The organism is Endozoicomonas numazuensis, assembly GCF_000722635.1.
Taxonomy (GTDB): domain Bacteria; phylum Pseudomonadota; class Gammaproteobacteria; order Pseudomonadales; family Endozoicomonadaceae; genus Endozoicomonas_A; species Endozoicomonas_A numazuensis.
In genome coordinates this window covers 518,299-632,600 of the sequence record NZ_JOKH01000001.1, presented here as the reverse complement: position 1 = coordinate 632,600, position 114,302 = coordinate 518,299, and the positions used below count along the sequence as shown (strand labels likewise).

98 protein-coding genes and 7 tRNA genes (1 of these 105 running past the window's edge) are annotated in these 114,302 nt (G+C 47.4%); 63 read left to right on the top strand and 42 right to left on the bottom strand.

Annotation, left to right across the window (positions count from 1 at the left end):
- On the top strand, positions 1 to 308 hold a 308-nt coding region (locus GZ78_RS28065; RefSeq protein WP_330217594.1), incomplete at its 5' end, for a group II intron maturase-specific domain-containing protein.
- Between the two features lie 374 nt (positions 309 to 682).
- Complete coding sequence (locus GZ78_RS02755) at positions 683 to 2,305, top strand: acyl-CoA synthetase (RefSeq protein WP_034832601.1); 1,623 nt, start codon at positions 683 to 685, stop codon at positions 2,303 to 2,305.
- Between the two features lie 84 nt (positions 2,306 to 2,389).
- Here GZ78_RS02755 and GZ78_RS02750 read toward each other — a convergent pair whose 3' ends face one another.
- The 6 genes from GZ78_RS02750 to GZ78_RS29790 form a co-directional block, all read right to left on the bottom strand.
- On the bottom strand, positions 2,390 to 3,526 hold the full coding sequence (locus GZ78_RS02750) for a CaiB/BaiF CoA transferase family protein (protein WP_034832598.1): 1,137 nt from the start codon (positions 3,524 to 3,526) through the stop codon (positions 2,390 to 2,392).
- A gap of 449 nt (positions 3,527 to 3,975) precedes the next feature.
- On the bottom strand, positions 3,976 to 4,839 hold the full coding sequence (gene pstB, locus GZ78_RS02745; protein ID WP_152558512.1) for a phosphate ABC transporter ATP-binding protein PstB: 864 nt from the start codon (positions 4,837 to 4,839) through the stop codon (positions 3,976 to 3,978).
- Complete coding sequence (gene pstA, locus GZ78_RS02740; RefSeq protein WP_034832596.1) at positions 4,836 to 5,678, bottom strand: phosphate ABC transporter permease PstA; 843 nt, start codon at positions 5,676 to 5,678, stop codon at positions 4,836 to 4,838. The genes pstB and pstA overlap by 4 nt, the downstream gene beginning before the upstream one ends.
- A gap of 10 nt (positions 5,679 to 5,688) precedes the next feature.
- Positions 5,689 to 6,621 carry a phosphate ABC transporter permease subunit PstC gene (gene pstC / locus GZ78_RS02735; protein ID WP_051785756.1) on the bottom strand — a complete coding sequence of 311 codons (933 nt, stop codon included), beginning with the start codon at positions 6,619 to 6,621 and terminating at the stop codon, positions 5,689 to 5,691.
- A gap of 166 nt (positions 6,622 to 6,787) precedes the next feature.
- The gene (pstS, locus tag GZ78_RS02730) at positions 6,788 to 7,837 is read right to left on the bottom strand and encodes a phosphate ABC transporter substrate-binding protein PstS (RefSeq protein ID WP_034832595.1); all 1,050 of its coding nucleotides are present in this window, start codon (positions 7,835 to 7,837) and stop codon (positions 6,788 to 6,790) included.
- A 204-nt stretch (positions 7,838 to 8,041) separates the two neighbouring features.
- The gene (locus tag GZ78_RS29790; RefSeq protein WP_169741414.1) at positions 8,042 to 8,215 is read right to left on the bottom strand and encodes a hypothetical protein; all 174 of its coding nucleotides are present in this window, start codon (positions 8,213 to 8,215) and stop codon (positions 8,042 to 8,044) included.
- On the opposite strand from GZ78_RS29790, the gene GZ78_RS30870 reads away from it, so the two are divergent.
- The gene (locus tag GZ78_RS30870) at positions 8,137 to 8,358 is read left to right on the top strand and encodes an ATP-binding protein (RefSeq protein ID WP_081869641.1); all 222 of its coding nucleotides are present in this window, start codon (positions 8,137 to 8,139) and stop codon (positions 8,356 to 8,358) included. The genes GZ78_RS29790 and GZ78_RS30870 overlap by 79 nt on opposite strands.
- 90 nt (positions 8,359 to 8,448) lie before the next feature.
- On the opposite strand, the gene GZ78_RS02725 is transcribed toward GZ78_RS30870, so the two are convergent.
- From GZ78_RS02725 to GZ78_RS02715, 3 genes are all read right to left on the bottom strand, one after another.
- Positions 8,449 to 10,602, bottom strand: a complete 2,154-nt coding sequence (locus tag GZ78_RS02725) for a heavy metal translocating P-type ATPase (RefSeq protein ID WP_034832594.1) — start codon at positions 10,600 to 10,602, stop codon at positions 8,449 to 8,451.
- 189 nt (positions 10,603 to 10,791) lie between these two features.
- Complete coding sequence (locus GZ78_RS02720; RefSeq protein WP_034832593.1) at positions 10,792 to 11,844, bottom strand: hypothetical protein; 1,053 nt, start codon at positions 11,842 to 11,844, stop codon at positions 10,792 to 10,794.
- 321 nt (positions 11,845 to 12,165) lie between these two features.
- Positions 12,166 to 12,717 carry a GlcG/HbpS family heme-binding protein gene (locus GZ78_RS02715; protein ID WP_051785755.1) on the bottom strand — a complete coding sequence of 184 codons (552 nt, stop codon included), beginning with the start codon at positions 12,715 to 12,717 and terminating at the stop codon, positions 12,166 to 12,168.
- 164 nt (positions 12,718 to 12,881) lie between these two features.
- Here GZ78_RS02715 and GZ78_RS02710 point away from each other — a divergent pair, with 164 nt between their 5' ends.
- Both GZ78_RS02710 and GZ78_RS27100 read left to right on the top strand, forming a co-directional pair.
- Positions 12,882 to 13,565, top strand: coding sequence for a response regulator transcription factor (locus GZ78_RS02710; RefSeq protein ID WP_034832592.1), 684 nt, complete (start codon positions 12,882 to 12,884; stop codon positions 13,563 to 13,565).
- The gene (locus tag GZ78_RS27100; RefSeq protein WP_051785754.1) at positions 13,543 to 14,898 is read left to right on the top strand and encodes a sensor histidine kinase; all 1,356 of its coding nucleotides are present in this window, start codon (positions 13,543 to 13,545) and stop codon (positions 14,896 to 14,898) included. The genes GZ78_RS02710 and GZ78_RS27100 overlap by 23 nt, the downstream gene beginning before the upstream one ends.
- A gap of 34 nt (positions 14,899 to 14,932) precedes the next feature.
- On the opposite strand, the gene folE is transcribed toward GZ78_RS27100, so the two are convergent.
- Complete coding sequence (gene folE / locus GZ78_RS02700) at positions 14,933 to 15,490, bottom strand: GTP cyclohydrolase I FolE (protein ID WP_034832591.1); 558 nt, start codon at positions 15,488 to 15,490, stop codon at positions 14,933 to 14,935.
- Positions 15,491 to 16,071: 581 nt separating this feature from the next.
- Between folE and GZ78_RS02690 the strand changes: the two genes are divergently transcribed.
- The 6 genes from GZ78_RS02690 to GZ78_RS02665 all read left to right on the top strand — a co-directional run bounded on the left by GZ78_RS02690 (position 16,072) and on the right by GZ78_RS02665 (position 22,327).
- Positions 16,072 to 17,097, top strand: a complete 1,026-nt coding sequence (locus GZ78_RS02690; RefSeq protein ID WP_034832588.1) for an amino acid ABC transporter substrate-binding protein — start codon at positions 16,072 to 16,074, stop codon at positions 17,095 to 17,097.
- A 109-nt stretch (positions 17,098 to 17,206) separates the two neighbouring features.
- A complete protein-coding gene (locus GZ78_RS02685) occupies positions 17,207 to 18,403 on the top strand; it encodes an amino acid ABC transporter permease (protein ID WP_081869639.1) in 1,197 nt (398 codons plus the stop codon).
- Between the two features lie 11 nt (positions 18,404 to 18,414).
- Complete coding sequence (locus GZ78_RS02680; protein WP_081869638.1) at positions 18,415 to 19,500, top strand: amino acid ABC transporter permease; 1,086 nt, start codon at positions 18,415 to 18,417, stop codon at positions 19,498 to 19,500.
- 39 nt (positions 19,501 to 19,539) lie between these two features.
- The gene (locus GZ78_RS02675) at positions 19,540 to 20,301 is read left to right on the top strand and encodes an amino acid ABC transporter ATP-binding protein (RefSeq protein ID WP_034834049.1); all 762 of its coding nucleotides are present in this window, start codon (positions 19,540 to 19,542) and stop codon (positions 20,299 to 20,301) included.
- 275 nt (positions 20,302 to 20,576) lie between these two features.
- On the top strand, positions 20,577 to 21,632 hold the full coding sequence (locus GZ78_RS02670) for an NAD(P)-dependent oxidoreductase (protein ID WP_034832587.1): 1,056 nt from the start codon (positions 20,577 to 20,579) through the stop codon (positions 21,630 to 21,632).
- 62 nt (positions 21,633 to 21,694) lie between these two features.
- Entirely contained in the window at positions 21,695 to 22,327 is a 633-nt protein-coding gene (locus tag GZ78_RS02665) for a hypothetical protein (RefSeq protein ID WP_051785753.1), read from the top strand.
- Positions 22,328 to 22,401: 74 nt separating this feature from the next.
- Here the strand turns inward: GZ78_RS02665 and GZ78_RS02660 are convergent, their stop codons facing one another.
- Positions 22,402 to 23,739 carry an OmpP1/FadL family transporter gene (locus tag GZ78_RS02660; protein WP_034832585.1) on the bottom strand — a complete coding sequence of 446 codons (1,338 nt, stop codon included), beginning with the start codon at positions 23,737 to 23,739 and terminating at the stop codon, positions 22,402 to 22,404.
- A gap of 687 nt (positions 23,740 to 24,426) precedes the next feature.
- Here GZ78_RS02660 and GZ78_RS29295 point away from each other — a divergent pair.
- From GZ78_RS29295 to GZ78_RS02630, 7 genes are all read left to right on the top strand, one after another.
- Positions 24,427 to 24,582, top strand: a complete 156-nt coding sequence (locus tag GZ78_RS29295; protein WP_236631466.1) for a hypothetical protein — start codon at positions 24,427 to 24,429, stop codon at positions 24,580 to 24,582.
- 192 nt (positions 24,583 to 24,774) lie between these two features.
- Positions 24,775 to 25,314 (top strand): TIGR00645 family protein, encoded by a 540-nt coding sequence (locus tag GZ78_RS02655; protein WP_081869637.1) that lies wholly within the window; start codon positions 24,775 to 24,777, stop codon positions 25,312 to 25,314.
- 337 nt (positions 25,315 to 25,651) lie between these two features.
- Positions 25,652 to 26,266: a trimeric intracellular cation channel family protein gene (locus GZ78_RS02650; protein WP_034832583.1), complete on the top strand. Its 615-nt coding sequence runs from the start codon at positions 25,652 to 25,654 to the stop codon at positions 26,264 to 26,266.
- 154 nt (positions 26,267 to 26,420) lie between these two features.
- On the top strand, positions 26,421 to 27,782 hold the full coding sequence (locus GZ78_RS02645; RefSeq protein ID WP_034832581.1) for an OmpP1/FadL family transporter: 1,362 nt from the start codon (positions 26,421 to 26,423) through the stop codon (positions 27,780 to 27,782).
- 82 nt (positions 27,783 to 27,864) lie between these two features.
- Positions 27,865 to 28,425, top strand: a complete 561-nt coding sequence (locus GZ78_RS02640) for a hypothetical protein (RefSeq protein ID WP_152558511.1) — start codon at positions 27,865 to 27,867, stop codon at positions 28,423 to 28,425.
- Positions 28,426 to 28,705: 280 nt separating this feature from the next.
- Positions 28,706 to 29,935, top strand: a complete 1,230-nt coding sequence (locus tag GZ78_RS02635) for a serine/threonine protein kinase (RefSeq protein WP_152558510.1) — start codon at positions 28,706 to 28,708, stop codon at positions 29,933 to 29,935.
- On the top strand, positions 29,928 to 30,710 hold the full coding sequence (locus GZ78_RS02630; protein ID WP_051785751.1) for an MlaA family lipoprotein: 783 nt from the start codon (positions 29,928 to 29,930) through the stop codon (positions 30,708 to 30,710). Before GZ78_RS02635 ends, GZ78_RS02630 begins: the two co-directional genes overlap by 8 nt.
- Here the strand turns inward: GZ78_RS02630 and yaaA are convergent, their stop codons facing one another.
- Positions 30,711 to 31,484: a peroxide stress protein YaaA gene (gene yaaA, locus GZ78_RS02625; protein WP_034832577.1), complete on the bottom strand. Its 774-nt coding sequence runs from the start codon at positions 31,482 to 31,484 to the stop codon at positions 30,711 to 30,713.
- A gap of 670 nt (positions 31,485 to 32,154) precedes the next feature.
- A complete protein-coding gene (locus tag GZ78_RS02620) occupies positions 32,155 to 33,537 on the bottom strand; it encodes a phosphohexomutase domain-containing protein (RefSeq protein ID WP_034832575.1) in 1,383 nt (460 codons plus the stop codon).
- Between the two features lie 483 nt (positions 33,538 to 34,020).
- Between GZ78_RS02620 and GZ78_RS29290 the strand changes: the two genes are divergently transcribed.
- Genes GZ78_RS29290 through GZ78_RS02600 form a run of 5 tightly spaced genes read left to right on the top strand, consistent with a single transcriptional unit; the run spans position 34,021 to position 37,551 of the window.
- A complete protein-coding gene (locus tag GZ78_RS29290; RefSeq protein WP_161787288.1) occupies positions 34,021 to 34,188 on the top strand; it encodes a hypothetical protein in 168 nt (55 codons plus the stop codon).
- Between the two features lie 54 nt (positions 34,189 to 34,242).
- A complete protein-coding gene (locus tag GZ78_RS02615; protein ID WP_034832573.1) occupies positions 34,243 to 35,877 on the top strand; it encodes an IS1634 family transposase in 1,635 nt (544 codons plus the stop codon).
- Positions 35,878 to 35,897: 20 nt separating this feature from the next.
- On the top strand, positions 35,898 to 36,299 hold the full coding sequence (locus GZ78_RS02610) for a hypothetical protein (RefSeq protein ID WP_152558509.1): 402 nt from the start codon (positions 35,898 to 35,900) through the stop codon (positions 36,297 to 36,299).
- Positions 36,300 to 36,305: 6 nt separating this feature from the next.
- A complete protein-coding gene (locus GZ78_RS02605; RefSeq protein ID WP_152558508.1) occupies positions 36,306 to 36,719 on the top strand; it encodes a hypothetical protein in 414 nt (137 codons plus the stop codon).
- The gene (locus GZ78_RS02600; protein ID WP_034832568.1) at positions 36,712 to 37,551 is read left to right on the top strand and encodes an alpha/beta hydrolase; all 840 of its coding nucleotides are present in this window, start codon (positions 36,712 to 36,714) and stop codon (positions 37,549 to 37,551) included. The genes GZ78_RS02605 and GZ78_RS02600 overlap by 8 nt, the downstream gene beginning before the upstream one ends.
- A gap of 155 nt (positions 37,552 to 37,706) precedes the next feature.
- Here GZ78_RS02600 and gdhA read toward each other — a convergent pair whose 3' ends face one another.
- From gdhA to GZ78_RS02580, 4 genes are all read right to left on the bottom strand, one after another.
- Positions 37,707 to 39,056: an NADP-specific glutamate dehydrogenase gene (gene gdhA, locus GZ78_RS02595; RefSeq protein ID WP_034832566.1), complete on the bottom strand. Its 1,350-nt coding sequence runs from the start codon at positions 39,054 to 39,056 to the stop codon at positions 37,707 to 37,709.
- Between the two features lie 347 nt (positions 39,057 to 39,403).
- Positions 39,404 to 40,807 (bottom strand): PhoH family protein, encoded by a 1,404-nt coding sequence (locus tag GZ78_RS02590; protein WP_034832564.1) that lies wholly within the window; start codon positions 40,805 to 40,807, stop codon positions 39,404 to 39,406.
- Positions 40,808 to 41,098: 291 nt separating this feature from the next.
- Positions 41,099 to 42,514, bottom strand: a complete 1,416-nt coding sequence (rhlB, locus tag GZ78_RS02585) for an ATP-dependent RNA helicase RhlB (protein ID WP_034832562.1) — start codon at positions 42,512 to 42,514, stop codon at positions 41,099 to 41,101.
- A 273-nt stretch (positions 42,515 to 42,787) separates the two neighbouring features.
- Positions 42,788 to 43,105, bottom strand: a complete 318-nt coding sequence (locus GZ78_RS02580; protein ID WP_152558507.1) for a hypothetical protein — start codon at positions 43,103 to 43,105, stop codon at positions 42,788 to 42,790.
- 236 nt (positions 43,106 to 43,341) lie between these two features.
- Here GZ78_RS02580 and GZ78_RS02575 point away from each other — a divergent pair, with 236 nt between their 5' ends.
- Complete coding sequence (locus GZ78_RS02575; RefSeq protein ID WP_152558506.1) at positions 43,342 to 45,585, top strand: hypothetical protein; 2,244 nt, start codon at positions 43,342 to 43,344, stop codon at positions 45,583 to 45,585.
- 44 nt (positions 45,586 to 45,629) lie between these two features.
- On the opposite strand, the gene pyrI is transcribed toward GZ78_RS02575, so the two are convergent.
- The gene (pyrI, locus tag GZ78_RS02570) at positions 45,630 to 46,085 is read right to left on the bottom strand and encodes an aspartate carbamoyltransferase regulatory subunit (protein WP_034834040.1); all 456 of its coding nucleotides are present in this window, start codon (positions 46,083 to 46,085) and stop codon (positions 45,630 to 45,632) included.
- Positions 46,086 to 46,098: 13 nt separating this feature from the next.
- Positions 46,099 to 47,019 (bottom strand): aspartate carbamoyltransferase, encoded by a 921-nt coding sequence (gene pyrB / locus GZ78_RS02565; RefSeq protein ID WP_034832553.1) that lies wholly within the window; start codon positions 47,017 to 47,019, stop codon positions 46,099 to 46,101.
- Between the two features lie 23 nt (positions 47,020 to 47,042).
- Between pyrB and GZ78_RS02560 the strand changes: the two genes are divergently transcribed.
- Entirely contained in the window at positions 47,043 to 47,360 is a 318-nt protein-coding gene (locus GZ78_RS02560; RefSeq protein WP_034832551.1) for a hypothetical protein, read from the top strand.
- A 132-nt stretch (positions 47,361 to 47,492) separates the two neighbouring features.
- On the opposite strand, the gene budA is transcribed toward GZ78_RS02560, so the two are convergent.
- The 6 genes from budA to nrdA all read right to left on the bottom strand — a co-directional run bounded on the left by budA (position 47,493) and on the right by nrdA (position 55,701).
- Positions 47,493 to 48,275, bottom strand: coding sequence for an acetolactate decarboxylase (budA, locus tag GZ78_RS02555; protein WP_034832550.1), 783 nt, complete (start codon positions 48,273 to 48,275; stop codon positions 47,493 to 47,495).
- 186 nt (positions 48,276 to 48,461) lie between these two features.
- The gene (locus tag GZ78_RS02550) at positions 48,462 to 50,261 is read right to left on the bottom strand and encodes an extracellular solute-binding protein (protein ID WP_051785749.1); all 1,800 of its coding nucleotides are present in this window, start codon (positions 50,259 to 50,261) and stop codon (positions 48,462 to 48,464) included.
- Between the two features lie 93 nt (positions 50,262 to 50,354).
- Positions 50,355 to 51,647 carry an alpha/beta hydrolase family protein gene (locus tag GZ78_RS02545; RefSeq protein WP_152558504.1) on the bottom strand — a complete coding sequence of 431 codons (1,293 nt, stop codon included), beginning with the start codon at positions 51,645 to 51,647 and terminating at the stop codon, positions 50,355 to 50,357.
- A 217-nt stretch (positions 51,648 to 51,864) separates the two neighbouring features.
- A complete protein-coding gene (gene yfaE / locus GZ78_RS02540) occupies positions 51,865 to 52,146 on the bottom strand; it encodes a class I ribonucleotide reductase maintenance protein YfaE (RefSeq protein WP_034832538.1) in 282 nt (93 codons plus the stop codon).
- A 53-nt stretch (positions 52,147 to 52,199) separates the two neighbouring features.
- Positions 52,200 to 53,330 (bottom strand): class Ia ribonucleoside-diphosphate reductase subunit beta, encoded by a 1,131-nt coding sequence (nrdB, locus tag GZ78_RS02535; RefSeq protein WP_034832536.1) that lies wholly within the window; start codon positions 53,328 to 53,330, stop codon positions 52,200 to 52,202.
- 100 nt (positions 53,331 to 53,430) lie between these two features.
- Positions 53,431 to 55,701, bottom strand: coding sequence for a class 1a ribonucleoside-diphosphate reductase subunit alpha (nrdA, locus tag GZ78_RS02530; RefSeq protein WP_034832535.1), 2,271 nt, complete (start codon positions 55,699 to 55,701; stop codon positions 53,431 to 53,433).
- A 935-nt stretch (positions 55,702 to 56,636) separates the two neighbouring features.
- On the opposite strand from nrdA, the gene GZ78_RS02525 reads away from it, so the two are divergent.
- From GZ78_RS02525 to GZ78_RS02515, 3 genes are all read left to right on the top strand, one after another.
- Positions 56,637 to 57,356, top strand: coding sequence for a response regulator transcription factor (locus tag GZ78_RS02525; RefSeq protein WP_330217602.1), 720 nt, complete (start codon positions 56,637 to 56,639; stop codon positions 57,354 to 57,356).
- Between the two features lie 167 nt (positions 57,357 to 57,523).
- Positions 57,524 to 59,113 carry an ATP-binding protein gene (locus tag GZ78_RS02520; RefSeq protein ID WP_034832532.1) on the top strand — a complete coding sequence of 530 codons (1,590 nt, stop codon included), beginning with the start codon at positions 57,524 to 57,526 and terminating at the stop codon, positions 59,111 to 59,113.
- A 213-nt stretch (positions 59,114 to 59,326) separates the two neighbouring features.
- Positions 59,327 to 60,463 carry a C1 family peptidase gene (locus GZ78_RS02515; protein WP_152558503.1) on the top strand — a complete coding sequence of 379 codons (1,137 nt, stop codon included), beginning with the start codon at positions 59,327 to 59,329 and terminating at the stop codon, positions 60,461 to 60,463.
- Positions 60,464 to 60,504: 41 nt separating this feature from the next.
- Here GZ78_RS02515 and GZ78_RS02510 read toward each other — a convergent pair whose 3' ends face one another.
- Entirely contained in the window at positions 60,505 to 61,443 is a 939-nt protein-coding gene (locus GZ78_RS02510) for a LysR family transcriptional regulator (RefSeq protein WP_034832522.1), read from the bottom strand.
- A gap of 294 nt (positions 61,444 to 61,737) precedes the next feature.
- Between GZ78_RS02510 and metE the strand changes: the two genes are divergently transcribed.
- Positions 61,738 to 64,023, top strand: a complete 2,286-nt coding sequence (gene metE, locus GZ78_RS02505; RefSeq protein ID WP_034832520.1) for a 5-methyltetrahydropteroyltriglutamate--homocysteine S-methyltransferase — start codon at positions 61,738 to 61,740, stop codon at positions 64,021 to 64,023.
- On the opposite strand, the gene GZ78_RS28695 is transcribed toward metE, so the two are convergent.
- Positions 64,004 to 64,348, bottom strand: a complete 345-nt coding sequence (locus GZ78_RS28695) for a hypothetical protein (protein ID WP_152558502.1) — start codon at positions 64,346 to 64,348, stop codon at positions 64,004 to 64,006. The two genes, metE and GZ78_RS28695, sit on opposite strands and share 20 nt — an antisense overlap.
- A gap of 265 nt (positions 64,349 to 64,613) precedes the next feature.
- A complete protein-coding gene (locus GZ78_RS02495; protein ID WP_152558501.1) occupies positions 64,614 to 65,495 on the bottom strand; it encodes a hypothetical protein in 882 nt (293 codons plus the stop codon).
- Between the two features lie 107 nt (positions 65,496 to 65,602).
- On the opposite strand from GZ78_RS02495, the gene GZ78_RS02490 reads away from it, so the two are divergent.
- From GZ78_RS02490 to grxD, 3 genes are all read left to right on the top strand, one after another.
- On the top strand, positions 65,603 to 66,871 hold the full coding sequence (locus GZ78_RS02490; RefSeq protein WP_034834036.1) for a pyridoxal phosphate-dependent aminotransferase: 1,269 nt from the start codon (positions 65,603 to 65,605) through the stop codon (positions 66,869 to 66,871).
- A 10-nt stretch (positions 66,872 to 66,881) separates the two neighbouring features.
- Entirely contained in the window at positions 66,882 to 67,700 is an 819-nt protein-coding gene (locus GZ78_RS02485) for a M48 family metallopeptidase (RefSeq protein ID WP_034832513.1), read from the top strand.
- 120 nt (positions 67,701 to 67,820) lie between these two features.
- Positions 67,821 to 68,153, top strand: a complete 333-nt coding sequence (gene grxD / locus GZ78_RS02480; RefSeq protein ID WP_034832512.1) for a Grx4 family monothiol glutaredoxin — start codon at positions 67,821 to 67,823, stop codon at positions 68,151 to 68,153.
- 39 nt (positions 68,154 to 68,192) lie between these two features.
- Here the strand turns inward: grxD and bfr are convergent, their stop codons facing one another.
- Positions 68,193 to 68,666, bottom strand: a complete 474-nt coding sequence (gene bfr / locus GZ78_RS02475) for a bacterioferritin (protein ID WP_034832509.1) — start codon at positions 68,664 to 68,666, stop codon at positions 68,193 to 68,195.
- A gap of 379 nt (positions 68,667 to 69,045) precedes the next feature.
- Here bfr and GZ78_RS02470 point away from each other — a divergent pair, with 379 nt between their 5' ends.
- From GZ78_RS02470 to GZ78_RS02435, 8 genes are all read left to right on the top strand, one after another.
- Positions 69,046 to 69,648, top strand: coding sequence for a peroxiredoxin (locus GZ78_RS02470; protein ID WP_034834035.1), 603 nt, complete (start codon positions 69,046 to 69,048; stop codon positions 69,646 to 69,648).
- Between the two features lie 308 nt (positions 69,649 to 69,956).
- A tRNA-Asn gene (locus GZ78_RS02465) sits at positions 69,957 to 70,032 on the top strand.
- Between the two features lie 51 nt (positions 70,033 to 70,083).
- Positions 70,084 to 70,159: transfer RNA gene (locus tag GZ78_RS02460), tRNA-Lys, on the top strand.
- A gap of 37 nt (positions 70,160 to 70,196) precedes the next feature.
- Positions 70,197 to 70,272, top strand: a tRNA-Asn gene (locus GZ78_RS02455).
- Between the two features lie 56 nt (positions 70,273 to 70,328).
- Positions 70,329 to 70,404: transfer RNA gene (locus tag GZ78_RS02450), tRNA-Lys, on the top strand.
- 37 nt (positions 70,405 to 70,441) lie between these two features.
- A tRNA-Asn gene (locus tag GZ78_RS02445) sits at positions 70,442 to 70,517 on the top strand.
- A gap of 57 nt (positions 70,518 to 70,574) precedes the next feature.
- Positions 70,575 to 70,650: transfer RNA gene (locus GZ78_RS02440), tRNA-Lys, on the top strand.
- 61 nt (positions 70,651 to 70,711) lie between these two features.
- Positions 70,712 to 70,787 (top strand) — tRNA-Lys (locus tag GZ78_RS02435).
- Between the two features lie 63 nt (positions 70,788 to 70,850).
- On the opposite strand, the gene GZ78_RS02430 is transcribed toward GZ78_RS02435, so the two are convergent.
- Together GZ78_RS02430 and GZ78_RS02425 are read right to left on the bottom strand one after the other, a co-directional pair.
- Positions 70,851 to 72,170, bottom strand: coding sequence for an NAD(P)/FAD-dependent oxidoreductase (locus tag GZ78_RS02430; protein ID WP_034834033.1), 1,320 nt, complete (start codon positions 72,168 to 72,170; stop codon positions 70,851 to 70,853).
- 134 nt (positions 72,171 to 72,304) lie between these two features.
- A complete protein-coding gene (locus tag GZ78_RS02425) occupies positions 72,305 to 72,490 on the bottom strand; it encodes a DUF3094 family protein (RefSeq protein WP_034832507.1) in 186 nt (61 codons plus the stop codon).
- 197 nt (positions 72,491 to 72,687) lie between these two features.
- On the opposite strand from GZ78_RS02425, the gene GZ78_RS02420 reads away from it, so the two are divergent.
- Positions 72,688 to 73,380, top strand: a complete 693-nt coding sequence (locus tag GZ78_RS02420) for an rRNA adenine N-6-methyltransferase family protein (protein WP_034832505.1) — start codon at positions 72,688 to 72,690, stop codon at positions 73,378 to 73,380.
- Here GZ78_RS02420 and GZ78_RS02415 read toward each other — a convergent pair.
- The 5 genes from GZ78_RS02415 to GZ78_RS27095 form a co-directional block, all read right to left on the bottom strand.
- The gene (locus GZ78_RS02415) at positions 73,346 to 74,137 is read right to left on the bottom strand and encodes a hypothetical protein (protein ID WP_152558499.1); all 792 of its coding nucleotides are present in this window, start codon (positions 74,135 to 74,137) and stop codon (positions 73,346 to 73,348) included. The genes GZ78_RS02420 and GZ78_RS02415 overlap by 35 nt on opposite strands.
- Before the next feature lie 165 nt (positions 74,138 to 74,302).
- A complete protein-coding gene (locus GZ78_RS02410; protein WP_034832501.1) occupies positions 74,303 to 75,301 on the bottom strand; it encodes a nucleoid-associated protein in 999 nt (332 codons plus the stop codon).
- A 38-nt stretch (positions 75,302 to 75,339) separates the two neighbouring features.
- On the bottom strand, positions 75,340 to 77,214 hold the full coding sequence (locus GZ78_RS02405) for an MGH1-like glycoside hydrolase domain-containing protein (protein WP_034832499.1): 1,875 nt from the start codon (positions 77,212 to 77,214) through the stop codon (positions 75,340 to 75,342).
- Positions 77,215 to 77,269: 55 nt separating this feature from the next.
- A complete protein-coding gene (locus GZ78_RS02400) occupies positions 77,270 to 78,196 on the bottom strand; it encodes a phosphatase PAP2 family protein (protein ID WP_034832497.1) in 927 nt (308 codons plus the stop codon).
- 212 nt (positions 78,197 to 78,408) lie between these two features.
- On the bottom strand, positions 78,409 to 79,032 hold the full coding sequence (locus GZ78_RS27095) for a TetR/AcrR family transcriptional regulator (protein WP_152558498.1): 624 nt from the start codon (positions 79,030 to 79,032) through the stop codon (positions 78,409 to 78,411).
- Positions 79,033 to 79,171: 139 nt separating this feature from the next.
- Here GZ78_RS27095 and GZ78_RS02390 point away from each other — a divergent pair, with 139 nt between their 5' ends.
- The gene (locus GZ78_RS02390; RefSeq protein ID WP_034832491.1) at positions 79,172 to 79,714 is read left to right on the top strand and encodes a thioredoxin family protein; all 543 of its coding nucleotides are present in this window, start codon (positions 79,172 to 79,174) and stop codon (positions 79,712 to 79,714) included.
- Positions 79,715 to 80,902: 1,188 nt separating this feature from the next.
- Here GZ78_RS02390 and GZ78_RS02380 read toward each other — a convergent pair.
- The 4 genes from GZ78_RS02380 to GZ78_RS02365 all read right to left on the bottom strand — a co-directional run bounded on the left by GZ78_RS02380 (position 80,903) and on the right by GZ78_RS02365 (position 84,281).
- Positions 80,903 to 82,360, bottom strand: coding sequence for an ArnT family glycosyltransferase (locus tag GZ78_RS02380; RefSeq protein WP_051785745.1), 1,458 nt, complete (start codon positions 82,358 to 82,360; stop codon positions 80,903 to 80,905).
- A 317-nt stretch (positions 82,361 to 82,677) separates the two neighbouring features.
- Positions 82,678 to 83,289: a tRNA-uridine aminocarboxypropyltransferase gene (locus GZ78_RS02375; protein WP_034832488.1), complete on the bottom strand. Its 612-nt coding sequence runs from the start codon at positions 83,287 to 83,289 to the stop codon at positions 82,678 to 82,680.
- Complete coding sequence (locus GZ78_RS02370) at positions 83,261 to 83,881, bottom strand: alpha-ketoglutarate-dependent dioxygenase AlkB family protein (RefSeq protein ID WP_034832486.1); 621 nt, start codon at positions 83,879 to 83,881, stop codon at positions 83,261 to 83,263. The genes GZ78_RS02375 and GZ78_RS02370 overlap by 29 nt, the downstream gene beginning before the upstream one ends.
- Before the next feature lie 115 nt (positions 83,882 to 83,996).
- Entirely contained in the window at positions 83,997 to 84,281 is a 285-nt protein-coding gene (locus tag GZ78_RS02365; RefSeq protein WP_034832484.1) for a DUF406 family protein, read from the bottom strand.
- 551 nt (positions 84,282 to 84,832) lie between these two features.
- On the opposite strand from GZ78_RS02365, the gene ppc reads away from it, so the two are divergent.
- From ppc to GZ78_RS02270, 18 genes are all read left to right on the top strand, one after another.
- Entirely contained in the window at positions 84,833 to 87,466 is a 2,634-nt protein-coding gene (gene ppc / locus GZ78_RS02360) for a phosphoenolpyruvate carboxylase (RefSeq protein WP_034834030.1), read from the top strand.
- Positions 87,467 to 87,617: 151 nt separating this feature from the next.
- A complete protein-coding gene (locus GZ78_RS27090) occupies positions 87,618 to 89,831 on the top strand; it encodes an ankyrin repeat domain-containing protein (RefSeq protein WP_051785744.1) in 2,214 nt (737 codons plus the stop codon).
- Positions 89,821 to 90,336 carry a hypothetical protein gene (locus GZ78_RS02350; RefSeq protein ID WP_034832482.1) on the top strand — a complete coding sequence of 172 codons (516 nt, stop codon included), beginning with the start codon at positions 89,821 to 89,823 and terminating at the stop codon, positions 90,334 to 90,336. The genes GZ78_RS27090 and GZ78_RS02350 overlap by 11 nt, the downstream gene beginning before the upstream one ends.
- 122 nt (positions 90,337 to 90,458) lie before the next feature.
- Positions 90,459 to 92,363 (top strand): NADAR domain-containing protein, encoded by a 1,905-nt coding sequence (locus GZ78_RS27085; RefSeq protein ID WP_051785743.1) that lies wholly within the window; start codon positions 90,459 to 90,461, stop codon positions 92,361 to 92,363.
- Between the two features lie 24 nt (positions 92,364 to 92,387).
- The gene (locus GZ78_RS02340; RefSeq protein ID WP_034832481.1) at positions 92,388 to 93,794 is read left to right on the top strand and encodes an opioid growth factor receptor-related protein; all 1,407 of its coding nucleotides are present in this window, start codon (positions 92,388 to 92,390) and stop codon (positions 93,792 to 93,794) included.
- A gap of 80 nt (positions 93,795 to 93,874) precedes the next feature.
- Positions 93,875 to 94,999, top strand: coding sequence for a beta-ketoacyl-ACP synthase III (locus tag GZ78_RS02335; protein ID WP_034832480.1), 1,125 nt, complete (start codon positions 93,875 to 93,877; stop codon positions 94,997 to 94,999).
- A 132-nt stretch (positions 95,000 to 95,131) separates the two neighbouring features.
- A complete protein-coding gene (locus GZ78_RS02330; RefSeq protein WP_034832479.1) occupies positions 95,132 to 98,269 on the top strand; it encodes a hypothetical protein in 3,138 nt (1,045 codons plus the stop codon).
- Positions 98,270 to 98,584: 315 nt separating this feature from the next.
- Entirely contained in the window at positions 98,585 to 99,346 is a 762-nt protein-coding gene (gene ubiE, locus GZ78_RS02320; protein WP_034832477.1) for a bifunctional demethylmenaquinone methyltransferase/2-methoxy-6-polyprenyl-1,4-benzoquinol methylase UbiE, read from the top strand.
- A 2-nt stretch (positions 99,347 to 99,348) separates the two neighbouring features.
- Complete coding sequence (locus GZ78_RS02315; RefSeq protein WP_034832476.1) at positions 99,349 to 99,939, top strand: ubiquinone biosynthesis accessory factor UbiJ; 591 nt, start codon at positions 99,349 to 99,351, stop codon at positions 99,937 to 99,939.
- Between the two features lie 127 nt (positions 99,940 to 100,066).
- Positions 100,067 to 101,668 carry a ubiquinone biosynthesis regulatory protein kinase UbiB gene (gene ubiB, locus GZ78_RS02310; RefSeq protein ID WP_034832474.1) on the top strand — a complete coding sequence of 534 codons (1,602 nt, stop codon included), beginning with the start codon at positions 100,067 to 100,069 and terminating at the stop codon, positions 101,666 to 101,668.
- Positions 101,669 to 101,685: 17 nt separating this feature from the next.
- Complete coding sequence (gene hisI / locus GZ78_RS02305; protein WP_051785742.1) at positions 101,686 to 102,114, top strand: phosphoribosyl-AMP cyclohydrolase; 429 nt, start codon at positions 101,686 to 101,688, stop codon at positions 102,112 to 102,114.
- Complete coding sequence (locus GZ78_RS02300; RefSeq protein WP_034832472.1) at positions 102,107 to 102,436, top strand: phosphoribosyl-ATP diphosphatase; 330 nt, start codon at positions 102,107 to 102,109, stop codon at positions 102,434 to 102,436. Before hisI ends, GZ78_RS02300 begins: the two co-directional genes overlap by 8 nt.
- Before the next feature lie 308 nt (positions 102,437 to 102,744).
- Entirely contained in the window at positions 102,745 to 102,963 is a 219-nt protein-coding gene (gene tatA, locus GZ78_RS02295) for a twin-arginine translocase TatA/TatE family subunit (RefSeq protein WP_034832471.1), read from the top strand.
- Positions 102,964 to 103,085: 122 nt separating this feature from the next.
- Positions 103,086 to 103,448: a Sec-independent protein translocase protein TatB gene (gene tatB / locus GZ78_RS02290; RefSeq protein WP_034832469.1), complete on the top strand. Its 363-nt coding sequence runs from the start codon at positions 103,086 to 103,088 to the stop codon at positions 103,446 to 103,448.
- Positions 103,445 to 104,185 carry a twin-arginine translocase subunit TatC gene (gene tatC / locus GZ78_RS02285; protein WP_034832467.1) on the top strand — a complete coding sequence of 247 codons (741 nt, stop codon included), beginning with the start codon at positions 103,445 to 103,447 and terminating at the stop codon, positions 104,183 to 104,185. Before tatB ends, tatC begins: the two co-directional genes overlap by 4 nt.
- Positions 104,186 to 104,299: 114 nt before the next feature.
- The gene (locus GZ78_RS02280; protein WP_034832464.1) at positions 104,300 to 105,364 is read left to right on the top strand and encodes a protein kinase domain-containing protein; all 1,065 of its coding nucleotides are present in this window, start codon (positions 104,300 to 104,302) and stop codon (positions 105,362 to 105,364) included.
- A gap of 73 nt (positions 105,365 to 105,437) precedes the next feature.
- Positions 105,438 to 106,148 carry a 16S rRNA (uracil(1498)-N(3))-methyltransferase gene (locus tag GZ78_RS02275; protein ID WP_034832461.1) on the top strand — a complete coding sequence of 237 codons (711 nt, stop codon included), beginning with the start codon at positions 105,438 to 105,440 and terminating at the stop codon, positions 106,146 to 106,148.
- Between the two features lie 76 nt (positions 106,149 to 106,224).
- Positions 106,225 to 107,097 (top strand): DUF2059 domain-containing protein, encoded by an 873-nt coding sequence (locus tag GZ78_RS02270; RefSeq protein WP_034832459.1) that lies wholly within the window; start codon positions 106,225 to 106,227, stop codon positions 107,095 to 107,097.
- Positions 107,098 to 107,276: 179 nt separating this feature from the next.
- On the opposite strand, the gene GZ78_RS02265 is transcribed toward GZ78_RS02270, so the two are convergent.
- Entirely contained in the window at positions 107,277 to 109,496 is a 2,220-nt protein-coding gene (locus tag GZ78_RS02265; RefSeq protein WP_034832457.1) for a primosomal protein N', read from the bottom strand.
- 333 nt (positions 109,497 to 109,829) lie between these two features.
- Here GZ78_RS02265 and rpmE point away from each other — a divergent pair, with 333 nt between their 5' ends.
- From rpmE to GZ78_RS02250, 3 genes are all read left to right on the top strand, one after another.
- A complete protein-coding gene (rpmE, locus tag GZ78_RS28055) occupies positions 109,830 to 110,045 on the top strand; it encodes a 50S ribosomal protein L31 (RefSeq protein ID WP_081869634.1) in 216 nt (71 codons plus the stop codon).
- 93 nt (positions 110,046 to 110,138) lie between these two features.
- Positions 110,139 to 110,975, top strand: a complete 837-nt coding sequence (locus GZ78_RS02255; RefSeq protein ID WP_034832452.1) for a thermonuclease family protein — start codon at positions 110,139 to 110,141, stop codon at positions 110,973 to 110,975.
- Positions 110,976 to 111,429: 454 nt separating this feature from the next.
- The gene (locus tag GZ78_RS02250; protein ID WP_034832449.1) at positions 111,430 to 112,680 is read left to right on the top strand and encodes a malic enzyme-like NAD(P)-binding protein; all 1,251 of its coding nucleotides are present in this window, start codon (positions 111,430 to 111,432) and stop codon (positions 112,678 to 112,680) included.
- A gap of 160 nt (positions 112,681 to 112,840) precedes the next feature.
- Here the strand turns inward: GZ78_RS02250 and GZ78_RS02245 are convergent, their stop codons facing one another.
- Positions 112,841 to 114,302, bottom strand: the 3' portion of a protein-coding gene (locus tag GZ78_RS02245) for a penicillin-binding protein 1A (protein ID WP_034832446.1). It continues 1,016 nt past the right edge of the window; 1,462 of the gene's 2,478 nt are visible here — the last part of the coding sequence; its start codon lies off the right edge, out of view; the stop codon is at positions 112,841 to 112,843.

Here is a 114,302-nt window from a genome sequence, read left to right as displayed (position 1 = left end):
TGGAAGGACTCAACAGGTACTTGCAGGGATGGAAGAACTACTTCCGAGAAGTAGAAACCCGCACAGAGTTTGAACACTTTGACTGTTGGATAAGAAGGCGGTTGCGAAGTCTGCTCTGGTATCAATGGAAGAGAAGCCCAAAGCGGTACAAGGAACTGCGAAAGCAGGGAATCAGTGACAAACTGACAAGGCAAACGGTAGCTTCAGGAAAAGGACATTGGCGAGTGAGTCGGAGTCCTGCGTTACACATGGCGCTACCCAATAGTTGGTTTGATAAGTTAGGTTTAATCAGATTGTTGGCCGCTTAACTGGCCGAAACGCCCAGTACGGACCCGTATGCTGGGTGTTGTGGGAGGAGCGTAGTCGTGAGGCTACGCCCTATCCCGATTTATCTCCAATACTTTGAGATTAAATGGGCCGTTGGGTGCTTTTTGAAGAACAATAACTCATTGGAATCCTGTCGTGTTCTGTCTTTTTTTTCCCTGTTTCTTTTGAAGATAGAGATAGGTTTGTTTCTTGTTCGAACAATCTTTATCTCAACATGATTTGACCATGAAACACTATAGAAGTTCCTGCCCGCTGTGCTCATGACTTTCCAGTTTACAAACCAGATCGACTCTGAGAGATTATGGCTTACAAGTAAGGCGTCTATCTTAAAAATAATAATAATTGAGGTCATCCCATGGAATTTCATCTGGCAGATCTGTTTGAACAGGTGGTGGATACCGTGCCTGAGAATGAAGCACTGGTCGCGGGGAGTGAAAGGCGAACCTATGCAGAGCTGGATGAGAGGGCTAACCGGCTGGCGCATCACTTATCCAACAGTGGTGTGGAAGCAGGACAACATGTTGCTATCTATGCCTACAACCGGGTGGAGTGGATTGAAGCTCTTATTGCCTGTTTTAAAATCCGTGCAGTACCGATCAACATTAACTTCCGCTACGTTGAAGATGAGCTGACTTATATTTTTGATGATGCTGACATTGTTGCTACCGTGTATGAACGCAGCTTTACGCCTTTACTTGAATCCATTCGATCCAGACTTCCTTTGTTGAAAAGTTTCACGGTCATTGAAGATGGCAGTGAACATGACAGCTCTGCATTGAATGCTATTTCTTATGAACAGGCTCTGAGTGAATCCAGTCCGGAACGTAACTTTACCGGTCGTACAAGCGACGATGTCTATATGATTTATACCGGTGGCACTACCGGAATGCCCAAAGGCACTACGTGGCGTCATGAAGATATTTTTTTTGCGGCCATGCAGGGCGGTAACCCTTCCGGTGATCCTATTAAAACACCGGAAGAACTCTCTGCGGTTGTTAGCAACAGTTTCCCTCTGACCACGGTTTGCCCACCGCCTATGATGCATGGTGGAGGCACCTGGACCTGCATGATCACCTTTTTTACCGGTGGTAAATTTATTCTCTACACCGGAAAACATTTTGATGCGGATGAAGTGGTAAAACTGACTCAGGATGAGAAAGGACTTTCCCTGATGCTAGTGGGTGATGCCATGGCCAGGCCCATCGCAGAAGTCATAGAAACCGGGAAATACAATCTTGAAGGTTTAATGGTGGTTTCATCCGGGGGAGCCATTCTCAGTCAGTCAGTGAAGAACAAACTTAAAGCATTGCTGCCTGGTCGTATGATTCTGGACAGCTTTGGTGCTTCAGAGACGGGCCATAATGGTGCTGTTATGGATATGGGGGATGAAGAAGCTGCAGGTCCAAGATTCACCCTGTCAGAACACACTCAGATTCTGGATGACAATCTGAAGCCACTGGCGCCTGGTTGTCCGGAAATAGGTCGCTTGGCTCGTAGTGGTCATATCCCATTGGGGTATTACAAGGATCAGAAAAAAACCGACGCGACCTTTAAAACCGATGCCAATGGTGTGCGCTGGGTCATTCCCGGTGATTTCGCCCAGGTGTTGGAAGACGGTTCGGTTCAGCTGATGGGCCGGGGTTCTGGCTGTATTAATACCGGAGGTGAAAAAGTTTTTCCGGAAGAAGTGGAAGCCGCACTCAAAGCTCACGATGATGTTTTTGATGCTGTAGTCGTCGGAGTGCCTGATGACAGGTTTGGCCAACGGGTGGCAGCCATTGTGCATCCCCGTCAGGGCAAGCAGCCTTCAATGGAAGATCTGGCCGCTTTTTGTTCCAGCAAAATTGCCCGTTACAAGGCGCCAAGAGAGCTCATTCTGGTAGACGAAATTAAACGTACGCCGGCAGCCAAGCCTGATTACCGGGCTGCCAAAGCACTGGCACTCAAAACATTAGGGCTGGAAGAAAAGTCAGCCTGATAAAGCATCAGCCGGGAAAGGTAAATATTTTCCCGGCTGTTAATCGGAGCCTATGATCTGTCCCATCCTGATTTGACCGAAGAGTTATTTAATGGCTTTGTTTTCTTTCAAACGATTAATGTCGTCTATGGTAAAGCCCAGCTCTGAAAGAATCTCATCAGTATGCTCACCGACTCGGGCAGCGGGTCTTTGAATCTCGCTGTCGGTTCGGCTGAAACGAGGAACCGGTCTTGGCTGCATCACACCTTCGCGTTCAACAAAGGTTCCCCGAGCCACATTATGAGGGTGGTGGTAGGCTTCTGACATGGGTAATACGGGTGAGAAACAGGCATCGGTACCGTCCAGGATCTCACACCATTCATCTCTTGTTTTGGTTTTGAACACTGCAGTGAAGCGCTCTTTCAGATCCGGCCATTGCCCCATATCCATCTGGTGAGGAAGCTCCTCATCGTCCAGCCCAATGAGTTTCAGCAATTCTGCATAGAATTGAGGTTCAAAGGCACCCACACAAATGTATTGGTTATCTGATGTTTCATAGGTGTCGTAGAAATGAGCACCTGAATCCAGCATGTTAGTGCCACGCTCTTCTGACCAGAAGCCACTTTGTTGAGCTCCGTAAACGCTGGCCATCAAGGCTGCAGCGCCATCGACCATTGCCGCATCGACTACCTGACCCTTCCCTGATGTTTTCGCTTCGAGAATGGCACTGACCATGCCGAAGGCAAGCATTAATCCACCGCCGCCAAAATCGCCCACCAGGTTCAGGGGGACTACCGGCTTCTCTCCTCGGTTTCCTATGGCATGCAATGCCCCGGTGATCGAGATGTAATTGATGTCATGACCACTGGCATGGGCGAGTGGTCCGTCTTGCCCCCAGCCTGTCATTCGGCCATAGACCAGACGTGGATTGATAGCCATAGCAGGCTCTGGACCAATACCGAGCTTTTCAACGACACCTGGCCGAAAACCTTCAAACATGGCATCACAGCTTTCTGCCAGTTTTAAAACGGTTTCAACGCCTTCCTGAGTCTTGAGATCAACTCCGATGGAGCGTTTGCCCCGGTTGAGAATATCCAGTTTGGGGTTGTCGCCGAACATTCCTCCTTTGGGACGTTCAACACGGATAACATCTGCGCCCAAATCTGCCAGCATCATGCCGGCAAAAGGGCCGGGTCCGATCCCTGCAATTTCCAGAATTCTGATGCCTTTCAAAGGACCCATGGCCTTCCCCTGTTGTTGTTATTGTTGTTGTTATTGTTGTTATGGAAAGTTCCTATTATCTATCAATGTAAGTCAAACGCTGTAGTCTGAATGGCTGATAACGGAAGTGTTTGGTATCGCAGGCGCTGGAGTCTCTCTGTGCTAATTTAAGTTAGTTTTCACTTGTTGCAGCGGCTAACGCAACTAAAGCCGTAAACTCAAAAGCTTCAGCTGTTTCGATAAATCGAGAGGGAGTGCAGGCTGAGCCTGAAAAGCTAATAAATACTCAGTATTCAGGTGTTTGGATTCAGACTTCAGATAATATCGTTGTACTTCTTGTTGTTGTCACAAATGGGAGTGGTGTTTATTACTATTATGTAAACCAGTCTGCTGTAGATATTGAGATATTAGTCAGGGGGATATTTGAAGGTAAAACTGTAGAGCCATCAGGCTCCACAGTCAGAGTCGGGTTAACCAAAGTCACCCGCAATATAATCACGGGTCTTCTGATTAGCAGCATCATTGAAGATCTTGCTGGTTTCATCAAACTCAACCAGTTCGCCCAGATACATGAAGCCTGTGTAATCCGAGATACGCATGGCTTGTTGCATGTTATGGGTCACGATTACGATGGTGTATTTCTCACGCAGATCGGTAATCAGCTCTTCAATAGCGCTGGTGGCCAGTGGATCCAGAGCAGAGGTTGGCTCGTCCATCAGAATTACTTCGGGTTGCAGGGCGATGGTGCGTGCAATACACAGACGCTGCTGCTGTCCGCCGGACAAACTGCTGGCATCGGCATGCAGTTTGTCTTTGACTTCTTTCCACAAATGAGCACGTTTCAGCGCTTTCTTGGCACGGATAGCCATTTCCGGCTTGCTCATGCCTCCTCTCATTTTTAGGCCAAAAGTGATGTTGTCATAGATGGACATAGGAAAAGGCGTTGGCTTCTGGAAGACCATGCCTACCTTGGAGCGCAATTCATTAAGATCTAGACCGCGCTGCAGGATGTTTTCGTTATCCAGCAGAATCTCACCTTCTGCAGCCTGGTTGCCATACAGATCAAAGATACGGTTCATGGTGCGCAACAGTGTGGACTTACCACAGCCAGAAGGACCAATCAGTGCCGTTACCTTGTTGTTGTAAATTGGCATGTTGACCTCTTTCAACGCAGGCTCGGAACCTTTGTTATAAAAGAAACTGAGGTCTTTTACTTCCATTCTTGGGTACAGAATATCTTCAGCCAGGCCGGTTTCTGTATTGATGTCAGTCAGGCTTTTTTGAGTTGCAGACGCATCTGTAGCCGCAGGAGCAGTAGCAATGTTCATGTTCATTTGGCTGCCTTTCGAGCTTTGATCCAACGCGGTAAAGCAGTGGACAGAATATTGATAATCAGAATAAATACGGTAATCAGCAGAGCGCCGGCCCAGGCCAGTTCATTCCAGGATTCGTAGGGGCTCAAAGCGTACTGATAGATGGTCACCGGCAGGTTAGCCATAGGCTTGTCCAGGTCGGTGCTCATGAAGTTACTGTTCAGGGCGGTAAACAACAGAGGTGCTGTTTCACCCGTGATACGAGCTACAGACAACAGAATGCCGGTAATAATGCCGGGGCCCGCTGCCCGATAGCACAACTGGGTAATCACTCTCCAGCGTGGGGCACCCAGTCCGGTACCCGCTTCTTTCAAGGTGGTAGGCACCAGGCGAAGCATCTCTTCCGTGGTGCTGACGATAACAGGCAGTGCCAGAATAGCCAGAGCGATGGCGCCAGCCCAGCCTGAGAAGGTACCGGTGGTCACGACCACTACCTTGTAGACAAACAGACCTACCAGGATGGAAGGTGCACTCATCAACATACCGTTGAGAAAGCGTAGGGTTTCAGCAATTTTTGAGCTTTGCTCAGACTCGGACAGCCAGGTGCCAGCCAACACACCCAGAGGTGCCGCGATCAGGATACCCAGCCCCGTCAGAATCAAACTGCCGACAATAGCGTTTTTCAGACCACCGGGGCTACCAGGTCCAGGTGTCAGTTCGGTGAAGATATGTTGCCCCATGCCGGCAAGACCTTGTCCGACCAGGCTATAAAGTACGCTGGCCAGAACAATAAGACCAAACAGTGCACAGCAAATGCAAAAGCCGATAAAGGCGAAATTCTTGAGTTTCCTGACTGGCATTATCGCTTCCTCAGCTCTTCTTTTTTAACAAGAGACGGGCGGCACCCATCACAATAAATGTCAGTACAAACAGCACGAGACCCAGGCTGATCAGAGCTGAGATGTGCATCTCATTAGTGGCTTCGTTGAATTGCTGTGCAATCGTGGATGAAATAGAGCTCGCAGGCATAAACAGCGAGGTCTCTATACGACTGGCGCCGCCTATGACAAAAGCAACGGCCATGGTTTCGCCCAGGGCTCGGCCCAGACCGAGGATACCAGCACCGACTGCAGCATTCTTGATGCTGGGCAGAAGTACCCGGGTAATCACTTCATAAGGTGTGGCACCCACCCCATAAGCCGCTTCTCTGACCACATTGGGAATAGTCTTCAGAGCATCACGGGTCAGGGCAGTAATAATGGGCAAAATCATGAATGACAGAATAATGCCTGCTGTCAGCAGGCCAATGCCAATGGGTGGTCCATCAAACCAGGGACCAATCAGGGGCAGGTCAACCAGATTTTCCAGTGCCCAGAACTGGAAACCTTCGGAGAACCAGGGGGCAAAGACAAAAAGGCCCCACATACCATAAATAATACTGGGTACTGCGGCCAGCAGTTCAATGGCCATACTAACGGGGCGGCTGATCCAGCCGGGAGCCAGCTCGGCCAGGAAGATCGCTGTGCCCAGACCTACAGGAATGGCAATAACAATGGCAATAAGAGAAGAAACCAGAGTGCCGTAAATGGCTGCAGCTGCACCGAAGTCACTGTTTACCGTATCCCAGACATTACGAAATACAAAACCGGGACCAAATTCAGTGAGAGCTTGCCAGCCTCCGTCAATCAGGGAAATAATGATTCCGATCAACACCAGAAAAATCAAAATGGCGCTGGTGAAGCTCAGTCTGTGGAAGATTGAGTCACCATTTATCAGCTCAGGGCTGTTCACGGCGCGGGACATCGTAGTCGAAAGCATAAGCAGCAACACGACAGTTGATCAGCGTGGTGCCTATAGCGAAAACATCTTGCCTGTGCTCCATCTCGGTACATGTCAGGCAAGGAGTTTTGGTATAAACAGCTGATCAACTGTCGTTCGTTTCCTATTTCAGAAAGTCATGGATACTGAGTTACTTGATGATGGTCTTGCCATCAGTGGTCAGGTCTTTTTTCCAGACATTCTCAACCATTTCCACAACCGCTTCGGGCATTGGGATGTAATCCAGACCGACTGCAAAGTCACCGCCTTTTTCATAACTCCACTCGAAGAAGTCGATGATGTGCTGTGCTTTCTTGGCATTCTTCTGATCTTTATGCATCAGGATGAAAGTGGCCGCAGTCATAGGCCAGGAATCAGCCCCAGGCTGGTTGTTCAGCAGCAGGCGGAAGCCTGGAGCATTCGCCCAGTCAGCATTGGCAGCCGCCGCCTGGAAAGTATCCATATTTGGCTGGAGGAACTTGCCATCAGCGCTGGCCAGCTGGGTATAGGTCAAGCTGTTTTGTTTGGCGTATGCATATTCAACATAACCGATAGCTCCACGGGTACGGCGTACGAAGTTAGCTACACCTGCGTTACCGTTACCACCGATAGTGGTGGCTTTCTTGGGCCAGGTGATGTCGGTGTTCTTGCCGATGTTCTCTTTCCACTCCGAGCTTACACGGCTCAGGTAGTCGGTGAAGTTGTAAGTAGTACCGGAACCATCTGAACGGTGTACGACATAAATAGCCTGATTAGGAATATTGACGCCTGGGTTCAGAGCAGAGATACGCTCATCGTTCCACTTCTTGATGTTACCCATGTAGATATCTGCCAGGATTTTACCGGTCAGTTTCAAAGCGCCTGGCTCAATACCTGGAACGTTGATGACAGGAACAATCGCACCCATAACCATTGGGAACTGGATCATGTCTTCTTTAGCCAGTTTTTTTACGTCCAGAGGAGCATCGCTGGCGCCAAAATCAACGGTTTTGGCTGTAATCTGACGAATACCACCGCCGGAACCAATCGCTTGATAGTTGATACGAATACCGGTTTCTTTCTGGTATTCCTCAGCCCATTTGGCATAGATAGGGTGTGGAAAGCTGGCTCCCGCACCGTTGATGATTTCAGTCTTGGCAGATGCAGAGAAGGACGCTGCAGCCAGCAGAGATGATATCAGAACAGACTTCAGTAACTTCACTTGTTCTCTCCCCGAGAAACTCGCTTGGAGTGTGCTTATGTTTACTGAGAAAAATATTTTGCCGCGCCGTTATCTGGTTATGGGTTGTGCAAAACATTTTTCTTTAACTTTAAAATTTGATGGTTGCGAGAATAGGGGGAATATATTTCAGTAATGTTACAGCTTTGTTGGCGTTTTATGACAATGAGGTACTCATTACTCTGACTACTTGGAAGCCGGGGCTTCGTGAGTAATGAACTGAGTTTTTTTACTGGCGCTGGCGACTGTTTTTTCAATGATGGCAATCAACGCCAGCATTAATGCAGAAAGTCTTGAAGCATCTTGCTCAGATATTACAACATTATTGTTATCCAGTTTTATCTCTTCCAGAGAATGCATCAGTATTCCGGCGTTGTTGGATAAGTCCTGGTATTCCTGCTGCAGGGTTGGGGCTCAGTATCTCCAAAACGATTATTGAAAAGCATGGTGGAGAAATAGGCTTTATCAGTGAGGAAGGTAAAGGCACTGTTTTTTTATTTTGAGTTGAAGGCAAACATCCCAGCTTAATACTACCATTCTGGGTTGATGCAGAGTCTGTAAAAGACTCTGTAATCAACCACTTCAAAGTTTTCTTAGTTCTTCTGCTTCTTCATCAATCTTAATGCATTCAGGGTGACCAATACGGTTCCACCGGCATCTGACAATACTGCGGCCATTAAACCGGTCACACCAAACAGGGTGGTTAGCAGGAACAGGGTATTGATACCCAGAGCCAAACCAATATTCTGACGAGTAATTCGTGCTGTATTCTGTGACAACTGAATCATATGTGGCAGCTCTATCAGACGCTCATGAGTCAGCGCTGCATCGGCTGTTTCCAGAGCCACGTCACTGCCTCGTCCCATGGCAATACCCAGCTCAGCTGTTTTCAGGGCAGGGGCATCATTAATGCCATCACCCACCATCGCGACAGCGCCCTTATTTTGAGCTTGTATTGCCTGGACGGCTTTAACTTTATCTTCCGGTAATAATTCAGCTTTGTAGTCTATGCCCAGTTTACCCGCAATAGCGGCGGCTGCACGACGGTTGTCGCCGGTTAGCATCACGCTTTCAACACCAATGCTTTTGAGCTTTCTGATGGCTTTAATCGCATCTTCTCTAAGAGTATCCGCCAGTCCAATCAGACCGAGAACGTTCTCTTCATCCTTGACGACGACAACGGTATTGCCCTCTGATTCCAGAGACTCAATGGTTGTTTTGTGTTCACCCAGATCTTTATCATCAATGTAGCGAGGAGCCACTATTTTTATGGTTCTTCCTGCGACAGTACCCTCTACACCCCGACCCGTTAGAACACGGATATCAGTCGCTTCAGAGAAAGTCAGGCTTCGGCTCTTGGTCTCATCAATGATAGCCGTAGCCAGAGGGTGGCTTGAGCCCATTTCAATGGCGCTCGCCAGAGAGAGTATTTGATCTTCCTGTTCATGAACGCTAACTACACGGGTAACCCTTGGCTTGCCTTCAGTCAATGTACCGGTTTTATCAAAAGCCAGTTTCTTTATCTCTCTGAGCTGTTCTAATGCGGCCCCACCTTTGATGAGCGCACCGAATCGTGCTGCAGAGGCCAGCGCGGAAGTCACCGCAGCGGGAATGGATACAACCAGAGCGCAAGGACAGGCAATCAGCAGCAGAGTGAGTGCTTTATAGGCCCAGGGAGTCCATGCTGCACCGGCGAACAGGGGCGGAATGATTAAAACCAGTGTGGCAAATCCCATGACCAGTGGCGTGTACCAGGCACTGAACTTATCGACCATTCTGGCAATAGGTGCACGACGTTCTTCAGCTTCTTCGATAAGCGTAACAATGCGATCAATAGCATTTTCGCCAGGCTCTGATTCTACGGTTAAGCGGACGGGTTTATCGACCACCATGGAGCCGGCCATGATCTTTTCACCGGCCTCTCGGTTAACAGGAATAGACTCACCTGTCAGTGCACTTTCGTCAAAAGAGCCCAGACTGGAGTGTAAAATGGCATCGACAGGCAAGCGGTCTCCGGGTAACACTTCAATCAGCTCGCCGGGTACCAAAAAGTCTGCAGGGACTTCTATTCGCTCACCGTCTTGTATTTTCCAGGCAGTGTCAGGAGTGAGCTGCATAAGGCTTTTGATCCCTGCTTTGGCCTTTCGCCCGGCAAAACCTTCAAGCATTTCGCCCAGAGAAAACAGCAGCAGAACGAGACCTGCCTCAACGGTTTCTCCCAGAATCAATGCTCCCAGTGCCGCGACAGTCATCAGGGTTTCTATGCCAAACCAGCTACCATTTCGAATCTGGTTGAGTGACTTTTTCGCAAAAGGCATTACGCCCAGAACGGTGGCCAGCAGAAAGCCGAATGAGCCCCAGGCTGGATCGAAGAGCATGAAGATACTGGCCAGTGTCATCAGAACAGCTAGCAGGGTAAACGTTGAGTGAGCTTTCCAAAGGGGCTCTTCCTTGTCTGCCTGATCTGTATTTTTCAGGGTGAAGCCCAGCTGTTCCACCGTTTTCTGAATAGTATCTGGTGAAGTGGCCGGGTCCAGGTCTACCAGCAAACGCTCTGTCGCAAAAGCGACCCTAACCTGTTTTACACCGGATATTGTGGCCAGAGCTTTCTCGATTTTGGCCGCACAGCTGGCGCAATCCATTCCCCCTACAGACCATTTATAGCGGGTGGTCGCTTCAATGGAAGTGACGGGCTGAACCACTTTTTCTTTTGAGCAGCAGCTCTTGGTTGTAGTGCATGTGGACATAACAGCGTCCTCCCTGAAAACATATAAATACGCTTTTATATGTTATGCTTGATTTCAGCAGAGTCAACCTATTTTTTGTCTATACATACGTGCTGGATATCAGGATATTTAATGAGTTGAATCAGGGGCTTAGCCTTGCAGGACTGTTATCCAAGTGGTTTGCGGTATCTTTTGAAAAATACCAACGGATCAGATCTCTTCCTCAAGGTTGTCGATAAAGGAGACTTCAAACTCATCTTCATCTGTCAGTAGTTGGCTGAGTGTAGTTCTTTCTTGAGAGAGTGCGGGTCTTTTAGGCGGAGTATTTTCCTTAGTAAGTGTTGCAGGGGCTTCACAATAGAGATGGTTATGATAAGTATTATAAGACAGAACTAAACCGTTTTGGTGGCACTGATTAACTCCTGATAGCCAGGTCGGTTCATTAAATTTGGATCTAAGGGGGTAAAACATCAGAGCGTAGTTTTTATCATCTCGGGTATCGACAACCAGCTCTGTATTTTCGAGAACCGTAATACTGTCAGATAAAGTGACTGTATTTTTTGAATGACAAGTTTTCCAGTCCATAAATGGAACAACTATCTGGTTATTTTTACAATCTTCGCTAATAAAGGTAGCGGTATCTACTTTGCGTGTTATAAAACGTGGAATGAACTCTGCGTGTCTGGGGGTGATACGGCCTTTTCTGTTCTCTGCAAAAAAGTTAACAGGCTCTTTGGTTTGAGTATTTGACTCAATCACTTTGAACAGGATGGATCGGGGGCTGATAGCGATGGCTCGAACAGTCTTTCCCTGGTTTACAGGGCAATCTGCAGTGACTAAGTCAGCACGTTCATAGAACTGGATATTTTTACAACTGAAGTGAAAGCTGTTTTTCAGGTCATCACTCATAAAGGTAGGGGCAAAACTGTAAGGGATATTTTTGTCCAGAGCGTAACCGGTTTTCTCTTCCTGTATTTCCTTCTTGATGACTAGGGGAGAAGGCTGTTCCAGTTGTGGTGGGGTTAGTGCAAAGTGTGTCCCTTGCTGGCTGTCTGCAAATAAATGAATGCTGAAACCCTGCTCTAAAAGCTGACAAGCATTTTGTAAATAGAGGCCTTCAGTCTGCCTATCAGCAGGAAGGGGTGACGGCATAGGTTGACTGGTATATGAAAGTGATGGATTTCTACCTTCAATCAGTCGAGTCAGATACAGGGTATCTTTTTCAGCGTTGTAGGTGAATTCTCCCTGCATACAGGTCAACATGTGGCAGTCAGGCTCCTGATATTGGCTATCTGGAAGGCCTGTTAATGGATTTGGGCATTGAGCCAGAACGAACGACCCCTGAGACATTAGAAAACAAAAAGAGAGCCTAGCAACCTTGGTATACATTGTCAGTGTCCAGACCATTTTTGGATATTTATTAGAAATACAAATTAGTATTCGTTTTTTATATGTGCAAATTCAAAATGGCTGGGAGAGCGGGGTGTTTGGAAGGAAAAATTAATGTGTCTGAGCTCTTCAGAAAGAGCTCAGACAGGCTATCGATAGTTGTTTACAGGAAGGAAACAAGGTTACGCTTCCATTTTATTTCAGAGCGACCTTGATAGCCTGTTCTGCACAAGCCTGATCCAGATGACCACCCGGCGCGCCGCCAATACCGATGCCACCTACTACCTGTCCGTCAACTTTGATTGGCATACCACCACCCAGCAGCAACATGCGTGAATCCATGTCTTTCAGGCCCTGTAGGAAAGGCTTGTCGGTGATCAGCTTGGCCAGGTTGGCAGTAGGCTGACCCATGGAGGCGGCAGTAAAGGCTTTTTTCTGAGCGCTATCAACAGTGTGCGGTCCAGCCAGTTCAGAGCGACCGAAGGCTTTCAGTGAGCCTGTACGATCAACAACAGCAACACTGACGTTGTAACCATCTTTGCGGCAGGACTGTAGGCCCTGATTGACCAGTTCCAGAGCTGCTTTGTCAGTTAGGGTAGGCAGGGAAGTGGTGTTAGCCTGTGCGCCAGTAGCCAGTCCGGTAGCCAGTCCAGTAGTAATGAAAGCCAGTGCGATGATGCTCTTTTTCATGGTTGTATCCTTAATGTTGATCTTGTTGTCTCTGTTCTGTTTATCCGCTAAGGACATTATTGCTGTTGTCTCAGCGCTTGGTTGTAGATTAGTGAGTCACCATTGCCCTGACCTTGCCTGAACATTACAGGCTGGAAAGGTTTCTTCTTTTCTAACGCTTTGCTGGTAATCTACGTCCAAAAAATGACGCTAATAATGTCGCCGGATTTTGGAGTAGGCTGTTGAATATCCTGGTAGTAGAAGACGACTCAGTTATATCCACCTTTGTCAGTGAAGGCTTGAAAGAGCATGGCTATGGCGTGGCTCAGTGCCAGAGTGCTGAAGAAGCACTGGATGAAGTGGTCGTTGAGCCTTTTGACCTGGCGATAGTCGATATCATGCTACCGGGAATGAACGGTCTGGATCTGGTGAAAAACCTCAGAGGGCAGGGCGTCACCTTTCCTATTCTTTTTCTCAGTGCCCGAAAAACAGTAGAAGACAAGGTGTCAGGACTTCGTATTGGCGGAGACGACTACCTCACCAAACCCTTTTCTTTTAATGAACTGTTGGCACGGGTAGAAGTATTACTGCGCCGGAATCAATCTACCCAGTCAGTGGTGTCGGAAAAGCTGAGCTTCCATGGCCTCAGTTTTGATTCGTCCCGAAAGCTGGCCTGGCGGGGCGATAGAAAACTGTCCCTTCAGCCCAGAGAAATGGTTCTTCTGGAGTTCCTCCTTCGAAACCGTGAGAGAGTGATTTCCAGAACACAAATCATGGAGCATGTCTGGGATTATCAATTTGATCCACAAACCAATGTCGTTGATGTTCTGGTCTGTCGATTGAGAAGCAAAATTGACAAGGATGAGTCAACCAAGCTGCTGCACACGATCAGGGGGATGGGTTATGTGCTCAGAGCCGGTGAATAAACCTGTTGTGAATGACGAAAGTGTAATGACGCCAACCAAGCGAGTACTGACTCTCTGGTACGGCGTGATTATGATGGTGATTGCTTCCGGTCTTGGGGCTGTCAGCTATCACTTGTTTGAAGAAGAGCTGGTCAGTCGGGATGCCCAGCTGCTGAAAGTCATCAACAATAATATGCAGCGCATCTACAACAGCAGTGGTCAGGAAAAGATTCTGACCGTACTGGAGCGTGATCGTTATTTTCTCCGGCTGAGTGGCTACAGTGCCAACCTCTGGGGTGACGACGGTGAGTTGCTGTTCCATGAGGGAGTTGACCTGCCTTTCTCTGCGACAGAAAGGCTGGATGATGGCAGCCAGGTCAGTAGACAGGTGGTGGGTAGTCAGACTCTGGTGATGAGCCTTTCCGGTACTCTGCGATATGAAGAGCTAGCCAGCTTTCGCAATGTCATGTTGTTGACCCTGCTGTCGCTTTGGGTCATCAGTATTGTTCTGGTAGCCTGGCTAAATGGTCGGATGCTGAAACCCATCCGCAAGCTGGTGGAGCATGTTAAAAGTCTGCAGAGAAAAGGATTACAGGACAAGCTACCGTTGTCGTCTTCGAAAAGCAGTGAGCTTGGGCAGTTAACGCTGTTGTTTAATCAGCAGATGAGCCGAATCGATCAATTGATCCGCAGCCTCGAAGACACACTGAATGCAGCAGCCCATGATCTCAGAACGCCATTAACCCGGATGCGACTCAGTGCTGAAAAAGCCATGGTCAAGAATGACCCTCAGGCCTTGAAAGAAAGCCTGATGGACTGTCTGGAAGAAAGTGAAAGAATGCTGGCAATGGTGAATAGCCTGTTGGACGTGGCTGCAGTGGAGCAACATCTGGATGCCAGAGATCGTACTCAGGCAAATTTGTCCGACTTGATTAGGGAAGCGGCACAACTTTATGAATATCTGGCGGAAGAGAAGCAGATTGATCTCAGTTTCGAGCTTCCGGAGACTATGAATATTCTGGCCAGTCCCAACCGCTTGCGACAGGTCTTTGCCAACCTTTTGGATAATGCCATGAAGTTTACTCCAGAGCAGGGAAGTATTGTGCTTTCTGCTTGTAAGGAAGGAGACTTATGGAAGGTGTCTGTGCAGGATTCTGGCCGAGGAATAGCCGAGTCTGATTTGCCTCATATCTTTGATCGTTTGTACCGGGGGGACGCCAGTCGAAAAACGCCGGGGTTTGGTCTTGGGCTGTCTTTGGTGAAGGCCATTGTTGAAGCCCATAATGGCAAGATCAATGTCAAAAGCAGTCAGGGAGAGGGAACGGAGTTTAACTGCCTGTTGCCAGCCGCTTGATGAAAGGGAGCCTTGCTGGCTCCCTCTTACTGGTTTATCTGTGACGAATAAACTGCAGGAATTCTTCACGGGTTGGCTGATTTTCACGCATCAGACCCAGCATCACCGATGAGGTCATGGAAGAGTTTTGTTTCTGTACGCCACGCATCATCATGCACATGTGTTGGGCTTCAATCACAACACCCACACCTTTCGCACCGGTAGCTTCGACAATGGCGTCGGCAATCTGCTTGGTCATGTTTTCCTGAATCTGTAGGCGACGGGCAAACATATCCACAATACGGGCAAATTTGGACAGACCGAGTACTTTGCCATCAGGGATGTAACCAATGTGGCACTTGCCAATAAAGGGCAGCATGTGGTGTTCGCACATGGAGTACAGCTCGATGTCCTTGATGACGACCATTTCGCTGATGTCAGATTCGAACACCGCGTTATTAACGATGTCCTCAAGGCTTTGCTCATAACCGCGAGTCAGGAACTGCATGGCCTTGGCGGCACGCTTGGGGGTATCTCTCAGGCCATCCCGGTGAATATCTTCTCCCAGGGATTCAAGGATGGCTTTGTAATGTTCGCTCAGTTGTTCGGTCATGGCTCGCCCAGTGGTGAGTAGTCACTCAGTCAGTTTTATAAAGCTCACGGAACCGCCGTTTGACAGTGAGGGATGTCCGGAGCCCAGCATGAAAATGGCAGGGGTCTGATACTGCCTGTTTTTCATGGGAAGTTCATGGAAAAAAGTGGCCAGAGTTTAACACAAAGGAGGCTGGGTGGAACGGTTTCAGGGCTGTGCAGGGTGTATCCCGCTTTCAAGGCAGCGTTATTCGTTCAAATAGAGCGTTTTAAAAAGCATTTTGCTCTGGCGAAAGCCTGCCAGTAAGGGCATCAATAGGGCTTGGGACTCAGGTTTTGTGGTTCGGAGCGTGGCTTCCAGGGCTTCTGTGAGGGTAAGGTCAGATGGTGAATCGTGTTTTCTGGAGATATTTTCAATCCATTGAATGTCGTCTTTTTATGTGTTTTAGACGGGGGCCCTAATACTTGATCTCATTGCTCATGAGTTTGATTGCCACTGTCAGTAATGAGGTTATTGCCAGCCCTGCCCAATAGCGGTAAGGTTTTGCAGGTATCCAATGCCATTTGCGCAACAGAATAACAATAACAACCGGGACCAGAATCATGATCAGAAGACTCAAAAAATGGGTGGCACCTGCTCTTATGCTGGCAGCAGCTGGCGCCCAGGCAGAGACCAGCAGCACAACACTGGAAACAGTATTGAGCAAGGGCTACCTCAGTTGTGGGGTGAATACCGGTTTGCCGGGTTTTGCAACACCTGATGAAAAAGGCCAGTGGTCAGGCATGGACGTGGATGTTTGCCGTGGGGTAGCGGCTGCCGTGCTGGGTGATGCTTCGAAGGTGAAGTACATTCCCCTGACGGCCAAGGAACGCTTCACCGCTTTGCAGTCGGGTGAAATTGATATGCTCTCCCGAAATACGACCTGGACACTCACCCGTGATGCTTCTTTGGGTCTCAACTTTGCCGGCGTCAGCTATTACGATGGTCAGGGCTTTCTGGTGAAAAAAGAACTGGGTGTGACCAGTGCTAAACAGCTGGATGGTGCGGCGGTCTGCATTCAGTCCGGTACCACCACTGAGCTCAACCTGGCTGATTATTTCCGAACCAATGGTATGAAATACCAGCCTGTTGTGTTTGATACTTCCGATGGAACGGCCAAAGGTTTTGACTCCGGTCGTTGTGATGTCCTGACTTCTGATCAGTCCCAGCTTTACGCTCTGCGACTGCGTCTGTCCAAGCCGGATCAGGCGGTTGTTCTTCCTGAAGTGATTTCCAAAGAGCCTCTGGGACCCTTGGTTCGCCAGGGTGATGATCAATGGTTCAACATTGTTAAGTGGTCTTTGTTTGCCATGATCAATGCTGAAGAGCTCGGCCTGACTTCTGCCAATATCGACAAGAGCAAGTCTTCAGCCGATCCTTCCGTCCGCCGCTTTCTGGGCATTGAAGGTCCCAAGGGTAAAGGTATGGGGCTCAAGGATAACTGGGCTTATCAGGTAGTGAAGCAAGTGGGGAACTACGGTGAAATCTTTGAGCGGAATATTGGTGAATCCTCTCCCTTGAAGATTGAGCGTGGACTCAATGCCCAGTGGAGTCAGGGCGGCATTCTTTACGCACCTCCTTTCCGTTAAGAGTCTGGGAGCCTGCTGAACTTAAGACTGTTTCGGCAGGCTTCTGGAAAAAGCTGGCAGCGAACTTAAAAACGCTGCCAACGTTTGCCTATCAGAATAAGAACAAGCCATGAGCTCATGGGTCATGGACAATAAAAGGCAACCTATGTTGGTAAGACTCTGGCGAGATCCAGTCTGGCGGGCCATTTTTTTTCAGGTGTTGCTGATTCTGGCTGTTGTAGCGATGGTCGGATGGGTCGTTAACAATACTCTGTCGAATCTTGAGCAGCGTGGTATCAGTACCGGCTTTGACTTTTTATCCCAGTCAGCGGGATTTGGCATTATCCAAACGCTGGTGGAATATGACGAGAGCCATAGCTTTGGCCGAACCTTTCTGGTGGGGTTGCTGAATACCCTGCTGGTGTCGTTTCTTGGTGTTATCTTTGCCACCGTATTAGGCTTCCTGATGGGGGTTGCCAGACTTTCCTCAAACTGGATGCTGTCCAAACTGGCCAGCGTTTATATTGAAATTTTCAGAAATATTCCCCTGCTGTTACAGATCTTCTTCTGGTACTTTGCGGTGCTGGGTATTTTGCCCAGTCCTCGACAAAGTTTCAGCCTCTTTGATGCCATCTTTCTGAATGTCCGGGGTATATCTCTGCCCTGGCCCATTCTTGATTCCGGAATGGTAATGGTTGCCTGGACTTTGTTGGCCTGCTGTGTTGCCGTGTTAGTTCTGATTTTTTTTAACAAACAGCATCGAAAAAACACTGGACGACCCGTTCCTTATATTAAAGCGATCATGGTTTCTATCGTCGTACTGATTCCCATGATGACAGGCTTTCTTGCTGATGCCCGTTTGCAGTGGGAGATACCGGCGTTAAGAGGATTTAATTTCTCTGGCGGTCTGGTGGTGCTGCCTGAACTGGCTGCTCTCTGGTTTGCTTTGACTATTTATACAGCGGCTTTTATTGCCGAAGTCGTTCGCTCGGGTATTGAGTCTGTCAACAAAGGACAGAAGGAAGCCGCTGCGGCACTGGGTCTCAAGCCTCGCAGAGTTCTGAGTCTGGTAGTGATTCCTCAGGCTATGAGAGTGATCATTCCTCCTCTGACCAACCAGTATTTAAACCTGATCAAGAACTCTTCATTGGCAACGGCTATAGGTTATCCGGATCTGGTGAGTGTCTTTGCAGGTACCACTCTGAACCAGACAGGACAGGCAGTGGAGGTGATAGCTATGACCATGGCCGTTTATCTCACCATCAGCCTTACGGTCTCTGTATTAATGAACCTCTATAACCGCTGGGTATCGCTGGTTGAGCGATAAGGATTCTGTTAATGAAGAGTGCGATGGAGCAGAAGATGATTCCTGCCAGAGAGCCTCCGGTTAATTCGAGAGGGGTTTTAGGTTGGATGAGGGAGCACTTGTTTGCGACCCCCTTTCAGTCACTGATTACACTGACGATTGCCTATGGACTCTATCTGATCCTTCCTCCCTTTTGGCAATGGGCGGTCATGGATGCTACCTGGACGGGTGAAAACCGTTCGGCCTGTAATGTTGAAGGCGCCTGCTGGGCTTTTGTGACTGCACGACTGGATCAGTTTATATATGGTTTCTACCCGGAGAGTGAAACTTGGCGAGTTAATCTCTTTTTTGCACAACTGGCTTTGGTATTGGGTTGGCTAATGATTCCGGCTATTCCCGGCAAGAAGCTGGCTCTGGGTTTGGGATTACTGGTGTTACCAGTGACCTCCTGGCTGGTTCTGTCAGGTGGTTTCTTCGGCCTGCCCGTGGTTGAAACCCATCAGTGGGGTGGTTTAATGGTGACATTGGTGCTGGCGCTTTATGGGATGTTAGCGTCATTACCGATAGGTGTTTTGTTAGCGCTTGGCAGGCGATCTTCCATGCCTGTCATTCGGACGTTCTGTACCGCTTATATTGAACTGTGGCGAGGCGTTCCGCTGATTACCGTTCTGTTTATGGCTTCGGTCATGCTGCCACTGTTTGTTCCGGAAGAAATTGTTTTCGACAAACTGGTCAGGGCTATGATTGGGATCGTCATGTTCCAGTCGGCTTATATGGCAGAAGTGGTGCGTGGTGGATTGCAGGCGATTCCAAGAGGTCAGGCGGAAGCCTGCCAGAGTCTCGGAATGGGGTATTGGCAAAGTATGTTGCTGGTGGTTCTGCCTCAGGCTGTCCGTCTGGTTATTCCCGGAATCGTGAATACTTTTATTGCCCTGTTTAAAGATACCAGTCTGGTATTGGTCATTGGTCTGTTTGATCTGCTTTCTATTGTTCAGGCCGGTCTGAATGATCCCGAATGGCTGGGAAGCGCTGTTGAAGGTTATCTTTTTGCCGGGTTTGTTTTCTGGTTGTTCTGCTTTGGGATGTCCAAGTACAGCCAGCGCCTGGAAAAGAATTAAATTCAAGCATAATAAAAATGAGAGGTCTCCATGGAAAAGATGGTAAGGGAAGGCAAAGACCCAACAAGCCCTGTCATTAAATTGAATGGGGTCAATAAATGGTATGGCAGTTTCCATGTCCTTAGAGACATTAATCTGGATGTGGTGCGTGGAGAAAAGATTGTGATCTGTGGACCCTCGGGGTCCGGTAAATCAACACTCATTCGTTGCATTAATGCTCTGGAAGAACATCAGGAAGGCCAGATCATTGTAGATGGTACTGAACTTAACCGGGATCTGAAAAATATAGAAAAGGTGCGTCGTGAAGTCGGTATGGTTTTTCAACAGTTCAATCTGTTTCCTCATTTGACAGTGCTTGAAAACTGCACGCTTGCACCGGTCTGGGTCAGAAAAACAGCTAAAAAGGAAGCGGAAAAAACGGCGATGGAATACCTTGAGCGTGTCCGTATTCCTGATCAGGCCGATAAGTTTCCGGGACAACTCTCCGGTGGGCAGCAGCAACGTGTGGCAATTGCCCGAAGCCTCTGCATGAATCCTGAAATCATGTTATTTGATGAGCCTACTTCCGCACTGGATCCGGAAATGATCAAGGAAGTACTGGATGTTATGGTTGAGTTGGCCAACGAAGGTATGACCATGATCTGTGTGACCCATGAAATGGGCTTTGCCAAAACGGTTGCGGACCGCATGATCTTTATGGATCAGGGGCAAATAGTGGAAGAAGCCACACCCGATATCTTTTTTAATTCTCCGGAGTCCGAGCGCACCAAAGAGTTTTTGGGGCAAATTCTCAGTCACTAGGAGCCTGACCGACCTGCCTATTCTCGGTCAGGCTCCTAGGTGCTAAATCCCATACCGTTTATCCTGAGCCAGTGGAAGTACATTACCCGAATCCTTCAGCAAGCTCAGGATGAACAGCGTATGCATAAGCATTAACATTTCGCTGCGGGGAGAGGGGGCCGCTCTACTGAACTTTATTCTCGAGTGCAATTCTCAGTCATCAGGTTTGACAGTTCAGACTTCAGTGCTTTCTTTAAAGCTGAATCAGAACAGAAACAACCATCAGGTGCGGCTGGATGACTCTATTTCAAACATTACAACATGCGGTAGATCGTAGCTTTTCTACCCGGGAATACCCCTGTCTGCTGGAGCAGATGAAGCGTTTTGAAAACGAGAAACCCTTCTCTGGCAAACGGATACTCTATGCTGCTCCCCTCACTCAGAATACTCAGGTCGCTCTGCTTCCTATGGTTGCTGGTGGTGCAGAGCTGACGCTCTCCTGGCCAGAGATTATTGATGCGGACCCGGAAGTTGTTGCCCTGTTTCAAAGTAAGGGGGTCAGTTGTTATGAGAAGGTGCCTGATGTCCTGTCCTTTGATGTCATTCTCGATTGTTGTGGGGATCATGCTGACCTTGAGGCCAGAGATGGCTATGTGGAATTGACGCGTAGCGGATTGAGTTATTATCACAGCCTCAATGGTAAGCCCTGTCTGGATGTTGATTCAACGCTGGTTAAAAATCTTGAAACGGTGCTTGGTACAGGTGATGGCCTGCTCAGAGCCATGAAACAATCGGGCTATGAGAACTTAAAAGACAAGAAAGTACTGCTGTTTGGTTATGGTAAAGTCGGTGTGGGCATTAGCCGGGCCCTGCTTTCTGAGCAAGCTCAGGTCACCGTTGTTGAGCTTAGAAAGAGACCGGCTGGTAATGGTATTGCAGGTTGGATAAAGGCCGACGATGAGCAAAGTGTGCTTGCTGCTGTTGCTGAAGCTGATTTTATTGTTACGGCAACAGGCCTTTACGGTTTCATTGAAAAGTACTATCCATTGCAGGCATTTCTGGAGAGCAAGGCGGTGCTCATCAACATGGGTGCTGAAGATGAATATGGAAAGTCCGTTCCAGATCAGTCCGTAGAGAATAATAAGGCGGCCTTTAATTTTATTCTGGAAGAGCCCACCCAGATGAAGTTCATTGATCCTATTTTCGCGCTCTACAATGAGAGTGCTTCCTTACTGATTTCTCAGCCTTGGGCAGAAGGAATACGTCAGCCGCCGGAGGTTCTGGTGCAATCTCTGGTCGATAAGTTCTGTAGGGCTCAGGGCTACAGCCGAGTCGATTTTGAGATCCGTTAAACTATTATTTTCATTAATGGCTAATCTGTAGTCATATTCATTTTCTACAGAGACGTTGTTCTATGAAGTACCTGGTTTTTTTCCTGCTCACTGGCTTGGTAGCCTCTTTTGTCAATGCTCAGTCGACTGAAGAAACACTGGTGATTTTCCGGCATGGAGAGAAACCAAAGGCAGGTCTTGGGCAGCTGGACTGTCGGGGGCTGAACCGATCTCTGTTATTGCCGGATTTACTGTTGGAGAAGTACCCAAAGCCGGATTTCCTTTTTGCGCCCAAACCTTCTGATCGGGTTTATGAAAGGCATGGTGATCAAAAGCATTACGATTATGTCAGGCCTCTGGCGACGATAGAGCCTACGGCTATTCGTCTGGGTCTGCCTGTAAATGTCCAGTTCGGCTACAAGCAGGTGAGAGCATTAGCCTCGGAAGTCACCAAGACCAAGTATCATCATGCAACGCTCTACCTTGTCTGGGAGCATTCTGAGATTCTGCGTTTTGTTAAGGAGTTGCAGAAACAGTTTGGCAATTATCAGTTAACAGAAGACTGGGGAAATGAAGAGTACAACCGGGTGCTGATTATCAAAATGAACTGGGATCAGAAACCGCCGGAAATGGAACTGAAAGAACAGGAGCTTTCCATCCACAATCTCAGTGACCGTTGCCCGGGGATCGATCGGACCTCAAAGATAGTGGAATAACTCTCTTTAAAATAAATAAGGCCACAGATCTTTCGATCTGTGGCCTTAAAGTATGACTCTGCTGAAGAACAGTCTTAGAACTTGTACTTCACAGAAGCGTGGAGAGCGTATGCATTAGACTCATACTTACCAGCGTAAGCTTTGGTGGTGCTGGTAAGGTCGCCGCCACCTTTCACACTGTCATTCTCAGCCATGTTGTACTCAGCAGCAAAGTCCAGAGCAACCTGGCCGTCCAGAATGGTGGTACCAGCACCGAAGGTGAAGGAGTGGGCATTGGCTGGCGTAGAGAAAGTAGGGGCAGCATATTCTTCTGGTACAACCGCCGTTGTATAGATGTAACCGGCTCTCAGAGCCCAGTTCTCAATACCGGTGTACTCAGCAGCAATACGGTAGTTGTACTGGTCTTCCCAGTTGGAGTTGATCGCAGGTACAGCGAGATCGCTGACATCATCAGAAGTAAACTTGATCTGTTCGTTGTTGCTGTACTCGGAGTATGTGATTTCGCCGAACAGGGTCCAGTTAGGAGCAACTTGGTAGTCTACACCGGTAGAAATTTGCATTGGCAGTGCTGTCTTGGCAGTAGCATCACCTTTAGCAGTGGCACCTGTGCCATCTCTGTAGTTGTAATCGCCATCTGCTTCGACATCGACTTCTGAGCGGTAATTGATACCCCAGCCCCAGCGGTTATCGTCAGAGCGGAACATTGCACCCAGTCGGACACCGAAAGTATTGAAGCCGCTCATGTCGTTGTAGCCAACAGATGCTCCAACATTGTTACCAAAAGCTGCTTGGGTAGCGAGCAAGTTGATATCTGCAGTGGCATAAGTAAGTCGATAAGTTCCACCTACAGCCCAGTTTTTATTGATGCGATATGAAAGACCTAAACCAGCTTCAATAATCTGAATGTCAGTAGAGTAATCTCCAGTTACAGCGTTCACATTGACATCAGGAAAAGGGCCAGGTAGTGGCACGGTGAACTTATCACCAACAGTCACATCTTCATACTTGGAAGCAGCACCACCGGCAGCATAAATACCGTAACCCATGGTGAACTTTTCGTTCAGCTTAAACAGCCCTGTAAAACCACCGGCTGGAGAGAAGTTGGTTTCTCCATCAATAAAAGTACCTTGGCCGCCCGCAGGACCATTGGTGGTCGTAAAGGTAGGGGAAACGTGCAGAGCAATATCATTGGATTCTGCAAAAGCCATACCGGCCGGGTTAAAGAAGATAGCGCTGGAATCATTTACAGAAGAAACAGCAGCACCTGCCAGTGCACTGTATTCGGCATCCCAGAGGGTCGCTTTTTCAAAACCACCGGCAACAGCATTACCTGCTGATACAGCAATAGCCAGAGATGAGGCTACAGCGAATGGAGAGACGAAAAAATGAGGGGAACGTGTATGGCTTGTCATTACAACTCCTGATGGTGGCAAGACCGGAAGGCGACTCTTTGTTTTTATAAACAAGTGGCATGAGCCTGCCTGATTACGAACCCTGTTTGCTCTTTTGAAGTCTTATAAGGTTCGGTGGTCGAAAAGGCCGCTAGTCTATTTATGCTTATTAGGAATTTCTGTTGTCGTTTTGTAAATATCCAGTTATTAAAATGCGATTCTCTCAATGCATTTAAACGGGCATTTGAAACAACGGTACGAAATATCCCTGTTTAAAAGTGATGAGTCAAGATAGTGTGTGTTGTTAATTAAAATTCGAATACTATTCGATTTTTGTTTTAATAAAATCAAGATGGTTTGATTATCTGGTTTATCGGTAACCTTATGATATGTAATGGTTTTTATTTCGTTGATGGGGTTTGATTAAAGTCAGAGCACTCAGTAATAAAAGTGAAAAAAACATCTAAGACGACTGTCTGACTTTTGTCTATACATACATTGACGTTTGATATAAAGTCCAAAACAGCTCAAAGAGACCACCAAGGGCAGAATAAAAAACAAACATCCAGTGAAGGTAAGCAGGTCTGGTTGAGTGCTTAAAACATTAAGTATAAAAACCGAAAGATAAGCAGTAATGATTAAAAAATATACACCAGCACTGGCAACTGCATTTTTAGTGAGCGGGATAATTATCAGGAAATGAGAGGGTTGGCAGATCAGATGAAAATGGCTGAAAACCTGAAAATGGGGTACTCCTTTCAGCCTCTCGATGACGAAGGAGAGTTGGAAGAAGCAGTGAGCCGTACTGTAAAATTCTCCCTTGAGGGCTCCAGCAACGCCATCAATGAAGCTTCTTATAACTGAGTTCCAGGAGCCATTGCCTTGCAGAGAACGCATAGGACTTACTCGCACCTTCTCTTGTGAGGCCTTGGCTCCCTTCACTTCTATTAGTTCAGATTCTTATTGGACTGTCCTGACTGGCGAAACCCCGCTAATCAGAGCAAAATAGGGCACCGTTTAAACCTGATTTTACTGATGTCAGAGGTATAGGTGTTGATGGAGAGATTGCTTGAGCGTGTGCTGTATTCTGCACGCTGGTTACTGGCACCCATGTATCTGGGGTTGAGCCTGGTGCTCATTGTGTTACTGATTGAGTTCTTCCAGGGAGTACTTTATCTGGGCTTCAATGTTCTGGAGCTGGCAGAGCACGATGTTACTTTAAAGGTGCTGACACTGATTGATGTGGTTCTGGTGGCTGGCCTGATTGTGATGGTGATGTACTCCGGCTATGAGAATTTTGTCTCCAAGCTGGACATTGATGACGATACTGAAAAGCTGAGCTGGCTGGGTAAAATGGACAGCAGTTCACTGAAGGCCAAACTGGCGGCCTCCATCGTCGCGATATCGTCCATTCAATTGTTGAAAGTGTTCATGAATGCAGAAAACATAACCAACGACAAATTGCTGATGAATGTCGTGATGCATATGACATTCGTGATATCTGCTTTGCTGATGGGTTTTCTGGATTACTACGGCAGGAAAAAAACCAAGCCGAGTGGTCCTGGCAGTCCAGTGTCAGAAAATCTGCTTGATTAACGGCTTTGCCGATCATGTGACTACCGCAGGGATGACACTGCGGTAGTCAGTCATCAATACCTCTTCCAGGCATTTATACCGTGGCTCCGAAAGCATTCTTTTTGCCTTCTTAATTTTCTATTTTCGTACACATCAGAAAGCGAACATCTTTGTATTTCAGCAGTCTTTGCTCTGATCAGAGCGGCTTGATGAATTTTCCGGGTTAGGGTGTCCGGGCATGCTTGAGGTTCGATGCTGGTGGAAAGTTCTTGCTGAATTAAGTACGGGTCCTGATATGGGGCAGTGTGCTTAGAACTTATAATTCGAATATTAATTCACCCTAATCAGTCTCACATTCATGCTGCTTTATACCCTGGATTTATTCGGTACTGCTGTGTTTGCTATCAGCGGTGCCTGGCTGGCCTGCCGGAAAGATATGGATATTTTTGGTGCAATGGTTCTGGCTTTTGTCACTGCCGTAGGCGGTGGCACGATTCGCGATGTTCTTTTAGGGGCAACGCCGGTTTTTTGGGTTCAGGATCACGATTATGTGATGGTTATTCTTGCCTCAACCCTGCTGGCTATTCTGGTCAGGCGCTGGCATGAGCGAACGCACCATTTATTGTTAATTTCCGATGCTTTAGGTCTGGCCGTTTTTACGGTGATTGGCGTGACCAAGGCACTGGCATTTGGTGCTTCTCCCATTGTTGCGGTAATGATGGGCGTGCTGACCGGTTGTGGCGGTGGCGCTATCCGGGATTTACTGTCTGGTGAAGTACCTCTGGTGCTAAAGAAAGAAGTGTATGCCTTTGCAGCAATGGCGGGTGGTGCTGTCTTTGTTACGCTGGAGTCACACATAGGGGTTAATGAAGCGACTTTGCTTTCTGCAGGACTGGTGCTGTTATTAAGACTTTTGGCCATGTACAAAAAACTCTCACTTCCCCGCTTTGATCTGCCTCCAGTTGCCCGCTGACCTGAAGGGAACTCTGTTATATAGCTATTTGATCAGAGTTCCCAAAGTTTTAATAACAGTTATTCACTAGTCGTCGTTTATGCCTGTAAAACGAGGCATGGAAGCGTTTCTGCGTCTATACCTTTCAAACCAACACACACATTGAGGTTTGAAGATGGCTTTCTGTTCACGACAGAGGGTGGCGGTTCTGTCCCCTCTTTTTGCTGCTATGGCATTTTCTTTTCATTCCAGTACAGCGCAATCTGCCGGTTATGGCATCTACGAAAACTCGGCCGGTTATATGGGAACAGCCTTTGCGGGGAAGGCTTCTAACCCACAGGACGCGTCGATCGCAGCCAATAACCCAGCGGGTATTGCTTATGTTGAAGGTACCCAGATTTCTGTGGGTTCTGCTGTTATTTTTGAAGGGGGGGAGTTTGAGGGGCAGCATATTGCACCCAACCTTCAAGGACAGCTAGAGGTTGTTGCTCAGGGTAAAACCAAAGACTTCCAATCAACCACATTGGTTCCGTTTGGACATTTTGTTATCCCTATGAACGAACAGCTCAGCTTTGGTTTAAGCGGTTATGCTCCCTATGGTATTGAGCTGGATTATGACAAGAGCTGGGCTGGTCAGTATTTTGGCAACAAAACCAGCGTTAAAACGATTAATATTCAGGGTACTGTGTCCTACAAGTTTCAGGAGGACTTTTCTGTTGGTTTTGGATTGATAGGATCTTATGTAAAAGGAGAGCTGACACAAAAGAGTAGTGGAACTGCTCCTACCGATCCTCCTATTTCTATACCTCCACAGAATGCGAACATTGATGCAAAAGTAGATGGCGACGCTGAGGCTATAGGGTGGACTGTTGGTGCCCTCTGGAGGGTTAGAGAGCAAACCTACCTAGGTTTATCCTATTTTTCACAGTTAGATTTCAAGTTAAAGGGAGATGTAGCAGCTAACGGAACAGCGACCCTTTTTGGGCAAACACTCCCTGTGAATGAAAAATCAAAAGCCAAACTGGATATCACCATGCCTGAAAAGGCAGCATTAAGTCTGACTCATCATCTTAATGATGAATGGACTCTGATGGCTGATGCCACCTGGACCCGTTGGAGTCGCTTCGAAGAGTTTTATGTCAGGGCAGATAATTCAGATCTATCCAGTTATATCCCTATTAAATGGACAGACGTCTGGTCCTGGAGTTTTGGGGCTTCCTGGCAGGTTGCACCCGAGTGGAAGCTCCGGGCTGGCTATATGTTCGATCAGTCACCTGTGGACGACAAAAATCGTACAGCGCGTACACCGGACGCCGATCGTAACTGGTTTACGCTGGGAGCGAACTGGAAAGCAGATCCTAAGTTTTCCATCGATCTCTCCTACGCCTATGTCAGTCTGAAGAAAGGAAAAGTCAGCGAGACTAAACATAACCCTCCCGGTGATTCGCCCGAAGTTGTTGAGAGCTACGGCACTTTTACCGGCGAATACAACAACAGTTCTCATATTGTGGCTGCACAATTGAATTATATTTTCTAGACTGGTTACGCCAGCCTGCCTGAAGATCAGGCAGGCTCTTTTTAGCTATTGCTAAACCCTGAAGTCAATTGTGGGAAATATCTTGAACCATAATAAAACCAAATGTCGTGTTGCTATTGCTGTCTTGATGACCTCTGCCGCTATTCTTGTTTCTGGTTGTGCTTCACATTCAGCCCGCAACAGCGATGAAGTGATGACCCACAAACCTGTTATTGATCAGACTAAAGTCTGTCAGGATCTGGGGCAGATTTTTACAAAAAGTCAGAATGGTTTTACTGACATACGCAAGCAACCTTCGTTCTATAACAAGATCACCCTCTGGCAGACCGATTATCAACCTTTGGACGGTGGTTGCGAAATCTGGCAGTGGTCCAATCGTTACAGCTATGTTTGCAGTCGTGTCTTGCCCGATGAACAGACGGCTACCCACGTATTTGACGAAGCGTCCCGAGTCATTGGTCAATGTCTTCCAAAGAGCTGGAGCCAGCAACAGGTAGCATTACCAGATCAGAAAGGCGAAAAAATTCAGTATGCCATCAACGGGCAGGTCAGGGGATCGTTGGAAAAGGTCAGCACAGGTGGTCTCTTTTCCAAAGCCTGGACAGTCTATCTGTTGATTTCATCCCCAGTAAATACCCAGTAGTAGTGACATGAGTAAAAGAAAGGCATTTTGTCCGGCTGTATTCGTGGTTAATGTTGTGGCGTGGGCAAAATGTTTTTCGAATGCTCAGAGTGGCTATCAGCCCTCAGCTTTAACAGAGCCTCCTCCCATTCAGAGGACGAAAGGTTTCTGTCATCGAGCACCAATATTTTTCTTAAGCCGCCGTCCAGATATTCGAAAACAACTGGTCAGGTGCTTATCTCTGCTTTTTGTCGGTCCTGCTCTTTCGTGGGCCTATGATTTTCCAGTCAGTAATCCATTTTTGGCTACAGTGGCTGGCACACCGCCTGAGCAGCAGGTCAAACTGAATCCAATGAAGGTCCGGGAGGCTATTTTAGGTCTTGCGGACGAAACGGTTGAGAATGCACCCGATATCTTTTGGGATGTGACCAAACCCAGATTCAAGCTCGCCTGGCAGGAGAAGAAGGCTCCATTGATTTTTATTATTGCCGGTACGGGTGGACGCTTTGATACCAGCAAGGTTGAGTTTCTGAAAAGGGTTTATTATCAGGCCGGGTTTCATGTGATTCAGATCTCGTCTCCTACCAGTTACGATTTTGTGGTGTCAGGCTCTAACACTCATCGGCCAGGGCTGACACAGCAGGACTCTGAAGATCTCTATCGTTTGATGAAAGCTTCTGTCGAACGAGCGCAATCATTCAGGAAAGTAGAGATTAATGGCTGGTATCTGACGGGTTATAGTCTTGGAGCGCTCAATGCTGCTTTTGTAGCCCAGCTGGACAGCGAACAGAAAGTGTTTGGCTTTGAGCGAGTTCTGTTATTGAACCCTCCCGTGAGTCTGCAACGGTCAATCGATAATCTTGATCGTCTGTTGATGGCAGATGTACCGGGAGTGGATGATTCAACAACGCTATTTAATCACTTCTTTGACAAGCTGGCGGATTATTTCCGGACTCATAAGAGCATTGATCTGGATGAGTCTATGTTGTTTCAGGTTCAGAAAAGTCCTTACGCATTAAGTCGCGAAGAGTTGGCTCTGCTGATAGGCGTCAGTTTCAGACTGTCAGTGGCATCCATGTATTTCACTTCTGATGCCATGACCTGGGACAGTAACCTGATCCCGAAAGATTTTAAGCTCAAACGCAGCGACAGCCGAACCCCTTATTTTAAAAAAGCCATGCTCTGCAGTTTTCAGTGTTACGTTGATAAAGTGCTGATTCCGTATGTGATTGAGCAGAAACCAGTCCATTCAAGCCAGGAAGGGGCTACTTCAAAACAACGGAGGTTGTTGTTTGAGCAGAACAGTCTGTCTCATCTGGAAGTCTGGTTAAAAAACGCCCGGCATGTGGGGGTGATGCATAATGCCGATGATTTTATCATTGATCAGAAAGGGCTCGATTTTCTGTACGATACGTTTGGCCGGCGGATAAAAATTTATCCATTAGGTGGGCATATGGGCAACCTGCAATACCATGAGAATGTTCGGGATATGCTCGGTTTTATGAAAGGTAAGGGGTTTCCTGATGCCTAGAGCTGGAATCCTGTTCACCCTGATGTTGGTTCTGATGACCTTTAATGTCAATGCAGGTCAACGTATCCCATATTCAAATCCGATGGATACTGTGAAGTTTCATGACAGCGATGATGAACTGCTGGAGGGTTGGCATCACAAGATTGATCGTATGAAGTTTATGGATGTTTACGACCCTCTTGAATCGTTTAATCGTCAGGTTTTTGCCTTTAATCGTCAGCTTGATCGGTATTTTCTTGAACCCGTCGTGCAGCTGTATGAAACGGTAACACCGTCGTTTGTTCGGGTCGGGGTGGCTAATTTTTTCCAGAACCTTAAAGAAGTTTCTACTGTTTTAAACAGTGCGCTGCAGTTTGATGGTGAAAGAACCCTGAAGTCGGCCAGTCGGCTGGTAATCAATTCAACACTGGGGATGCTGGGTTTATTTGATCCTGCCACGAGTATGGGGATTCCGCATAAACGCAATGAATTTGGTTCGACTCTGGCTAAATATGGCGTGGGTGCGGGTCCTTATCTGGTGGTTCCTGTTATTGGACCTTACAGTCTCAGGGATGTCAGTGGTCTGGTGGTTGATTTGAGCGCTGAAGATCACATTGATTTTACCGGGGTGCCATCACAGGTGTTTGCTGAGCCGGAAGTGTTTGCCATTTATGGAATCAACTACCGGTATACTGTCCCCATGAGTTACGACGACTTCAGCTCGCCTTTCAGCTATGACATGATCCGCTTTCTGTACACCAGAAAGCGGAAACTGGAGTTGAGAGTCAATGAGTAGTCAGGCTTCTTTACGAATAAACACCCATTCCTTGTCGTTGGACATCGATTCGTTATAGCTGTAGCCCTCGTAATCAAAACCTTTCAGGTCATCGACTTTTTTCAGATTATTATCAATCGCATAACGACACATCAGGCCTCTGGCTTTTTTGGCGTAAAAGCTGATGATCTTGTATTTATCACCTTTCCAGTCTTTGAATACCGGAGTGATAATCTGTCCTTTTACAAACTTGGGTTTAACGGCCTTAAAATATTCATTAGACGCCAGATTAACCAGAATGTTGTCTTTCTGGGCAGCCATTTCTTCATTCAACTTTTCAGTGATCTGATCACCCCAGAAAGTGTAAAGGTCTTTGCCTGCGTTATTGGCAAACTTTGTGCCCATTTCCAGACGGTAAGCCTGCATCAGGTCGAGAGGTTTAAGTAACCCGTAGAGCCCTGAGAGAATACGCAGGTGATTCTGAGCGTAATCAAACTGCTTGGCATTCATTGTTTCAGCATCAAGTCCCGTATAAACATCGCCTTTAAAAGCCAGAACCGCTTGTTTGGCATTGTCCTGAGTAAAAGGCTGCTGCCAGGCTTCATAGCGGGCTGCGTTGAGCTGTGCCAGTTTGTCGCTAATACTCATCAGACTGCCAATATCAGCAGGATTGAGTTGACGCAATTGATCGATCAGATCCTGAGACTGATCCAGGAATTCAGGTTGACTGAACTTTTTGGTCACCGGAGCGGTGTCATAGTCCAGAGTCTTGGCAGGTGACACGACAAAAAGCATATGAGTTTCCTTCCTTTCGAATTCCGGTTTATAAGCTGTGTTATCCAGTCTGGGAGCTTGTCGGACAGGCTCCTGGCCGCACTTTCTGGGTTTCAGGCCGAAGTGGCTTTGAAAATACGGCTTAGCACTATGGAACACATAGTAGTAGAGGGCGCGGGGCTTTTGTAGTGTATTCTCGCTATTGGCCTGATAGCCATCGTCTTTAAAGAGGTTATAAAGAGGTTATGTTGTTGTCTGGTTTACTCTTCCAGTCACATACTGACCGCAAGCTTATGGGGTTATACCCATCGCCTTTCAAGATGCTACGTTGTTGCCAGCGTTCGCTCACCCTGATCACCTACTACTTGTAGGCTCACAGGGCTTCGCTCACTTGTCGCCTGGTAGCATCTTGAAATCCAATGGGTATAGCTCTAAAACCGAGCCTCGGATATTTTTCCAGAGCCCAGATACCGATTCAGGCATGGATTTTTTAGGTGACTCCGCGGCTGGCGCTGCCATCATAGGCAGTGAGGTGGCCAGGCAGAGCGCAGCCACACAGCGTTGAAACTTTGAAGAGGTTTCATTCGCTTGATTCCAGAAATCTTGATGTATCAAGGAATGTAGCCAAGGTGTCAGATTTTGCCATTCCAGGACGGCTCGCAGAGTCTGCCTGAATCCTGTTCGCCAAAGATTACTGAGAACGTATCAGTGCCAGAAGTTCAGTGGTTTTTTCTTCCATTAGTGGCTTATCACCCCGACTTTCTACATTCAGTCTGATCACGGGTTCGGTATTGGACATTCTGAGGTTAAAACGCCAGTCTCCCATATCAACGGAGATACCGTCGGTGCGATCAATCTCGACTGCATTCTTTTCATAGATTGCCAGAATGGCTTCGATTGCTTTCGCAGGGTTTTCCAGCTTGCTGTTTATTTCCCCTGAGGAAGGGAATTTCTCAATCCGTTCGGCTACCATCGAGGAGAGCGTCTGGTTCTTTTGAGACAATAGTTCTGCAACCAGCAGCCAGGGAATCATGCCAGAGTCACAGTAAGCAAAGTCCCGGAAGTAATGGTGAGCACTCATTTCTCCCCCATAAACCGCATCTTCGTTACGCATTCTTTCTTTTATAAAAGCGTGACCGGTTTTGCACAGTACTGGCTCACCTCCCGCACTCTGAACCTGGTCGATGGTATTCCAGGTGAGTCGGGGGTCATGGATAATTTTGGCACCGGGCGTATGACTCAAGAAGGCTTCACCCAGCAGGCCGACAATGTAATAGCCCTCAATAAACTGGCCCTGTTCGTCAAACAGAAAACAGCGGTCGAAATCACCGTCCCAGGCTATACCCATGTCTGCCTGGTGTTCCAGAACCGCGTCACTGGTTGCCTGTCGACATTCAGGGAGAAGTGGATTAGGAATGCCATGGGGGAAGTGACCGTCTGGTTCATGGTGGATTTTGATAAATTCGACAGGTATTGAATCTGCCTGGAACCGGGCTTCAATAGCGTCTATAACATGACCCGCTGCGCCATTGCCTGCATTGACCACCAGTCTCATTGGCTTTAGCTGAGTGGGTTTGATATAGCCAAGGATATGTTCAATGTATGCATCAAGCACACTGATGGTTTCATAATTGCCTGACAGATGAGATGTATCATCTAAGTCTGCGGTTATAAAAGTATCCTCAGCTAACTTTTGAATGGCACGTAAACCGGTATCGCCAGAAATCGGTTTGCTGTCTTCCCTTACCAGCTTCATCCCGTTGTAGTCTTTGGGGTTGTGGCTGGCAGTGACCATAATGCCGCCGCCCACTTTCAGATGAGAAGTGGCGAAATAGATCTCTTCAGTGCCGCACAGACCAATATCCAGAACATTGACGCCACCCGATCTAAGACCTTGTGTGAGTGCTGCCTTTAAAGAAGGCGATGAAAGGCGAATGTCTCCACCCACTACAACTGTATCTGTTTTTAAATACTCTGCAGTTGCACGTCCGATTCTCCAGGCGACTTGTTCATTCAACTCGTCCGGCATGCGACCTCGGACATCATAGGATTTGAAACAGTTCAAAGATTTCATTAAAAGCAACCTTTTCAATGGATGCGTTGATAATACCGACTTATCTTCGTGGTCGCTAATTAGTGCCTGTCAGAAAACCTATAAAAAACCCCGGTTAATTCTGGCCATCTCAATCCACCGATCGAGAAACTCACTGGCAGAGCCCTTGTATACCTATTGCGCTGGAATCCTCCCAGTCAACGTCGATGACCCAGCCAGGAAATGAGAACATAGGGCGAAGTGAGGGCGTTGCAGACATGTCTGATCCTTCAGCAAGGTTGATCCGTTCAAATCAATCTTTGTCTGAAGGCTGTTTCTGTTGCAATCCTTCACTTTTCTTCAGCCAGCCTGAGAAAGCCCCGAAATAGAGCCATAGTTCAGGAATACATAAGCACTTCAACAGCTGTCAACTTTATTCTGCTTTTAAAGTTGACAGCTGCCATTCCCCAAATAGACTTTCTTCCATCAGCAATCCATGTAATTCCTCATTGGTAGTATTTGCACATGACCAAGATTGTCAGGCAGGAAGAGCTTATCCGAACAGACTGGACGTTAGGCGAAGTCAAAGATATTTATCATCAACCCTTTAATGATCTGCTGTTCCGGGCACGCACCATTCATCGACAGTTTTTCGATCCTAATCATGTTCCCGACATTCACCACCTAACCTGACATTTTCCTGAAGTCTGCTATTTATCAGATAAGCAAATATCAGGAAACCGTCTTATGCCTCCTGTTCAGTACCGCACTCAGGTCATGGATCACCTCGGCTTAGTCGCAGGAATGTGCAAAGAGCTTGGGATCGTCGAACACATTGACCAGCGTGCCCCAAAGCAGTCCGACGAGTGGAAGGTTTCTCATGGTGAGTGCATTCTCGCCATGATTCTCAATGGCTTGGGGTTCGTTGGGCAATCTCTCCATATGTTTCCGCAGTTTTTCGACAACAAACCCCTCGACAAGCTGATCAGGGAGGGAGTCGAACCTGAGCACTTAAACGACAAAGTGCTCGGAAGAGCACTGGATGAGATGTTCAACCTGGATGTCAGTAAAGTCTATTTCGAGCTGGCTATCAAGGTAGCAAAGCACCTCAAGCTGCCATGCGAGGCGTTAAACCTTGACGGTACAAGCCTACACGTCGATGGTCGTTATAATAGCGACAGCGAGGAGAGCGACGAAGACCTTAATTGCATCAGGATTTGCAAAGGCTACAGCCGTGACCATCGGCCAGACCTGAACCAGGCCATTTTGCTTCTGATGACCGAAAACAAAGCGGGCATTCCCATGTTTATTGCCGCTGCCAGCGGCAATGTGACCGACAAGACGAGTTTTCAGTGGGTCGTATCCCAGCACCTGAAGAGTTTCAAGGCCGCACTGGAAGCCCGTTACTTCGTTGCTGATGCTGCGTTGTATGTAGCAGAAACGCTTCAAAAACTGGATCAACAAGGGCAGTGGTTCATTTCCCGTGTTCCCCTCAATATCGCCGCCGCCAAAGAGCTGGTGCAGAGTGCGCCAACACGCACTATGAAGGCTGTGGAAGGTTTTGAGCATTACGAAGCCATAAAGGTGTCGTCTGATTATGCTGGCGTAGAACAACGCTGGGTTTTATTCCGCAACAAGCAAAGCCGGAAAACTGAACAGAAGACACTGACAAGACGTATGCAGAAAAAATCTCTGGCAGAGTGCAAGAAACTGGAAAAACTGGGCAAAAAAGCGTTCCGGTGCGAGAAGGACGCCCTTGAAGCCTTCAAGCAGTGGCAAAAGCAATCTGAACTCTGTCAGGCTGAGCCACAGATTATTTCAAAGCCCTGTTACAAGACCAAAGGTCGTCCCGCTCACGGGGCAGAGCCGGATCATCTGGAGTACTTCGTGACAGGGTGTTGCTCGGTCACTGTGCAAACCCGACGGGATGCTGAGGCATCGCTGGGTTGCTTTGTTCTCGCTACGAACGACACTGATACAGGCAGACTGACCACCGCAGAACTGCTCAGGACTTACAAATCTCAGCAACAGGTTGAAAGGGGCTTCCGTTTTCTGAAAAGCCCGGACTTTCTGGTGTCGTCTTTGTATCTGAAGAAGCCGGAACGCATTGAGGCTTTATTAATGGTGATGACGCTTTGCCTGATGGTCTATGCTGCTATCCAGCACCGGATTCGTCATGAGCTGAAAAGGCAAAGTCGGACGTTTCCTGACATGAAGAAAAAGCCAGCCCAGAACCCTACAGGCAGGTGGGTTTTCTTCTGTTTTTCGGGTGTCCATGTGTTAACGGTCAACGGGACGGAGAAACATGTAATCGGTCTCTCGGAGAGTATGACGACAATAGTCCTTGTCTTGGGGTCAACGTACCAAGAAATTTATTCCTAATTCGGGGTGGTGAATGTCGGATGAAGGGAATGGTAGCAAATTTCGATGGGATGCAAAAAATCCGTCCTTATTATGTCGATGCGAATATGGCTAAACAACTTAATGTCATATCCTGTTTGATTTCTTTACGAGTCACGCATGATGAAGGAGAACTGTTTGATAAGTTCTGGCAACAGTTGAAACTGAACCCGGGCTCTTTCAATCTTCTGGGCGGAAATTGCTCGTCTCACGCATCGGAAGTTTTTGTTGCGTCAAATATCTTGTCAAAGAGCATTCCTGGTTTGGATACACCCAATAATCTTTTCAAGCAGCTCAGCAAAGAAACGAATAGGGATGTTCAATTTGTTACTGGACATATAGGCGTGCGGAGAACAGCGGATTTGCGTTTCAAACTGCAAGTTTTACCTGTGAGCGAGGTGTAGGGCATTATGCAGCACAGGTTTATTTATATTTTAGTACTTTTATCTATGGTTTTGGGAGGGTGTGCTATGGCAGGTGAAACAGAGTTGCGTTGGGAGTGGCCAGCGGAGAGAGATATTCAGAAAAAACTTATAGTTGAAGTTACTGAAGTTACCTCAAAAAGCGGTCTGTTTGGGCTGAAGAAATCCCCATCTTTAGCTCAAGGTTTTCCTGAACCAGTAGTATTGAAGGGTGTAGTAAAAAATGGCCAGTATGAAACAGTAAAACTAGTGTTGCCAAAGTTTGAGCTGGGTGATGCAAAGTCAGGAGATTTGCTAGCTGTTGGGCTGGTTGAAGATCTGGTCTGCATTTGTGTCAGTCCTGTTCCGATTAACAGTGATCCTGATCAATGGTTACAAAGCTGGAATTGTACTGATGAGTAGTGTCCTCGGACTGATCACTTTAGTGGTGTTTGGGATATATCTATGTGTTTGTCTGTTTTTCTTTATACAACAGAATGGTTTTATTTTCCCAGGTGCAACGAATGATCACCATATACTCAAGGGCGTTGAGCATACATCTATCAATCTTGAGCGTGGAGATGTTGTTCTGAGTGGTTTCAGGCGGCAATTTACTGATAAGTCCAATGGCGTTGTAGTACTTTACTTTGGAGGCAATGCAGAAGACGTTTCCACAATGCTTTACTTATCTAAAGAGTTGGGAGTGTCGGAGTTTTATGCTTTCAACTATCGAGGGTACGGAAGCAGTAATGGTTCTCCTTCAGAAGAAAGCTTGGTTGCAGATGCTTGGGCTCAATATGAGTATCTCATCAAAGAAAAAGAAGTTTCTCCAGAAAGAATTTTGCTGATGGGGCGAAGTCTTGGAAGTGGAGTGGCAGTTCAGCTGACCCAACAAGTTAAGCTCAATAATCAATCACTTTTTGGCGTGGTTCTAGTAACTCCTTACGACAGCCTGCGAGCTGTTGTTAGCCATCATTTTCCATGGTTACCAGTTCGATGGATATTGAAACACCCATTTGAAAGTTTACAGCGAGCTGGTCAGTTAAATACTCCAGCATTATTTCTCATTGCATCATTGGATCAGATTATTCCTCCATCCCATGGACACAAATTGTCTCAAGTCTGGCAAGGTTCATCAGATACGAAGGTTCTTACAGGTTATGACCACAATAATCTGGATGAGTCTCCAAATTTTTATCCTTCTATAAGAGCATTTATCCAAAAGGTTGCTTCTGTAAATAAAGCTATCCCGTAAGGATTTGTCTTGAAATAACTTCCCGATTAAAACATGAACTCCGTTCACCCTGAGCCTGTCGAAGGGTGGTGGCTCTGGGCTTCGACAGGCTCAGCCCGAACGGGGACTGGTCAAATAAGGCAGTTATATTATGGGGTAGCTTGAGTAAAAAATAATTACACGACCCCATAAGCCAGCATGGCATCAGCCACTTTCTTGAAACCGGCTATGTTGGCTCCCCTAACATAGTCGATGGTTTCACCTTCACCTCGACCGTACTTGATGCACTGGCTGTGTATTTTCTGCATGATTGTTTTCAGGCGATCTTCAAGTTCTTCCATCGACCAGGACAACCTCATACTGTTTTGAGTCATTTCCAGACCAGAAACAGCAACGCCTCCGGCATTTGCGGCTTTGGCTGGAGCAAATAAAATATTGTTCTTCTTGAAGAGGTGAACGGCTTCCAGAGTGGAGGGCATGTTGGCACCTTCGGCCACCGCGATACAGCCATTTTTGATGAGCTGTTGAGCGTCGGATTTCTCCAGCTCATTTTGTGTCGCACAAGCAAAGGCAATCTGACAAGGAATGCCCCAGACTTTTGTATCTGGTAAAAACTCACATTGAAAATGTTCAGCAAATTCCTGAATTCTGCCCCGACGGTTTTCTTTCAGGTCGATCAACCAGTCCAGTTGTTCCCGGCTGATGCCGTCAGGTATATGAATTGTGCCAGACGAGTCAGACATGGCGAGTACATGGCCGCCCAGTTGCATGACTTTTTCTGCTGTATAAAGCGCGACATTACCGGAACCTGAAATAACACACTTTTTTCCTTCCAGAGAGCTGCCATGTTCTTTCAGTATCTCTTCCATGAAGTAGGTGGTGCCAAAGCCAGTGGCTTCCTTGCGGATAAGACTGCCACCGTATTCCAGCCCTTTACCCGTCAGAACCCCCTGGAATTGATTCTCCAGCCGTTTGTATTGTCCAAATAAATAGCTGATTTCACGGCCTCCGACGCCAATGTCGCCGGCGGGAATATCGGTGTACACACCAATATGTTTGTGTAGTTCGGACATGAAGGACTGGCAGAAACGCATGACTTCCCGATCACTTTTCCCCTTAGGGTTAAAGTCGGAGCCGCCTTTTGCTGCGCCCAGTGGCAGAGTGGTCAGGCTGTTTTTGAAGGTTTGTTCAAAGCCCAGAAATTTTAATGTGTCCAGAGTGAGGTGGCTGGTAAAGCGAAGTCCACCTTTATAGGGACCAATAGCATTGTTGAATTGAACTCTGTATCCACGATTGACTCTTATGTGCCCTTCGTCGTCTTCCCAGCAAACTCTGAAACTGATAATTCGGTCTGGCTCCGTCATCCTTTCCAGGATACGGGCATCAATATATTCCGGGTGGTGATTGATATAGGGAATAACACTCTGTGCCACCTCATAAACTGCCTGATAGAACTCAGGTTCGTGTGGATTGCGCTTGGCCAGCCCTAGCATGAAATCGTCAAGATTTAGTTTATTAGAAAACATGGTGCCTGCTCCTTATCGTTGAGTAACGCCGGGAAGCGGATATACCCATCGCCTTTCAAGATGCTACGTTGTTGCCAGCGTTCGCTCACCCTGATCACCTACTACTTGTAGGCTCACAGGGCTTCGCTCACTTGTCGCCTGGTAGCATCTTGAAATCCAATGGGTATAGTTACTCTACTGTATTCCAGTGAGATACCTGCTGAGTTGATGCAGGTCGATAGAACTCAGGATAGGGGGTGTTGCGCAGGAAAGTTAATGATTAATTTCTGTTGCCTGTATTTTATTTTACTATAGGCATTAGATAGCCAGACTAAAAAGTCTGGCTATCCCTCAACGGACAATGAAAGTTAAAGGTTTTCTTCAGCGTAAGCGGCCAGTGGTGAGCGTGGGACTCCCTGTAGTTGTATGGCTCCACCGTGTGGGAAATTCTTGAACCGCTCGGTCATATAAGTCAGACCTGAACTGGTGGGTGCCAGGTAAGGCGTGTCAATCTGGGCCAGGTTGCCCAAACAGATCACCTTACTGCCGGAACCCGCACGGGTGATTATTGTTTTTATCTGGTGTGGCGTCAGGTTCTGACACTCATCAATAATGATCAGACTCTGCTGAAAGCTTCGGCCCCGGATATAGTTCAGGGATTTGAAGTGGAGGGGAACCTGCTTGAGGATGTAGTCCACACTGCTGTTGGTGGATTCATCGTCACAATGCAGAGCTTCGAGGTTATCGGTAATGGCGCCCAGCCAAGGCTCCATTTTCTCCGCTTCCGTACCAGGTAAATAACCAATGTCTTCATCCAGCCCCCGGGTTGAGCGGGTAGCAATGATTCGACGGAATTGCTTGGTGGCTACCGTCATCTCAATAGCTGCAGCCAGAGCGAGAATCGTTTTACCTGAACCCGCAGCACCGGTCAGATTGACCAGATGAATATCAGGATCCAGCAGAAGATTCAAAGCCATGGCTTGATAGATATCAAGAGGCTGAAGACCCCAGGCTTCCTGGCTCATTAATGATTCACGACAGTAATGCTGTAACTGAACTTCATCCTGAGTGATAGCATTGACTCTGGCTACAAACCCGGTGTCGTCCAGAAAGAACTGGTTCAGATAGATATCATCGCCGAGTTCTTCTTTCAGCAATCTATGGAAGGTAACACCTTCCAGTTGTTCTGTCTGAACCTGAGAAACTCTATCCCAGAAGTTGCCTTCAAACAGTCGGTAACCTTTATTGAGTAGACCAATATCGGAAACCAGCTGGTCGCTGTGGTAATCCTCCGTTGGAATTCCGCATCCTCTGGCTTTGAGGCGCATATTGATATCTTTGGTGACCAGGATAACCGGTGCACCCGGATGAGTTTCCTGGAAATGGCAGATATCGTTAATGATACGGTTATCGTTATTGCTGGTGGGCAGAGTGGTGATATTTTCAACGTGATGAGAGCTCAGGATTGAGAGAGTACCCTGAGGCTCTGACTTATTACCACGTCTGATAGGAACGCCTGCTTCGATCTCTGCGGGTGAGGCAGTGCCCAGTATTTGATCAATCAGTCTGATGGCCTGTCGGCAGTCAGCAGCAATGGTTTGCTTTCCGTTCTTAAGCTTGTCCAGTTCCTCCAGAACGGTCATGGGGATGAGCACCTGGTGCTCTTCAAAATTGAGGATCGAGTTGGGGTCGTGTATCAGAACATTACTGTCGAGTATGTAGGTTGTAGTTTGTGTTGAGATGATCGGCCTGGCTTCCAAGGCATTTCCCATAGGCGTCTTCCTCGTCCGTTTTTTTGGATCTCTCATATTTGATTTTTATCGAAAAGAGGCCAGTCAGCAAGTTTAAATTGCTAACAGAAATAAAAAATTCAAAATACCGAATTAGTTATTTTAATAAGGACGGAATAATTCTAAACTTAGAGGATTACATTTCTATTTCTGCTAAAAAAAGAACTTAAAAGGTTCTAATTTTTTCTTTTATATAACTTTTTTATTAAATCTCAAGCCGTCGTCGACAGCGAATCTTCATACAAAAATTCGCTGTCGAGAGGGAAGGTCTGGTTACTTCAGCAGTTCTTCAGGTGGGTATTCCAGATTGAGTTTGGCACCCAGCATTTCTTCCAGATCAGGGATCAGGAATGAGTCTTCTTCACAGGCGAAACTGATACTGGTGCCCGTGGCGCCTGCTCGTCCTGTCCGGCCAATGCGGTGAACATAATCTTCCGGATCTTCTGGCAGGTTGTAGTTAATCACGTGGCTGATCCCTTCAATATGAATACCACGTCCGGCTACATCCGTGGCGACCAGAACCGTCAGCCTGCCATTCTTGAAGTTATCCAGAGTCTTGAGGCGTTTCTTCTGTGGAACTTCACCAGAAATCTGATCGGCCTTAAGTCCTTTCTTTTGCAGCTTTTCAGTCAATCGACGGGTTTCGTCTCTGCGGTTGGTGAATACGATAACCCGTTCAAGGTTGTTCTGATTGATCAGGTTGATCAAAAGAGGGACTTTCTGCTCATTGGTAACAATATAAACCTTCTGATCAACTGTCTCTGTTGCGACACTATCAGGCTCAATTTCAACTTTGACAGGTTTCCAGGTCCATTGCTCACCCAACCTCAAAACCTCTTCGGTGAAGGTGGCGGAGAACAAAAGGGTTTGACGATCGCCAGGACGAGGTGTCATGCGAATAATGCGACGAACCTGTGGAATAAAGCCCATATCCAGCATGCGATCCGCTTCATCTATGATCAGTGTTTCTATTAGATCGAGATGAAGGTCTTTACGTTCGCAGTAATCCAGCAGTCTGCCAGGTGTGGCCACAAGAATGTCGACAAAGCCACTGCTCATGCGACTTCGCTGTTTGTCGTAGTCCATGCCGCCGACAACTGTCAGTACATTCAGCGGCAGATGTTTAGTCAGACCTTCAGCGTCCTGACCAATTTGTAGAGCCAGCTCCCGGGTGGGGGCAATGATGACGGCACGAGGCTCCCCAAGGTAGCGTTGATCCGGCGGAGGGATATCAATCAGCTGTTTGATCGTACTGACCAGAAAAGCAGCTGTTTTACCGGTGCCGGTTTGGGCTTTACCAATGGCATCTCGTCCAGCCAGCGTACTACCCAGTACTTCGGCTTGAATCGGTGTGCAGTATTTGAATCCAAGTTCCTGAATAGCTCTCATCAGTGGGTCAGGCAGCTCGAAGTCATGAAAGCGGGTTTTACCCTGCTCTGGTTCTACCTGGAACTGGCTGATATCCCAGGAGGGCTCAGGCTTTTTATGGGTAGAGCGATGAGAGCTGCGGGGGTGGTTTCGGCGAGCTGTGTTCTGGGATTTGGGGTTTTTGGAGTTGCCTCTGGAGGATTGGGTGTTTTTCTTCCCCCCCTGAGACTTGCGGGAAGAGCTTTCAGGCGTCGGGGAGGACTTTTGTCCACCTGCTGAAGGCTCTTTTTTCTTTCTGAACAGACCTAGTAATCCACTCAATGCTTTAATCTCGTTCCAATACGGTATCGGTATCCCGGTCTCCAACGATTGGCTGACTTGTCCTGAGAGTATCTCGGAACCGGGGATGTAGTCTGCTGATGACCGGTATCTCCGCCCTTACAGTAAAAATTGGGCAAACAGAAAGAGAGGTTGGCCTTCAGGAACCAGCCTGTTCCCGGTCAGGCTCCTGTTCAGCAGTAATGCGCCGCAGGAAACCGGATTCACAAGGCTGCGGCATATCACGAGGATTCTAAGGTATCTGGCGGTTGATTGCTAAACTGATTGCTCATCCGTGTCGCTATCAGACTGGTTTTCCTGCGCTTCACTCTTTCTCTTGCGCATATAGAGGTTGTCGAGCTTGTCTTTTTTACTGACCTTTCTTTGTTTTCTACGCAGTTTTGATTTGTACAGCATCAGCATTAATGGCTGATCTGGCATAGGTCTGAGGAGGCGATTTTTGAAGAAAGTGAAGAAAAAACTCGCTTCTTCAGCAAACTTCTGGTTTCTGGCGGCCAGCGTATCCGGCTCCGGGCTCTTTTCGGGTCCCTGAGTCATCAGGCTCATAATGCATTGCGCTGGTGCTAATTCCATCGGCAACCTCACTGATCAGATGCTGTGGACTCTGTTAGTCATGAAAATCCGGTAAGTGTGGTCAAATGGTCTCTTTTTCATGAGAAACAGTTCTAAATATACTAAAAATCACGTAATGCAGCCATTAGACATAGGTCACAGGGAGATGGTTCCTTATGAGCTGTCAGTGATGGCCGAACACATGATAATCAGGTGCCCATCTGGGTGGACCAGGTTTATCGCAACAGGTAAAAACAGTGTTTAAGAATGCATGGATGCTACTGCTGGCAGGCTTATTTACTTTGGAGGCTCTGGCGGGTCGATTCTATCCATCGGCAGGGGTTGCCTGGATTCTGCCGGGTAATCATGAGGCGCCAGAACAGAGTGAGTGGCTGAAACGCTTTCCCACCGGCGAGTCAGTAAAAATTTGGGAGCAGCAGAGGGCTGATCTGGTTTTGGGTGCTGGGGAAGGTGAGAGCAACGGACCTTACTCTCTGGGTTATATGTACAACCAGAAGCTGGAGTTTTCTCCTACCGATTTGGAAATGTATCTCAGGGCTCGCACAGAGAGTCGTCGAGAGTCTTATGAATCACTTTTTTTACATTTCTCAGAAGACACGGACTTGTTGATTGAAGACCCTGCTGATGGCAGTAAAACGCCTTTTGGCAGGATCCCCAGTATTGTCGGCTGGACTGTTCAGCCTGACCATGCAGGATTTCTTATCTATCAAAAGCCCCCTTATGACAAACCGGTATGGAAGCATTCTGCAACCGGTGGGGGGCTTTATGTCTATTTATTTGAGAAGTTTGATCAACTTGAGCTGGATCTGTCTTCCGTCTCAGGCTCCGGGGAGCTGGTTGTAGAATACCCGTCCTCAATGTCGGGTGGACTGGTCAGTGGCTGGAGCCAGATGGTTGTCAAAGATGGCACTGATAACCTGCGTCGAAGTGGTGTTATCAGCTGGACACCCCCTGCCGACTGGAAAAGAGCTGCCACCCATGATGGTTCGGGCAAGACGTACGGTGGAGGTCCTTACTTCGGAAAAAGAATGCTGATTAATGAAGGTCGTTATTATCTGGTTCGTTTACTTTGGAAAGAGGGGACAGGTACACCGCCCAGATTAGCGAATATTCGGGTCAAAGACTGGATGCCAGAGGTGTATAGCGTCCCCGTCAGTTCCATTAACTCGAACTACAAGGCATTCAATCCGAAAGGTCAGCAGGTTTCTGTCAGGCGAATTCCTGGCTGGGATCCAGCCAACGATCTCAATGGCGACGGTTATATTGATGATGTTGAATTTGGTCAGAGAAGCAATGCCTTTGCCAGTGCGCGTTTTGAGTGGGAATCCCGGGTTGTGCCCTTGGGAAAAATGTGGAGTTCACGTTCTTCCTGGATACGGCCTAACTTGCAAAACCCACTCCTGGCCGATTTGTTGGGAGATTATTACAAACAAAGTTGGGGAGAGCTGAAGCTTAACGGTGCATACAACGATGATCTTTTCAGGTTGTTGAATAATGAGTTTTTCCCTCATTCAGGAGGCCGTTTGAGAGAGATGCCTCATACGGTGAACTCTCCTCAGGCTCAGGCTCTTTATCAAGAGTCTTTCATCAAGACACTGGAAACCATCAGGATTAACTCGGGCAGTTTTATTGGTGCGAATATTTCGATGGTGAACCTCTGGTCTGCAGAGGGTGCCAGTGCTTTTATTCCTTCATTCAGTATATTTTTACGAGAAGGTTTGATTCGACCAAGCCTGGGGTTCAGTGGCTGGTTTGGGCTCAGTAAGGCCTGGGACACATTTGCCCTTTCCAGACAAGACCGTTGGTCCATTCTGGCCGCCATGATCAATGAAGGTGGCAGGGTTCACAGGCTGGGGAATACCCGTGAGAACTGGGAGAAAGATATAGAATCTTCTCTCGCTCAGTATTACCTGCTGAATGTTCCGGGAAAAACCTACCTGCACGTCTGGAATCGTATATTCAGTTATGGCAGTAAAAATACCCGCTCAACCAATTACTATCAGGCAGGTATTCCGAAAAACATGGCGTACTTGCCTGAAGCCATGCTCTCTGTGGATATAGGAGTCCCTGTCAGCACTCTGCCAGGAAATCGTGAACCTGTCGCCTATATGGCGAAAAATGAAGTGACGGACTATGCCATCGTCGGGTATTCCAACCAGACTCAACTGGTTAGCAACTATTTCCCCGGTGGGCTGTTGGATATTGAGCCATCAAATTTGTTTTATCTGCAAAGGAGTAGCCGGGAGATTGTACCTGGGGGGCCTGCTGAAATGATTCTGGCCAGAGAGTACAGCAAAGGTCTGGTGCTCTACAGAACAGATTTCTTTGGACATAATGCTGAGTTTCAACAGAGTTATTCGTCGGTCGTTCAGCTGCCAGGTCTTTATAGAAGAGTGTATTTTGATGGCCGCTTGGGAGAGCCTGTCAGTTCAATCTCCATGGCCGGCTATGAAGGCGCGGTTCTTTTGAAAGCTCAATGATTAAAGGTTCTGACCCGTTGAATGGGTCAGAACCTTACCTGTCATCAGAGTTCGGAAACGATATCTTTACTGAATGACTTTTCGCAGTAATGACACTTCAGACGTATATCGTCGTTTTGTTCCCTCAGGTAGAAATAACTGCTCACAGGTTCGTTGTGAGTAATGCAGTTTGAGTTCGGGCAGGGAAAAGCCCCTCTCAGTGTTTCAGGCACCGTCATGTTGAACTTGTCGACGACGCTGTATTCGTCGATGACATTAATGGTGGCGCCTTGAGCAAAAAGGGCCAGCTGGTTGGCTTCCTGCTCTGTAAACTTGAGGTCAGTGACTTTGATAATATCCTTACGTCCCTGAGCCTTGCTGGGCAGGTTGAAACCCACCGTGATACTGACATCGGAGTCCAGCAGGTGCAGACGATCCAGGATTTTAACACCCTGACCAGCAGGGATGTGGTCAATGACGGTGCCTTTGCGGATGGCCTCAACCTGAAGCTTGTTAGTCATTGTTGTGTCTTCCTCAGATGCTTTCATTTAAAACCAGAGCCAGTAGAGCCTGACGAGCATAAACCCCATTTTCTGCCTGCTGGAAATAGTAAGCGTGGGGCGTGTTGTCCACTGCCACTTCAATCTCGTCGACTCGGGGCAGAGGGTGAAGAATCTTGAGGTTTTTCCTCGCTTCTTTCAGGCTTTCAACTCCCAGAATATATTTAGAGGCCATGTGTTTATATTCGGTTTCGTCAAAGCGTTCTTTTTGAACCCGGGTCATGTAGATGATGTCAGACTCAGGCACGACCTCTTCTATGCTCTCAGCTTTGCGGTACTCAATGCCTTTTTCATCCAGCTCTTCCAACAGGTAATCGGGCATCGAGAGAGCATCCGGCGCAATAAAGTTGAATTTTGCTCCGAACAAGGACATGGCCTGAACCAGTGAGTGAACCGTTCTGCCGTATTTCAGGTCGCCGACAAAAGTGATGGTCAGGTCATCCAGAGCTCCCTGACATTCCTTGATACTGAACAGATCCAGCAAAGTTTGAGTCGGGTGCTGATTGGCGCCATCGCCCCCGTTGATGATAGGAACGTTGGAGAATTCAGAAGCCAGGCGTGCAGCGCCTTCTTGCGGGTGGCGCATGACAAAAGCATCGGTGTAGGAGCTGATGATTTTAACGGAATCTGCCAGTGTTTCTCCTTTTTTGGCTGACGTGTTGCTGCTATCTGAAAAACCAATCAGGGTGCCCCCCAGTCTTTGAACAGCGGTTTCAAAGGAAAGACGGGTGCGGGTAGAGGCTTCAAAGAAGCAGCTGGCAACCACTTTGCCCTTTAACAGATCAGGCCGTGGCGTTGTTTTAAGCTGAGCAGCAGTGTCCAGAATCAGTTCAAGGTCTGAGCGATTCAGGTCTGCTATGGAAATAATGTCCCTCAGATAGAGCTGGTTTTCCATCAAGAGTTACCTGTTTCTGAGTAATGGTGGAAGATAGGGGGCTGGTGCTCAATAACCATGAGTCGGCAATGGGACTCATCGTAGAATATGAAAATGGTGGCAGAGTCTGGGAAAACTGCACTTCCATTGTCAGTAAAAACACAAGCCAAAAAAAAGCCCCTGATCAAGGGGCTTTTTTTGAAAAACGGATCACTGCTGATGCCAGTTGGCACCCTGATCAGGCGTACATGTCTATCAAAACAGCCAGTCTCAGATGTCATTCGCAAGTGTCCAATGCGGTAGTTGTTATAGCTCGAAACCGCTTTGTGGCTCAACTGATCAAAGCGGTATTCGTTCAATAGTCATTATGCCTAAGTTAAAGAAGCCTGTGCCGGGTGGCAAGCTTCCTGAGGCAAATTGCCGGGTATTCTACCGATGCAAAACCCCAAATCAAGGGCTTGTTGGTACTGATTGATTGTTTCAGCCAGAGATGGTCATTTTTTCTGGTTGGTTTCAGCTTTCTCAAGCATTTCCTGATTGTTGAAGTTTAATGCCTGTTTGGCAAAAGCCTCGTCGTCAGGGAGTAACATTTTGAACTGGGGCAGGTTGTCGATGTCAACTTTACCTTTCCCTGTCAGCAGAGACAGGACGTGCCCACCAAACTTTCGATTGGCGTCAATAAAGTGAAAGTGGTAGCCAGGAATATTGAGGTTATCCATATAATCGGGGAATCGATAACCTACCAGTGTTCCCTGAAGGTTTTTGTAGTGAAAGTAAGTCTGCTCTCTGGCGTTGACTTCAGCCAGTTTTCGGTAAGGTTTGCTTTGGGCAGGTATGCTGCTGACGGTTATTTTTCTGAAGGTGCCATCAATTCTTATCGCCTGGATATGATTTGTGCGAGTGATGAGGCTATCCAGATATTGGTACAACTGCTCCAGCTCAAGGTTCTCTTTTAATGGTTGGCTCAGCTCTGTGGTGAAATGATTCACCATGGCAAAAGGGGTTTTCATATCCGGTGTTGCCAGATGTGCTTTGCCATCGGCATCAATGTGGTAGAACAGTCCATCAACGGCTATCAGTTCGCCATTGAGTTTGTCGTAGGTGCCCAGACCAAAATTCCCCTTTCGAGCCAGTTTCTTAAGAGAAAAGTGTCCATCATAGTTTCCATCCAGCAGGCTGTTGATTGTGGAGTATTGAAAGAGTTGCTGGCGCTCCTGACTTATTGCTGAAACAGACAGAAAACAAAGGCTGATAAGCCAGAAAGGGAGGGTTTTCATCTTTTGACATCACTTTTTATTGTTACAACGGTGGAAATATAGCAGTGGGCTCCCGAATGGGGAGATAGAACGAGAGGTGTTGAAAGGGTTTGGGAAACGTACAAAAAAAGGGGTATTCAGAAGCGGGTGTGAACAACTCATGTTTGTGCTCTGCAAGTTATTCATCCGGAAGTGGCAAGGCCCGGTTCAGGGCTGATTTTTGTCTTTGGCAGGCGGCTTGTACCACCAATTGTTCAGGTCTAGCCAGTAGAGTCGGTCTTGTGATGGGTGATCAAGATGATCCCAATAGGCCAGATGTGTTGTTTGAGTGTGCCACTTGGGAATGACATAGTGGCCCCACATCAATACCCGATCTAAAGCTCTGATAATGGGAGTCAATGTTTCATAGTTGTCTGCCTTTGCCGCCTCGGCCAGCAAGTAGTCAACCACTGGGTTGTTGATACCGGCAATGTTGCCACTTTGCTTTTCCATCGCAACTTGACTGCTCCACATATGATAAAGCTCGGTGCCTGGATAAGTGGATTGCCAGAAGTACCAGTCCACCAGTTCAAAATCGAATTCTCTGACTCTCTTTCGGAACAGGCTCTTGTCGAGGGATTGTATGTTCAGATTTATCCCCAGGTCAGCAAGACTCTTACTGTAGGAAAGTAATAACCGTTCTTGTTTGGGGTCATCAGTTATGAGATTGAGGGTGAGTGGTTTGCCTGAATCCTTTTCTATCATCTTGCCATTTTTTAGCTGGTATCCTGCTTTTTTAAATAGAGATAATGCTTTCCTTTTATTATCCCTGTTTGTACCGCTTCCATCTGAAACAGGCAGTGAGATAGCTTGTTCGAAAAGCTCTTTGGGTAATTGATCCTGAAAAGGTCTGAGCAGTTTGAGTTCTTCTTTAGCAGGTAAACCGGTGGCTGAAAGGGGAGAGTTGGAAAAAAAGCTCCGTGTTCGCTGGTAATCAGAATTCAGCAGTTTGCTGTTTAGCCATTCAAAGTCGAAGGCCATGATCAGGGCTTTGCGAAGTTCGGGTTTTTTGAATTTTTCCCGCCTGAGATTAAAGGCAATGGCACTCATGCCAGATGGATAGAGTGTCTCGACTTCTTTTTTCAGAACTCGTCCTTCTCTTACCGCAGGAAAGTTAAAGGACTGACGCCATCTGTTAATGTCTGTTTCCTGATAAACATCATACAGCCCTGCTCTGAAACCTTCGATCACCGCCTGGTGGTCACGGTAATAATCCACTCGGATTTCGTCGAAGTTATATCGTCCTTTTTGACTGGGCAGGTTCTCCGCCCAGTAATCTTTGATTCTTTCAAAAGTGATGTTATGCCCCATTTTTACATTTTTAACGACAAGAGGGCCGCTGGTTACGGGGCTATCCAGCTGTCGATCATGAAAGTTTCTTGTATGCCAGTAATGATGCGGGAGAATCCGCATGTATCCGACCAGGGCGACCTGTTTTTTACTGGGTTTCTCCAGATGAAAAATGACTCGGTGGCGAGAGGTCTGCTCAACTCGGACTATGTCTTTATACAGATTTTTGAGAAAAGGTGAGCCTTCCTTTTTCAGTAACTCAAAGGTGAATACAACATCTTGTGAGGTGACTGGATGGTGGTCACTGAATGTTGCTTTGGGGTTGATATGAAAGGCAACCCAGCTGAAGTCATCAGGGTATTCTATGGCTTCAGCCAGGAAAGGATACAGCGTGTGTGGCTCGTCGGCTGAGCGGGTCAATAATGTACCATAGGTATAGTACATGTAGTCGGGAGCGGTTCCTTTATGGCTAAGGGGGTTCAGAGTATCAAAAGAACCGGTTCTTGCCAGCCTTAAAAGACCACCCTTTGGTGCATAGGGATTTGTATAAGCAAAGTGCGTGAAGTGGTCCGGATATTTGTTGGTGCCTATCAGGGTGAACGACTTCTGGATATGAACCTCGCTCCAGGCAACCAGTGAGAAAGTTGCACAGAAGCTGAAGAGAAGGTTCTTGATCATTCGGATCATTAATCCATTGTTATTGGCAGCAGCCCTTCTCACTGACTTTTTTGGGTGAGCGTGTAAGGGAGGAATTACTGGTAGAAATATAGCTTATCCGTTTTGTTTCTTTGGCTTCAGAGGTGGAAGATCTGGTTTTATATGAGCTTCTATAGCCTTAAGCAATCCGGTAGCCGAGTGCCGTGACCAGAACTGACCCATTCCATACAACGATTTTTCTGAAGAGGGTATGGGGATCTCCAGTCCTTCAACAGGCATTCTGCCCTGGGCATATACTGAGTGAGCAGGCCCCTGTATAAAGTAGCTCTGGATTGAACCGTTCAAGAGTTCGCCATTCAGATAAGCATGGGTAATCAGTTCTTCGGGTTTAAGGTCGGGCTCTTCATTTTGAACCTGCCAGTAGATGGCTGAGTTCAGGGCGAGACTGTTAAACACCACTGCCTTAAAGCGGGTTTTGAAGGAGACGTATTGGGCAATGGCTCCCCCCAGAGAAGAGCCAGTCAATTCGAATGTATGATCTGGATAGCGTTCGTACAGATCTACCGTGAGCTCCAGAGCTTTTCTCAACATAGGGACTTCAAAAGGAGAGTAGCCTCCGTCAGTAATGAAGCTGGCTAAATAGGAAGTGGCCTGGGCGAGATAGCCATAGCCATAGCCACCATGAGTCCAGACTGCATTTGCTATAGAGTTAGGGCAGTCAAATTCTGTACCGGTAAAGGCAATCAGAATTTTCTTTTGAGATGAATGAAAGAAAACTCTGGCTTTCAGGCCGGAATCTTTTTGATCATAAATTCGGTTCGCATCGTTTTTGGTTTCAAACAGCCCCTGCGTCAGCCATTTTTCAGGCACATCTCCTTTGAGCGCATTTCGATACTGGATTCGGGAGAGGCGATCTGCAAGAGCCTCTTGTACGCCAGCAGTATCACTGTGAGCTTTGAATCGATAAGACAGATAGCTTGCAAACGCATAGGGGTAGAGTGTTTCCAACTGACGATTAAATTTAATTTGAGCAGCCATTCTGGCCACTTCTTCTTCCATAAATTGGAGGTTGTCACGATACCAACGCTCAACTTTAGCTCTTTCGTCAGGAGAGCTGACATACTGTCGAACAGGGTCCGAATCTGGAACCTTGTTAAGATCAAGCTTCTCGGGATCAAAAGGTCCAAAGTAAGGAAGATTGGTTGTGGGCTGAGGAATCTTTTGATTAAGAACAGATAGAGGGTCTTCGACCTTGAGAAAACCACGAGCCATTATATCAGCCTGATAGCCCTCGAGAATATTGCCCATAGCGAATACGCACTGGCTTAATCCAGAGGTTGTCAGTACGCCAGCTACCCAAACAGATAACATGAAGCGTTTGTATAATGATGCGAATCTCCCTTTCATGGTAACGACTCCTCCCTGAGTACATTTTATTCGCTATGGGCATTTTATTCGCTATGGGCATTGCCATATATAAACAGTTGGACAGAGGAAGAGTGTCTTAGTTCAAGGGAGTAACAGGCTGATTGTTGATAAGGTGGAGTGGCCTTTATTTTTATTTGTTATATAAGACTAAAGTTTAAGTGGTTTATTGAATAATAAAGAAAGCGTTGGTTCTTTTTTAGGGCTCTTTTTTGAGATGGCAGCCACCCGGGATTTCAATGGTGAGATCACTTTTGGCATAACAGCAGCAGGGCAGAATTTTCCCTTCGGGAACGAAAGCAATGGGCTCTGCAAAGTATTCAACTTCTCCGGCCACCAATTGAACCTGGCAGCTACCGCAGAATCCCTCACGACACTGGTATTCAATGTCCACCTTGTGTGACTCAAGGGCTTCCAGAAGATTAAGTTCACTTCTTGGGATAAAACTGAAGCCATCCAGTATCTTGACGATGTTGGCCATGAGGGTCTCCTGGTTAACCGATGGCCAGAAGTTCTGGCCATATTATTATTGCATTACAGCGAGAAGTTGCTGAAGTCGTCGGTCTGGACTTCATTATCAATCTGTCCAACCAGGTAAGAGCTGACTTCGACTTCCTGAGGGGCTACCTGGACATGGTCACTGTTCAACCAGCTGTTCATCCAGGGAAGAGGGTTCTGTATGGATGGGAAAGCCGGTTTAAAGCCCAGAGCTACCATTCTCTGATTGGTAATGTATTCCACGTACTGGCTGAGAATGTCTTTGTTCAAACCAATCATGGAGCCATCCTGGAACAAATATTCTGCCCACTCTTTTTCCTGCTCTGCCGCAGCAATAAAGATCTCTCTGGCTTCCGTCTTGAGTTCCTCTGCAATTTCAGCCATTTCAGGATCGTCTTTTCCTTCGGCCATAATCTGCAGCATATGCTGGGTTCCGGTCAGGTGCAGAGCTTCGTCACGGGCAATCAGTTTGATGATCTTGGCGTTGCCTTCCATGGTAGAACGTTCGGCAAAGGCAAAGCTGCAGGCAAAGCTGACATAGAAGCGAATGGCTTCCAGGACATTCACAGATACCAGGGTCAGATAAAGCTTTTGCTTAAGATCCCTGATAGAAACATGCAGGTTTTCACCTTTGACCACATGAGTACCTTCACCCAGCATGTTGAGCTGGCTGATGCCTTCAATCAGGTCATCGTAGTAGCGGGTAATGTCTGCAGCCCGGTTAACAATGGCTTCATTATTAACAATGTCATCAAAAACAACGGAAGGTTCTGTGATGATGTTGCGAATAATATGTGTATAGGAGCGTGAGTGAATGGTTTCACTGAAAGCCCATGTTTCAATCCAGGTTTCCAGCTCGGGCAGGGAAACGATGGGTAGCAGGGCAACGTTGGGTGAACGGCCCTGTACAGAGTCCAGCAGGGTCTGGTATTTGAGGTTACTCAGAAAAATATGCTTTTCATGCTCTGGTAGGTGAGCAAAGTCACTGCGATCGGTAGATAGATCTACCTCTTCGGGGCGCCAGAAGAATGAAAGCTGTTTTTCGATCAGTTTTTCAAAGATCGGGTGTTTTTGAACGTCGTAACGGGAGACGTTAACGCCACGACCAAAAAACATCGGTTCCTGAGTGGCATTGAACTTTTCTTGGTTGAAAGTCGAGTAGCTCATGTTTTCTCTGCTTCAGGGCCAGAAGGGGCCGGCCTCGTCCAGTTGCTATTAACTCTGGTTTAAGTGGGACACCATTACGATGCCCCGGTTTCGACTTCCGTCAAATTTTGCAAGCGCCGCCTGCACAACCGTCATCAGCCTCTTCCTGGGCATCAGACGCTCCATCACGGGTGTTGTGATAGTAAAGTGTCTTCACGCCCAGCTTATAAGCAGTCAGAAGATCCTTCAGGAGGAGTTTCATAGGCACTTTACCGCCTTCAAAACGGGCTGGGTCGTAGTTGGTGTTGGCCGAAATGGTCTGGTCAACAAACTTCTGCATGATGGCAACTAACTGGAGATAACCATCGTTGCTGGTGATATCCCAAAGCAGCTCATAATTATTGCGCAGTTCTTCAAAGTCGGGAACAACCTGCTTCAGAATGCCGTCTTTGCTAGCCTTGACGCTGACAAAGCCACGAGGGGGCTCAATGCCATTGGTGGCATTACTGATCTGTGATGAAGTCTCGGAAGGCATCAGTGCTGTCAGTGTCGAGTTACGCAGACCGTGTTCCTTGATCTCGCTGCGCAGAGCTTCCCAGTCCAGGTGTAGCTCTTCTGAGCATACCCCGTCCAGATCCTTTTTGTAGGTGTCTACCGGCAAGATACCTTGAGAGTATGTAGTTTCATGGAATTTGGTGCAGGTGCCTTTCTCTTTCGCCAGCTGGTTGGACGCTTTCAGCAGGTTGTACTGGATAGCTTCAAACGTTTTGTGAGTCAGGCCATTGGCAGAGCCATCGGAGTAACGAACACCGTGTTTTGCCAGGTAGTTGGCAAAGTTAATGACACCGATACCCAGAGGGCGGCGAGCCATCGTAGCGTTGTAGGCAGCAGGCAGTGGGTAGTCCTGATAATCCAGTAAGCTGTCCAGAGCTCGTACCAGCAGGTTACTCATCTCTTCCAGTTCGTCCAGGTTTTCCAGTTTGCCCAGGTTAAAGGCAGCCAGAGTGCACAGCGCGATCTCACCTTCTTCATCAAGAACATGCTTGAGAGGTTTGGTCGGTAGTGCAATTTCCAGACAGAGGTTGCTCTGACGCACCGGTGCTACGGATGGATCGAACGGGCTATGAGTGTTGCAGTGGTCAACATTTTGCAGGTAAATACGACCTGTGCTGGCACGCTCGGAAGCAAACAGAGAGAACAGTTCTACCGCTTTCAGGGTTTTCTTGCGGATGTTTGGATCCTGTTCGTACTGGGTGTACAGCGCTTCGAATTTTTCCTGATCTTCAAAGAAGGCGTCGTACAGCCCTGGTACGTCGATAGGTGAAAACAGGGAGATGTTGCCGCCAGTGATGAGGCGCTGGTACATCAGTCTGTTGAACTGAACACCGTAATCGAGGTGACGAACGCGGTTTTCTTCAACTCCCCGGTTATTCTTCAGAACCAGAAGGTTTTCAACTTCATAGTGCCAGATTGGGTAGAACAGAGTGGCTGCTCCACCACGGACGCCGCCCTGAGAGCAGGATTTTACAGCTGTCTGGAAATGCTTGTAGAAAGGAATGCAGCCCGTATGGAAGGCTTCTCCGTCACGGATAGGGCTACCAATTGCGCGAATACTGCCGGCATTGATACCAATACCGGCACGCTGGGAAACGTATTTCACAATGGCGCTGGATGTCGCATTGATGGAATCCAGTGAGTCACCACACTCTATTAATACACAAGAGCTGAACTGGCGGGTAGGTGTACGCACCCCGGCCATGATGGGCGTTGGCAGAGAGAGCTTAAAGGTAGATACCGCATTGTAGAAACGCTCAATGTAATCGAGACGGGTCTCTTTCGGGTAGCTGGCAAACAGGCAGGCACCGATCAGCATGTACAGCATCTGGGGGCTTTCATAGTACTCCCCGGTAACCCGGTTCTGAACCAGATATTTGCCTTCCAGCTGTTTGACCGCAGCGTAGCTGAAGTCCATGTCGCGATGATGATCGATAAAACCATTCATGGTATCGAACTCGGCCTGGCTGTAATCATGAAGAAGATGAGCGTCGTACTTCTTCATTTCAGCCAGCTTGACGACATGATCATAGAGCCGGGGTGGCTCAAACTGACCGTAAGCTTTTTTACGCAGATGGAAAATAGCCAAGCGAGCGGCCAGGTACTGGTAATCCGGAGCCTGCTCAGAGATCAGGTCAGCGGCTGACTTGATCAATGTTTCATGGATATCCGTGGTCTGTATACCATCGTAGAACTGAATGTGTGATTTAAGTTCAACTTCGGAAACGGAAACGTTGTTCAGTCCTTCAGCAGCCCAGGTGATAACCTTGTGGATCTTTTCCAGATCCAGCTGCTCCTTGTCTCCGTCGCGCTTGGTGACCAGGATGTCTTTGTTCATTAAAAGCCCTTACCAGTAAAAAAATACTAAAACTCAAGATGTTGTGTTTTTATGTTTCGGCCACTACTAAATGCCAGCTCCTGTCTTGGGTGCAGGAGTTGCGTTGCAGAGGGTAAAGCCGAGAGAAATCCGCAGGTAACTGATCCCGCAGTAAAACTGTCTCGAAGAGGTGTTTTCAGGAACCTGATGCCGTCCTGAGTGACCTGTCAGCTCTTCTTCCCTGATACTGCACTGCTGATGCCACAAATCCCTTTCGTTAGCGACTTCATAGGTACTGTCTTTGAGTTCGGCACAATATGTTGTGTGACGACCTTATATATACACAAGATAATGCGCTATTGGCAGAAATTCAAGTTGGCAGTTCAGTGGAAAAATTGTGTATAACTTGTGAATTTTTCAAAGTGTTAGTACTCGCAAACGGCCTGACTGCTTTTGCTGACACGGCTTTCAGTATTGAACAGATCTGCCGACGCAGGCCAGACTCTCTATATAATAAAAAGTCATAAATAAGTATAAATCAATAATTAATAGTTAGTTTTCGGAAAGGCACACCGAAATAATGTAAAACACAACATATAGTGTTTTACAAACGACAGGTTTTAGTGCAGGCATATGACGGTTTGGGTAATTTCCAGGTCATATAGGGACTCTAACGCAATGCTGTAGTAGTATCCGTTGTTTGGGAGGCTGACCAAGAAAAAGCAGCTCGGCCTAAAGCCCAGAAAGAGTGATCGTAATAGAGCGGCGCCAGACAGCACCACTGAATTTGATTGAATAGACTCACTTTATTCTACAAAGCACGGTGAAGTCGTCTTGAATGCTCAGAATTGCGCCTTCTTCTACTGAATTTTATGCTTGAGCACTATTGTTGGTTTGTCTTTGGGCCTGACTATGCCGTTGGGCTTGTGGTCTTCATTTTTATAATCGTTGGAAGTTTGGCTGTGGAGAATTCAGAAACAGGTCGAATCCTGATTGTTGAGGACGATGAGCGGTTGGCCACACTCACCCGGGACTATCTCGAGAACAATGGACTCTCAGTCTCTATAGAAGGTGATGGTGGTAAAGCGGTTAATCGTATTCTTGAAGAGCGTCCCGATCTGGTGGTGCTGGATCTGATGCTGCCAGGAGAGGATGGTGTTTCCATCTGTCGCCGGGTTCGTGGGCAGTATGGCGGACAAATTCTGATGCTAACCGCCAGGGCTGATGACCTGGATGAAGTGTTGGGGCTGGAAATGGGAGCGGACGACTACGTTGCCAAACCTGTTCGCCCAAGGGTTCTGTTAGCCAGAATCCGTGCTTTACTGCGAAGAAATCAGGGGCCTCTGGAAGAGCAGGAAGAAGAAAGCAGCAGTCGGCTGACCTTTGGCCCACTGGTTGTGGATAACTCTATGCGAGAAGCCTGGCTGCACGATGTCAGTGTTGAGCTGACCAGTGCTGAGTTTGATTTGCTATGGTTGCTCTGTTCCAATGCAGGTCGGGTTCTGAGTAGAGAAGAAATATTTTCTCAACTGCGTGGTATTGAGTATGACGGACAGGATCGCTCCATTGATGTTCGGGTGTCTCGCATCCGACCCAAGATTGGCGATGATCCCATGCATCCGCGTCTAATCAAGACTGTTCGCAGTAAAGGGTACCTCTTCGTTAAAAGTGAATAACAGCCTTGAGCTAAAACAGCCTTGAGCTAAAGCAGTTTGAGCTAAAGCAGTTTGAGCTAAAACAGCTTGAGCTAAAACAGCTTGAGCTAAAACAGCCTTGAGCTAAAACAGCTTGAGCTAAAACAGTTTGAGCTAAAACTGTTTTAGCTACTTAAGTAGAGAAACCTGTGAGTAGTATTTTCTTACGCATATACGGCGGGCTCCTGTTTACACTGGTGCTCGTCGCTGTTCTCTCTGGTATTTCCGTTACGCTAATCAATGGGCTGAGGCAGGCTGACTATCGTGAAGATATGGTCAGAGGCACCTTTCGCCTGATTGCTGAGACGGTAGAAGAGTTGCCAGAGGCAGAACGAAAGCCATGGCTTGAAGATTGGGGTGAGCGCTTAGCCATTCCTTTTAAGCAAATAAGCCAGGAAGATTCGGGTCTCGACCAGGATCAGTTTAAAGCGTTGAAGTCCAATGGCATCAAAGTTCGTATGCTTGACCAGAGCAGAGCGCTGGTTATGACACCTCTGGAGGGAGACACGCTTCTGGAAGGGGTTGTGTCATCTATATCAGAACAGACAGCCAGTGGAACCCTAAGCCTCTTAAAAACCAGATTGATGCGCTATCCCGTTGCAGAAAGAGCACAGAGGCTGGAAGCGTTATCCCAGAATACCTTCAGTTACCCTGTATATCTGGTGGAACCCTCTCAGACCCGATTGTTACCTGTTCAGCAGGATCAGCTCCGTAAAGGCAGTATGATGATGCTGTTGGATGATGAGGCGCAAACCGTGTCCATATATACCAGCCTGCCCGATGATTCCCGTCTGATCCGAATGGGCCCGCTGGGACTCTTAAATCATTACCCTTTCAAACTTATGCTGACTATAGGGCTTTTTGTTCTGACGTCCTTGAGCCTGGCTATTTATATTTTGGTTCGGGGAATGGAAAAACGCCTGCGTAAGCTGGAGAGAGCAGCAACCCGGTTTAGTAGGGGCGATTTTGATGTTCGGGTCTCCTTGCACGGAGCCGATTCAATAGGGCGTTTGTCTCAGGCATTTAATGCTATGGCGGGTCATATCCAGAGGCTGTTGAGTCTTCAGAAGGAAATGATCAGGGGGGTTTCTCATGAACTGAGGACCCCCGTAGCCAGGCTCAGGTTCGGCCTGGATCTGGTGGCTGATGCCGAAACCCGGGAAGAACGAGATCATCAGCTAGAAGGCATGGATAAGGATATTCAAGAGCTGGATAATCTGGTGGACGAGATTTTAACCTATGCCAATCTTGAACAGGGTGCTCCAGAGATTCGTTTCAAGCGACACGACGTTGACAAGGTGATTGGTCAGGTAGTAAGTGAGCACAAACGTCTGCAGGATCGTGTAGCGATAGAACATGTTCCCTGCAATATTTTGGATCCACGTCGTTTTGCTGATGTTGACCGTCGCTATATGCACCGGGCTATTCAGAATCTGGTAGGCAATGCCTGCCGATATGCAGACAGTAAACTTGAAGTCCGCTTTTCTGCCACGCAGGACACTTGTCGTGTTGATGTCGATGATGATGGTCCCGGTATTCCAGAAGGTCAGTGGGACCGCGTATTCTCGGCTTTCTCAAGGCTGGATGACAGTCGTACCAGGAAGTCGGGAGGATACGGTCTGGGCCTTTCTATCGTCAGGCGTATCATGTACTGGCACAATGGTCGGGCCATGGTGAGTCACAGTCCTCTGGGAGGCGCTCGATTCAGTCTGGTCTGGCCTCGTAAACAGAGACGCTGATAGTTAGCAATGTATTCTGAATACGGGCATCGCTGAACCAGTTGATTTTATATTTTTTTGATTAAAAGAGAAGGTTATCTTATTAAAGCTGGCCTTCTCTTTTTTTTTATTTTTCTTGAAATACTGTCTGGTCGAACTATTTTTCTTATCAGTTCTTTCTCTTTTTTCACGACTTGTGTCCTTTCCAGACAGCCTATCAGGCAGGGGAGAGCAATGAAGATATCCCATCAAACTGTTGTGAATCGAATCATTGTTGTTGCGGGTCTGCTGTTTTCATTGTCAGAAGCTTACGCAGCAGCGCTTTTGCCGGATAAACAGCAGAAGGTCAATCAGGAAGCTATCAATCCTGAGTATTACCAAGGCCTCAGTCCAGAAGAAGCCTATCAGTGGTTTCGTGATGCTTTTTCGGAATCAAGAAAAAGTACAGAGCTGTTTGTGCTCCCCGAAACCGAAGAAGAGATCAGTAAACGTGCAACCATTTTTAATGAAAACCTTCAGCGTATCATTAAAGAAAATGCTGAGAGCGTTAGTAAAGGTGAGTCTTTAAGGCTCGGTATAACGGCACATGCTGATCTGACACAGGAAGAGTTTCAGAACAGATATCTGACTCTCCAGTTACCTGCAAAAAGGCCTGAGGTGTTGCCAGAGCTGAAAGGGTTGGAGTTGCAGCAACGGTTGAGTGCATTGCCCGATAGTTTTGACTGGAGAGATAAAGGTGTTATCACCTCTCCTAGAAATCAGTGGTTCTGTGGCAGTTGCTGGGCTTTTAGTGGTACTGAGGCTGTAGAGAGTTTTCATGCGATACACAACAACATGACCGTGACCGCTTTAAGCGTTCAGCAGGTGCTGGATTGCACTCCGAAGCAGGATGGCTGTAAAGGTGCCTGGCCCGGGGTGGTGATGGACTATTCAAAAACGGACGGCATCTGTCCTGAAAGTTGTTACCGACACTATTATTCAATGGAACTCAGCTGCAAGAAACAGCTTATCGACAAATGCCCGACTCACATCAAGGTGGGAGGCTATGCTTCGGTACCTCAAGGCGATGACAAAGCCCTTCAGGTTACCCTCTTGAAGCAACCTGTTTCGGTGTCTATGGAAGCCTCTTCATTTTGGTTTCAGTTCTATCTTACAGGTGTTTTCAAGGCCAGCCATTGCCACACTCCAGCAAAGATTGATCATGCCATGTTACTCGTTGGCTATGGCAGGGATAGCCATGGTGAGGCGTTCTGGTTGATCAAGAACAACTGGGGAAGCTGGTGGGGCCAAAAGGGCTATGTGAAAGTTCAAAAGGATAAAGTGAACACCTGTGGTATATCCAGCTTTGCCATTTATCCCACGTCAATTTGAGACCGTTACAAGCTCTGATTCTGGGCCGGGGTAATTGTAGATTATCCCGGTATTGCGGGTAGAACGCCCGATAGCGTTTTGAAACAGGTCTCTCTGGCGGTTTCCAGAAAGTCCGCAATATACGGCTGCTCTTTTTGTTCAACCCGGATGCCCGCGTAGAGCGTTGACCAGAGTCCTTCACTTCCTAATTTTCTTGCTGCCACATGGTCTTTTTCAAGGTATTCAGCCAGAGCCCAGTTAGGCAGTGCACAGACACCTCGCTGACTGGCAACCAGCTGCAGCATCATCAGGGTCAACTCAACCGTTCTGACCTGACTGGGTTCTTTGTTCTCTGGGTCCAGAAATCGATTGAAGATATCAAGCCGGTCATGATCAATGGGGTAGATGATCAGTGTTTCTTCTTCGAGATCGGCAGGCTCAATATATTCCTTGTCCAGTAAAGGGTGGCGTCTGGAGAGAGCCAGGAGCATCTCATAACGGAACAGAGGGATATAAGTCAGACCAGGAATATCAATCGGGTCAGAGGTGACCACCAGATCCAGCTCTCCCCTTGATAGAGCCGGCAGGGGCGCAAAATTGAATCCAGTCGCAAAGTCCATCTCTACTTCTGGCCACTGCTGACGATAGGCGTCAATGGTAGGCATTAGCCACTGGTAGCAGCTGTGACATTCTATAGCAATGTTGAGGCGTCCAGATTCTCCTCCAGCCAGCCTGAACAAATCCTGCTCTGCATGTCTGACCTGCGGCAGCACTTCATCTGCTAACTGTAAAATTCGAAGGCCAGCTGACGTGAATCTGGGGGGGCGGGTTTTGCGAATAAACAATTCCATGCCAACCCGGGCTTCCAGTTCCTTGATTTGATGAGACAAAGCGGACTGAGTCAGGTGCAGGCTTCTTGCTGCTTCCACCAGGCTACCCGTCTGCTTCAATGCATGCAGTGTTTTCAGGTGTCTCAGTTCCAGCCCTATGTTGATCGTCATATTTAATAATTTTCATGAAGAGGGTGATTTTTCTAGAAGATTATCAATTTTGTTCACTTTTATCATTAGAAGAATGAGTTTGATTCAACTTGTTTCGTCAACCACACTGATACTCCATGAGTCACAGGCAGCCATTAAATTTATCTGAGGGCCTGTCAGAATTAAGTCTGACAGGTTCCTGGCTGGTCTGGTTGGCATTTCACGCTTTGGGTGGCGGGAAGCGTTTATCGTCGCCAAGGGTATTGAAACAATGTCTCTGAATAAACAAGAGTGGACGCTCTGGGGAATCAGGTTATGGCAATCTCACACAGTGGTGGCTTTCCACGTATTGGTGCAAATCGAGAGCTAAAAAAAGCACAGGAAGCCTACTGGAAAGGAGAGCTGGGTAAAGAAGCGCTGCTGGAGGAAGGCAGGTGTCTGAGGCTACAGCACTGGGCTCAGCAAAAGGCAGCCGGGCTGGATCTGATTCCGGTCGGGGATTTTGCCTGGTATGACCAGATGTTGAACCATTCTCTCATGCTGGGAGCTGTACCCGCACGATTTGGCACAGACTCCGATTGTGAAGACATTGATACACTTTTTCGCATGGCTCGTGGCAGGGCGCCCAGTGGTAGTCCCGCCGCTGCTTGTGAAATGACTAAATGGTTCGATACCAATTATCACTATATTGTTCCAGAGTTGCATAAAAATCAGTCTTTTAAGTTGTCGTCCTCAGAGATAGTTCGTGAAACCCGGGAGGCAATAGAAGCAGGCTTTAAGGTAAAGCCCACTCTGATTGGTCCGCTGACCTGGCTGTGGCTGGGAAAAGTTAAGGGTGAAGTGTTTGATCGTCTGGATCTTCTGGATGATGTAATAGAGGTCTATGGTCAAGTACTGAGTCAATTATCAGATCTGGGCGTTGAGTGGGTTCAGATTGATGAGCCCATTTTGGTGTTGGATTTGCCTGCCGAATGGCACCAGGCTTTTGAATCGACTTATAACAGGCTGCAGGGCAAAAACCTGAAGATTCTTCTGGCCACTTATTTTGGGGGCCTGAATGGCACGACAACAACGGTGGTTAACTTGCCTGTTGAAGGTCTGCATGTCGATCTGGTGCGTGGTGCTGATCAGCTGACCGGTATTCTGGATCGACTGCCTTCTTACAAAGTGCTTTCTGCCGGTGTTGTGAATGGCAGGAATGTCTGGAAAGCTGATATTCGTTCCATCGTTGGTAAGCTTCGTGAGGCCAGTGAGCGGTTGGGCGATCGTCTCTGGATTGCTCCCAGCTGTTCACTTTTGCATTCTCCGGTTGACCTTGAGTGTGAGGCGAGTCTGGATGAGGAGTTAAAGTCCTGGTTTGCGTTTGCGGTTCAAAAGTGTCAGGAAGTATCGACAATTGCCGGGTTGCTTTCAGGAGACCTGAGTTCTGAAGTCAGCGCCTTCTTGGCAGCCTCTGATCGAGCGGTTGAAACCCGAAGTCAGTCCTCGAGAATTCACAACCCTGCTGTTCAGTCGAGAGTGGCTGGAATTTCCGAGGGAGATGATCAGCGTCATTTACCCTACAGTGAAAGAGCCATTGTTCAGGCTTCCAGGCTTAAATTACCGTTGTTCCCAACCACGACTATTGGTTCTTTCCCTCAGACTGTTGATATACGAAAGCAACGTCGTTTATTTAAGAAGGGTGAGTTGAGTGAGGCTGCCTATGTTGAAGCCATGCAGAAGGAAATCAGGGACACGGTGAACAGGCAGGAAGCGCTGGGGCTGGATGTTCTGGTTCATGGTGAAGCTGAGCGTAATGACATGGTTGAATACTTTGGTGAGCAGCTGAATGGGTTTGCGTTTACCAGTAATGGCTGGGTTCAGAGCTACGGCAGTCGTTGTGTAAAACCCCCCATTATTATTGGTGATGTTTCCAGGCCTGACCCTATGACTGTGAACTGGAGTCGCTATGCTCAGGATCAAACCAGTAAATGGATGAAGGGTATGCTGACAGGCCCGGTGACAATATTATGCTGGTCTTTCCCCAGGGAAGATGTGGATCGCAGTGTTTCATGCATGCAGTTGGCATTGGCGCTTAGAGACGAAGTGGTTGATCTGGAAAAGGCGGGAATTGGCATTATCCAAATTGATGAGCCGGCTATTCGTGAAGGTTTGCCATTACGTCAGGAGAACTGGCCTGCTTACCTGGATTGGGCGGTTAAAAGCTTCAGGATAGCTGCCAGTGGCGTTCGAGATGAGACTCAAATACATACTCATATGTGTTACAGCGAATTCAATGACATCATTGAATACATTGCTGCGATGGATGCAGATGTTATTACCATTGAGACTTCCAGGTCAGACATGGAGTTGTTGGATGCTTTTGAACAGTTTGAATACCCGAATGAGATTGGTCCGGGGGTTTATGATATCCATTCCCCCAATGTTCCTGAATCGATGTGGATGAAGCAGCTAATGAAAAAGGCCGCTGAAAAAATCCCGGCTCAGCGTCTTTGGGTCAATCCTGATTGTGGGCTTAAGACACGTGACTGGCCTGAAGTAGAAGCAGCTTTGAGTAATATGGTTCAAGTCGCCACCGAGCTCAGGGAGGAGTTGGCTTAACAGGTGTGGCTCTGACTTTAACTTCAATAACTGGCTGTTTTGGGGGGAAGGTGGCTGAAGCCTCTTGCCCTTCATAAGTCAGAAAGGAAGGGGCTGTTACTTCAGTATGGACACTGGTAAAAATCTCTACAGTCCCCTCTTGCTCGCCAGGTTTCAAAATGCAGAAGACCTTGAAGAACTGGTTATGTTGTGAATCTTCAAAATAAAGCGTTGCTCTCTGATCCATCGTGGTAGTAATGCTTTGGGGTTCCAGGGGAAGATCATTAATGATCAGGTTGGCGTCCAGCTGGTACTGGGTCTGGGAAGATTCTTTGTTCTGAGTCACCAGTGAGCACCCCGATAAGAGCAATAGACAGGGCATCATCAAAAAAACTGAGTTAGACCAGAGAGTGGATGATTTCTTGTGTTGGACATCTAATAAATTCCTTGAGTTTAGGTTGTGAGGGGTTGTAACGGTTTTGTTTTGCGGTTCAGTGCTACCTTGAAGGCGGTTAATATTCCTGCTCTCCTGTGTTTTGTCCGGAGTGCTCATGATTCATTCCCTGACCAGATTTTAGCTTCAGTATAGAGATCGTTTGCAGGGGGTAGTCTTACAGAGCTGAAACATCAGAGATTGCACCAACATCTATAGAAAGGTGCTCGAGAGAGCCTGCCCCAGGTTTGTTGACAGGCAGTGTTATTTTGGCCCTGATGGTTACCGGTGTTTTGAGCTCAGCTCTTTGGCTGGTAAAGATATCGATCAGTTGGAAAGAGCCACAGTACAGCACCATTTGAGCTTCGATACTGTCTTTTTTGCATAGGAATGTTGTCGTTGTTTCCAACTCATCGTAGATGAACTTGGGAGTGACATCTTCACTGAGAGTATCCTGAATATGGCTCTTCAGGAGGGCGAATAATGAATTTGAAACACTCTGGCTGCAAAGTTCGGTCATCTGGCGCTTGAGTGCTGCAGGATCCTCTGGTTCGTATTGCTCAAGACATTGATCCAGTGTTTCATTGATATCTCCTTTTAACACTGTTTTCTTGTCGGGCATCAGAGCATAGAGCGAATGGTGCTGATTTCTATTTTCATCCTTAAAAAAGCTAAAGGATTCATTGTCTTGAGACTCTGAAGAAGGCTCTGCAGGTGAGGTCAAGTAATCAGATACAAAAGACCAGGTGTCTGACCATTGAGGGTCATTTTTTGAAACTTGTCGTGATTGGCTCAGTAGGCTGAATTGATCGGCAAGATGAACCATAGAATCTGGCAGAGAGTAGGGTTTCTGGCTGTCAGAGTCTGCAGGGTGAGTGATCTTGTATTCATTCAGGTGTCGATTGTCAGGTTGGTCATCGTGTCTGGATATTCCGAATAATAGTCTTGAAATAGCTTTAACCAGAGACCATGGGCTAAACCAGTAATTAGCTTTTACAGGGTGACTCTTATCAGAAATAGGAGAAAGTCTGGTTGAGTTTCCGGGTCCTTGTACACTCATTTTGTCAATCCTGCCAGGTTGCTTCACTTACTATAGCAATATGGGTTTACCTTCCTGATCAACCAGTCAATAATCAAATGACATCAGCCAGGGAAAGCGGTGACGTCATGTTCGAGTTAGACCAGTTGAGTCCTTCTGTACGATCTCTCAAACCTTCTGCGACACTTAAAATCAATGAGGAAAGCAATCAGCTGATAGCGCAGGGGAAGTCAGTTATTAAACTGGGATTAGGTCAGTCTCCTTTTCCAGTACCGGAAATCGTAGTGGAGTCTCTTCAGGCTGCAGCCAGAGAAAAAGATTATTTGCCGGTTAAAGGCTTACAGCCATTGCGGGCGACAGTGGCTGATTATTATAGAGGACGTACCGGGTTGGGGTTTTCGTCAGACAGTGTTCTGATAGGCCCGGGGTCTAAAGAATTACTGTTTAATCTTCAGATGGCGTGTCAGTCTGATTTGTTAATACCAGCCCCTTCCTGGGTATCTTACGCGCCCCAGGCACAGCTTCTTGGGCGTCAGGTTACCTACTTACCCGTTTCGGCGGAGAATCGCTGGCAAATTCAGCCAGATCAGCTCGATCAATATTGTCAGTCAAATCCGTCGAAAACCAGGCTGCTGATTCTCAATTACCCATCCAACCCTACCGGTTGTGGTTACGATGCGGCCAGCTTTAAGCAGCTGGCTGTGGTGGCTCGTAAGCATAAGCTGATCATTGTTGCAGATGAGATCTACGCTGAAACTTCTTTTTCCGGGCAGTTTCAGTCATTGGCGGAATTTTATCCTGAGGGTACGGTGATCAGTAGTGGGTTGAGTAAGTGGTGTGGTGCGGGTGGTTGGCGATTGGGGCTGATGGTGTTTCCTGATGAACTCAGACCTCTGCAGGACGCCATGGCGGTGATAGCCAGTGAGACCTTTACCTCAATCAGTGCTCCAACTCAGTATGCCGCGATCACCGCTTTTACGCCTTCTTCGGCGATTGATGCTTACCTGGAAGCCAGCAGAAAAGTGCTAAAGGTCATATCAGATTACATGGTGTCACGTCTCCGTGATTGCCGGCTGGAGATGGAAGCTCCAGAAGGTGGGTTCTATCTTTTTGTGAGCTTTCAGAAGTGGCGTGCAATGTTATCAAGAAAGGGGATAGAAACTGATGAGACATTGTGTGCAAGGATTCTGGATGAGACGGGCATTGCCATGTTACCAGGTTCTGATTTTGGAATGACGGCTGACCAGTTATATACTCGCATGGCTTATGTGGACTTTGACGGTGCCAGAGCGCTTTCTGCAATAGGTGCCGGGATATCTGATAACTTTATGGACGAGTATTGCCCCAAGCTGGTCAGGGCTTGTGATGTGCTGAGTGAGTGGCTTGGGAATAAATAGAAGTATAACAATGAAAAAATCTCTTAAAACGTTCTCCGGTATTTGTATTCTGTTTCTGTCGCTTACAGGGTGCCAGTCTGTTTCTACTACTTCAGGTGGCACACTTGGAGTAGATCGAGAGCAAAGAATGTTCACCATGCTGTCTGAAGAGCAGGTGCACACCATGGCGTCAGAGGCATACCTTCAGGAGTTGGGTAAAGGGCGCAAGGCCGAGCTGCTTAACAAGGATCAGAAAGAGGTTCGCAGGCTGAGGCAAATAGCGGATCGTCTGATTGAGCAGGTGGGCATTTATCGCCAGGATGCTACGAGCTGGCAGTGGGAAGTCAACCTGTTGGAAGATGAGCAGCTGAATGCTTACTGTATGCCGGGAGGTAAGATTATGTTTTACACCGGAATCCTGAATAAACTGAAGCTGACGGACGCCGAAGTGGCGGCCATTATGGGCCATGAAATGGCTCATGCACTGAGAGAGCATGGTCGGGAAGCGATGTCCCAGGCTTATGCGGTTCAGCTGGGCAAAGATGCTGTTCAGATTTTATTGGGTGTGAATACTTATGGTCTGGCCGACACAGTGGCGAACTATGCTCTGACGCTCCCAAACAGTCGTACCAATGAAGCTGAAGCCGACCTTATCGGTCTTGAGTTGATGGCTCGTGCAGGCTATAACCCAGAGGCTGCCGTGAGCCTTTGGCAGAAAATGTCGCAGGAAGGTGGTAATAATGTGCCTGAGTTTATGAGCACTCACCCATCCCATGAAACCCGAATTTCAGGGCTTAAAGTGAATGTTGTTAAGGTCGAGCCCTTATATCGGGCAGCGATTAAACAGTAAGTGCCTGACAGGAGTTCGGTATAACCAATGGTGTTAGTCAGGTATTTTCTTTAGAATGCGATGCCAGTGCCAACAGCTTATAAAGAGTCGTTGATTCCATTTTGGTGATGAGGTGATTTCATGGATATCATGGATCAAATAAAAGAGCAGATCGGAACACATGACATTCTGCTCTACATGAAAGGTTCTCCCAAACTGCCGCAGTGTGGCTTTTCCTCCAAGGCAGTGCAGGTTCTGATGGCTTGTGGCGAGCAATTCGCCTATGTGGATATTCTGGCTAACCCGGAAATTCGTGCCAATCTGCCTAAATATGCTAACTGGCCAACCTTCCCACAGCTGTGGATTAAGGGCGAGCTGGTGGGTGGCAGTGACATTCTGATTGAAATGTATAACAGTGGCGACCTGCAAAAGATGGTCAAGACTGCTGTAGGCAAAGAGGAAGGTGCTGAATAATTTCAGTAGCTCAGGTGGGGAGGGGTCATCCTCCCACCCTCAATCTTCTTCGCTCTGGGAGAGCAGGTAATTTTCCATTCCCATAGTTTTAATGCGATTCAGATGGATTTCCAGGCTATCCATATGTTCTTCCTCCGCCGCGAGAATCTTTTCCAGCAACTGGCGTGAGCCATAATCCCCTGCCTTCTCACAAGCATCAATAGCCTCTTTCAAAGGTGGAATTGCTTTCAGCTCTTGTTGTAGATCCGCTTCCAGAATGCCTTTAACATCTCCGGCCATAATGGGTTTCTGCATGTATTTAAAGTCGGGCATGCCTTCCAGAAAAAGAATGCGTTCAATGAGCCAGTCGGCATGCCACATCTCGTCAATGGACTCTTTATAGATATATTGACCGAGTTTATTGACGCCCCAGTTCTTAAGCATGCGTGCATGCAGAAAGTATTGGTTAATGGCCGTCAGCTCATTCATCAATACTTTGTTCAGATGATCCAGAACACCTTTGTCGCCTTGCATAATGGAGGCTCCATACTGTTACGAGCGAAATAAAATCACCTTCCCTTATTGAGGGATGTGACGTTCACGATAAAATCTACAGGTGCTCGAAGTATGGAGGCATACTGAATTCTGTCAAAGGTAAGCTGTTGAAATGTAATGATAATATGTCTTATTTGTATTATCTGTCAGCGCCATAAATAGATCTGCTAATTCAATGAAAATACATTCATCGATAGACTTTAACTATCAGCTAAGAGATAAAATTTATAGATATTTGTGCTGGGGTTTGTAGGCTAAGGCCGTTATCAGGTGTATCATGATGTCGCTTAAATGATTGCGATTATTGCAATGACTGCAGGATCGCAGCGACACATACTAAACCTTGGAGATTAAATTCATGGGCGTACTGGTTGGCAAGAAAGCTCCTGACTTTACTGTTCCTGCTGTCCTGGGCAATGGCGAGATCGTTGACGAGTTTACTCTGTCCGAGGCGATTCGTGGCAAGTACGGTATTCTGTTCTTCTACCCACTGGACTTCACTTTCGTTTGTCCTTCCGAGCTGATCGCTCTGGATCATCGTATCGACGCGTTCAAAGAACGTAATACTGAAGTGATCGGTGTATCCATCGACTCTCACTTCACTCACAACGCATGGCGCAACACTTCTGTTAGCGAAGGCGGTATCGGTCCGGTTAAGTACACTCTGGCTGCTGATATGGCTCACGAAATCTGCAAGTCCTACGACGTTGAGTCTGAAGGCGGTGTAGCATTCCGTGGTGCTTTCCTGATTGATAAGGACGGCGTTGTTCGCTCACAGATTGTTAATGACCTGCCTCTGGGTCGTAACATGGATGAGCTGGTTCGTCTGGTTGATGCCCTGCAGTTCCATGAAGAGCACGGCGAAGTTTGCCCAGCTGGCTGGAACAAAGGTGACAAGGGTATGGACGCATCACCTGCTGGTGTTGCCAAGTACCTGTCCGAGAGTGCTGAAGGTCTGTAATCACAGACTTCATCATCGGATGTTTGAAAAGCTGCCTTCGGGTAGCTTTTTCTGTTTTAGATTTTTGTAGAATATTTATTTGAGTGGTTAGGTCGCCGGGCTTATTACTTCAAGAGTGGTACTTGAGCTCCGAAGTAGGCCGGACTGACGGGCGTTTCAGCCCGGGTGAGATATACCGTAGAGTTATTTCTGTCGCTTTTTTCAGCAACTTTTTGCACAAAGCTCAGGAGAAGGGCTTGACTCAGCCGGAAATCTCATTAATATTCGCTGCCGTCAGGTGATGACGCAAACACATCGCCGACAACGATTCCCCGATAGCTCAGTTGGTAGAGCAAATGACTGTTAATCATTGGGTCGCTGGTTCGAGTCCAGCTCGGGGAGCCAACTCTTTTAAGAGTTGAAAGTTTGTTGAACTGTGTGTTTAATAAACGGCTTGGGTCGTTAGCTCAGTTGGTAGAGCAGTTGGCTTTTAACCAATTGGTCGTAGGTTCGAATCCTACACGACCCACCATATTTTCCCTTGGAAAATATACAAGGTAAAGAGTAATTCCCCGATAGCTCAGTTGGTAGAGCAAATGACTGTTAATCATTGGGTCGCTGGTTCGAGTCCAGCTCGGGGAGCCATTTTAAACTCTTTAACAAGAGTTTGTTTTCTGGATTGAGTATTCAGAAAGCATTGTGGGTCGTTAGCTCAGTTGGTAGAGCAGTTGGCTTTTAACCAATTGGTCGTAGGTTCGAATCCTACACGACCCACCATATTTTCCCTTGGAAAATATACAAGGTAAAGAGTAATTCCCCGATAGCTCAGTTGGTAGAGCAAATGACTGTTAATCATTGGGTCGCTGGTTCGAGTCCAGCTCGGGGAGCCATCTTCTGACTCTTAAGCAAGAGTCTGTTTTTTGAGCTACGTGTTCATTAAACATCGTGGGTCGTTAGCTCAGTTGGTAGAGCAGTTGGCTTTTAACCAATTGGTCGTAGGTTCGAATCCTACACGACCCACCATTTTCAAATTAAATGCTATCAGGAATAAAGCTTGATTGAATCGCGTATTCAGACAAGTGCCGGGTCGTTAGCTCAGTTGGTAGAGCAGTTGGCTTTTAACCAATTGGTCGTAGGTTCGAATCCTACACGACCCACCATACAAACCAAAAAAGCCGGTTCATTGAACCGGCTTTTTTGGTTTTCTGTTTTCTGAAAATGGATTAATGCAGCTTCAAATGGGGGCGTGTGGTTTTTCCGATAAAGTCTTTCAGAATCAGTGAACCTGTCCTGAACCGTCCAAACAATGCTACTTGATGCATTCGATAAAGGCTGATGTAAAACATTTTGGCCATCATCCCTTCCACCATCATGTCACCACCGGTGATTGCACCCATTAAATTGCCAACGGCACTGAATCGACTCAGAGAGATCAGAGAGCCGTAATCCTTGTAAGTAAAGGTAAGGGGTGCCTGGCCCTCCAGAACGTTGCCTATCAGGCTCTTTGCTAGCAATTCGGCTTGCTGGTGAGCAGCCTGGGCTCTGGGAGGGATAGTGATCGGTTCGTCATTGCTGTCTTTTAGTGTGCAGCTGGCGCAATCACCTAAAGCATAAATGTGATCATCCAGGGTGGATTGCAAGGTGGGTTTGACCAGAAGCTGGTTAATTCGATTGGTTTCAAGACCAGCAATATCTTTCAGAAATGCAGGGGCTTTGATACCTGCTGCCCAGATACTTAAGTCGGAAGCAATGATGTCACCACTTTTTGTTTTCAAACCAGTATTAGTGATTTCACTCACCAGCTGATTGGTTTGAATCAAAATGCCCATTTTTTGCAGTTGTTTGTGAACGCTGCTGCTGATACGGATGGGTAATGCTGGAAGTATACGATCACTGCCTTCAATAATAGTGATTTTTACTTTGTTGGGTTTTATCGCATCCAGACCATATCGAGCCAGCTCAATGGCTGCATGATGAAGCTCTGCTGCCAGTTCAACACCGGTTGCACCAGCGCCAATGATAGCAATGTTTAATTCGGGAGACGCCTCACGGGAGGCTTGTGCATAAAGGTAGTGGTTCAACAGAGTAGTATGCACTCTTTCTGCTTCTTCTCTGTTATCCAGGAAAAGGCAGTGGTCCACTGCGCCCGGGGTATTAAAGTCGTTAGCGGTGCTGCCAACACAGATCACCAGGTCATCGTATTCCAGGTTGCGTTCGGGAACGACTTCTTCTCCGGTTTCATCGTAGATGGGGGCAAGGGTAATGGTTTTATTGTCTCTGTTTAATCCCGACATTCTGCCGGGCAGAAACTGAAAATGATTCCATTTAGCTTGAGCTAAATAGCTGAGTTCATCCTCAAAAGCATTCAGGGAACCAGCAGCTACTTCATGTAAAAGAGGTTTCCAGAAATGCGTCTTTTGAGCATCCACCAGGGTGATATGGGCTTTCTTTTTCTTGCCCAGTTTTTTTCCCAGTTTGGTGGCTAATCCAAGCCCACCGGCACCTCCCCCAACAATCACAATGTTATGCGGCTGATCAGTCACTTTATTCTCTCTATTTTTTATCGCCATAGGCATTTATAAAGGAGTGTTCTGAATCAGTCTGAGGAGCCCATCTCTCTTACCAACAAACGTTATAAAAAAGTGGAGAAACTGATTGAGAGCACACCCTGCTGAGCTCAGCCCAGAATAAAGATGCCTATCACGCGGCTCAGAACACCGAGAATGACAATCATCATTGCCAGCCAGAACATCAGCTTTAATGGTCTGAAGCGGTTACGTTCAGCCGCATTGGTACCGGTATTGAGAAAACGGTCGACTTTGGCCTGATCTTCAGGATAAAGACGGGTCTGGGTTTTCTCCATGTGCCACTCCTTATTCGCTGTATTGCTCCTAGAGTATGCTATTTAAGTGACCAATCTGCCAATAGATAACCTGAATTTGAATGAAAAATGCTCATGTTTTTTTGTACAACTGTACTGTTTATCTTTTCAGTCGCGGTTGACCTGGCTTCCGCTGTCCATCAATCTATTACAGATAAACAGGAATCTGGACGCATCGGGTGAAATTGCTTTTGCTTGGGTTGAGAGTTCATGGTTTTGAATGGATTGAGCTGATCAAGGTGTTCTTCCGTTATTCTTTTCATCGCCCATTTCTAAAAGCATTTCTTGAACTCAAATTCAGGTATTTGCTGGACAGCCCTTTTCAGGTCAGTAAACGCTATCTTCTCAATAAACAGTCAGAGGATGTGTATCTCTATGGAGAAACGCCTTTGACAGCGCTTGATGAGATTTCAACAAAAGCAGAATTGAATGCCACAGACCATGTGTTTGAATTGGGAGCGGGCAGTGGCTTTACTTCACTCTGGTTGGCAACGGTTGCCGGGGTCAGAGTGACATCCATTGAGCAGGTTCCAACATTTTGCCGAAGACTCAGGCGAGTCAGTCAAAGTATGGCGTCAGGTTGTTTGAAGGTGATCGAAGAAGACTATCTGGAGTCAGACCTTTCAGAGGCCTCTGTCATTTATTTATATGCATCCAATCTGGATGACCTGACTATCCGTTGTCTGACATTAAGAATGCTGGCGTTGAAGTCGGGAAGCAAAGTGATCTCTGTCAGCTATCCACTGCAGGAATATTGTCCGGTTCCAGGTGTTTTTAAACTGAAGCAGCAGTTTACAGTTCGCTTCCCCTGGGGGGAAGCTGAGGTGTTTCTACAAGTTAGAACATCTGATGTGCAGAGGTCATCCGGCTGACAATGGTGTTTCCATATCGGGCTACCATTTCAGGAACCGGTTTACCTGGAAACTGTTCGATTCCTACCTTAATAAAGTTCCAGGCAGCCTGAGCCTGTTTTATGGGCTGGGCAGCGTGAGCATGGTCGCCAAACTGCTTTTCCAGCTTTTCCAGCTTCTGTTCAAAATGCCGAGCCAGCGTTTGTAGTTGCAATCGCCCTGAAGCCGTTTTTTCTTCTTTCATCTCTGACAGGGTCAGGCTGAGATATTCCCGGGATAAGCGCTGCATGAGTAATGCCTGCTCAAGAAAGCCAAGTTTTTGGTTTCTGTGAGGGTATCGGGTCAACATTTTTTGTCTCAGAAGCAACAGCTTTCTATCCAGTTTGGCCAGAGCCAGAAGTAGCGTTGACGCTTCAGGGGGGCGGGAGTAGGTCGGCAGGTCAGCCATCCAGGCCGCGTGACGACTAATGATTGGCCAGAGAGCCAGGGTGGATGAGAGCAGCTTTGAGGTTTCCTGATCTCTTGATTGTTCAGGAAGGGCTGGAATGCTCTGATTGAGCAGGGCCAGGTTATCCTGCATGTTTTCTCTGGCTTTCTTGTTGAGAAAATCAATCTGCAACAAATGAATATTTACAATCAGTTGGTTCAGCAACAGCTCCTGCTTCAGAAGATATTCCGAGGTCAGATTGTTGTTTTTTACAGGCTGCTCAGAAGCAGCAGCCTGGTTCATGAAAGCCAGAAGAAAAAACACAGCGGCCAGTAAATGAGCTTTTGGCATGATGGGGTCCGGAAACGGTGAAATCATCCCTTATGTATCGGATGTCCCGGCTGCCACTTGATTGTGACGGCCCAGAAGCCTTGATTGCATACGCTCAATCAGCAAGGCCTCTAAATATGTCTATCAAAGCTCATCCCGGCATGCAAATGCCCGTCTGGTAAAAGGTCAGTGATTTCCTTCCAATTGTTCCTTGAGTTTGTCGGGAACTTCTTTGATCACCAGCTGGTTCAGATCTTTGTTGTACACCACCTGAGTTCCTAACAGCTCTGCATCAAAAGCAATGTTGAGACCTTTACTGCGGCCGGTGTATTTGACCAGTTTGGTCAGGGTGCGCTTCTCCGGTGCCATGGGTTGGCTCATGTCATAGTCGCGGGTATTAACGAAGCGGGCAAAGTCATCAGAACCTGCATCACTCAAATAACCGGTGAGCTCGTCCAGGGTTAAGGCATCACCCTCATCTATTTTGGTTTGGCAGAAGTCATAGACCTGTCGACTGACTTCTTTGTGATTTTCCAGAGAGGGTGCTTCCTTGGCGTAATCTTTTACAGCGCTGACTAATGTGTCCGCTTCTTCCTTGCTATTGCTGGTTTCATTGCAACCCAGAGCATCCTGGAAAACATCACTCAGACGACGTCCACCACGAGGGCGTAAGAAGGAAAGATAACGACCACTGTTTTCGTGACCTTGCCATTCGGTGATGTTGATTCTGCATGCCAGGGGCATTTTGGCAGTATCCAGATAGGCCACGTCCTGAATGGACAAATCTTCAGTGACAGTGACGCTCATATTGCTGGTCAGCATGCAGAGCATGAAGTATCGGGTTAAACCTTGCTGGTAGTCCGCGAATAGCAAATAACCACCGCCCAATGCTCCCACTTGGTCCAGCTTTTCAAGAAGCTGGTTGAGGGTGTTCTGTGTCAGGGCGGTGAAATCTATTTTTTCTTCCAGATATTCGCCCAGTTCTGTTGGAAAAGGGCTCTCTGCTTCCGGGTTGAACTGACCATACTGTTTGTCTTGTTTCTTGTTGTAGGTTTGCAGCAGGTCGTCCAGCATCGCTTCCAGCGCTGGAGTGGGGGGCAGGCTATGACCTGCTGGAATAGCAGTTAGAGAGTCGCTGCCTGGTACCTGTTCCAGCTGATGAACAATGATTTGTTGAATGGCCATAAGTTAAGAGTCTTGCAAGCAATAGTGATCTCCTAATGTTACCGGCATTGTTCCAATTCGGACATATTAAAAACCAGCGTTTTCATAGTACCTTCTTCCCGATAGATAACTTTCAGGGTTTGAATGCCCTGACGGAAGAGGTTTTCAGCCGATAAGGTAAAGTTTGATCTTTGTAAGGGGTTGCCAGGGCTTACCTCAAGGTTGATAAGTCCCGGACCAATTTTCAAATTTCGGATGCCGTGGGTATCCTGTCTGTGCAAATGCCATGTAATTTGGTTCTCATGAACATTGACTCCTATCAGGCTCTCCTGCACAAGACCTATGGGCCCTAACCCAGCCCAGCCAAGGAAATTGCTTTTTGCGGGCGTTTGTTTTTCGTCATTTCTTTTTCCAGGGCCTCCATCAGACGGGCTGTTGTATTCGTAAAATTGTTCCTTGAGCATTACCGGGTCTGTTATTCCTGATGATGTACTGGCATTAATTAGATTCTGAGTCAGTTTTTTGAGGTATTTCTCTGTCGAAGCGGTGTACTCGAGCCAGGCATCCTGTCGAGCTTCTGAATAATTCATCAACCCTTTCAGGGTGATGTAGACCAGTGGGGGCCAGGAGCCTCCCTGCCAGTAATTCCCGTCTTTATTGAACTGATAACGTAATAATCGAAGCCATTTGAGAATTGGCCAGTAGAGCTGAGCCAGTGCCGGGTATGGCATTGCACTTCTGAAATACAGTGAGCTGGTTAACATCGGCAGCATGGCATCTACCTGTTTGTTGCTGGCTATTTCGGCATAGAGAGCCCAGAACATAGACAGTGTATAGGTAGCTTCTTTGTTGTCGCAGCTGTCCTGTACATTGAAGTAGCCTCCTTTTTGGTAATCCCACATGCACTCATTGATTTTATCTTTAAGTTGTTCAGACTTTGTTCTGTAAATTTCTGATTGCTCATGATGTCCCAAAACCCGCTCGATATTTGCCATGGCATCGTAGTGCAGTTTCATCTGGGCAGAGATGTCGAACCAGGCGTCGTTCTTGTCCAGCAGGTCTGAAATGTTAATGAGCTCAGGGTCCGGATGAGAACTGATTTTTTTCTCATCTCGGGTCCAGACGTCAAACCCCAGAGGAATATTGTCCATACCTGAACCGAAAGCTCGCTGCCAGAAGAGACCTTCCAAAGGCCCTGTCTTTACCTGACGGTTTTTCTCCTGCCAGCGGGTATAGTGTTCGAGCGGTATTATGACGCTATGAAGTCTTTGCAGGTTTCTACTCATGAGGTAGTAACGCCATTCTGCATGGGCAATCAATGGCGGGTTGTTTTTATTCTCTTCGATATAGAGTTCTCTGATTTTTCTTTCCCTGATGGCGTTGAGAGCTTTGTTGTTCTCGTCTGTGGCTTCTGTCAGAGAGGTGGGCTGAGAGGGTGCATAGTGAACCTCATAACCGTCAGGGCTGGTTTCTCTGGGAATAAAACCATCGGTATGCTGAAATCGGTAAAAATTATCCAATCCGCCTGTCACAGGGAAATAGCGGTGAGCATAAAGGCCAAAGCCAAAAGTGCAGAACGCTTGATCCCAGAAAAATTCGTGGTTTGAAAACTGGGTACTCAACCAATCTGAGATGTATCGATGGTTGTGTTGACTATCAGGCTGGCGAGTATTGGAAAAGAACGTAATCCAGGCGACTTTGTTGAGAGTAGTAATATCTGAATCTTCCAGCTGAATTTCAGGCAATAGCTGGCGGAGATTAGCTTCACTGTATTTCCATGCGGGTGATAGGGGATAGGCATACACTTGCTTATCAAAATACTGTCCATCGGACGCCTGGGTTGTCCGATAGTAGTGAGAGTCACTTATCCAGTAAGCATGGCAAAGTGTTGCCACACAGCATGAAAGCAGTGCAAGAACCGCCGTAAAACGCATTGAATACTCCGTATCGTTTTTTATTGTGATTGTTGCATGGGGCTCTATATGAGGTTTATGAGTGATTTCCCACAAGTTTCCGGTAAATCACGGGCCACAGGCCTGTCTCCCAGAAGGCCAGAATAAAAGCCTCAAGCCAGCGAAAAAGATAGTAGAGTTCAGGAAAGTCTTCCGGCTGAGGAAGGTAGGGCAAGAGCTTATAAAGCAGTGAAACGCTGACAGCCCCCGGAAGAGCCTGGGTGAAAAACAGTTTCATGGAAGGTTTGCCAAAGGCCGGGGCGATCAGAAGTCCCAAGCCTATACCAGCAAAAAGTCCTGTGAACTTGGACAGTTTACTGTACGGGAATAAAGCGCTGCTGCTCACACCCCAGTTTAGAATTTCTCTGATAAAAAGAGCGGTTAAGAGGGGAAGGGAGCAGGCGATGAGAACAATGAAACAGCGCTGCCAGAAAGTTTTGATATTGAGAAAGTTAAGAAATGACTGCTCCAATGAAATAATCAGAAAAAGAATGATTGTTCCAAAGCTGATGCCGACCAGAATTTGAGACGGGAAGTGGACTCCAAGGTATAACCTGGAGAGAGCCGTAGAAAATATCATGAGCAGAGCCAGTGCCCAAAGCCATCGGCTTTTCAACGTGCTGGCCAAAAGCCCCCATAATACGACAGTATTTTGGGTGTGTCCGGATGGCATGCCAAAAGCTTTTTCCGACATGCCTTTTTCCGACATGTCATTGTAGAGCTCTGGATAAATCCAGTAAGGTCTGGGGGAATCAAAAAACTGGCGGCAGGTACCAAAAATAGTGGTGCTGATTTCAGTACCTATAGCCAGACGGGCACCCAGATATTTATAACCTGACCAATAAAGAAAACCAGCAAACAATAGGAAATGGTAAGAATAACCAAAGGAAGATAGGCTTCTCAGGTAGAAGTCAAAAACCATCAGCTTTTGCTGTAACAACGAAATAAACTGCAAAGCGTCCATTGAATACCTTTTCCCTGCCAAGTCATAAATGCAGGGGGGGGTTGTGAGCCGTGAAATCAATTCAGCGGCGTTTGTTTACCGGGTATGCCCATCGCTTTTGCGATGCTTGCATTCACTCACCCCGGTCATCCACTATTTCCAGGCTTCAGAGGCTTGGTTCGCGCTTCCTTGTAGCAACTCCAAACCCTTTGGTTATTGGTGCCCATTCACCATCAGATTTTAGGATTCAGGATGTGCTGAAGACTGTGTTTGACCAGTAAGTCCAGCTGATGCTGGTTAGGGCTGATTCTGGCCATTAACTGCAGACCCAAAAAGAAACTGGTTAGTTCCCTTGCCGCGTCTGAAACACTCAAGTTGGGGTCAATCAGGTTTTTCTCGGCCCCCTTGATAATCTGAGCTAACAGAGCCTGCTGAATCGTGTTGACAGCCTGTTTGACTAATTCTGTAGCCTGGTCCGGCAGTAGGTGAAGTTCAGTGCTGGTGCAGGCCAGAAAGCAGCAGTTCTGGTATTGGGTGTCCCGGGAGTGGCGATAACCAGCCGTCAGAAATCGGCGCAGCCCTTCAAGAGGGTGCCCTGAACTCAGATATTTCTGGATTCTTAGCTGCAGGTAATGCTCAATGTAATATTGCAGAACATGCAGGTATAAACCTTCTTTATTTTTAAAGTGGTGGTAGAGGCTGCCCGGGTGGAGATCAGTCGCTTCTTCCAGCTGTCTTAGTGAAGATGCTGAGAAGCCTCTGGACCAGAACAGAGCGAGAGCGTTATCCAGTGCTTTGTCTTTATTAAAAGAGGTGTGCCTGCCCATAATGATATTGTTTGATTTTTGAACTTCCAATGTAGCAGTAGTTTTCCGTTCCCGACAACTCCCTCAATCTGATTGGCAGGTGTTGGGGCAATAATTAAACTGTCAGATTGAAGACAATTTCATGCTCTGAAGTAGAAGTCCGACAGGCAGCAGGCAGGAGAATACCGGAATGGCTTTGACCCCATCGAATATGATTGAACCAGGTTTATCGGCCCCTGATTTTACACTGCCCGATCCTGCAACAGGGCAGCTGGTTTCCTTACAGGAAGTCAGGAAGGAGAAGGGCGTTCTGGTAATGTTCATCTGTAATCACTGTCCTTATGTGGTACACATTGAAGCGGCTCTGATGCAGCTGGGTGAAGACTATTCTGATCGTGATCTGGGGATTGTGGCCATCAGCTCCAATGACGCAGAGGCCTTTCCGGGAGATGCTCCTGAGAAAATGGCATTAAAAGCCTATCCATTTCCCTACCTTTACGATGAAAGCCAGTCAGTGGCGAAGGCCTACGATGCGGCTTGTACTCCTGACTTCTTTCTCTTTGATGCTGAGTTGAAATGTGTCTATCGAGGTCAGTTTGATAACGCCCGTCCCGGAAATAATAAGCCTGCCACTGAGGCTGATTTAAAATCAGCTATGGAGGCAGTGTTGTCCGGTGAGCCTGTCTTAGAGAGCCAGAACCCCAGCGTGGGTTGTAATATCAAGTGGAAGTAGAACGATGCTCTTTTTCCTGAGTTTGAAGCCAGTTGTCTAGCCCGGAAAATTCATAAAGCCGCTCCAGTCAGACTATAGACTGCGGAAATACTGAGATATTCGTTTGCTGATGTGAACGAAAAGAAACGAACATCGCTCGTCGGCTTCTCGCTAGCTCTTTCTCCGCCGTGACAGCATTTTCTCGTCAGATCCATGCAATAAGCATGAATATGACGAGAAAATGTGTCAGCCGAAAAAATAGCAGAGCGAGAAGCTCAACACTTTATGAAATTTCCGGGCTAGCTGTTTCAGGAATTTTAAATCGGCGAGTCTGATCAGTATCAGGAATCGACCCAGCCTGCTTTTCAGGCGGGGTGAATGACGGAGGCGGGATACGGTAAGCTCTCTCCTGGTGATATCCCCGGATGCTTCCTGAGTAATAGACGTTAGAGGCTCGTTTTTAGCTGAGCCTGCTCAACCGTTTCTATTTCAGTCGTGATGGCCGGCATGAGCTGTTTGGCTGGTTTTTTTCTGCAGAATGGGCTGGACTGTCAGGAAGCAACTCGTCAAAAGGTTCATCGGTCATCTGGAAAACGCCTTCGCAGGGCGCCTCTGAAACATCCGTTGTCATGTTAGTCAGCTTTATTTTTTTGAATTCGCTTCAGGGGTAAAAAGCCAAGGCACTCCATTGGCAGCCGATCCATTTTTACCGCCTGCAGGGAGCCTGTGATAATAGCTTTTTTTGTCTTTTGTGTGTTGGTAGTGTCGTGTAATATCAGAGTGCAACCTTCAGGCGCTTCCCGTGAGATTCTATGGAGATCTACGGGTTTGAAATATTCCCTTTGACAGTCAGGCATTGAAGGGAGTGGGTTGTGGACTATTGATGATTCCTGCTTTGTTTCAAGCATGGCAAAGGTGGCTTGCAGATCAGAGCCCATCAGGGAGATATTAAATTGATAAAGTCCTCCCTGAAGATGACTGCCTAATAAGTCGCAAAAGCTTTTTTTGATGACCCAGTCGAGTCCGAAGTCATCTACTAAGGGAGCTGAGTAAGAAAGGCGAGCCCCTGACAAAAAAATGATCAGGACTAAGCCAAAACATCAGCAAAGTTTCAAAATAAGTGGGTTCTGAGTCGAAGAGCCGGTCACATTGGTTCAAAAGTTTGGAATAAAAGAGCACTCATCATAGTTGTGTGCTCTTCACTCTGTCTTACTCTTTTTCAACCCAGAGCGTCCAGTTTCTATAGTCGGAAACTTTTTCGAAACGATTTCTCAGTGGTTCAGACAGCATGTCAATATTGCCGTCCCGGGTGGCCAGAAAATCTCTTCTGTCACTGTGCAGTTGACCGGTGATCTCTTTTTCATTGTTGGCCAGCAGGGCTTGACCATGAGAATAAAAACGGGCTGAAAAAGGTCGCTTCATAAAGTAAATAAGATGACCGGGCTGCTCAGTCGGGTGAGTCATCATGCTGGCGATCAGATATTTTTGTGACTTTTTACCTCCGTCATTCATCATTACGACAGTGGTGACAATCATCAGCAGGGGCGTCAAGGTTGCCAGAGCAATGAGTCTGGCAGAGTAACGTGACCAGTTCTCCCCAAACAGCCGGGCGATAATCAGAGCCAGTGCAGGCATTACCGGTAGGGTATACGTCCAGATCAGGTTGGTGGTGAAAGTGAAAAACAAGGGTAGGAACAGTAGCCAGCAGAGCAGATAATAGTCCCATTCCTGCAATTTGACCGTGGGCTTCTTTTTCCAGAATTTCCAGAGCTGGACCAGTACCACACCAAGTAACACCAGTGTCCAGGGAAAGCCTCCGGCCAAGAGATAACCCCATATTGCACCCAATGTATGAACATGGGCGTTTCCATATTCATCGCCCTGCCATCCTGAATCAAGGTAGCGGGAAAAATGCTCGCCAATGAACATGTATTCCAGAAGGCCAGGGTTGCGTAATTCAGCACTGATATACCATGGAAAAGCGATCATGGCCGCTAGCGCTATCCCTTTGATCCACGGGAAGCGTTGCCACAGAAGGATGAGCCTGCCTTTTGGCAAACTCCAGATGAATATGGGGCCTCCCGCCAGAACTAAGGCTGCGAGGCCTTTAGCAAGAAGAGCCAGCCCGCAGCCAGCGAAAAACAGATATTGCCAGCGAAGTGCTTCGGATTCGTTTTGGCTGTGCCATCCAATCCAGAAGCTACTGAGAATCAGTGTGATGGTCAGGGTCATGACCGGGTCTGCAAGCAGTGCTCCAGCCAGCACCAGAAACATGGCTGAAGTAATCAGAACCAATACCGAAATTTTGGCCTGCTGTTGTCCCATTTGAAAGCGGGCCAACTTCCAGATCAGGGCCAGAGAGCCGAGACTGCAGATCAGGGAAGGTAATCGTGCAGCAAATTCATTAATGCCGAATATTTTGAAGCTGATGGCTGAGAGCCAAATAAACAGCGGGGGTTTTCCAAGGAATGGGACGCCATAGTCAAAGTAAGGAATGATCCAGTCATTGGTTTCGACCATCAGCCTGACGATTTCACCGTAGCGGGCTTCTGAAGTGTCCATCAGAGGATAAAGGCCCAGAGAGAACAGGCGGGTAAGAATGGCAAACAGGATGAGGGCGTATACCCAGAACCATCGGGAAGAAGATTTCAGGAAAGCGTCAGTCATTATTGTTCTGAACTCTGTTTCTGATGACCTTGAAAAGCCTCTTATCACCCAAGGGTGAAAGATTGTTTCCATTACTCATGGCAACTGAAATCGCCATAAGCAGGGAAAAGTGTCCAGTGACATACAAGGCTGTTTTTTTCTTTACTCTGTATTGTTTCGGCCAATTTATTCATTGCACAAATACAGATGAAAAAAGACTTTTCTTTTGTTCCTGCTGGACTTTCCGGCTATTCGCTACCCTGGATGGTTTATGCATTCCTTTGTGGGTTGAGCAGCTGTTTTGGCGTCAACCTGTCACTACGCTTATTGAAAGTAGTTCAGTTTGATTGCTTACTATAATTTTTTTCGTAAACATCCCGTCCCATGGCTTCTATCTGGCGATCTATCATTGCCTGAAAACTGTCCAGACAATGCTGATGAGCTGAAGAGTCACCTGAAAGCTCTCTCATGAGACAGACAGCGGCTTCAATCGTAGACAAAGCCGACTGGTTAGGCGTTTTTCGGATTCGATAACTGGATTCCAGGGCTTCTGGCAGGGTGATCCATGGCAGAGCATGAAGCTGGGGGTTGAGGTGTAGTATCTTGCGAGCTTTTCTCCAGGTGCCGTCCAAAAGAATACAAACATCAGGCTGACCATGGTGCTTCTGATACTCAGAAGGCAGAAGAGCTTCGTCATGAGGGAAAAGTAAGCAACACAGCTTCTGTTCAAGGATGGCCTGAAGCTGTGGGTTTTCAGTGAAATCTTCACCGATTAAAACTGTGCAGTTTTTTATGCCCAGTCGGGCAATACGTGCAGTGTTCAGTGGATGCTTGACTTCGTCCGGGTGTTGCAGAATCAGTAGTTCGCAGCAGGCCAGTTCTGGCTCCAGGTGACGACAAATACAGAAGTGCAGAGGACGCTCACAGCGTTGGCATTGGGCACGAGCCATGAATGACACTCCTGAAAGTGAGGTTGATGCGGGGTAAAACCGCTCTGGATGTTTTGGGAATACAATGCTGCCAGCAGCTCTGGGTTGAGCCGGACATCACCAACAGTGAGCCGGAAGACAAGTCCAATGACAAGGGCCGAATCGCTTTTGACTGGCTCTCTTTGTGTTTCAGTCGAAAGCGTCTTTTCTGACCTAAGCTCAGTGATGCAATAAGAGGCTGTTCACCCAGTTCTTTCTCATCGTCTGAATGCCAGCCATTGCTGTCATTTCCATCTCGATAAAGATTCAGCAGCACAGTATTAAATGAAGAGCCACAGGCTTGTTCGACAAGTGCTTTTAATTCCAGTAACACCGGGGTCCAGACTTCTGGCGTTAACTCGATACCAGAGTACCGGTAGGTCATTTCCTTATCGCCATACCACGCTTGTAATCTGGGTAAGTTAACCGTCTTTCCAAAAAGTGTGATTTTATCCTGACGCCACTGAGTGTCAGAAAACAGTTGCTGGTAATAGAGCTTGGAGTCTTGCGGCGAGATCAGTTCTGGCCAGAAGCACAGTTCGGCGTCAGGGGCATGAATTTTGACGGGCTGCATTGAGGTTGGGAGAGCGTCCGGTAACTATTTTGTGAGCATAAGTGTGTACTGCCTGATGTGCAAAAAAGGCTGTAACCGTTCCTTGGTTGAAAGTCGTTCAGTCTGTCTTGAGTTGTTATCTTTGAGACATTTCAAAGATCAATTTTTCAGCGGTGCAGTCAAAGTCCAGCATGGCCTTAATGACGGTCATGCCGTTTTCCTTGCAGGTTTCTGACTGGATTTTGCAGTTACCAGACCCTACAGCCAAGGCACGTTGTTCTATCTTACTGAACATGTCCTGGGCAGAAATAGCTTCATCATCACGAATCTCCAGGGTCACCCGGGTATCATCGTCCCTGATCAGGGTACCGACTTCTACGGTGTTGCAGGTGGTGCACTCAAAGGGGTCTTTTTCGTTCATGCTGATACCTCGTACAAGCGAGCAGTCTCGCTACATTCATCATGTAATAAACATATTACAGGGTCTGTAAGTATACGTCAGAAATAATTGATGCATTCAAATTCGATACAATAATGAGCAGGCGAGTTGGAATCCTCCTCTAAATGATACAAAAGTCTTACCTTGAACATTCCCCTCTAAGTCTGTTCCAAAACCTTATGAAAATGATTCGATCCTTCGTTTTCAGGGGCGTACGTCTCCCGAAAATCTCTTCTTGATGGGCTGTGTCCGGATGTTGTGCGACTTGTACTTGAGTGTGTCTCTGAGTGCGTCTTTGTGAAAGCTTTTTTCTTCGGTTTCTATGGTATAGGCTCAGTGATTCTCGAAGTCGTACATCATCATTTTGAGGGATGAATAATGGTACTTTGGTTCAAAGTTACCCTTAAATTTCCTGCATTAATAAGGTGAGCGTGCTTTTAGCTATGAACAAAATGCCATGAGTGGAAGAAACATATTTCATTACCTTGGGTGGTGAAACAGTTTTCACGGTAAAAACTCGGGAAGTTAAAGCTATGACGGACAGCAAGGCGAATCTGCGTCGCAACGTGAACCTGTTAGGGACACTGTTGGGTCAAACTATAAAAGAGCATCATGGTGAGATCTTTTTCAACCGGATTGAAAGCATTCGTCAGCTTTCCAAAGCAGCCAGAGCGGGTAGCGAGGTTGACCGGGAAGTTCTGCTGGATCAGCTCAAGAACCTGTCAGATGACGATCTGGTGCCGGTTACCCGGGCATTCAGTCACTTTCTCAATCTGGCGAACCTGGCCGAACAATATGACAGTATTGCCGTCAGTCATGGTGAAACATTTTGCGTTCCCGATCATTTTGATGAGCTGATGACCCGGCTCAGGCATCAGGGTTTCAGTAAAGAGCAGGTGGCTGAAAGCGTGGCTAATCTGGATATGGAGCTGGTGCTGACGGCTCATCCCACTGAAGTCTCTCGAAGAACACTGATTCAAAAGCATGAATCTATTTTTGAATGCCTTAGCAAGCTGGAAAGTAGCCGTCTTAGCTTCAGGGAGCGAGCTCGTATTGAAGACCGACTTCGTCAGCTGATTGCTCAGGCTTGGCATACCTATGAGTTCAGAATGAAGCGACCAACGCCAGTGGACGAGGCCAAGGGCGGGTTTGCCACTATCGAGCACTCTCTCTGGAATGCCGTGCCTGATTTTGTTCGTGCCATGGATGAGCGGCTCAGAGAACACACCGATATTGGCCTGCCGCTGAATGCTGTACCCGTTCGCTTTTCTTCCTGGATGGGGGGGGATCGAGATGGTAATCCGTTTGTGACTGCAGAAGTAACAAGGGAGGTTCTACTGCTGAGTCGTTGGATGGCAGCCGATTTGTACCTCAGGGATCTCAAGCCCCTGATCGGTGAGCTCTCTATGACGGAGTGCAGTGAAGAGTTGCAAAAAAAACTGGGGGATTGTCGAGAACCCTACAGAGTTATACTCAAGCAGCTCAGGGAACGTCTGAGAGAAACGCGAAGCTGGTGCGAGTTTTCACTGGTAGATAAACCCCGCTCTTCAGAAGTACTTCTGCTTCAAAAGGATCTTGTTGAGCCTCTGGAGCTCTGCTATCGCTCTTTGCACGAGGTGGGCCTGGGCGTCATTGCCGATGGTCCTCTGCTGGATATGATCCGTCGTGCTCACAGTTTTGGTCTTACTCTGATTCGTCTTGATATTCGTCAGGAAGCGAGCCGACATACGCAGGCAGTCGGTGAGTTGACTCGTGCCTTGGGCATTGGTGATTACCAGAGTTGGGATGAGCAGGAAAGACAAACCTTCCTGTTAAAAGAACTCCAGAATCCAAGGCCCATGATTCCTGCAAAGTGGCAGCCTTCCGAAGAGGTGGCTGAGGTCATTGCAACCTGTCGAGCCATTGCCAGCGAAGGTCAGCAGGCATTGGGGGCTTATGTTATTTCCATGGCATATACACCGTCCGACGTCTTGTCCGTGGCGTTATTGTTGAAAGAATGTGGCGTTGACTTCGCTATGCCCATTGCTCCTTTGTTTGAAACATTGGATGCACTGGATGGTGCCAGCGAGTGTATTAGCTCTCTGCTGTCATTACCCTGGTATCGTGGCTATTGCCATGGAGGCCAGATGGTGATGATTGGTTATTCAGACTCTGCCAAAGATGCGGGCTGGATGGCTGCAGCCTGGGCTCAGTACCGAGCCATGGAAGAAGTGACGGAGGTCTGCCGCGAAAATAATGTTGCCCTGACATTGTTCCATGGTCGTGGCGGTACTATCGGCCGTGGCGGTGGCCCTGCTCATGCGGCGATTCTCTCTCAGCCTCCGGGCTCTATGAACGGAAATCTCAGAGTGACTGAGCAGGGGGAGATGATCCGGTTTAAATTTGGTTTTCCGGATGTAGCCATTAACAGTTTGATGCTCTATGCCAGTGCCACTCTGGAAGCCACCCTTTTGCCTCCACCTGTGCCAGAGCAAAGCTGGCGAGATATGATGGATCAGTTGGCCAGTGATTCACTGCAAACTTATCGTGGCATGGTCCGTGATGAAACTGATTTTGTTCCCTATTTTCGGGCAGTGACTCCAGAGCAAGAGCTGGCCAAGCTGCCGCTGGGCTCCAGGCCTGCAAAGCGGAAACCCAATGGCGGTGTAGAAAGCTTACGGGCGATTCCATGGATATTTGCCTGGACTCAGATTCGCCTGATGTTACCTACCTGGTTGGGTTTTGGTGTTGCTCTGAACAATGCACTGGAAAAGGGTCAGAGAGACACTCTGGAAGAAATGATCAGTCAGTGGCCTTTCTTCAAAGCTCGACTGGAAATGCTGGAAATGGTCTTTATGAAGACGGATTCCAAGTTGGCTGAATATTATGAGGATCGACTGGTGCCTACCGGGTTGCAGCACTTGGGTGAGAGTTTACGGGAGCAGTTAGAAACCTCTATCAACGCTCTGCTGGAGCTCAAGGGTGGGGAAGAGTTGATGTCCAACCATCCCCAGAATAAACAGGCTATTGCATTGCGAAATCCCTATACCGATCCGCTGAACGTGCTTCAGGCTGAGTTACTTTATCGTGTTCGCCATTCAGAAGAGGGTGAAGTATGCGATAAGCTGGAACAGGCCTTGATGATTACCGTTGCAGGTATTGCTGCGGGTATGCGTAATACCGGTTAAATCAGTCTGTCACGGTAGGGAGGGTATATCAGGGACGATACTAAGGATGGAGTGTGCGAGGTTAAAGTAAACTCCATGGAAGGCTTCTGGTTTCCTGACTATATTGTCCTGACACTGCTAATACTGAGTTTCTGGAGTGTCAGGGGACTTTATGAAAAGGCGCAAGATCTCTTGCTACTGGGTTGGCCAGAACTATTACACCCTGTTTTTCACTTGTCTACTGACGTTTTATTTATTCTGCTCCTCCCTTTTCGCCAACCAGCAAGCAGCCACTCCTGTACAATCCGGCTACCTTCATCATCTGCCGGAAAAAACCTGCTCTGAAGTATCTGAAAGTCAGGATACTTGGCAGTATCTGCAAAGAAACACCGCTTTTTTGTCCAATGACGCCTATGACTATGATGATGACAAAGATGAGTTAGACAACGAAGGTTTGTGCTTTGGCTTGGTCTGCGCCTATTTGCAGGCCACTCTTAATGAACCGGATACACGGCAACAGCTCAGTCAAAGCCTTGAGATATGCAGCCAGAACGCCAATACCCATAGCGAAGGGAAAAACGGCTGGGACTTTTCTGGCAGGCACTGGTCAAACTTGCAACAAGCCATGGAGCACGCACAACAACAGTACAAAGCCTACCGACAGGCTTATGGCCTTTCTGACAACGAAACCACTTTCGAGACTTTCTCCCGAACCAATGATGAAGCCGCCAGGCTCCTGAAAACTTTAGCCTGGATGCAAAGCGTTTACGACTCGCAAAACCGCCAGCGCTGTACCTACGACATCCACTCAGGCAACTCATTCTCTGGAAGAGCAAGCCAAAAGCCAACTATAGTCAGTACACAGGGCTGGCCGGTTGCGCTCACAAAAGCGTCCACCATTGAATTTTTAAGAGAACTTAAAAAGCGCCCTGTTCCCGCCCATTATCTTTTATTCACAGCCAGCCATAGCATTACCCTTAGTCTGGAAAATGACAAAATTACCCTCTTTGACCAGAACGCTCCCTGTTATTTTAAACAGGCAGGACTGGAGGATTCAGACGAACTGGCAGCCGATCTTTTTCATGCTTTATATACCCGACCAGGTTGTCGAGTAACCGTTAACGCCGACAGCATTCACTACCAATGCGGAGTCAGCACAATGCTGACGGTTCAACAGGATGAAAATGAATCAATACAACAGCAAAAGGATACTTTGAAAACAGCTCATCCTTTTGTGGTGGTGAGCCTGTGTCAGGTTTTCCCTGAAAACACGCCGCCACAAACGATTCAAAGTCATGATGTTAACCTGAGCATTCTTTTGGATGACTTCGCCTACCTGTACCCCGTGCCCACCAGAACCACAGACTCAGAAGGCTACACCCGACTGCACCTGGCCAGCCGCGATGGCAATATCAGCCGTGTCAGGCAACTGCTGGAGGAAGGTGAAAGTCCTGGGCTTCGAAGTAGCGCCAATATCCTCAACCAGCCCGGCAGGACGGCACTGGAGCTGGCTCAGGCAAGAAATCATTTGGATATAATCAGGCTTCTTCAGTCGTACAACACCGACGACACTGATGATCTCACTCACTTCCTGGGAGAAGCTCAGAGTGACGCGATCCATTTATATCAGTCGCATTGGCCTGTCGACCGACAGCCAGTTCCCGAAAGCCCTCAGAAGACCCATTGGGAAACGGTTCAAAAGCATGATTCAGCCTCTGTCGGCCAGTATTATCATTCCAGTTGTGTCGGCAGTGGTGGCAGTTTTGAATTTCGCAAAGCTGTGGTGGCTATTGGCCGGGGTGAAGACCCGGTTTCAAAAGGAATAGAACGAACCGTTCAGGGAGCAGTCAAAATATCCTATGAGCACTTCCCAGAAGAAACCAGACAGGTTCTGAACGGATTGGCAGCTACCAGCGAGACTATTGATGCTGTAGTGAATTACGCCGACAAGGCGACCGGAGGGGTAATTAGCAAACACTGGGATAGTCTAGACCAGGCGACAAAGGACGAACTGGCGGGTTATGGTAAGATACTTTCGGTAATGGTGCCACCTGCAAGAGTCCGGGAGTTGGCATCGGTAGTAAAAATTAGAGATTCAGAAAAAATAAAAGATTTTTTAGAAAAAACAGAGATTGGGAGAGCTACTAAAGGCAAGACTGAGCAAAGAATTAGTCTTGGCGGTTTCAGAAAAGCAGAGGAAGATTTTGGCTTTTTCTCTCCCTTGGATATAAAGGAAATTAAAACACAATATGGCATTGGAAAGACTGGAAGACTTGAAAGTGGACACAGTATTACTCTAAGGCCAGGAAGTTCGGATGGTCGCCCAACATTAGAGATAAGAAATCCAAATAATGGCAGAGGGGTTGAGGTTCGGTATGATGATTGATAACAATGCAATGAAAAAACTTTCTGAATCATTTGTATCGGAGTGGCTTAATATGGAATATATGCTTCTTCCTGAAAGAATTAAAAGTAAACGCTGGGCTTGTTTACCTATTGCAGACTATATGAACCCAATGGAAGCAGAGTGGTTATCTGAAGCTATCAATCAAAATACATCAAAAGACATTATTAGTTTAGCCTTTGAATTTGGTGGAACACCTACTTGTTCTATGATTGAAGTTTCAAAATCAAATCTGATAGACGCTAATTTTCAAAGTAGTCACTTATTCTTATGTATAACCTCTATGGAATACGAATTTATTTACTTTAAAGATCAATTGAATCGTTTTTATCTGCTTTCTGGAAGCCAGAACTTTTTAAAAAAAGCATATCCGTGCAGTTTGGAAACCTCAAAAGAAATGTATTATGACTGGCTGGAATCTTATTCAAAGTCAGATTCAGAAAAACTTTTCTTAAAAAAAATATGGGAGAAATATTTTACGGCTTAAACTCATAAAAGGGAAGAAAACCAGGAGTTTGTTGGATCAAGCTTTCGAATCAGTTGTTTTGGCAATGAGTTTTCAGTATCCATGCCGATAGTCTGAAGAGGATAGTTCTTTGGACTATAGGCATGACTTATTCTGACATACCCCCATCAGGCCGACCTTCTCCTCACATCACGGGTGAGACCGGTCATACTCAAGGTGAGCAGAAAGTAACGGCATCCGAGCGCCATATTCCGGAGGACCCGCTAACGGTTGAGGGGAGTCCGCTCGACCGGCGAAAAGTAATCCCAAGTTCTACTCATACGGCCTTGAGTGGTAAAGAGGCCAGACAGTCCCAGTTATTGCAGTCTTATCAAAACCAGTGTCGTCGTACTGAAAACCTTCTCGGCCAAAGCTTTCTGTCTCGCAACCTTGAGAACCTCAGTGATTACCTTGAGGGCACTCTTGAAGACGCTGAAGATCTGTCTTTTGAGGTGGTGTATGTTACTGACGAGGGAGTGAGGTCGGTTATTCCGCCTGATAAGGAGTTGCTGGAAAATGTGGGGCTTTTCCAGTCTTTGAATGAGCAGTTGATCGAAGAGGTGAGTATTCTCAGGGAGCATTTTGAGCAACAAGGAATCAAGGCACAGTTAGCATCTGATCTCACAATTGGTATGTTGGATGTGGTTCATCATGAACATTTACTGGCCAGAGAAGGTGTTGAGCAGCCTGGTGCTGAGCTGAAAGAATCTGCCGTTTATCTTGATCTGGACCGGATTGGAGAGATGCCTAGTGTCCCGGGTTATACGCCTGAATCGATAACAGACTCAAGTCATTTCGAAGATATAGCTGAACAGCTGCAGTCCGGGATTGTCCTATTACCTGTTGAGCCAGAGCCTGTTGTACCAAAAGAGCTTGAATTGCCTCCGGCGGGCTTCTCCACAAGGTTGCCAACGCAGGCTGAAGAGTGGATTAATTTTACCAAGGAACCAAATCAGCTCATCCAGGGGCAGAGATGGACGATCAATGCGATCAGAGCTCTGGATGAAACAGCGATGGAGGCAGAGCATGACTATATCCAGCTGCTGTTTCCGAACTTTGAAGTCAGTGGGGCTAATCCTGAGTCTCCCCGTCTAACGCCACAAATGGTTTTCGAGCTTCAACACAGTCCTGTGCTGCAGCAGCAACTGAAGGCTTCTCTTGATCAAATGCTCAGTTTCTGGGGGCTTACTCGTCAGGGGGATTCCATTCAGATTGACCCTGATAAAGGCGTCGCACACGGGAAGTGGATGCTGAACAATGGTGATCATAACCATAAGCGCATAACAAGAGTGATTAAATGTTTGATGGCTGTTGGCTATGACAGTTGTGCGGCCAGTCTTGAAAGAACATTGCAGGAGCAGAGAAGGCTGGGAAATATCCCGTTGAATCACCATTGGGCTGATGCCATCAAAGAGACTGGGGGAAAACGTTTGATGACATTTTCTGGCAGTCAGCTCGAGGCTAGAAGTGCCGTTCGCTCTTATAAAAATTACATGCAGACTCATGCACTGAGAGTTTGTCAGAATGAACCCAAAGTAATGTTTTTTCGCAGTGGAAAACCTTACTTCGAATTCACCAACTTTTATGAGCCTCCCGGTGGTGTCAATATTGAAGGGTTTAACTGGCCGACGACTGAACACTATTTTCAGGCCAAGAAATTCAATAAGAGCCGCTGGCCTGAGATTCAAGCGTTAAAAACGGCAGATGACGTGTTTCGCTATATTCATCCGGATCGCAGTAATCCCCGTTTTACCATTCCTCTGGATGTGGGCCATAAACAATGGCTGCAATCCAGAGATAGCGTCATGCTGCATGCATTGAGGGAAAAGGCACGACAGGATGATTTTTTTCGTCGGCGTCTATTGGGGACAGGTAATGAACCCCTCTACGAAGATTCTAACAGGGACAGCTACTGGGGGGTTGCCAGAGGAGGGGAGAACCGCCTCGGAGCGATGTTGATGCAAGTCAGGGATGAGTTGAGGGCAGGGACTATTCTGCCCATCAGTTAAGGATACAGATACAGGGATGGTTTCATGATTTCGACTAGAGTTGACGATCTTACTGCTCAGTTTAAGGCACTGGATTGCTGGGGAAAGGAAAAGGTTGGAGCCGGTGTTGAAGATGGACCTCTCAAGGTCACTGCAGGCAATGAGCAGAACTATATTGCCTGGGGGCGAACCGTCGTCAGGGTTGAAGAGCAGGAGAAGCTCTACGATGAGCTGGAATATCTGATCAACCAGATGAATAGGGGGGCTCAGCGTCGTGGACTGGCGACCCGGCGTATTGAAATCCATTGCTTAAATCCGGCGGAATTGACTCGTGATGTAGCTGAACAGGTTTTGACTGAAATCAGGGATACTCCCCGCTACACCTACGAAAGAATTTATCACGGCATGAACCAGGCCTACATGGATCACTCCCATACGGGAAATTCTGACAAGATAGGTGAAGAGATCTGGGCTGCGCTGGAAGAAGCGTTGGAAGCTTTGCCAGAGCATCATGTAAAGGCAGTCATACCTCAAGTGATCAGCAGTTTCTTTGAAGATCATCGAGATAATAAAGTCTCTGCCATGATCATGCGTCGCATTCGAAGCCGCTATCCTGACGTTTTATTTGGCGGAGAAAGCGTTCGCTCAGAAGCTAACAGACAAGTGCCTTCTCCTGTGAAATCAACAAGTTCTTCTTCATCCGATACTGGGGCAACTGCTGGTCAGGATGACTTTGGACCTTTTGTAAGTAGTACAAGTTCTGACAGTCAGCGTGAAGAGCTTTTTGGAAGAAGAGCAGAAACAGCAAAAACAAACTCTGCAAGGGCTTACTCTGATATATCAGCTATTGGTTATGGATTAAATCCACCTACGGTCATTCGTGTCAAGAATGCTGTAGACCGTTCAAAAAAGGAAGAGCTGGAAATGACTCAGCACTGGCTGGCTTTTTCACGAACAGGTAAGCATAAAATCGCAGGACAGCAGCACACTCTGGAAGGAGTCAGAAGGTTTTCTCATAATCAGTGTGAATCCGCTCATGATTACATTCAATTGTTATTCCCCAATAGTCAACCCAGTCAATACAACAGAACCGCGCCTCTGCTGACTGATCAAATGGTGATAGAAATACAGAATGATAAAAAACTACAAGTAGAACTGCAGAAATCACTGGATCAGATTCTTGACTTCTGGGGGATGCATCGACGAGGAGACCAGGTGTTTGTTGATGACTCAAAGTCATCCAGACACAAGTGGAACAAGCCTTTCTATGATCATAATGAGTCCAGAGTTTCGCGAGTTTTATACCATCTGATGGAGACGGGGTTTGTTGATTGCGCCTTAAATATGGAAAGGGCTATGAATCGCCAACGAGGCCGAAGAAAGAACACTCATTGGGAGACGGCTGTCAGAACCCGGCCGCCTGCAAGGCGTCTGTCGTTCAACGACATTTGAGGAAAAATATTAAGGTTTTATTACTATGGTGCATGATATAGGATCACTAAGAACATAAGCATAAGGTGATCGAGGCAAGCATGGCTGTCGCTGCAATTATCACAGGAACGGGGCTTTATACCCCAGCCAGTGCTATCAGTAATGATGAACTGGTCACGAGCTATAACACCTGGGCTCAAAAAGAAAACGACAAACACCAGCAGGCTATTACTGAGGGTGAGAAAGAGGCACTGCCACTGAGTAGCAGTGCTTTCATAGAAAAAGCATCGGGCATTAAAAGTCGATACGTCATGAATCGGGAGGGTGTACTTGATCCTGATCGTATGGCCCCTCATCTGCCTGAACGGGACAATGAAGAAATATCTGTGCAGTGCGAAATGGCATTGCATGCTGCCCGAGATGCGCTCTCCCAGGCCAGAGTCAGGCCTGAAGAAATCGATCTGGTGATTGTGGCATGTTCCAACCTGCAAAGGGCTTACCCTGCTATTGCGGTTGAAGTGCAATATTACCTGGGAGCATCTGGCTACGCCTACGATATGAATGTGGCCTGTTCTTCAGCAACTTTTGGTATCAAGGCGGCAACAGACGCCATTCTCTCTGGTAATGCTGAAAGAGTTCTGGTGATCAGTCCCGAGATTACTTCAGGTCATTTGAATTTTCGTGACCGTGACAGTCACTTTATTTTTGGTGATGCCTGTACGGCGGTTGTTGTTGAAGCGGACAGTACCGCTAGAAATGAAAAAGGATTTGAGATACTCGGTACCAGGGCCTGGACTCAGTTTTCCAGTAATATCCGTAATAATTTCGGTTTCCTGAATCGTGCGGATGAATCTGGCATAGGGCAACCAGACAAACTGTTTGTGCAGAATGGTCGTAAGGTCTTCAAGGAAGTCTGCCCGAAAGTAGCAGAAATTATTGCCAGTCATTTAGATGAGTTAAGGCTGACCTCAGCAGATCTTTCTCGTATGTGGTTGCATCAGGCAAACTTGAATATGAATCTGCTCATTTCACGAAAAGTTCTGGGTCGTGACGCCACTCCTGAAGAAGCCCCGATCATTCTGGACGAATACGCTAATACCAGTTCTGCCGGCTCAATTATTGCCTTTCATAAATATTCTGTTGACCTGGAAGCGGGTAATTATGGGGTGATCTGCTCATTTGGGGCGGGTTACTCCATTGGCAGTGTTGTGGTTAGAAAACGCTGAATGATTAATCGTGTCCTGTCAGAAGTTGGTATGTTCGGTTTGAGTGCCCGGTTTTCAAATGGGCTACGAGGGAACTTTAGGTAGATTAAGTCATCTCACTTTGCAGGAGTTTACAAAAAAAGGAGATGATACATGCAGGGACTTGGCGGACAATCGGGATATGGCTGTGAACCGGACTATCTGGATCATCCAGGCACTGAGGCATTAGGGGGGGCAGAGCCTTCTTCCAGCCACCTGCTTTGCAGCAACAAGGGACAAGAAGGCATCCCTCACAGGGAACTCAAGCTTAGGCATATCCAGCCGCTAGTGGTTGATCATCTTGAAAGATTGAAGCAGATCAGGCAGGTGATTCTGGATATAGATCTTCCCTTAAGCGACAATTATTGCATAGTGCAGTTGCATAAACAGGTACTTTCTGATCTGGATGAAAGCTTATTGGGCTCGAGTTTAGGAGAAAAAAGAGTTCCTGATTCCCTGCAAAGGTTTATTTCAGACTTGGTTTTTGAGTTCATGTACCCATCCAATCTGCCACTGTTACAGAAGCTGGCAAATCTTGGTCTGGGTCTAAATAAAAGCCAGGAATTGTATTATATCCCTGCTATCCCTTTTGGACTGCTCTTTCAATTTCTGGAAAATTCAGGCTCGGAGATCACTCGCAAGATCCTGCTTAATAATATTGAATGTCTCATTTTGAAGGCTGATCCGGCTTATCTGGCTCTGCTGGAGCAGCATTTTACAAAAGAAGAGATACAAAAAGCAGCTGTAGAAGTAATGAAGTGCGAGGGAATGTATCTTATGCATATGGTGAAGCACAATCCCGAGTATCGCCTGCCTGAGAGTCTAGGTCTCTGTCTGCTACCCGCGCTGTTTGTCTCGCTAAAGGAAAGACTTTCTGCATCACCCGCTTCTGATGATCATTTTCTGCCTGTCAGACAGTTACTCAGCTCAAAGCCTCTGTTGGATCAATTGGCTGTGCTGGAAGTCAATATAGCAAACCATCCTGACCTGATTCAGGCTGAACTGGATAAGCTGCCAGAGGCTGATCGGGAAAAGTTGCTGACATGCGCCTTTATACTGGGGCAGGGAAAGCTGTTTGACAAGTTGGCATCGACATTGACCGGGCCAATAAATGATATTCTTTGCCAGCAGAGCAGAAACGGTACCAATATACTTCATCTCATGGCCTCAGCTCTGTCAGAGGTTGAGAATAGGTCTATCTTATATGTTCACGCACTGACCGTGTATTCGCCCGACTATGACAGGCTGTTTGCTTTAGTCCCTGCAGAGCGGCTGGCCAACCAGCAGAACCGTTTCGGCTATACCCCGCTGGAGCTTTTGTATCGCCATAATAGCTGGAGCCTGGCTGCTAGTCCGATGGAGGTCGACTTAAACCGGGCTCGAGAACGGCGCAGGCAATTGTTAAGGTTCTCTGGTCACCCGCCTGTTTTCCGTACTATGCAGGCTCTTTTGGAGGGGGGGATGCCCAGAAATTGCAACTGGTTTCGTGAGTTTCTGGCTTTGTATAACCATCCGGCTCTGGGCGTTGCTATCCCTCCCCATACACTCAAACCGATGGATTGTACTGATTCACTTTGTGGACAATTAAGATATAAGCCTGCGGAGTGGGAGGAAAGATCTTTAGGTAAAGTCGTAGAATTTCTCAGGCTTCATCCCCGCGCTTTACAGGATGAACAGCAGGCTCTGCAATTGATGCTGGAAATACAATCAGAAGGGCTTCCCCTTGAGTATCAGGCACTGGTACTGAAAAAACTCACACCTGCTGTCCAGAAGTACATTCTTGATGATTCTCGATTAACGACAGCAGACTCGGATTCACTGTTTGTTGAACCTGATTTCAAGATGTTTTACAACAAAGTGCACTTATATCCATGGCACCTGATTGGGCTGAGTCTGGATTGCGGCTCCGCACTCAAAACGGAAGAAACGTTCACGGTGCCGCTCATGCAAGCTGTAAAATGCCACCAGGGCTTATGCCAGCAGGATGGCCTGCCTGAGCTGCCAAGACAATGGGAGCAAGAGTTTCTCACCAGCCAGAACATAGAGCCTTATGGCCGAAGTCTGGCTTTTCCCTCAGGAGAGGTATCGTGCGGCTATCGACGATTTAAATTTCTGAAACAGCAGCCCGGTGTTACAGAAAAATGGGAAGACTTTATTCGAGAACAGCCTCATCTGGCATTTTTTCGTGAACATCGCTCCACGCTAGGGTTGGAAAGCGCTTTAATCAAGCCCAGGGGTGTCTTTCGTTTGCCCAATGCTCAGGAAAAGTTGCGTCAGTGCGGTTTACCCGAAGAGATGCTGTCAGGCATTGCCTTCGCGGGAGACGGGTCGGCGTGTTTGCAGGTATTTGATGATGACGATAATACCCGGCTTTATCACCATTACTCCTACCAGACTTCTGGTGAGGAGGGGCTTTCGGTAGAAGCCTCACTGGCAGGGATTCGACTGTTTGCCAGAGATGGCGGTCGTCTTTTGCGGCAGGGTTTTCAGCCGCCAGACGCATTAAGCTGCTTCCATAACTCTGCAGACGGAAGGGGCTGGTCTCCCACGCCTTTTTATGGTGGTCAGGACGTTCCGGGGACATTGGGAGAATGGAATGCGCTGGATTACCCTAACATTGCACCGACCCCCGTGGGGATGAGGGACTTGGCAGATGTTCGAAGCTTCCAGGAGGTCACCAGTACCTGTTTTGGTATGGGAAAAAACTTCGATGCGTCTCGTCCTGAAATCCAGGGGCAGGTTCGAGTCACCGAGTTGGGTAAAGTGTTTTACGGGTTGGTGATCAACTGGCTGAGAGTCCGGCACGATACCCATACCCTGGACTACCAAAACGCAGACCACATGCGACAACTGGCCAGTGAATTGGTGGCGATAGCAGCCGACTTATTCGGCACCGCTTTTGGGATGGAGCCAGAAGCCATGAAACAACATATTGAACAAGCATTCCCTGAAGAAGCCTTACGCCGGGCTGTTTCAGAATGTGGCTACTGGTGCGACCCGACCTATCGGTATGTTCATGATATTAGGAGCTACCGGTTTCCTGATGAGATTTATCCGGGGCAGCTGGATCATGGCTTTAACATATATTTGGGCTCGAATACGAAAAAACTCACCGACGAAGGACTGCGCCGCTCCACAAAGGCCAGGGGTGCAAACCTGGGCGTTGATAATGGCACCATGCCGCTTTGTCACCTGGACAGTTTACTCTGGTTTTGCGTATTGGCAGGCTGGAAGGCAGATATCAAAGCTTGAATAATTCGCAAAGCCACTTTGGCTGAGCTGAAGGCCTTATCATATTAGAGTGGGTGACCTGTTCTTTCAGGGGAATTCCCTTGAACGGACTTGCAAAAAAATTATTCATTCTTCCTGTACTGGCTGTATTGAGAGGCGGTCGCGCAAGGGTGCAATATTCAGGCAAATTTACCTCTGTGTCATTACCCATTACAATAGCCAGCAATTTTTCCCGAATGCTTGCCAGCCTTCAGAAATCGAAATCGGTAGCCTGATCGAAGGTAGAGATCAGTCGACCGGTTCGGATGGTTTTCTGGTGCTGGGGCGGAGATCTGGATGACTGACAAGGTAAGAGATCAGGACAAGACACACTTTGGCTACAAAGATGTGAAGCCTGATGAAAAAGAGAAAATGGTAGCGGGTGTCTTTCACTCAGTAGCAGACAGCTATGATGTGATGAATGATCTGATGTCGATGGGTGTTCATAGGCTTTGGAAGCGTTTCACCATTGAATTGTCTGCTGTCCGGAAAGGTCATCAGGTGCTGGATATTGCGGGTGGTACGGGCGACCTGACCAAGCAGTTCTCTCGTTTGGTGGGTGATACGGGCAGAGTGGTGCTGGCCGATATCAATGAATCCATGCTCAGAGTGGGGCGTGATCGCCTGATTGACCAGGGGATTGTGGGCAATGTTGAGTATGTACAGGCTAATGCTGAATGCCTGCCCTTTCCTGAAAACACCTTTGACTGTATTACCATCGCCTTTGGTCTTCGGAATGTGACGGACAAGGCAGAGGCGCTACGTTCCATGTGCCGGGTTCTGAAACCGGGTGGCCGTCTGTTGGTTCTGGAGTTTTCCAAGACCAACAACCCTCTGTTAACCAAAGTCTATGATACTTATTCTTTCTCGCTGCTGCCGGCCATGGGTAAATTGGTGGCGGGTGATTCAGAGAGTTATCGTTATCTGGCTGAGAGCATTCGCAAGCATCCTGACCAGAAAACCCTCGAAGCCATGATGAAAGAAGCCGGCTTTGTAAATACCACCTATCACAACATGACCGGTGGCATTGTCGCTCTGCACAAAGGCATCAAACCCTGATTATGATGAAAACGGCATTTCTGGCGTTTCTGGAGACCAGGATTAATCAGCTGTTGAAGCTGGATCCAGTGACTGCAGAAGCTCTAAAGTTTCTGGATGGCAGTGTTATCCACTTCGTGTGTCTTCAGCCTGATTTCGACTGCTATGTTTTTCTGGATTCATTGGGAGTACGTTGTGCGGGCTGGCATGAAGGTTCTGTTGATGCCACCTTGCAGGGGCCTTTGAGCCGTTTTATTGCTCTGGCTGCTGATCGAACCTCTTCCTGGGGGGCAATCAAGGGGCTGGATGTGTCTGGTGATCAGGCTGTTCTGGCCTCTCTTGAATCTGTGCACCAGAAGATGGAGCTCGACTGGGAAGGTCTGATTTGTGAACAGGTCGGGCCTGTGGCTGGCCATTCGTTGGCAGAAGGCTTACGTTTGATAGGCTCCACTCTTTCAGGGTCGGGACAAACTCTTTCAAGTCATGCAGCTATTTATCTTGAGGATGCGTTGAAAGTGGTTCCATGCGAACCGGAGGTTAACGCTTTCAACCGTGAGGTAGATAGCCTCAGCAAAGCCGTTGATCGTTTGAGCCAGCGTCTGAGCAAATCTTGATGAGATCGGCTGCTGAGCCGGTGACTAACCAGTCATGAGTGAAGAAAAATATTTTGCATGATATTTGAATGTGGATAGCAGTCAGGCAAAACATTTTTCACGATAAACTGTTTCGCGGGAGAAAAGGGTGCTGCAGTTAACCCGTTTAATAAAAATTGTTGGGGCCATTGCCCGCTACAGGCTTGATGATCTGGTAGAAATTGATCGTCTGCCATTTCCCGCCAGAGTACTAATGAGGCTCCTTCCCTGGCGGTACTTCATCAAAAATACTGAACCCAGAGCCATTCGCCTTAGAAAAGGGCTTGAATCTCTGGGGCCCATCTTTATCAAGTTTGGTCAGATCCTCTCCACTCGACGAGATCTGTTACCGGATGATATCAGTGATGAACTGGCTCGATTGCAGGATCGAGTAGAGCCTTTCCCTGCAGCAGACGCCGTCACCATTATTGAAAAAAGCCTGCATGCTCCCGTATCGGAACTGTTTGATCGTTTTGATCATGAACCCATGGCTTCTGCTTCCATCGCTCAGGTGCATGGTGCCCGTTTGCACTCAGGCGAAGAGGTGGTCGTTAAGGTGATACGACCTGGCATTGAAAAAGTGATTCGTAAAGATATCAGGCTGATGTATGGCTTCAGTCGTTTGCTTATAACCCTGATAAGAGAGGCTAAAAGGCTCAGGCCGATGGAAGTGGTCAGGGATTATGAGAAGACCATTCTGGATGAACTGGACCTGTTACGGGAAGCCGCTAATACCTCTCAGTTACGAAGAAACTTTATTAGCTCGCCATTGTTGTTTGTTCCCCAGGTTTATTGGGACTTCTGTAAGCCATCAGTCATGGTTATGGAACGAATTTATGGTGTGCCTGTTGCTGATACAGAAACGCTGAAAGCCAATGGCACGGACATGAAAAAGCTGGCGGAAAGGGGAGTGGAAATTTTCTTTACCCAGGTTTTCCGAGACCGGTTCTTTCATGCGGATATGCACCCGGGCAATATTTTTGTCGATATCACTGATCCTTCCGAGCCCAGGTACATTGGCATTGACTGCGGCATTGTAGGGACTCTGGAGCCAGAGGATCAGTATTATCTGGCCTGTAATCTGCTGGCCTTTTTTAAACGGGATTATCGCAAAGTAGCTCAGCTGCATGTGGATTCGGGTTGGGTTCCTTCCCATACTGTTGTTGGTGAGCTGGAAGCAGCCATCCGGACAGTATGCGAGCCTATATTTGAACGACCATTGAAAGATATTTCATTCGGGCACCTTTTGGTCAGGTTGTTCCAAGTGGCACGAAGGTTTGAAATGGAGGTTCAACCTCAATTGGTTCTACTGGAAAAAACGTTGTTGAACGTCGAGGGGCTGGGTCGTCAGTTATATCCAGACCTGGATTTGTGGAATACGGCTCAGCCTTACCTTGAAAAATGGATGAAAGATCAGGTCAGTCCCTGCGGTATTAGTCGATCCGTGCGTGATAATGTTCCTGACTGGCTGCTTAGTGCACCCAATATGGCCAGAAATGCTCTGCACAGTGTCAAACAGATTTCCGAACATCAGCAAAAGTTGATGGCTATGCATAACCGGGCAGATAAGCAGTCCGGCAAGCTGAAGTGGCTGGGTGGTGTGCTAGTTTTACTGGCCGCTGCTGTGCTGGTGTTCCCGGAGTGGTCTACGCAGATACCCTGGCAAGGGGTGATAATGGGAGGCGTCGGGGGCTGGCTCCTGACTCGATAGGAGTGTCTATGAGTAACATGAGTTGGCTGGATGAAGTTAACTTTAATCGTGATGGATTGGTAGCGGCTACTGCTCAGGATCATCATACCGGCCGAATACTGATGCAAGCCTGGATGAACCGGGAAGCTCTGGCTTTAACAGCCAAGGAACAGCAGGCTGTATACTGGTCCCGATCTCGCGGCAAACTCTGGCGTAAAGGAGAGTCATCCGGCCATGTACAGAAGTTGCATGAACTGAGATTGGACTGTGATGGTGACTCGATTCTGCTGGTGGTTGAGCAGCTGGGTGGTATCGCTTGTCATACCGGTCGGGAATCCTGCTTCTACCGGAAGTTGACCGAAGAGGGACAATGGTTAACTACGGATGGAGTTCTGAAAAGTCCTGATGCCATCTACGGAGCTTTCAGCGAACAGGCTGACAAGAGCGGAAACAGCGATAATGGATAACATCTTAGAGAAACTGGGAGCAGTTCTGGAAGAGCGTCGTCAAGCCAGTCCGGACAGTTCCTATGTATCCAGTCTGCATGCTGCAGGTATGGACAAGATTCTTAAAAAGGTCGGTGAAGAATCGGCAGAAACGCTGATAGCCGCTAAAGCCGCAGAGTTTGGTGGCAGTCTTGATGATGTGGTTTATGAAACGGCAGACTTGTGGTTTCACTCATTGGTCATGTTGTCCCATCTGGGTCTGAGCCACAAAGAGGTTCTGAAAGAACTGGAGAGACGCTTTGGTTTGTCTGGTATTGATGAAAAAGCCTCTCGAGACAGCTGAGTGTCGATTGATCAGTATTCCGGTACACTAGGAGGCTGACCGAGAATAGACAGCCCGGCCTAAAATCCAGAAAGAACGGCCATCTTTTCCACTGAATTTGCTTAAATAGGTCAACTATTCGCACAAATTCAGTGAAAAAGCTGACTTGCTCTACTGAATTTTATGCTCGGACGCTATTCTCGGTCAGGCTCCTGGGAGCCTGACCGAGAATTAACAGCCGGTTTCCTGAGAGAAGCGGCTGTTAATGTTTTGGGGGGCGTTGGCTCACTCGTCAACAGCTCCTGACTAGCTTAAAAGGAAAGTAGATTATGGGATTTGGTGGAATCAGTATCTGGCAGTTGCTCATCATTCTGCTGATTGTCGTCATGTTGTTTGGCACCAAGAAGCTGAAAGGTCTGGGTGGTGATTTGGGGAGTGCCGTTAAGGGATTCAAGAAGGCTATTTCTTCTGAGGAAGAGCAGAAGCCGTTGGAGTCCGAGAGCAGCAAGCAGGAAAAAGAGCCTGAAGACAGTCAACGGAAGTTATGAGGTAAGGTAATCTGCTGGCAACCTGAAAAGTGGAAGGCTTCGGTTTTCTTCTCCTGTGCTTCAGGAAGCAGGGTCGGCTGATTGTTACGTTGAAAACGTTTTGAAATATCCCTGGAGAAAAAGTGTTCGATATCGGTTTCACAGAGCTGCTTCTTATTGCTGTTATTGCTCTGGTCGTATTGGGACCGGAGAGATTGCCGGGCGCTATTCGAACCACAGCCTACTGGGTAGGCAAAATTAAACGCAGCTTCCAGTCTGCCAAGGAAGAGCTGGAAAAAGAGCTGGATGTTGATGGTATCAAAAGACAAATTCATAACGAGCAGGTTATGAAAGAGTTGGAAAAAACTCGCTCTCAGGTCACCGAGTCGATCAAAGATCCACTGGAAGCATTAAATAAGCCTTTTGATCTTAGTGAAAACCCACCCAGTGACAGTGACAGCAAAGCGAACAGCGCAGCTGAAGAGAAAAAAGACAAGAACGTATGAGCATTAAAGATGGAGCCGACAAGGAGCAGCCTCTGGTTCAACATCTGATTGAACTCAGGAGTCGTTTACTTCGAAGTTTCATCGCGGTATTAGCCATTTTTCTGGGACTTTTTTATTTTTCCAACGATATCTACCTGTTTGTATCTGAGCCTCTAAGGGCTCATCTTCCGGAAGGCAGCACAATGATTGCCACTGAAGTGGCATCCCCTTTTCTGGCACCTTTCAAACTGACACTGTTTGTCGCTTTTTTTCTGGCGATTCCCTACATTTTGCATCAAGTTTGGGGCTTTATAGCACCCGGTTTGTATAAGAATGAAAAGCGTGTCGCAATACCCATGCTGGTCGCCAGTGTTCTGCTTTTTTATTTGGGTATGGCCTTTGCCTATTATGTGGTCTTCCCGATTATCTTCTCTTTCTTCACGAGTGTTGGACCCGAATCGGTGACTGTGATGACGGATATCAATCGATATCTCGAGTTTATACTGAAACTGTTCTTTGCATTCGGCATGGCTTTTGAAATTCCTGTAGCCACTGTTTTGTTGGTGTGGAGCGGAATTTCAACGGTAGACAGTCTCTCAAAAAAACGGCCTTATATCGTGGTTGGCTGTTTTGTGATCGGCATGCTTTTGACGCCTCCCGATGTAGTGTCCCAGTCTCTTCTGGCCATTCCCATGTGGCTGTTGTTTGAAACCGGTATTATTTTCTCCAGACTTATCAAGTCATCTGCGCCAGAATAAAGTCGTAAACTCGCAGGTAGCCCTCTTTCGGGAAGGCTCTGCCACAGGTATGACACTGTCCTTTTTTGTCTAAGTGTATACAGGGATGACAAAATTTCAGGACCTATATGGCTAATGTGCAGAGGCTATCGCAGGACGATAAAATCCTGTACCACCATCAAGATGGCTGCTATCAGCCTTGGCAAGGCTACCTCTCTGGCTTTTGGCAAAGCGAAGGCTTTCTGTCGGAGTGTCGTCGTTGTTCTGATGCCTACTCGCCTGAAAAAAAGACTGAGTCTTTTTAAGCCTACTGCTCCCCCTCTGGGTCAACGATCCATTGCTCCTATGAGAGCATTGAGTTTATCTGTAGTGCTGAAAGGTGATTCATTTCCAGAAATAGACGAATTCAAGAACGCTTTTAAACTCCGGATTAGAGATATCTTGGATGATATTACTGCTATTGAAGTCGATAAGGCAGCAGAGTTATACAGCAGTATCAAGGTTATTCTTTTGCACAGGATCGATGATTGCAGTTCTCTGGATGAGATTTTGGGGTTGGTGAAAGAAACGGTTCCCATGCCCTATCAGCAAAGGTTGTATGTCAGTTTTATACAGATTGGGCGAAATAGCGGAGCCGATCTGAGCCTATCAAAAGATAGCTGGTTCTGGCTGGAATCCATGGTTCCAAATGAATCGTTTGAACATGTTGATGCTCTGGCCCACTTGCATGCTCAGTTTCCACCCATCAGTCATGGCGACTTAAAACCGGATAATGTATTGGTTACAGCAGATAGCGAAGCAAAACTGTCCGACTTTAGGTCGGCAGCCTTCCAAGTTCAGGAAGAGATTGGATGGGATGACTTTACAGGAAATCATGGAACCGCCCCTCCCGAGTTTTTTGACCGGTCCCATGGCCGATCTACCAAGGCTGATATGTGGGCGTTTGGCTGTGTACTTTATGAAATGGCTACTGGTAAAGCGCTTATTCAGAAGGCTCCTACACTGATGCAGCCAGATGATCCTGTAGGTTATATACGAAGTGAGTTGGAACTGGCTTTGGAGAACCTGACTCCTCCAGAACTAAAGGATTTGTTGAGTCACTTACTGGAAATTGATCCTGAGAAGCGATTCTCTTCAACTGATGCGATTAATCACCCCTTCTGGGAATCTGGTGGTATCCCTATACCTGATTTTTTATAAAATAATCTTTCGTTAAAGAGGTTTTATCTGGAGAATGCTGTGCTTCCTTTTCTGAGTGTTGACGCGTCCTGATATGAATTTGTTGCTATTGACTCCTTCTGACTTTATTGCTGAAAGCCGTGTCAGGCTGACGGGAAGACCCCTTCAGCATGTCCTGGAAGTTCATCGTTCGCAAACCGGTGATAGCATCAGAGTGGGAATGTTGAATGGAGAAATGGGTGAAGGCATTATTGTTTCTCTGACGGAGCAGGCAATGGAAATGGATGTGTGTCTCGATCAGGCACCTCCCGAACCTTTACCTTTGACGGTTCTGTTGGCGCTACCCCGCCCGAAAATGCTGAAAAGAAGTTTGCAGCACCTGTCGTCTTTGGGGGTTAAGAAAATTATCCTGATGAACAGTTACCGGGTAGAGAAAAGCTTTTGGCAGTCGCCCTGGCTGTCTGAAGGGAAAATCCATGAACAGCTCATTCTTGGCTTGGAACAGGCCAGAGATACGCTGTTACCGGAAGTGATCCTTGAGAAACGTTTCAAGCCTTTTGTTGAGGATCATCTACCAGCCATCATGGAAGATAAACGTGGGTTTGTAGCTCACCCTGTTGGTGGTGTGCCATGTCCTCATCAGATCGATGATGAGGTGGTACTGGCGATTGGCCCTGAAGGTGGGTTTATTCCTTACGAAGTGGAAAAGCTGGAAGAAGCGGGATTTGAACGCATTCACCTGGGTTCAAGAATTCTTCGCGTAGAAACGGCTGTGACGGCTATTGTCAGTAAATTGTACGACTGAATACCTTGCTCATTTTACACAGTCCTGCGGTTTAGGTATGTTGTAAACACAGCCTTCCTGTTCGCAGGGTGAGTGTATGGATGCACATAATAACGTTTCATTTTCCAGTTTTGGTCATTTTGCTAAAGCTTCGGCTTATTCTGTTGGGCAAAATATTCTTCAGGTTTGTTGTTCAATCTCGAAGGGAATAAAAAATACTCTTCTCTCGGGGGGGGTACTTTTCTTATTGTTTTCCAGCAGCATGCTTTCAGCTGCGGATAAAGGGATTCTGCTGGGTGAACTGTATGACAATGCTCAGTTGGAAGAACAGCTTGGCTGGGTTCTTTCGAGCATGACCATTGACCAGAAAGAATATACTCTGCCACCGGAAGTGGTGAATACAGTTAATCAGGTTGTCAAAGTCCGTTACAGCGCTGATCTTTTCAAATCGTCCATGGAAGCCACTCTTGATGAGGCTTTAAGTGTTGGTGAGCTATTGAAGTTGCTGGATTGGTATAATTCAGCACTGGGTCAGAAAATTCTTCGTCTGGAAATGGAGGCCAATGATCCTCGCAACACACTGCGGATGCAGGCTTACATTGAAGATAAATTATCCATAGAATTGCCAAGAACCAGTCGCATACGCCTTATTGAAGAGTTAATGGAAACTCTGGATGCGGTTGAGCTGGGTACAGAGCTTGCCGCCAGTGCGTCGGTAGGGGCTAAGCGAATTCTTCATGAAGTCATGCCAATAAAAGACGGTCGCCCGTTAAGGCCTCCTGAAATTCTGAAGGCCAGAGAAAAACCAGTCATCCGTAAAGGGATGAATGACCATATGAGATATGTTTACCTTTATACCTATCGAAGTCTGCCAGATAATGAGATTCGTGCTTATCTGGATTTTGCCAGAAGTACCGCCATGCAGAATTTTCAGCGAGGACAGATTCAGGCTATAGCCCGAATTCTCTAGGAGCCTGACCGAGAATAGCGTCCGAGCATAAAATTCAGTAGAACGAGTCAGCTTTTTCACTGAATTTGTGCGAATAGTTGACCTATTTAAGCAAATTCAGTGGAAAAGATGGCCGTTCTTTCTGGATTTTAGGCTGGGTTGTCTATTCTCGGTCAGCCTCCTAGGTGAGGTGTCTTGTTTTAAGTCATTTCCTGAGGGTCCACGTCCAGTGTCCAGCGAAGGCCTTTGGGTAACTTCAATGAATCAAGGTGTTTGACCGCTGAATCCAGCATTCGGTGTAAAGATGTACGTTGGTAACTTTGCAGAAAAAGCTGGTAACGATAGCGCCCCTGCCTTTTTTCCATAGGTGCTGGAATGGGGCCTAATACTCTCACAGAGCTGTCTTGCTGCTGATTCAGTAAAAGATTTCTGATGTTTTTCAAAAGATTCTCTCCCGTTGATTCAATGGGGGATTCTGTTCTGAACAGTGCCAGATAACCTTCGGGTGGTAGCTTGAGTTGTTTTCGTTCATTCAGCAAGCTGTCTGCGAACCGGCTGTACTGTTGGCTGGCCAGCATCTGCAGGGCAGGGTGCTGGGGGTTGTGGGTTTGAATGATGACATGCCCCGGTTTCTTGTCCCTGCCAGCTCTTCCTGCTACCTGAAGAATCAACTGCCCGGTTTTTTCCAGACCCCTGAAGTCAGAACTGAACAGTCCTGAGTCAGCATTGACGATCGCTACCAGTGTTACGTCGGGAAAGTGATGACCTTTGGCCAGCATTTGTGTGCCCAGAAGAATGCAGGGCTCTCCGGTATGAACGGTCTCCAGGATTTCTGAGAGTGCATTTTTTCGTCGGGTCGAGTCTCGATCCACCCTTATCAGAGGGGTTTTTGGGAACATTTGTTCCAGAACTTGCTCGCAGCGCTCTGTCCCCTGACCAACAGGTTGAAGTCGTTTACTCTGGCATTTCGGACAGGACCAGGGTATGGCTGTTTGATAATCGCAGTGATGACAGTGCATGTGAGGTGGCATGCGATGCAATGTCAGGTGGGCGTCGCAATGGGGGCAGTCGGCTACTTCTCCACAGTCATGACAGATTAGAGAGGGGGCATAACCTCTTCGGTTTAAAAAGACCATGACCTGCTCCCCTTTATCCAGAGTGGATGTCATTCTTTTTATCAAACTCTGGGCAAAGCCTTCATGGAGTGTTTGTTGGCGGATATCCAGCAATTCAAGCGTTGGCGGACGAGCGTGCCCGGCCCGGCGTTTGATTTCAAGGTGGCTGAATCGGCCTTTGCGGGCGTTGACAAGAGTTTCCAATGAAGGAGTGGCCGACCCCAGGACAATCGGGCAGTTGGCTATTTTTGCCCGGTATATGGCCAGATCCCGGGCATTGTATCGAAGAGTGTCCTGCTGTTTGTAAGAGTTGTCATGCTCTTCATCAACAATGATTAACCCCAGTTTGGGGAGCGGTGAAAAAATACCTGATCGAGTCGCTATGAGTACACCCGCAGTGGCCCGACTGGCTGCCAGCCAGCCTTGCAGCCTTTCGCCGTCACTCAGTCCGGAGTGCAGACAAGCGACGGGTACAGAAAACCGGCTGCGAAATCGCTTGACTGTTTGTGGGGTAAGGCCAATTTCCGGGACCAGAACCAGCGCCTGTTTACCGGCTTTCAGAGTGGCCTCTATTGCCTGAAGATAGACTTCTGTTTTGCCGCTGCCAGTGACACCATCGAGCAATATTGGATGAAAGGAGGGTGATTCCAAAATGCCATCCAGTGCGAAAGCCTGTTCTGGGTTCAATGTCAGGGAGGGTTGCCTGACGGGGTTGTCATATTCGGTAAAAAGTCGATCGACCCGCTCAATCTCACGAACCTGCACCCGTTCTTTTTTCTGCAATTGGGTAAGAATAGTTTTGCTGAATCCTACTTCCCGGAGCTCAGGCTCTGAGAGTCCATCAGGGTAATCATTCAGCCATTGCAGAGCTTTGAGCTGTTTGGGGGCTCTTTTGAGTGATGCAGTAACAGACTCATCCAGAGGAGAAGAGGTGCTCCAGACTGCTACTTTTTCTCTTGTCGCTGGTTTTCCCTGACGTAAGGTCTTGGGCAGAGCCTGAAGCAAGGTTTCGCCGAGGCTGTAATGGTAGTAGCTGGAAGCCCAGCGACAAAGCTGCATGATATCTTCAGGAATCAAAGGGGCCTGATCAGGAACGGCCGAGATTTTTTTGAGCTTTTCCCTGGGGTAATCTGAGTCAGACTTGATCGCTTCGATAATGCCGATCAATTTTCTGGGACCAAATGGAACTTGCACCCTCATGCCAGGTTGAAGGTTTGCCTGATTATCAGGAGGAAGATAGTCGAACATCTGCCTCAGAGGGGTGGGTATGGCGATGCTGAGATAATTATCTTCACAAGAAGTCATGAGGCTGCATTTCAATGGCTAGTGGCGTTAGGAGCCCTTTGACAAGCTCCAGACCAGTTTAACCTGAGTTGTGGGTCGGTTGAAATGAACCAACCGTTAAATACCGGTATTTGCTTGACGGGGATACTCTGGTATGATTCCGCCTCAATTTTCCAGGGTCACTGAATGGCAGCCTCTGGGCAGGTTTTTTGAAACTCTGTTCTGAAAATGCTTGCTGGTGACCATTTCGCGTGCGGTGCCTTGGCCGAGTTGCCAGGGGGTTAACTGTTTTTGGTTCAGCCTCCTATTTGCCAGAGACCGGGTGGCGGCACGCATTGTTTTGAGGTAGATCCCATGAAGCCGGAAATCCATCCGAACTACGAAGCTATCGAAGTTACCTGCTCCTGCGGTAACAAGATCCAGACTCGCTCTACTCTGTGCAAGGACTTGCACATTGAAGTTTGCTCCAAGTGCCACCCGTTCTACACCGGCACTCAGAAAGTGATGGACACAGGCGGTCGTATCGAGCGCTTTACCAAGCGTTTCGGCAAGGTTGGTGCTCGCAAGTAAGCATTTACATGCTTGCTATGCAGCCGCTAGCTGACAGCCACGAGTTAAAAATACCGCTATGCTTTTTCGAAGAGTGATTCGAAAGGTAGCGTAATGGTTTTTTCTGACTTTATTGGCTGTACGAAAAAGGCGTTTCACGTTGTCGTGAGCGCCTTTTTTTATATTTGCATGTTTTCTTTTGCTTTAACGGCTTCAGCAATCGAACCCTGTGGTCTGAAAGGGGCTTCAGAAACCGTAAAGTGGGACTTCGTCGCTGATGGCGACACTCTATGGCTGAAGGATGGTCGTAAAATTCGTTTTGCCTCTATAAATACTCCCGAAATTGCCCACGAACAAAAAGCTGCAGAACCATTAGGAGATAAAGCATCCCTGGTGCTTAAACAGCTATTGTCGGATTCGCAAAAAATAAGAATTCAGGTGGTAGGTAAGGACCATTATGGTCGGGTTTTGGCTCACCCTTTCTTAATGGGCGGGCAGTCTATAGAGTCACTTTTGATTGAAAAAGGGTTGGGTTATCAGCTTTTTTCTGAAGACTCTGATCCTTATAGGAACTGCCTGACGTTACAGGAAGCTGAAGCAAGAAAGGGAAAAAGAGGAGTCTGGTCGAAAAATCCTGTTCTTGATGTCCGGGCTGACAGACTGAAACCGGGCTTTCGGATTCTCAGTGGAAAGGTTGTTAAAGTATCCAGTCCAAAAAAGAGTGGCTTTCTGTGGATGGAAATGGATGGTCCTGTCGTGATTCGTGTGCCTAAGTCGTTTATCGATACTAAGTCGTTTATCGATACAGAGTGGTTAAGAAATTTAGTGGGGCAGCGTATAGAGTTCAGAGGTTGGCTAGTGGACCGAAGAGAAAAGAATAAAGGTGGACAGCGGTATAAACGTTGGATAATAGGCATTTATAGTCAGGATGGTATTCGCAAGTTGGATTAGCCATTTTTGATTTTGAATCCACCTGGTAGGCCAGAGCGCCATAGGACTTATTCGCACCTTTCCTAGGAGCCTGACCGAGAATAGGCAGGTCGGCCTAAAATCCAGAAAGAACGGCCCATTTTTCCGATAAATTTGATTGAATAGGCCCACTATTCGCACAAATTTATCGAAAAAATGGCCTCGTTCTACTGAATTTTATTCTTGACCACTATTCTCGGTCAGGCTCCTGGTTGGAAGCATTTAGAGGGCTCGTTGCTTGGTCTCAGGTTTTCTGGTGAACAGTGGCGTAAAATGTTCTGCTTGCGCTATGGGTGTTTCGCTACCGTGCATGAAATGTGGTGTCTGGTCTGTAGATATACTTTTCTGGCCTGCTGAATCCTTGTTCGATAAACAGTGATCCTATATTCTCCACCTTTCCCATCTCTTATTTTCATTAGGGTGAAAGTACAAGGATATGAAGCAAGCCGCTCTGGATTACCATGCCAAGCCAAAACCCGGAAAGATCTCAATTGAGCTGACCAAGCCAGCGGAGACTGCAAAAGACCTGTCTCTGGCTTATAGTCCGGGTGTCGCGGAGCCAGTGCGTGAAATCGCTGCTGACCCTGAAAATGCGTATAAATACACCATGAAGGGAAACTTGGTTGCGGTGATCAGTAACGGTACCGCCATACTGGGTCTGGGTAATTTGGGCGCGCTTGCCAGTAAGCCTGTGATGGAAGGCAAAGCGCTATTGTTTAAGCGCTTCGCGGGTGTAGATTCCATTGATCTGGAAGTAGACTGTGAAAGCCCTCAGGATTTCATTGATACAGTCAAGCGTGTTGCCTGTAGCTTTGGTGGTATCAACCTTGAAGATATCAAGGCGCCAGAGTGTTTCGAAATTGAACGTCGGCTGATTGAGGAATGCGATATCCCTGTATTCCATGACGATCAGCATGGTACTGCGATTGTAACCGCTGCCGGTATGCTGAATGCACTTGAGATTGCAGGCAAGAAAATTGAAGAAGCACGTCTGGTATGTCTGGGTGCAGGCTCTGCAGCCATTTCCTGCGTTAAGTTGCTGATCAGCTGTGGTATGACCCCGGCGAACATTTATATGCTGGACAGCAAAGGGGTTATTCATACAGGGCGTGATGATCTTAATCAGTACAAGGCATTGTTTGCCGTTGAGACTGATTGTCGTACTCTTGAAGATGCCATTGATGGCGCTGATGCATTTCTGGGTTTGTCGGGTCCCAACCTGCTGTCTCCGGAACAGCTGGAAAAAATGGCTGAGAAACCCATCGTTTTTGCCTGTGCTAATCCTGATCCAGAAATTCGTCCAGAGCTGGCCAGAGAAGTACGTTCTGATGTCATCATGGCTACAGGTCGCTCTGACTATCCAAATCAGGTGAATAACGTATTGGGCTTCCCATTCATCTTCCGTGGTGCTCTGGATGTTCGTGCCAGTCGTATCAATGAAGAAATGAAAGTGGCTGCGGTTTATGCGATTCGTGAGCTGGCCAAAGAGGAAGTTGTTCAGGAAGTGGTTGATGCGTATGAAGGTATTGAGTTGAGCTTTGGTCCTGAGTACATTATTCCCAAGCCAACTGATCCGCGTCTTCTGGGTAATGTTTCTGCTGCAGTGGCTAAGGCTGCTGTGGATTCTGGTGTGGCTCGTTTGCCTTATCCTGCCCATTACCCTCTGAAGTCTCTGGATCACATCTAGGAGCCTGTCTGAGAATAGACAGCCCGGCCTAAAATCCAGAAAGAGCGGCCATCTTTTCCACTGAATTTGCTTAAATAGGTCAACTATTCGCACAAATTCAGTGAAAAAGTTGACTCGTTCTACTGAATTTTATGCTCGGACGCTATTCTCGGTCAGCCTCCTAGAACAAATCTTCAGGTTTAAATGATCCGCTGTCTTCCAGAGAAGGGATGCTTCCTTCGCTGACACTCTTGGGCGTATTTTCTTTTCTGAACAGTTCGAAGATGGCTTCAGGGTCACCCTGTTTTGCCAATTGTCCTGTTTTTGGATCAATTCGAACGGTTTCAATGCCTGCAGGTTGGGGTAGACGTTTTTCTGGCTGGTCGGCCAGAGCGGTTTTCATATAGCTGATCCAGATAGGCAGGGCAGCGTTTGCACCGTATTCCCAGCGACCCAGTGTGGAATAATTATCCATGCCAACCCAGACACTGGTCAGTACGTCAGGATTAAAACCAACAAACCAGGCATCTTTACTGTCATTGGTCGTTCCGGTTTTTCCACCTATGTCGTGACGCTCAAGAGCTCTTGCTCTTTTACCCGTGCCTTTCCAGATCACGTCACGCATGATGTCATTGATGATGTAATTGACCCTGCTGTCCATGACTGACTCTGCTTCATTGATGGATGCGACGGTAGCCGATGAGTCATCATCTGTTTCTGGTTCAGGTGAGGTTTCGGTAATTTCTGACACTGCTCCCTCTGGGGAGGATTGCTCTTTTTTGCAGTCCCGGCAGACTATGGCTGGATTGGCTTCAAATACTGTGTCATCAAGTACGTCGACTCGTTGGATCAGGTAGGGCATGACTTTATAGCCGCCATTGGCAATGGTGGCGTAGCCTGTTGTCAGCTCCAGTGGGGTCATGGATACATTACCCAGTGCCAGTGACAGGTTTCGGGTCAGGGCGTCTCCAGGTAATCCCAGTTCTGTCAGGAAGTTCACCGTACGATTCACACCCACCTCTCTGAGAATACGAATAGAGATCAGGTTTCTGGAGCGATAAAGACCTTCCCTTAAGCGCATGGGGCCATTGAATTTCATATTGTCATTGTTTGGTCGCCATGTGCCTTCAAGCCCTTCATCAGCAAAAACCACCGGGGCGTCGTTGATGATGGTGGAAGCTGTCAGTCCTTCGTTTAGAGCGGCCAGATAGACAAAAGGTTTGAAGGCCGAGCCAGCCTGACGGATGGCTTGAGTAGCCCGGTTATACATGCTGTCGTAGAAGTTAAAACCACCCACAAGGGCCAGAATGGCGCCATTTTCAGGGTTCATGGAGATCAGTGAAGATTGTGCTTCAGGCTCCTGACTCAGTCGGAAACGACCATCAGGCATTTCTCTTACCCAGATAAGGTCGCCGGGTTTCAGAACATCTGAAGCCTGTTTAGGGTTGTAGCCAAAAGCATTAACATTGATAAAGGACTTGGCCCATTTGAGGTTGTCCCAGTCAATGCGATCAAGCTTGTCTCCTTTCATGAGAATCATGACCGATTGATCTTCTACTGCTGTCACCACCGCGGGCTTCAGAACACTGGCAGAACGGGTTTCTTTTAGTGTCTTTTTCCACAGAGCGGTAGCATCTTCTTCC

Excerpts from the sequence above, each read along its gene's own strand:
- GZ78_RS02755 (WP_034832601.1), top strand. The coding sequence starts at position 683 with ATGGAATTTCATCTGGCAGATCTGTTTGAACAGGTGGTGGATACCGTG.
- GZ78_RS02750 (WP_034832598.1), bottom strand. The coding sequence starts at position 3,526 with ATGGGTCCTTTGAAAGGCATCAGAATTCTGGAAATTGCAGGGATCGGA.
- pstB (WP_152558512.1), bottom strand. The coding sequence starts at position 4,839 with ATGAACATGAACATTGCTACTGCTCCTGCGGCTACAGATGCGTCTGCA.
- pstA (WP_034832596.1), bottom strand. The coding sequence starts at position 5,678 with ATGCCAGTCAGGAAACTCAAGAATTTCGCCTTTATCGGCTTTTGCATT.
- pstC (WP_051785756.1), bottom strand. The coding sequence starts at position 6,621 with ATGTCCCGCGCCGTGAACAGCCCTGAGCTGATAAATGGTGACTCAATC.
- GZ78_RS30870 (WP_081869641.1), top strand. The coding sequence starts at position 8,137 with ATGCAGAAAGTCTTGAAGCATCTTGCTCAGATATTACAACATTATTGT.
- GZ78_RS29790 (WP_169741414.1), bottom strand. The coding sequence starts at position 8,215 with ATGCATTCTCTGGAAGAGATAAAACTGGATAACAATAATGTTGTAATA.
- GZ78_RS02725 (WP_034832594.1), bottom strand. The coding sequence starts at position 10,602 with ATGTCCACATGCACTACAACCAAGAGCTGCTGCTCAAAAGAAAAAGTG.
- GZ78_RS02720 (WP_034832593.1), bottom strand. The coding sequence starts at position 11,844 with ATGTTGACCTGTATGCAGGGAGAATTCACCTACAACGCTGAAAAAGAT.
- GZ78_RS02715 (WP_051785755.1), bottom strand. The coding sequence starts at position 12,717 with ATGTCCTTAGCGGATAAACAGAACAGAGACAACAAGATCAACATTAAG.
- GZ78_RS27100 (WP_051785754.1), top strand. The coding sequence starts at position 13,543 with ATGTGCTCAGAGCCGGTGAATAAACCTGTTGTGAATGACGAAAGTGTA.
- folE (WP_034832591.1), bottom strand. The coding sequence starts at position 15,490 with ATGACCGAACAACTGAGCGAACATTACAAAGCCATCCTTGAATCCCTG.
- GZ78_RS02690 (WP_034832588.1), top strand. The coding sequence starts at position 16,072 with ATGATCAGAAGACTCAAAAAATGGGTGGCACCTGCTCTTATGCTGGCA.
- GZ78_RS02685 (WP_081869639.1), top strand. The coding sequence starts at position 17,207 with ATGAGCTCATGGGTCATGGACAATAAAAGGCAACCTATGTTGGTAAGA.
- GZ78_RS02680 (WP_081869638.1), top strand. The coding sequence starts at position 18,415 with ATGAAGAGTGCGATGGAGCAGAAGATGATTCCTGCCAGAGAGCCTCCG.
- GZ78_RS02675 (WP_034834049.1), top strand. The coding sequence starts at position 19,540 with ATGGTAAGGGAAGGCAAAGACCCAACAAGCCCTGTCATTAAATTGAAT.
- GZ78_RS02670 (WP_034832587.1), top strand. The coding sequence starts at position 20,577 with ATGACTCTATTTCAAACATTACAACATGCGGTAGATCGTAGCTTTTCT.
- GZ78_RS02665 (WP_051785753.1), top strand. The coding sequence starts at position 21,695 with ATGAAGTACCTGGTTTTTTTCCTGCTCACTGGCTTGGTAGCCTCTTTT.
- GZ78_RS02660 (WP_034832585.1), bottom strand. The coding sequence starts at position 23,739 with ATGACAAGCCATACACGTTCCCCTCATTTTTTCGTCTCTCCATTCGCT.
- GZ78_RS02655 (WP_081869637.1), top strand. The coding sequence starts at position 24,775 with ATGGAGAGATTGCTTGAGCGTGTGCTGTATTCTGCACGCTGGTTACTG.
- GZ78_RS02650 (WP_034832583.1), top strand. The coding sequence starts at position 25,652 with ATGCTGCTTTATACCCTGGATTTATTCGGTACTGCTGTGTTTGCTATC.
- GZ78_RS02645 (WP_034832581.1), top strand. The coding sequence starts at position 26,421 with ATGGCTTTCTGTTCACGACAGAGGGTGGCGGTTCTGTCCCCTCTTTTT.
- GZ78_RS02630 (WP_051785751.1), top strand. The coding sequence starts at position 29,928 with ATGCCTAGAGCTGGAATCCTGTTCACCCTGATGTTGGTTCTGATGACC.
- yaaA (WP_034832577.1), bottom strand. The coding sequence starts at position 31,484 with ATGCTTTTTGTCGTGTCACCTGCCAAGACTCTGGACTATGACACCGCT.
- GZ78_RS02620 (WP_034832575.1), bottom strand. The coding sequence starts at position 33,537 with ATGAAATCTTTGAACTGTTTCAAATCCTATGATGTCCGAGGTCGCATG.
- GZ78_RS29290 (WP_161787288.1), top strand. The coding sequence starts at position 34,021 with ATGACCAAGATTGTCAGGCAGGAAGAGCTTATCCGAACAGACTGGACG.
- GZ78_RS02615 (WP_034832573.1), top strand. The coding sequence starts at position 34,243 with ATGCCTCCTGTTCAGTACCGCACTCAGGTCATGGATCACCTCGGCTTA.
- GZ78_RS02610 (WP_152558509.1), top strand. The coding sequence starts at position 35,898 with ATGAAGGGAATGGTAGCAAATTTCGATGGGATGCAAAAAATCCGTCCT.
- GZ78_RS02605 (WP_152558508.1), top strand. The coding sequence starts at position 36,306 with ATGCAGCACAGGTTTATTTATATTTTAGTACTTTTATCTATGGTTTTG.
- GZ78_RS02600 (WP_034832568.1), top strand. The coding sequence starts at position 36,712 with ATGAGTAGTGTCCTCGGACTGATCACTTTAGTGGTGTTTGGGATATAT.
- gdhA (WP_034832566.1), bottom strand. The coding sequence starts at position 39,056 with ATGTTTTCTAATAAACTAAATCTTGACGATTTCATGCTAGGGCTGGCC.
- GZ78_RS02590 (WP_034832564.1), bottom strand. The coding sequence starts at position 40,807 with ATGGGAAATGCCTTGGAAGCCAGGCCGATCATCTCAACACAAACTACA.
- GZ78_RS02580 (WP_152558507.1), bottom strand. The coding sequence starts at position 43,105 with ATGGAATTAGCACCAGCGCAATGCATTATGAGCCTGATGACTCAGGGA.
- pyrI (WP_034834040.1), bottom strand. The coding sequence starts at position 46,085 with ATGACTAACAAGCTTCAGGTTGAGGCCATCCGCAAAGGCACCGTCATT.
- pyrB (WP_034832553.1), bottom strand. The coding sequence starts at position 47,019 with ATGGAAAACCAGCTCTATCTGAGGGACATTATTTCCATAGCAGACCTG.
- GZ78_RS02560 (WP_034832551.1), top strand. The coding sequence starts at position 47,043 with ATGGTGGAAGATAGGGGGCTGGTGCTCAATAACCATGAGTCGGCAATG.
- budA (WP_034832550.1), bottom strand. The coding sequence starts at position 48,275 with ATGAAAACCCTCCCTTTCTGGCTTATCAGCCTTTGTTTTCTGTCTGTT.
- GZ78_RS02550 (WP_051785749.1), bottom strand. The coding sequence starts at position 50,261 with ATGATCAAGAACCTTCTCTTCAGCTTCTGTGCAACTTTCTCACTGGTT.
- GZ78_RS02545 (WP_152558504.1), bottom strand. The coding sequence starts at position 51,647 with ATGAAAGGGAGATTCGCATCATTATACAAACGCTTCATGTTATCTGTT.
- yfaE (WP_034832538.1), bottom strand. The coding sequence starts at position 52,146 with ATGGCCAACATCGTCAAGATACTGGATGGCTTCAGTTTTATCCCAAGA.
- nrdB (WP_034832536.1), bottom strand. The coding sequence starts at position 53,330 with ATGAGCTACTCGACTTTCAACCAAGAAAAGTTCAATGCCACTCAGGAA.
- nrdA (WP_034832535.1), bottom strand. The coding sequence starts at position 55,701 with ATGAACAAAGACATCCTGGTCACCAAGCGCGACGGAGACAAGGAGCAG.
- GZ78_RS02515 (WP_152558503.1), top strand. The coding sequence starts at position 59,327 with ATGAAGATATCCCATCAAACTGTTGTGAATCGAATCATTGTTGTTGCG.
- GZ78_RS02510 (WP_034832522.1), bottom strand. The coding sequence starts at position 61,443 with ATGACGATCAACATAGGGCTGGAACTGAGACACCTGAAAACACTGCAT.
- metE (WP_034832520.1), top strand. The coding sequence starts at position 61,738 with ATGGCAATCTCACACAGTGGTGGCTTTCCACGTATTGGTGCAAATCGA.
- GZ78_RS02495 (WP_152558501.1), bottom strand. The coding sequence starts at position 65,495 with ATGAGTGTACAAGGACCCGGAAACTCAACCAGACTTTCTCCTATTTCT.
- GZ78_RS02490 (WP_034834036.1), top strand. The coding sequence starts at position 65,603 with ATGTTCGAGTTAGACCAGTTGAGTCCTTCTGTACGATCTCTCAAACCT.
- GZ78_RS02485 (WP_034832513.1), top strand. The coding sequence starts at position 66,882 with ATGAAAAAATCTCTTAAAACGTTCTCCGGTATTTGTATTCTGTTTCTG.
- grxD (WP_034832512.1), top strand. The coding sequence starts at position 67,821 with ATGGATATCATGGATCAAATAAAAGAGCAGATCGGAACACATGACATT.
- bfr (WP_034832509.1), bottom strand. The coding sequence starts at position 68,666 with ATGCAAGGCGACAAAGGTGTTCTGGATCATCTGAACAAAGTATTGATG.
- GZ78_RS02470 (WP_034834035.1), top strand. The coding sequence starts at position 69,046 with ATGGGCGTACTGGTTGGCAAGAAAGCTCCTGACTTTACTGTTCCTGCT.
- GZ78_RS02425 (WP_034832507.1), bottom strand. The coding sequence starts at position 72,490 with ATGGAGAAAACCCAGACCCGTCTTTATCCTGAAGATCAGGCCAAAGTC.
- GZ78_RS02415 (WP_152558499.1), bottom strand. The coding sequence starts at position 74,137 with ATGCCAAAAGCTCATTTACTGGCCGCTGTGTTTTTTCTTCTGGCTTTC.
- GZ78_RS02410 (WP_034832501.1), bottom strand. The coding sequence starts at position 75,301 with ATGGCCATTCAACAAATCATTGTTCATCAGCTGGAACAGGTACCAGGC.
- GZ78_RS02405 (WP_034832499.1), bottom strand. The coding sequence starts at position 77,214 with ATGCGTTTTACGGCGGTTCTTGCACTGCTTTCATGCTGTGTGGCAACA.
- GZ78_RS02400 (WP_034832497.1), bottom strand. The coding sequence starts at position 78,196 with ATGGACGCTTTGCAGTTTATTTCGTTGTTACAGCAAAAGCTGATGGTT.
- GZ78_RS02390 (WP_034832491.1), top strand. The coding sequence starts at position 79,172 with ATGGCTTTGACCCCATCGAATATGATTGAACCAGGTTTATCGGCCCCT.
- GZ78_RS02380 (WP_051785745.1), bottom strand. The coding sequence starts at position 82,360 with ATGACTGACGCTTTCCTGAAATCTTCTTCCCGATGGTTCTGGGTATAC.
- GZ78_RS02375 (WP_034832488.1), bottom strand. The coding sequence starts at position 83,289 with ATGGCTCGTGCCCAATGCCAACGCTGTGAGCGTCCTCTGCACTTCTGT.
- GZ78_RS02370 (WP_034832486.1), bottom strand. The coding sequence starts at position 83,881 with ATGCAGCCCGTCAAAATTCATGCCCCTGACGCCGAACTGTGCTTCTGG.
- GZ78_RS02365 (WP_034832484.1), bottom strand. The coding sequence starts at position 84,281 with ATGAACGAAAAAGACCCCTTTGAGTGCACCACCTGCAACACCGTAGAA.
- ppc (WP_034834030.1), top strand. The coding sequence starts at position 84,833 with ATGACGGACAGCAAGGCGAATCTGCGTCGCAACGTGAACCTGTTAGGG.
- GZ78_RS27090 (WP_051785744.1), top strand. The coding sequence starts at position 87,618 with ATGAAAAGGCGCAAGATCTCTTGCTACTGGGTTGGCCAGAACTATTAC.
- GZ78_RS02350 (WP_034832482.1), top strand. The coding sequence starts at position 89,821 with ATGATGATTGATAACAATGCAATGAAAAAACTTTCTGAATCATTTGTA.
- GZ78_RS27085 (WP_051785743.1), top strand. The coding sequence starts at position 90,459 with ATGACTTATTCTGACATACCCCCATCAGGCCGACCTTCTCCTCACATC.
- GZ78_RS02340 (WP_034832481.1), top strand. The coding sequence starts at position 92,388 with ATGATTTCGACTAGAGTTGACGATCTTACTGCTCAGTTTAAGGCACTG.
- GZ78_RS02335 (WP_034832480.1), top strand. The coding sequence starts at position 93,875 with ATGGCTGTCGCTGCAATTATCACAGGAACGGGGCTTTATACCCCAGCC.
- GZ78_RS02330 (WP_034832479.1), top strand. The coding sequence starts at position 95,132 with ATGCAGGGACTTGGCGGACAATCGGGATATGGCTGTGAACCGGACTAT.
- ubiE (WP_034832477.1), top strand. The coding sequence starts at position 98,585 with ATGACTGACAAGGTAAGAGATCAGGACAAGACACACTTTGGCTACAAA.
- GZ78_RS02315 (WP_034832476.1), top strand. The coding sequence starts at position 99,349 with ATGATGAAAACGGCATTTCTGGCGTTTCTGGAGACCAGGATTAATCAG.
- hisI (WP_051785742.1), top strand. The coding sequence starts at position 101,686 with ATGAGTTGGCTGGATGAAGTTAACTTTAATCGTGATGGATTGGTAGCG.
- GZ78_RS02300 (WP_034832472.1), top strand. The coding sequence starts at position 102,107 with ATGGATAACATCTTAGAGAAACTGGGAGCAGTTCTGGAAGAGCGTCGT.
- tatA (WP_034832471.1), top strand. The coding sequence starts at position 102,745 with ATGGGATTTGGTGGAATCAGTATCTGGCAGTTGCTCATCATTCTGCTG.
- tatC (WP_034832467.1), top strand. The coding sequence starts at position 103,445 with ATGAGCATTAAAGATGGAGCCGACAAGGAGCAGCCTCTGGTTCAACAT.
- GZ78_RS02280 (WP_034832464.1), top strand. The coding sequence starts at position 104,300 with ATGTGCAGAGGCTATCGCAGGACGATAAAATCCTGTACCACCATCAAG.
- GZ78_RS02275 (WP_034832461.1), top strand. The coding sequence starts at position 105,438 with ATGAATTTGTTGCTATTGACTCCTTCTGACTTTATTGCTGAAAGCCGT.
- GZ78_RS02270 (WP_034832459.1), top strand. The coding sequence starts at position 106,225 with ATGGATGCACATAATAACGTTTCATTTTCCAGTTTTGGTCATTTTGCT.
- GZ78_RS02265 (WP_034832457.1), bottom strand. The coding sequence starts at position 109,496 with ATGACTTCTTGTGAAGATAATTATCTCAGCATCGCCATACCCACCCCT.
- rpmE (WP_081869634.1), top strand. The coding sequence starts at position 109,830 with ATGAAGCCGGAAATCCATCCGAACTACGAAGCTATCGAAGTTACCTGC.
- GZ78_RS02255 (WP_034832452.1), top strand. The coding sequence starts at position 110,139 with ATGGTTTTTTCTGACTTTATTGGCTGTACGAAAAAGGCGTTTCACGTT.
- GZ78_RS02250 (WP_034832449.1), top strand. The coding sequence starts at position 111,430 with ATGAAGCAAGCCGCTCTGGATTACCATGCCAAGCCAAAACCCGGAAAG.